General features: G+C 64.6%; 111 protein-coding genes (1 of these 111 running past the window's edge). 49 read left to right on the top strand and 62 right to left on the bottom strand.

All coding sequences use genetic code 11. The annotated features are described in order from the left end of the window. Together WHZ77_RS29270 and WHZ77_RS29265 are read right to left on the bottom strand one after the other, a co-directional pair. Positions 1–1,540, bottom strand: the 5' portion of a protein-coding gene (locus WHZ77_RS29270) for an exopolysaccharide transport family protein (protein ID WP_375311126.1). The gene continues 821 nt to the left of window position 1, outside the view; 1,540 of the gene's 2,361 nt are visible here — the first part of the coding sequence; it begins with the start codon at positions 1,538–1,540; its stop codon lies beyond the left edge, outside the window. Positions 1,541–2,106: 566 nt separating this feature from the next. Further along, the gene (locus WHZ77_RS29265; RefSeq protein WP_375311125.1) at positions 2,107–2,670 is read right to left on the bottom strand and encodes an acyltransferase; all 564 of its coding nucleotides are present in this window, start codon (positions 2,668–2,670) and stop codon (positions 2,107–2,109) included. A gap of 367 nt (positions 2,671–3,037) precedes the next feature. On the opposite strand from WHZ77_RS29265, the gene WHZ77_RS29260 reads away from it, so the two are divergent. Further along, complete coding sequence (locus WHZ77_RS29260) at positions 3,038–4,066, top strand: glycosyltransferase family 2 protein (protein ID WP_375311124.1); 1,029 nt, start codon at positions 3,038–3,040, stop codon at positions 4,064–4,066. Positions 4,067–4,077: 11 nt separating this feature from the next. Here the strand turns inward: WHZ77_RS29260 and WHZ77_RS29255 are convergent, their stop codons facing one another. Continuing rightward, positions 4,078–5,064: a glycosyltransferase gene (locus WHZ77_RS29255; RefSeq protein WP_375311123.1), complete on the bottom strand. Its 987-nt coding sequence runs from the start codon at positions 5,062–5,064 to the stop codon at positions 4,078–4,080. 245 nt (positions 5,065–5,309) lie between these two features. On the opposite strand from WHZ77_RS29255, the gene WHZ77_RS29250 reads away from it, so the two are divergent. From WHZ77_RS29250 to WHZ77_RS29235, 4 genes are all read left to right on the top strand, one after another. Then, complete coding sequence (locus tag WHZ77_RS29250; protein ID WP_375311122.1) at positions 5,310–6,377, top strand: glycosyltransferase; 1,068 nt, start codon at positions 5,310–5,312, stop codon at positions 6,375–6,377. Positions 6,378–6,415: 38 nt separating this feature from the next. Then, a complete protein-coding gene (locus tag WHZ77_RS29245) occupies positions 6,416–7,768 on the top strand; it encodes an O-antigen ligase family protein (protein WP_375311121.1) in 1,353 nt (450 codons plus the stop codon). Between the two features lie 118 nt (positions 7,769–7,886). Beyond that, positions 7,887–9,032 carry a GNAT family N-acetyltransferase gene (locus tag WHZ77_RS29240; RefSeq protein WP_375311120.1) on the top strand — a complete coding sequence of 382 codons (1,146 nt, stop codon included), beginning with the start codon at positions 7,887–7,889 and terminating at the stop codon, positions 9,030–9,032. Positions 9,033–9,114: 82 nt separating this feature from the next. Next, on the top strand, positions 9,115–9,999 hold the full coding sequence (locus WHZ77_RS29235) for a protein-L-isoaspartate O-methyltransferase (RefSeq protein ID WP_375311119.1): 885 nt from the start codon (positions 9,115–9,117) through the stop codon (positions 9,997–9,999). Positions 10,000–10,003: 4 nt separating this feature from the next. Here WHZ77_RS29235 and WHZ77_RS29230 read toward each other — a convergent pair whose 3' ends face one another. The 3 genes from WHZ77_RS29230 to WHZ77_RS29220 all read right to left on the bottom strand — a co-directional run bounded on the left by WHZ77_RS29230 (position 10,004) and on the right by WHZ77_RS29220 (position 11,681). Then, positions 10,004–10,138, bottom strand: coding sequence for a hypothetical protein (locus tag WHZ77_RS29230; protein ID WP_375311118.1), 135 nt, complete (start codon positions 10,136–10,138; stop codon positions 10,004–10,006). A gap of 102 nt (positions 10,139–10,240) precedes the next feature. Further along, positions 10,241–10,840 carry an NAD(P)H:quinone oxidoreductase gene (gene wrbA, locus WHZ77_RS29225; protein WP_375311117.1) on the bottom strand — a complete coding sequence of 200 codons (600 nt, stop codon included), beginning with the start codon at positions 10,838–10,840 and terminating at the stop codon, positions 10,241–10,243. A gap of 142 nt (positions 10,841–10,982) precedes the next feature. Next, complete coding sequence (locus WHZ77_RS29220) at positions 10,983–11,681, bottom strand: pirin family protein (protein WP_375311116.1); 699 nt, start codon at positions 11,679–11,681, stop codon at positions 10,983–10,985. Between the two features lie 157 nt (positions 11,682–11,838). On the opposite strand from WHZ77_RS29220, the gene WHZ77_RS29215 reads away from it, so the two are divergent. Next, complete coding sequence (locus WHZ77_RS29215; RefSeq protein WP_015688642.1) at positions 11,839–12,774, top strand: LysR family transcriptional regulator; 936 nt, start codon at positions 11,839–11,841, stop codon at positions 12,772–12,774. 39 nt (positions 12,775–12,813) lie between these two features. Here WHZ77_RS29215 and WHZ77_RS29210 read toward each other — a convergent pair whose 3' ends face one another. Beyond that, positions 12,814–13,071, bottom strand: coding sequence for a hypothetical protein (locus tag WHZ77_RS29210; protein WP_375314836.1), 258 nt, complete (start codon positions 13,069–13,071; stop codon positions 12,814–12,816). 164 nt (positions 13,072–13,235) lie between these two features. On the opposite strand from WHZ77_RS29210, the gene WHZ77_RS29205 reads away from it, so the two are divergent. Together WHZ77_RS29205 and WHZ77_RS29200 are read left to right on the top strand one after the other, a co-directional pair. Then, positions 13,236–14,222, top strand: a complete 987-nt coding sequence (locus tag WHZ77_RS29205) for a tripartite tricarboxylate transporter substrate binding protein (protein ID WP_375311115.1) — start codon at positions 13,236–13,238, stop codon at positions 14,220–14,222. 94 nt (positions 14,223–14,316) lie between these two features. Further along, entirely contained in the window at positions 14,317–14,664 is a 348-nt protein-coding gene (locus WHZ77_RS29200) for a hypothetical protein (RefSeq protein WP_375311114.1), read from the top strand. Positions 14,665–14,669: 5 nt separating this feature from the next. Here WHZ77_RS29200 and WHZ77_RS29195 read toward each other — a convergent pair whose 3' ends face one another. The 3 genes from WHZ77_RS29195 to WHZ77_RS29185 all read right to left on the bottom strand — a co-directional run bounded on the left by WHZ77_RS29195 (position 14,670) and on the right by WHZ77_RS29185 (position 17,028). Further along, a complete protein-coding gene (locus tag WHZ77_RS29195) occupies positions 14,670–15,137 on the bottom strand; it encodes a YbaK/EbsC family protein (RefSeq protein ID WP_375311113.1) in 468 nt (155 codons plus the stop codon). Positions 15,138–15,158: 21 nt separating this feature from the next. Beyond that, entirely contained in the window at positions 15,159–15,923 is a 765-nt protein-coding gene (locus WHZ77_RS29190; protein WP_375311112.1) for a haloacid dehalogenase type II, read from the bottom strand. Between the two features lie 94 nt (positions 15,924–16,017). Continuing rightward, positions 16,018–17,028 (bottom strand): NAD(P)-dependent alcohol dehydrogenase, encoded by a 1,011-nt coding sequence (locus WHZ77_RS29185; RefSeq protein ID WP_375311111.1) that lies wholly within the window; start codon positions 17,026–17,028, stop codon positions 16,018–16,020. Between the two features lie 84 nt (positions 17,029–17,112). Between WHZ77_RS29185 and WHZ77_RS29180 the strand changes: the two genes are divergently transcribed. Further along, positions 17,113–17,460: a MerR family transcriptional regulator gene (locus tag WHZ77_RS29180; protein WP_375311110.1), complete on the top strand. Its 348-nt coding sequence runs from the start codon at positions 17,113–17,115 to the stop codon at positions 17,458–17,460. A 225-nt stretch (positions 17,461–17,685) separates the two neighbouring features. Continuing rightward, a complete protein-coding gene (locus WHZ77_RS29175) occupies positions 17,686–18,396 on the top strand; it encodes a hypothetical protein (RefSeq protein ID WP_375311109.1) in 711 nt (236 codons plus the stop codon). 106 nt (positions 18,397–18,502) lie between these two features. Here the strand turns inward: WHZ77_RS29175 and WHZ77_RS29170 are convergent, their stop codons facing one another. Then, positions 18,503–19,387 (bottom strand): amidohydrolase family protein, encoded by an 885-nt coding sequence (locus WHZ77_RS29170; protein WP_375311108.1) that lies wholly within the window; start codon positions 19,385–19,387, stop codon positions 18,503–18,505. A 340-nt stretch (positions 19,388–19,727) separates the two neighbouring features. Here WHZ77_RS29170 and ykgO point away from each other — a divergent pair, with 340 nt between their 5' ends. The 3 genes from ykgO (at position 19,728) to WHZ77_RS29155 (ending at position 21,001) form a co-directional block, all read left to right on the top strand. Beyond that, entirely contained in the window at positions 19,728–19,853 is a 126-nt protein-coding gene (gene ykgO, locus WHZ77_RS29165; protein ID WP_006611362.1) for a type B 50S ribosomal protein L36, read from the top strand. A 109-nt stretch (positions 19,854–19,962) separates the two neighbouring features. Beyond that, positions 19,963–20,616: a tetratricopeptide repeat protein gene (locus WHZ77_RS29160; RefSeq protein WP_375311107.1), complete on the top strand. Its 654-nt coding sequence runs from the start codon at positions 19,963–19,965 to the stop codon at positions 20,614–20,616. Positions 20,617–20,740: 124 nt separating this feature from the next. After that, the gene (locus tag WHZ77_RS29155) at positions 20,741–21,001 is read left to right on the top strand and encodes a hypothetical protein (protein ID WP_375311106.1); all 261 of its coding nucleotides are present in this window, start codon (positions 20,741–20,743) and stop codon (positions 20,999–21,001) included. Positions 21,002–21,016: 15 nt separating this feature from the next. Here the strand turns inward: WHZ77_RS29155 and WHZ77_RS29150 are convergent, their stop codons facing one another. Continuing rightward, complete coding sequence (locus WHZ77_RS29150; RefSeq protein WP_015688629.1) at positions 21,017–21,199, bottom strand: hypothetical protein; 183 nt, start codon at positions 21,197–21,199, stop codon at positions 21,017–21,019. A 331-nt stretch (positions 21,200–21,530) separates the two neighbouring features. Here WHZ77_RS29150 and WHZ77_RS29145 point away from each other — a divergent pair, with 331 nt between their 5' ends. Continuing rightward, positions 21,531–22,487 (top strand): alpha/beta fold hydrolase, encoded by a 957-nt coding sequence (locus WHZ77_RS29145; RefSeq protein WP_375311105.1) that lies wholly within the window; start codon positions 21,531–21,533, stop codon positions 22,485–22,487. Positions 22,488–22,506: 19 nt separating this feature from the next. On the opposite strand, the gene cycA is transcribed toward WHZ77_RS29145, so the two are convergent. After that, entirely contained in the window at positions 22,507–22,902 is a 396-nt protein-coding gene (cycA, locus tag WHZ77_RS29140; RefSeq protein WP_375311104.1) for a cytochrome c-550 CycA, read from the bottom strand. 254 nt (positions 22,903–23,156) lie between these two features. On the opposite strand from cycA, the gene WHZ77_RS29135 reads away from it, so the two are divergent. From WHZ77_RS29135 to WHZ77_RS29115, 5 genes are all read left to right on the top strand, one after another. Then, entirely contained in the window at positions 23,157–24,650 is a 1,494-nt protein-coding gene (locus WHZ77_RS29135; protein ID WP_375311103.1) for an FAD-linked oxidase C-terminal domain-containing protein, read from the top strand. 72 nt (positions 24,651–24,722) lie between these two features. Beyond that, positions 24,723–25,961, top strand: a complete 1,239-nt coding sequence (locus tag WHZ77_RS29130; protein ID WP_375311102.1) for an FAD-binding protein — start codon at positions 24,723–24,725, stop codon at positions 25,959–25,961. Continuing rightward, positions 25,958–27,280, top strand: coding sequence for a glycolate oxidase subunit GlcF (gene glcF / locus WHZ77_RS29125; RefSeq protein ID WP_375311101.1), 1,323 nt, complete (start codon positions 25,958–25,960; stop codon positions 27,278–27,280). The genes WHZ77_RS29130 and glcF overlap by 4 nt, the downstream gene beginning before the upstream one ends. A 69-nt stretch (positions 27,281–27,349) precedes the next feature. Beyond that, entirely contained in the window at positions 27,350–27,724 is a 375-nt protein-coding gene (locus WHZ77_RS29120) for a histone (protein WP_375311100.1), read from the top strand. 427 nt (positions 27,725–28,151) lie between these two features. Then, on the top strand, positions 28,152–29,162 hold the full coding sequence (locus WHZ77_RS29115) for a TorF family putative porin (RefSeq protein WP_375311099.1): 1,011 nt from the start codon (positions 28,152–28,154) through the stop codon (positions 29,160–29,162). 133 nt (positions 29,163–29,295) lie between these two features. Here the strand turns inward: WHZ77_RS29115 and WHZ77_RS29110 are convergent, their stop codons facing one another. Beyond that, a complete protein-coding gene (locus tag WHZ77_RS29110) occupies positions 29,296–31,062 on the bottom strand; it encodes an ABC transporter ATP-binding protein/permease (RefSeq protein WP_375311098.1) in 1,767 nt (588 codons plus the stop codon). A 311-nt stretch (positions 31,063–31,373) separates the two neighbouring features. Here WHZ77_RS29110 and WHZ77_RS29105 point away from each other — a divergent pair, with 311 nt between their 5' ends. Together WHZ77_RS29105 and WHZ77_RS29100 are read left to right on the top strand one after the other, a co-directional pair. Beyond that, on the top strand, positions 31,374–33,038 hold the full coding sequence (locus WHZ77_RS29105) for an L-lactate permease (RefSeq protein ID WP_375311097.1): 1,665 nt from the start codon (positions 31,374–31,376) through the stop codon (positions 33,036–33,038). Positions 33,039–33,182: 144 nt separating this feature from the next. Then, positions 33,183–33,581, top strand: coding sequence for an META domain-containing protein (locus WHZ77_RS29100; RefSeq protein WP_375311096.1), 399 nt, complete (start codon positions 33,183–33,185; stop codon positions 33,579–33,581). A gap of 133 nt (positions 33,582–33,714) precedes the next feature. Here WHZ77_RS29100 and WHZ77_RS29095 read toward each other — a convergent pair whose 3' ends face one another. From WHZ77_RS29095 to groES, 3 genes are all read right to left on the bottom strand, one after another. Further along, entirely contained in the window at positions 33,715–34,926 is a 1,212-nt protein-coding gene (locus tag WHZ77_RS29095; RefSeq protein WP_375311095.1) for a hypothetical protein, read from the bottom strand. Positions 34,927–35,069: 143 nt separating this feature from the next. Then, entirely contained in the window at positions 35,070–36,698 is a 1,629-nt protein-coding gene (gene groL / locus WHZ77_RS29090; protein ID WP_375311094.1) for a chaperonin GroEL, read from the bottom strand. A 118-nt stretch (positions 36,699–36,816) separates the two neighbouring features. Beyond that, positions 36,817–37,113, bottom strand: coding sequence for a co-chaperone GroES (gene groES, locus WHZ77_RS29085; protein ID WP_015688616.1), 297 nt, complete (start codon positions 37,111–37,113; stop codon positions 36,817–36,819). Positions 37,114–37,426: 313 nt separating this feature from the next. Here groES and WHZ77_RS29080 point away from each other — a divergent pair, with 313 nt between their 5' ends. Next, a complete protein-coding gene (locus WHZ77_RS29080) occupies positions 37,427–37,948 on the top strand; it encodes a hypothetical protein (RefSeq protein ID WP_007596953.1) in 522 nt (173 codons plus the stop codon). Positions 37,949–38,148: 200 nt separating this feature from the next. On the opposite strand, the gene WHZ77_RS29075 is transcribed toward WHZ77_RS29080, so the two are convergent. Continuing rightward, entirely contained in the window at positions 38,149–38,934 is a 786-nt protein-coding gene (locus tag WHZ77_RS29075) for a protein phosphatase CheZ (protein ID WP_375311093.1), read from the bottom strand. A gap of 317 nt (positions 38,935–39,251) precedes the next feature. Here WHZ77_RS29075 and WHZ77_RS29070 point away from each other — a divergent pair, with 317 nt between their 5' ends. Then, on the top strand, positions 39,252–40,067 hold the full coding sequence (locus tag WHZ77_RS29070) for a L,D-transpeptidase (RefSeq protein WP_375311092.1): 816 nt from the start codon (positions 39,252–39,254) through the stop codon (positions 40,065–40,067). Positions 40,068–40,089: 22 nt separating this feature from the next. On the opposite strand, the gene WHZ77_RS29065 is transcribed toward WHZ77_RS29070, so the two are convergent. The 6 genes from WHZ77_RS29065 to WHZ77_RS29040 all read right to left on the bottom strand — a co-directional run bounded on the left by WHZ77_RS29065 (position 40,090) and on the right by WHZ77_RS29040 (position 47,154). Beyond that, a complete protein-coding gene (locus WHZ77_RS29065) occupies positions 40,090–41,877 on the bottom strand; it encodes a caspase family protein (RefSeq protein WP_375311091.1) in 1,788 nt (595 codons plus the stop codon). A gap of 194 nt (positions 41,878–42,071) precedes the next feature. Further along, positions 42,072–42,887: a DUF2076 domain-containing protein gene (locus WHZ77_RS29060; protein WP_375311090.1), complete on the bottom strand. Its 816-nt coding sequence runs from the start codon at positions 42,885–42,887 to the stop codon at positions 42,072–42,074. A gap of 123 nt (positions 42,888–43,010) precedes the next feature. Further along, on the bottom strand, positions 43,011–43,853 hold the full coding sequence (locus tag WHZ77_RS29055; RefSeq protein WP_375311089.1) for a ChbG/HpnK family deacetylase: 843 nt from the start codon (positions 43,851–43,853) through the stop codon (positions 43,011–43,013). Further along, the gene (locus tag WHZ77_RS29050; protein ID WP_375311088.1) at positions 43,850–44,911 is read right to left on the bottom strand and encodes a glycosyltransferase family 2 protein; all 1,062 of its coding nucleotides are present in this window, start codon (positions 44,909–44,911) and stop codon (positions 43,850–43,852) included. The genes WHZ77_RS29055 and WHZ77_RS29050 overlap by 4 nt, the downstream gene beginning before the upstream one ends. Before the next feature lie 110 nt (positions 44,912–45,021). Then, a complete protein-coding gene (gene hisG, locus WHZ77_RS29045) occupies positions 45,022–45,999 on the bottom strand; it encodes an ATP phosphoribosyltransferase (RefSeq protein WP_375311087.1) in 978 nt (325 codons plus the stop codon). Between the two features lie 3 nt (positions 46,000–46,002). After that, a complete protein-coding gene (locus WHZ77_RS29040) occupies positions 46,003–47,154 on the bottom strand; it encodes an ATP phosphoribosyltransferase regulatory subunit (RefSeq protein WP_375311086.1) in 1,152 nt (383 codons plus the stop codon). 589 nt (positions 47,155–47,743) lie between these two features. Here WHZ77_RS29040 and WHZ77_RS29035 point away from each other — a divergent pair. After that, positions 47,744–48,310: a hypothetical protein gene (locus tag WHZ77_RS29035; RefSeq protein WP_375311085.1), complete on the top strand. Its 567-nt coding sequence runs from the start codon at positions 47,744–47,746 to the stop codon at positions 48,308–48,310. Positions 48,311–48,380: 70 nt separating this feature from the next. Further along, positions 48,381–49,331 (top strand): helix-turn-helix domain-containing protein, encoded by a 951-nt coding sequence (locus WHZ77_RS29030; protein ID WP_375311084.1) that lies wholly within the window; start codon positions 48,381–48,383, stop codon positions 49,329–49,331. Here WHZ77_RS29030 and WHZ77_RS29025 read toward each other — a convergent pair. Continuing rightward, positions 49,328–50,092: a 16S rRNA (uracil(1498)-N(3))-methyltransferase gene (locus WHZ77_RS29025; RefSeq protein ID WP_375311083.1), complete on the bottom strand. Its 765-nt coding sequence runs from the start codon at positions 50,090–50,092 to the stop codon at positions 49,328–49,330. The two genes, WHZ77_RS29030 and WHZ77_RS29025, sit on opposite strands and share 4 nt — an antisense overlap. Positions 50,093–50,303: 211 nt before the next feature. Between WHZ77_RS29025 and WHZ77_RS29020 the strand changes: the two genes are divergently transcribed. Both WHZ77_RS29020 and ubiA read left to right on the top strand, forming a co-directional pair. Then, positions 50,304–50,966, top strand: a complete 663-nt coding sequence (locus WHZ77_RS29020; RefSeq protein WP_375311082.1) for a hypothetical protein — start codon at positions 50,304–50,306, stop codon at positions 50,964–50,966. Further along, positions 50,963–51,895, top strand: coding sequence for a 4-hydroxybenzoate octaprenyltransferase (gene ubiA, locus WHZ77_RS29015; RefSeq protein ID WP_375311081.1), 933 nt, complete (start codon positions 50,963–50,965; stop codon positions 51,893–51,895). Before WHZ77_RS29020 ends, ubiA begins: the two co-directional genes overlap by 4 nt. A gap of 6 nt (positions 51,896–51,901) precedes the next feature. Here the strand turns inward: ubiA and WHZ77_RS29010 are convergent, their stop codons facing one another. Further along, positions 51,902–52,420 carry a DUF6101 family protein gene (locus WHZ77_RS29010; protein WP_375311080.1) on the bottom strand — a complete coding sequence of 173 codons (519 nt, stop codon included), beginning with the start codon at positions 52,418–52,420 and terminating at the stop codon, positions 51,902–51,904. 276 nt (positions 52,421–52,696) lie between these two features. Between WHZ77_RS29010 and WHZ77_RS29005 the strand changes: the two genes are divergently transcribed. The 6 genes from WHZ77_RS29005 to lpxK all read left to right on the top strand — a co-directional run bounded on the left by WHZ77_RS29005 (position 52,697) and on the right by lpxK (position 58,224). Beyond that, positions 52,697–54,088, top strand: a complete 1,392-nt coding sequence (locus WHZ77_RS29005; protein ID WP_375311079.1) for a TldD/PmbA family protein — start codon at positions 52,697–52,699, stop codon at positions 54,086–54,088. Further along, positions 54,075–54,890, top strand: a complete 816-nt coding sequence (locus tag WHZ77_RS29000; protein WP_375311078.1) for a 3'(2'),5'-bisphosphate nucleotidase CysQ — start codon at positions 54,075–54,077, stop codon at positions 54,888–54,890. The genes WHZ77_RS29005 and WHZ77_RS29000 overlap by 14 nt, the downstream gene beginning before the upstream one ends. A gap of 63 nt (positions 54,891–54,953) precedes the next feature. Continuing rightward, a complete protein-coding gene (locus WHZ77_RS28995) occupies positions 54,954–55,196 on the top strand; it encodes a DUF4170 domain-containing protein (protein WP_151644276.1) in 243 nt (80 codons plus the stop codon). After that, entirely contained in the window at positions 55,193–55,906 is a 714-nt protein-coding gene (locus tag WHZ77_RS28990) for a lysophospholipid acyltransferase family protein (protein ID WP_375311077.1), read from the top strand. The genes WHZ77_RS28995 and WHZ77_RS28990 overlap by 4 nt, the downstream gene beginning before the upstream one ends. Continuing rightward, positions 55,869–57,215 (top strand): 3-deoxy-D-manno-octulosonic acid transferase, encoded by a 1,347-nt coding sequence (locus WHZ77_RS28985; RefSeq protein ID WP_375311076.1) that lies wholly within the window; start codon positions 55,869–55,871, stop codon positions 57,213–57,215. Before WHZ77_RS28990 ends, WHZ77_RS28985 begins: the two co-directional genes overlap by 38 nt. Next, a complete protein-coding gene (gene lpxK, locus WHZ77_RS28980) occupies positions 57,208–58,224 on the top strand; it encodes a tetraacyldisaccharide 4'-kinase (protein WP_375311075.1) in 1,017 nt (338 codons plus the stop codon). The genes WHZ77_RS28985 and lpxK overlap by 8 nt, the downstream gene beginning before the upstream one ends. Positions 58,225–58,326: 102 nt before the next feature. Here the strand turns inward: lpxK and WHZ77_RS28975 are convergent, their stop codons facing one another. Next, positions 58,327–58,554 carry a DUF2093 domain-containing protein gene (locus WHZ77_RS28975; RefSeq protein WP_015688592.1) on the bottom strand — a complete coding sequence of 76 codons (228 nt, stop codon included), beginning with the start codon at positions 58,552–58,554 and terminating at the stop codon, positions 58,327–58,329. 194 nt (positions 58,555–58,748) lie between these two features. On the opposite strand from WHZ77_RS28975, the gene WHZ77_RS28970 reads away from it, so the two are divergent. The 3 genes from WHZ77_RS28970 (at position 58,749) to WHZ77_RS28960 (ending at position 61,020) form a co-directional block, all read left to right on the top strand. Further along, positions 58,749–59,573: a dienelactone hydrolase family protein gene (locus WHZ77_RS28970; protein WP_375311074.1), complete on the top strand. Its 825-nt coding sequence runs from the start codon at positions 58,749–58,751 to the stop codon at positions 59,571–59,573. 38 nt (positions 59,574–59,611) lie between these two features. Beyond that, a complete protein-coding gene (locus tag WHZ77_RS28965) occupies positions 59,612–59,761 on the top strand; it encodes a hypothetical protein (RefSeq protein ID WP_375311073.1) in 150 nt (49 codons plus the stop codon). 310 nt (positions 59,762–60,071) lie between these two features. Next, a protein-coding gene (locus tag WHZ77_RS28960) for an IS630 family transposase (protein ID WP_375309229.1) occupies positions 60,072–61,020 on the top strand; the annotation gives its coding sequence in 2 pieces (ribosomal slippage) (positions 60,072–60,407 and positions 60,409–61,020; 948 coding nt in all). Positions 61,021–61,094: 74 nt separating this feature from the next. Here the strand turns inward: WHZ77_RS28960 and xseA are convergent. Beyond that, a complete protein-coding gene (xseA, locus tag WHZ77_RS28955; protein ID WP_375314835.1) occupies positions 61,095–62,717 on the bottom strand; it encodes an exodeoxyribonuclease VII large subunit in 1,623 nt (540 codons plus the stop codon). A gap of 137 nt (positions 62,718–62,854) precedes the next feature. Here xseA and WHZ77_RS28950 point away from each other — a divergent pair, with 137 nt between their 5' ends. The 3 genes from WHZ77_RS28950 to WHZ77_RS28940 all read left to right on the top strand — a co-directional run bounded on the left by WHZ77_RS28950 (position 62,855) and on the right by WHZ77_RS28940 (position 65,368). Continuing rightward, a complete protein-coding gene (locus tag WHZ77_RS28950) occupies positions 62,855–63,964 on the top strand; it encodes an alpha/beta hydrolase (RefSeq protein ID WP_375311072.1) in 1,110 nt (369 codons plus the stop codon). Between the two features lie 550 nt (positions 63,965–64,514). Continuing rightward, a complete protein-coding gene (locus WHZ77_RS28945; RefSeq protein WP_375311071.1) occupies positions 64,515–65,069 on the top strand; it encodes a hypothetical protein in 555 nt (184 codons plus the stop codon). Next, positions 65,069–65,368 (top strand): winged helix-turn-helix domain-containing protein, encoded by a 300-nt coding sequence (locus WHZ77_RS28940; protein WP_375311070.1) that lies wholly within the window; start codon positions 65,069–65,071, stop codon positions 65,366–65,368. Before WHZ77_RS28945 ends, WHZ77_RS28940 begins: the two co-directional genes overlap by 1 nt. Before the next feature lie 382 nt (positions 65,369–65,750). Here the strand turns inward: WHZ77_RS28940 and WHZ77_RS28935 are convergent, their stop codons facing one another. From WHZ77_RS28935 to WHZ77_RS28925, 3 genes are read right to left on the bottom strand one after another with little or no spacing between them, the layout of a single operon-like run. Next, a complete protein-coding gene (locus tag WHZ77_RS28935) occupies positions 65,751–66,725 on the bottom strand; it encodes a hypothetical protein (protein WP_375311069.1) in 975 nt (324 codons plus the stop codon). Positions 66,726–66,729: 4 nt separating this feature from the next. Further along, positions 66,730–67,908, bottom strand: coding sequence for a DUF3696 domain-containing protein (locus WHZ77_RS28930; protein ID WP_375311068.1), 1,179 nt, complete (start codon positions 67,906–67,908; stop codon positions 66,730–66,732). Between the two features lie 3 nt (positions 67,909–67,911). Further along, a complete protein-coding gene (locus tag WHZ77_RS28925; protein ID WP_375311067.1) occupies positions 67,912–69,060 on the bottom strand; it encodes a DUF262 domain-containing protein in 1,149 nt (382 codons plus the stop codon). A gap of 315 nt (positions 69,061–69,375) precedes the next feature. Here WHZ77_RS28925 and purD point away from each other — a divergent pair, with 315 nt between their 5' ends. Further along, on the top strand, positions 69,376–70,659 hold the full coding sequence (purD, locus tag WHZ77_RS28920) for a phosphoribosylamine--glycine ligase (protein ID WP_375311066.1): 1,284 nt from the start codon (positions 69,376–69,378) through the stop codon (positions 70,657–70,659). A gap of 164 nt (positions 70,660–70,823) precedes the next feature. Beyond that, on the top strand, positions 70,824–71,729 hold the full coding sequence (locus WHZ77_RS28915; protein WP_375311065.1) for an alpha/beta fold hydrolase: 906 nt from the start codon (positions 70,824–70,826) through the stop codon (positions 71,727–71,729). Here the strand turns inward: WHZ77_RS28915 and WHZ77_RS28910 are convergent. After that, complete coding sequence (locus tag WHZ77_RS28910) at positions 71,726–72,184, bottom strand: nucleoside deaminase (RefSeq protein WP_375311064.1); 459 nt, start codon at positions 72,182–72,184, stop codon at positions 71,726–71,728. The genes WHZ77_RS28915 and WHZ77_RS28910 overlap by 4 nt on opposite strands. A gap of 120 nt (positions 72,185–72,304) precedes the next feature. Here WHZ77_RS28910 and WHZ77_RS28905 point away from each other — a divergent pair, with 120 nt between their 5' ends. Together WHZ77_RS28905 and rsmD are read left to right on the top strand one after the other, a co-directional pair. Continuing rightward, positions 72,305–74,485 (top strand): pseudouridine synthase, encoded by a 2,181-nt coding sequence (locus WHZ77_RS28905; protein WP_375311063.1) that lies wholly within the window; start codon positions 72,305–72,307, stop codon positions 74,483–74,485. Position 74,486: 1 nt separating this feature from the next. After that, the gene (gene rsmD / locus WHZ77_RS28900) at positions 74,487–75,044 is read left to right on the top strand and encodes a 16S rRNA (guanine(966)-N(2))-methyltransferase RsmD (protein ID WP_375311062.1); all 558 of its coding nucleotides are present in this window, start codon (positions 74,487–74,489) and stop codon (positions 75,042–75,044) included. Between the two features lies 1 nt (position 75,045). Here the strand turns inward: rsmD and mutL are convergent, their stop codons facing one another. Beyond that, entirely contained in the window at positions 75,046–76,857 is a 1,812-nt protein-coding gene (gene mutL / locus WHZ77_RS28895) for a DNA mismatch repair endonuclease MutL (RefSeq protein ID WP_375311061.1), read from the bottom strand. A gap of 249 nt (positions 76,858–77,106) precedes the next feature. On the opposite strand from mutL, the gene WHZ77_RS28890 reads away from it, so the two are divergent. Continuing rightward, complete coding sequence (locus WHZ77_RS28890; RefSeq protein WP_375311060.1) at positions 77,107–77,415, top strand: ribbon-helix-helix domain-containing protein; 309 nt, start codon at positions 77,107–77,109, stop codon at positions 77,413–77,415. 229 nt (positions 77,416–77,644) lie between these two features. On the opposite strand, the gene WHZ77_RS28885 is transcribed toward WHZ77_RS28890, so the two are convergent. The 11 genes from WHZ77_RS28885 to WHZ77_RS28835 form a co-directional block, all read right to left on the bottom strand. After that, positions 77,645–79,213, bottom strand: a complete 1,569-nt coding sequence (locus WHZ77_RS28885; protein WP_375311059.1) for a GMC family oxidoreductase — start codon at positions 79,211–79,213, stop codon at positions 77,645–77,647. Positions 79,214–79,243: 30 nt separating this feature from the next. Next, on the bottom strand, positions 79,244–79,792 hold the full coding sequence (locus WHZ77_RS28880; protein WP_375311058.1) for a gluconate 2-dehydrogenase subunit 3 family protein: 549 nt from the start codon (positions 79,790–79,792) through the stop codon (positions 79,244–79,246). A 35-nt stretch (positions 79,793–79,827) separates the two neighbouring features. Continuing rightward, a complete protein-coding gene (locus WHZ77_RS28875; RefSeq protein ID WP_375311057.1) occupies positions 79,828–80,223 on the bottom strand; it encodes a VOC family protein in 396 nt (131 codons plus the stop codon). Beyond that, the gene (locus WHZ77_RS28870) at positions 80,224–80,610 is read right to left on the bottom strand and encodes a c-type cytochrome (protein WP_375314834.1); all 387 of its coding nucleotides are present in this window, start codon (positions 80,608–80,610) and stop codon (positions 80,224–80,226) included. A gap of 155 nt (positions 80,611–80,765) precedes the next feature. Then, a complete protein-coding gene (arfB, locus tag WHZ77_RS28865; RefSeq protein WP_375311056.1) occupies positions 80,766–81,182 on the bottom strand; it encodes an alternative ribosome rescue aminoacyl-tRNA hydrolase ArfB in 417 nt (138 codons plus the stop codon). Between the two features lie 115 nt (positions 81,183–81,297). After that, positions 81,298–82,665, bottom strand: a complete 1,368-nt coding sequence (locus tag WHZ77_RS28860; protein ID WP_375311055.1) for a M16 family metallopeptidase — start codon at positions 82,663–82,665, stop codon at positions 81,298–81,300. Then, the gene (locus WHZ77_RS28855) at positions 82,662–84,056 is read right to left on the bottom strand and encodes a M16 family metallopeptidase (protein ID WP_375311054.1); all 1,395 of its coding nucleotides are present in this window, start codon (positions 84,054–84,056) and stop codon (positions 82,662–82,664) included. Before WHZ77_RS28855 ends, WHZ77_RS28860 begins: the two co-directional genes overlap by 4 nt. Positions 84,057–84,258: 202 nt before the next feature. Further along, the gene (locus tag WHZ77_RS28850) at positions 84,259–84,987 is read right to left on the bottom strand and encodes a hypothetical protein (RefSeq protein WP_375311053.1); all 729 of its coding nucleotides are present in this window, start codon (positions 84,985–84,987) and stop codon (positions 84,259–84,261) included. 106 nt (positions 84,988–85,093) lie between these two features. Continuing rightward, on the bottom strand, positions 85,094–85,588 hold the full coding sequence (lspA, locus tag WHZ77_RS28845) for a signal peptidase II (RefSeq protein ID WP_375311052.1): 495 nt from the start codon (positions 85,586–85,588) through the stop codon (positions 85,094–85,096). Positions 85,589–85,597: 9 nt separating this feature from the next. Next, positions 85,598–88,597 carry an isoleucine--tRNA ligase gene (gene ileS / locus WHZ77_RS28840; protein WP_375311051.1) on the bottom strand — a complete coding sequence of 1,000 codons (3,000 nt, stop codon included), beginning with the start codon at positions 88,595–88,597 and terminating at the stop codon, positions 85,598–85,600. A gap of 202 nt (positions 88,598–88,799) precedes the next feature. Then, positions 88,800–89,771, bottom strand: a complete 972-nt coding sequence (locus WHZ77_RS28835) for a bifunctional riboflavin kinase/FAD synthetase (RefSeq protein WP_375311050.1) — start codon at positions 89,769–89,771, stop codon at positions 88,800–88,802. 228 nt (positions 89,772–89,999) lie between these two features. Between WHZ77_RS28835 and WHZ77_RS28830 the strand changes: the two genes are divergently transcribed. Continuing rightward, on the top strand, positions 90,000–90,395 hold the full coding sequence (locus tag WHZ77_RS28830; RefSeq protein ID WP_007596883.1) for a response regulator: 396 nt from the start codon (positions 90,000–90,002) through the stop codon (positions 90,393–90,395). 174 nt (positions 90,396–90,569) lie between these two features. Here the strand turns inward: WHZ77_RS28830 and WHZ77_RS28825 are convergent, their stop codons facing one another. The 3 genes from WHZ77_RS28825 to WHZ77_RS28815 all read right to left on the bottom strand — a co-directional run bounded on the left by WHZ77_RS28825 (position 90,570) and on the right by WHZ77_RS28815 (position 94,649). Further along, a complete protein-coding gene (locus WHZ77_RS28825; protein WP_375311049.1) occupies positions 90,570–91,424 on the bottom strand; it encodes a TIGR01459 family HAD-type hydrolase in 855 nt (284 codons plus the stop codon). A gap of 15 nt (positions 91,425–91,439) precedes the next feature. Beyond that, positions 91,440–92,927: an EAL domain-containing protein gene (locus WHZ77_RS28820; RefSeq protein ID WP_375311048.1), complete on the bottom strand. Its 1,488-nt coding sequence runs from the start codon at positions 92,925–92,927 to the stop codon at positions 91,440–91,442. A 159-nt stretch (positions 92,928–93,086) separates the two neighbouring features. Further along, on the bottom strand, positions 93,087–94,649 hold the full coding sequence (locus WHZ77_RS28815; protein ID WP_375311047.1) for a winged helix-turn-helix domain-containing tetratricopeptide repeat protein: 1,563 nt from the start codon (positions 94,647–94,649) through the stop codon (positions 93,087–93,089). A gap of 120 nt (positions 94,650–94,769) precedes the next feature. Here WHZ77_RS28815 and WHZ77_RS28810 point away from each other — a divergent pair, with 120 nt between their 5' ends. Continuing rightward, the gene (locus tag WHZ77_RS28810) at positions 94,770–95,609 is read left to right on the top strand and encodes a class I SAM-dependent methyltransferase (RefSeq protein WP_375311046.1); all 840 of its coding nucleotides are present in this window, start codon (positions 94,770–94,772) and stop codon (positions 95,607–95,609) included. Positions 95,610–95,651: 42 nt separating this feature from the next. On the opposite strand, the gene WHZ77_RS28805 is transcribed toward WHZ77_RS28810, so the two are convergent. The 7 genes from WHZ77_RS28805 to uvrC form a co-directional block, all read right to left on the bottom strand. Then, positions 95,652–96,776 carry a YihY/virulence factor BrkB family protein gene (locus WHZ77_RS28805; RefSeq protein ID WP_375314833.1) on the bottom strand — a complete coding sequence of 375 codons (1,125 nt, stop codon included), beginning with the start codon at positions 96,774–96,776 and terminating at the stop codon, positions 95,652–95,654. Then, on the bottom strand, positions 96,776–97,375 hold the full coding sequence (locus tag WHZ77_RS28800) for a phage holin family protein (protein WP_375311045.1): 600 nt from the start codon (positions 97,373–97,375) through the stop codon (positions 96,776–96,778). The genes WHZ77_RS28805 and WHZ77_RS28800 overlap by 1 nt, the downstream gene beginning before the upstream one ends. Positions 97,376–97,464: 89 nt before the next feature. Next, positions 97,465–98,424 carry a 50S ribosomal protein L3 N(5)-glutamine methyltransferase gene (prmB, locus tag WHZ77_RS28795; RefSeq protein ID WP_375311044.1) on the bottom strand — a complete coding sequence of 320 codons (960 nt, stop codon included), beginning with the start codon at positions 98,422–98,424 and terminating at the stop codon, positions 97,465–97,467. Further along, positions 98,424–98,906, bottom strand: a complete 483-nt coding sequence (locus tag WHZ77_RS28790; RefSeq protein ID WP_151644211.1) for a molybdenum cofactor biosynthesis protein MoaE — start codon at positions 98,904–98,906, stop codon at positions 98,424–98,426. The genes prmB and WHZ77_RS28790 overlap by 1 nt, the downstream gene beginning before the upstream one ends. 3 nt (positions 98,907–98,909) lie before the next feature. After that, positions 98,910–99,161, bottom strand: a complete 252-nt coding sequence (gene moaD, locus WHZ77_RS28785) for a molybdopterin converting factor subunit 1 (protein WP_015688556.1) — start codon at positions 99,159–99,161, stop codon at positions 98,910–98,912. Further along, a complete protein-coding gene (pgsA, locus tag WHZ77_RS28780) occupies positions 99,158–99,775 on the bottom strand; it encodes a CDP-diacylglycerol--glycerol-3-phosphate 3-phosphatidyltransferase (protein ID WP_375311043.1) in 618 nt (205 codons plus the stop codon). Before pgsA ends, moaD begins: the two co-directional genes overlap by 4 nt. A 96-nt stretch (positions 99,776–99,871) precedes the next feature. After that, positions 99,872–101,935, bottom strand: a complete 2,064-nt coding sequence (gene uvrC, locus WHZ77_RS28775; protein ID WP_375311042.1) for an excinuclease ABC subunit UvrC — start codon at positions 101,933–101,935, stop codon at positions 99,872–99,874. 253 nt (positions 101,936–102,188) lie between these two features. Here uvrC and WHZ77_RS28770 point away from each other — a divergent pair, with 253 nt between their 5' ends. Next, entirely contained in the window at positions 102,189–102,812 is a 624-nt protein-coding gene (locus WHZ77_RS28770) for an outer membrane protein (protein ID WP_375311041.1), read from the top strand. Positions 102,813–102,897: 85 nt separating this feature from the next. Here the strand turns inward: WHZ77_RS28770 and WHZ77_RS28765 are convergent, their stop codons facing one another. The 4 genes from WHZ77_RS28765 to WHZ77_RS28750 form a co-directional block, all read right to left on the bottom strand. Continuing rightward, complete coding sequence (locus WHZ77_RS28765) at positions 102,898–103,110, bottom strand: cold-shock protein (protein ID WP_375311040.1); 213 nt, start codon at positions 103,108–103,110, stop codon at positions 102,898–102,900. 253 nt (positions 103,111–103,363) lie between these two features. After that, a complete protein-coding gene (locus WHZ77_RS28760) occupies positions 103,364–104,224 on the bottom strand; it encodes a 23S rRNA (adenine(2030)-N(6))-methyltransferase RlmJ (RefSeq protein ID WP_375311039.1) in 861 nt (286 codons plus the stop codon). 147 nt (positions 104,225–104,371) lie between these two features. Then, positions 104,372–105,076 (bottom strand): ribonuclease T, encoded by a 705-nt coding sequence (locus tag WHZ77_RS28755; protein ID WP_375311038.1) that lies wholly within the window; start codon positions 105,074–105,076, stop codon positions 104,372–104,374. A 119-nt stretch (positions 105,077–105,195) separates the two neighbouring features. Then, complete coding sequence (locus tag WHZ77_RS28750; RefSeq protein ID WP_375311037.1) at positions 105,196–105,657, bottom strand: hypothetical protein; 462 nt, start codon at positions 105,655–105,657, stop codon at positions 105,196–105,198. 181 nt (positions 105,658–105,838) lie between these two features. Here WHZ77_RS28750 and WHZ77_RS28745 point away from each other — a divergent pair, with 181 nt between their 5' ends. Both WHZ77_RS28745 and WHZ77_RS28740 read left to right on the top strand, forming a co-directional pair. After that, positions 105,839–106,132: a hypothetical protein gene (locus WHZ77_RS28745; protein WP_151644198.1), complete on the top strand. Its 294-nt coding sequence runs from the start codon at positions 105,839–105,841 to the stop codon at positions 106,130–106,132. 44 nt (positions 106,133–106,176) lie between these two features. After that, positions 106,177–106,707 (top strand): DUF3617 domain-containing protein, encoded by a 531-nt coding sequence (locus WHZ77_RS28740; RefSeq protein ID WP_375311036.1) that lies wholly within the window; start codon positions 106,177–106,179, stop codon positions 106,705–106,707. Between the two features lie 295 nt (positions 106,708–107,002). Here the strand turns inward: WHZ77_RS28740 and WHZ77_RS28735 are convergent, their stop codons facing one another. The 4 genes from WHZ77_RS28735 to WHZ77_RS28720 form a co-directional block, all read right to left on the bottom strand. Next, on the bottom strand, positions 107,003–108,058 hold the full coding sequence (locus WHZ77_RS28735) for an IS110 family transposase (protein WP_375309069.1): 1,056 nt from the start codon (positions 108,056–108,058) through the stop codon (positions 107,003–107,005). 161 nt (positions 108,059–108,219) lie between these two features. Then, a complete protein-coding gene (locus tag WHZ77_RS28730; protein WP_375311035.1) occupies positions 108,220–109,608 on the bottom strand; it encodes an ATP-binding protein in 1,389 nt (462 codons plus the stop codon). Between the two features lie 22 nt (positions 109,609–109,630). Then, positions 109,631–110,362 (bottom strand): response regulator, encoded by a 732-nt coding sequence (locus WHZ77_RS28725; RefSeq protein WP_143843344.1) that lies wholly within the window; start codon positions 110,360–110,362, stop codon positions 109,631–109,633. Then, positions 110,359–110,901 carry a MarR family winged helix-turn-helix transcriptional regulator gene (locus WHZ77_RS28720; RefSeq protein WP_375311034.1) on the bottom strand — a complete coding sequence of 181 codons (543 nt, stop codon included), beginning with the start codon at positions 110,899–110,901 and terminating at the stop codon, positions 110,359–110,361. Before WHZ77_RS28720 ends, WHZ77_RS28725 begins: the two co-directional genes overlap by 4 nt. Positions 110,902–111,198: the final 297 nt, after the last annotated feature.

The following is a 111,198-nucleotide window of genomic DNA, read 5'->3' as shown; positions in this document are numbered from 1 at the left end:
CTTCCGAAGCTCGCGCAGCCTGCTGGGGTCGAGCAGCCTCCGCAGCACGCGTCGCCTCTGGAGCTATGGGAGCCTCCGGCGCCGGCGTGCGCGCGCGACGGGTCGGCGCGGGCGCGCCGGCGAGCAGCAGCTCTGCTGCGACGAACCAGCCTGACGCCGCGATCGCGCCGAAGATGAAGCCGATCATGGCGAACAGGCTCATTGCCGGCGGGAACGACCGCCGCTGCGGCACTGTCGCTTCGCCGATGACGCGGGCGGCCGAGGTATTGAGCGTCTCCTGCTCCTCGGTCTCGCGCGAGCGCTTGAGGAAGGATTGATAGACGTCGCGGCTGGCATCGGCCTCGCGCTCGAGTTCGCGCAGGCGCACGGAGGCCTGGCTGAGCTGCACGCTCTGCCGCTTCTGCGCCTCCAGTGCGCGGTTGAGCGAGGCTTCGAAGTCGCGGGCTCGCGTCAAATCGTTCTTGGCGGACTGCGCAAAGCGATCGATCTCCTCGTTGATGGTGCGCTTGAGATCCTCGACCTGCTTCTCGGTCTGGCGCAGCGCGGGATGACGCGGGCCGAGCTCGCTGGTCTGTTCCGCATATTTCTTGCGCGCGTCGGCATATTGCGCGCGCAGATTCGCGATGGTCGGCGATTGCAACGCTTCCGAATTCGCGCCGGCATCGGCAGCCGTGCGGCGGCTGGCCTCGATCTGGTCGAGCCGCGCCTGCGCGTCCATTGCCGCGGCGCGGGCAGCGGAGAGCCGCTGGTTGCTGGCGGAGAGCTGCTGGTCGCTGATCAGCGCGTCCTGGGTGCCGACGAAGTTGTTCTGGGCCTTGTAGGTGGCGAGTGTCGTCTCGGCGTTGCGCAGCCGCTCGCGCAGCTCCTTGAGCCTTCCGGACAAGTCGCTGGTCGCACGCCGTGCGGCCGAAGCCTGCGAGTTGCGGGATTCGGCGAGGTAGGCGCTGGTCAGCGTGTTGGCGAGCATCGCCGCCTTGGCCGGATCGGTCGACCAGACCTCGATGTCGACGATGAAGCTTTTCTCGGTCTTGCGGATGGTGATGTGCCTGTTCAGCGCCTCAAGCGCCGCAAGCTGCACTTCCTTCGTTTCCGCGGCGGAGGGCGCGCGCGGCTGCAGGCCAATCAGGCCGAGCAGCGACGATATCAGGCTCTTGCTGTCGCCGCCGCCGAATTCCGGATCCTTGTCGAGACCGGCCTGCTGGATCACCTGGAGCAGCACGCTGTTCGACGTGATCAGGCGCGCCTGGCTCTCCACCACCATGGACATGCCGGAGACGTCCTGCGCGCGCGGCGTGAGCTCGCGATCGACGAGCTGAAGCTCGCGCGGGTCGACATAGAGCTGGGCGGTCGCGGTGTAGCGGGGCGTCACGCTCTTGCCGACGGTGACGGCAAGCGTCGCGCCGAGGAGCGCGGCAGCCGCAATCGCGATCTTTCGCCGCCAGAGCAGATCGACGAGCTCCAGCACGTTGAAGCCGGCCTGAGACCTCTGTTGCGGGGCCTCTGGTGGGGTCCGATCTATCGGCTGGTTGTAGTCAAGCATGATCCCCAGCTTTCATTCCAATTGCGGCGGGCTGAGGGGTTACTCTTCGCTCTACGCCACGCACCCCGGATATAGGTGCCCTATCAACGCAACAGGGAAAATTAACCATACCCGTTCGGGGACTATTCACTGAAATGGCAAACAAAGCGTTTAAGCCCAGGCCGCCATTTGCCGCGTCGTTGTACCGCTTTGGTGTCACCACGGCCCCCAGTGCTTAACGGTTCGTTACCCATGCATGTCAAGCGGTGCCTGCTCGGACATCGTCGCCTGATCGCCCGCCTGCGCGCATGATCGTCAGCCTTCTCGGCAGGGCCTTCCGGCCGCCAGGGTTCTGCCTCGTGTGCTTCTGCGATGAAAGTTCGCTTCTTCGCGAAGATACCATGGTTGTTGCCGGTCTCGCCGTTCCACGCAGCACATCAAGGGGATTTTGAAGCGCATCGCGGCGATCCCGGATGGAGGATTCCGCGACGAAGTAAAATGGGCCTTAACGCGCGATTGGAATCTGGGTCCATCCGGCCGCCCCTCGTGCGCAGAGCCCGCGTTCGTGCCTGCCCATTCGTGCCGGCCTATTCGTCGTCGTGGAATTGCTTGACGACAGCCGCCGGATTCCCGGCGACGACCACGCGCGGGGCGACGTTCTCACGCACAACTGTGCCGGCACCCACGACGGAATGGTCGCCGATCGTCACGCCCTTGAGCACGATCGAGCGCGCGCCGACCCACACGTTGTCCCCGATGTGCACCGGTGCGATGGCCCGGGCAACCGCAGGCTCGTGCCGAAGTCGCGGGGGAAGGTTGTGAAAGTCCGTGTCGACGACGTCGCAGTCGCTGATCAGGCAGAACGATCCGATGTCGACCTTCTGGTCGCAGCCGATCCAGCAGCCGTTGAGAAAAGTGTCGTGACCGATCGTGACCTGGCCACGCCCGGTGATGAGCACGCGCTTGCCGATCCGGCAATTCGCTCCGATCGACACGCGGACCCCGCGACCGAGCACCAGCCGACCCTTGAATATGATCCCGGGCCCGAGCTGGAGTCGGCGCCCGTACCGCACCGTCAGCCAGGCGCGCCGGCAGGCGAACAACAGGAGCGCACCGGCCCGCAGCACCGGGTTCTCGATCACGCGCACCACGTTCGTTCCTGATCCTTGCGGCGCCCCGCGCCCCTCATGTCGTGCCGAGCCTCGCATCCGCGCGTAAATACGCGGTGAAGACTGGGTTCATTCGAACATGCGTTAACCAAGGCATTGCCCATGTTGCGTCGTCGGTGGGTGATGGACTGCAAATTGCAGGACCACGCGCGCTGGAACTCGCAGCGAAAACGCGCGAAAGGGTTAAGCGCATGAGCGGATGCGTCCTAACGAGGGCATTAGCGTCACGGTGCAGTGTTGAGCGCCGAGTCAGGTCGTTCATTTTGCGACGGATCTGTCCCGCGCGGATGTGTCGCTCTGGGACAATGGCGCAAGGCTTTTTCAATATGTCTCAGCCATCTAGAAGGCCATGACGCTGATCCCGACAGATTTGTCCGCCAGCCGGATCTCGGATGCCGTGCGCGACTCGAACCGGGAGATCGCGGCGAGTTCGCGCGTCATTGATCTCTCGGTCGGCATCGTCGTCTGCATTCCCTGCTTTCGCCGCCCCGACCATCTGCGGCTGACACTGGATTCGCTGGTCGGTCAGCGCACCTCGCGCTCCTTTGCGGTGGTCATGGTCGAGAACGATGCGGCAAGGCGCGCGAGTGCGCCGGTCGCTGCGGAATATCTCGCCGCGGGCAAGCTGCAGGGCCTCTGCCTGGTCGAGAAGCGGCAGGGCAATTGCCAGGCGATCAACGCCGCGTTCGAGACGGCGCAGGTGGTGTTTCCCGCTGCGACCCGCTTCCTGATGATCGACGACGACGAGATCGCTTCGCCCGATTGGCTCGAACTGATGATCCGTACTGCGGAGGCGACCGGTGCCGACGTGGTCGGCGGACCGGTGCTGCCGGTGTTCGACGACGACAGCCAACCCTGGCTCGCGCGTCATCCGGCCTTCTGCCCCACTTACGATTACACCGGCGCGGTGCCGCTGATCTATGGCTGCGGCAATTGCCTGATCACGCGCGCGGCGTTCGAGAGGCTCGGCAGCCCGGCTTTCGATCTGCGCTTCAATTTCCTTGGCGGCGGAGATTGCGATTTCTTTTATCGCGGCCGCAATGCCGGCATGACCTTCCACTGGACCGCGGAAGCCGTCATCACCGAGACCGTGCCGCAGAACCGCACCAGCCTCGGCTGGATCGCCAAACGGAGCCTCCGCATCGGGGTGATCAACTATCGTGTGCGGTCCAAGGCCGCGCAGAGCGCGGGCGCGCGGGCGCGCTTGTTTGCGCTGACCCTGGGACGGCTGCCGCTTTCGTTGATGCGCTCGGCTCGCCTGATGACGTCATCGAAAGGGGTCGTTGCGATGCACCCGATACTGGTGGCCGTCGGTTCTGCTCTCGCGGCATTCGGTTACGATCCGACGCCCTATGAGGCCTCGAAGATCGTTTCCTGACGCGTCAGCCTCTAGATTCCAAAATAGGAAAGAGCGACCTTGACCGCCGATCGCGGGATCGCCTTGAGCGAGCGACGCCCGACCATGCCGAGATAGCCAAGCGCCTCGCGATATCGCCCGAAGCGGACCGCCTGTGTTGCCGCGTAGGTCACGAGGTGGATTTCGGCTGCTCGCCGCAGTCCGGCTGCCGTGCCCTCGGGAAGTCGCGAGAGGATCAGCCCGTCGTCGAAGATCCGCGCAATCGCCGGGAAGAAATCCTGCGGCTTCCGCACGGCCGCGTTCATGGTGTTGGCCGCGTGCAGGCGATAGTCGAGCAGAAGCTTCGGTGCGAACGCGAACTCGCCGATCGCGGCAAGGCGGCACCAGCAATGCCAGTCCTCGCAATATCTGAGGGACGTGTCGAAGCCGCCGATGGCGCGAAAAGCGTGCGCACGGGCGAGCGCGATGCCGCCGTTGACGATGAAATTGCCGGCCGCGAGTCGCGTCAGCACGTCGCCGGACGGCTTGCGGCGACCTTTCAGCAGGTCGCGTCGGCCGATCTGCCGTCCCTCGCTGTCGATCGTGTTGTAGTCGCCGTAGACGAGAATCGCGAGCGGAGCACGGCGCGCCGCCGCCAGCAGGGCCGCCACGGCGCCGGGACGCAGGCGGTCGTCGGCGTCGAGGAAGAGCAGCCATTCGCCCCTTGCATGTCGCGCACCGAGATTGCGCGCGGCCGATACGCCGGCGGAGTCGTTGGTCAGCAGCCGTAGCCGACGGTCAGCAATGGCGCGAACGATCGCAACGGTGTCGTCGGTCGATCCGTCGTCCACGACGATCACCTCGGTCACCTCGACCTGCGCCAGTGCGCTGGCGAGGGTCTCGGCGACATAGGCCGCGGCGTTCTTGGCGGGAATGACGATCGACACCGGCGCGACCGGGTTCGCCGGCAGCGGGAGGCGCGCAGCCGTCGCGGCGCGCGAGGCGGTCGGCAGATCGAGGACGTCGTTCGCGGTGGTCAAGTTACGGCTCGCCTTTAAGGGTCTGTTAACCAGGGCGCATCTGTCGACGGCGATGCAATCGATCGCAACCTCGGCCGCTGCGAATGATACTCGCATTACGGCCAAATCGTTGCCGCGAAGACCCGCGCGACTGCGGTTTCGCGCAATAGCGTTAAGCTGCTGGCATTAAGCGTGTCGTAAATTTGGAGCAGTGCGGCAGCCGGTCCCATGCGAGAATGCAGGCCTGATTGCCGCGGATGGATCCTGTGCCCGCAAAGACATTCGACTACGATCCCGATGCCATGGTCCTCAACCTGTTCTACGAGGACAAGGACGATCGCTGGTTTCCCGGCGACCGGCATCTGCGGCGCATGGCGCGCCGCATGCTGCTGGGCGAGCCGCGCATGAGCGGGCAGCTTCGCGTGTTCCTCAATCTCTGTGCGGGGCTCGACCGGCTCGGTATCCGCTACCGCGTCAACGACTACGGCTATATCGCGCAGCATCCCGAAGAGCTCGCCTGCATCGTCGGCCGCACCTTTCTGCTCGACAAGTTCGCGTGGAAGAACCCGATCCTGCTCGGGGTTGCCGCCCACAACCATCCGCTCGACGATCCCGACCTGTTCAAGCGCCTGCCGGTGAAGATGGTCGTTGTGCCCGGCCCATGGTACGCCGACATGTACCGGCCGTACTGGCCCGACACGGAGGCCTGGCCGGTCGGTATCGACACGGATCTCTGGGCGCCGCCGCGCACATCGCACAAGACTGTCGACGTGCTGATCTATGACAAGGTCCATTGGGACCGCGAGCGCTATGCGCCGGAGCTGATCGAGCCCGTCCGCGCGCGGCTCATCGCGGAGGGGCGCTCGTTCACGGAACTGCGTTACGGCAACTACAAGGAGGAAGACTATCAGGCCGCGCTGGCGGGCGCGCGTGCGATGATCTTCTTGTGCCAGAACGAGAGCCAGGGCATCGCCTATCAGCAGGCGTTATCCTGCGGCGTACCGGTGTTCGCCTGGGATCCGGGTGGACCGTGGCGGGACCCCGACTATTTCCCGCACCGCGTCCAGTTCGAGCCGGTGTCGTCGGTGCCGTATTGGGACGAGCGTTGCGGCGCCAGGTTCCCCGACATTGCGGGATTCGAGGCCGGTTGGAAGGATTTTTGGGCCGGTTGCGCTGCCGGTACGTTCGATCCGCGCGGCTTCGTTCTCGACAATCTCACGCTGGAGCAACGAGCGCTGCAATATTACCAGATCGCGCAGAGCATCGTGCGGCAGCAGGCGGTGTCGCAGAGCTCCGGCATGCTGGTTGACGGATGCTTAACGGGGATGAGCTAGCAGTTGAAGCTTCCCCGGCTTCATCACTGCCTTGAACCATGGATCACAGCGCTGCTGACATGACCGACGTCGAGCCCCGATCGTTCGGCCACGTTCTGCACGTCGGGCTTGCGGGGCTGAACGCCGTGCAGGCGGCGCGGTGCCTCATCGCGATTGCCGCGCTGCTCCTCGTGCTGGTGACGCTCGATCCGTTTCCCGACCTGCGCAGTGAGGATGTTGCCACCGTCGTCAGCGGGCGAATGGCGACGGCCTATATCTCGTGGGGCCTGCTGGCTGCGGTCGCGATGCTGCTCGTCGCGGCCACGGATGCGCCCTCCCTGAAGACCCTGGTGACGCCGCTGCACGTCTGCCTCGTCGGCTGGCTGTTGATCAACATCGCTTTCTCGGAGAGTCGCGGCGTTTCGATGCAGCGCTTCGTGCTCGCGGTCAGTGTGACGTCGCTCGCCGTCTTGTTGCCATTGCTGCCGCCGACGCAGCGCGCCTTCAACCTGTGCCTGGGCGCGGCCGCGCTCGTGCTGCTCGCGCTTTGCTATCTCGGCGTCCTCCTCGCTCCGCAATATTCGATCCACACCGCACTCGACGTCACCGAGCCGCAGCTCGCCGGCGACTGGCGCGGCAGTTTTGGCCACAAGAACATCGCCTCGCCGGTGATGACCGTCCTGGTCTATGTCGGCATCTATCTCTGTAGTGCCGGCTCGTTCGTGATGGGCCCGGCGATCGCCGCGCTGGCCGGCATCTTCCTGATCTTCACCGGCGGCAAGACCTCGTCGGTGCTTTGCCTTGCGATCTATGCGCTCGCCTCGCTGGTCTATGTGACGCGGAGCCTGTGGCTGAAGCGGATCATGTGCTTCGTGCCGCTGATCGTGATGAACCTGCTCACGGTCGGCAGTGTCCTGAGCCCGGCGCTCGGAGCCATGACGCGGCTGCTTCCTCTCGATCCCACCTTCACCGGCCGTTCCGACGTCTGGCAGTTCGCGCTGGCGGCCGTCGCCGAAAAGCCGATCATCGGCCACGGCTATGCGGCCTTCTGGGACGACGTCACCGCGCGGCAGACCGCCCAGGGCGCCGAATGGGCGACGAGCGCAGCGCACAGCCATAACAGCTATCTTGAGCTGGCGGTCACCATCGGCCTGCCGGGGCTGCTGCTGGTGGTTCTCGTCTTCGTTCTCGCGCCGCTCCGCAATTTTCAGTCGGCCCAGGCTCGCAGCCGCAGTGGCGCGCTGGCGAAGTTGTTCCTGACCATATGGCTGTTCGGCCTGTACTACGGGACCACCGAGACATTCCTGCTCGAACGCCAGAATCCGATCTGGTTCATGTTCGCGCTGGCCGTGGCCGGCCTGCATTTCCTGGCCAGGTTCCAATGCGTCGACCAGATCGCACCGGAGCGCTGACAACTTGTCGCAGCCGGGGCGGCGCTGGTGGCATCGGCTTAAGGATAAGCCGTGACGTGACTTGTGGTCTGCGACAAAACATCTATCTGGAAACATTCAGTCATTGTATGCCCCGCAGATGACGTGCCTCAGCGTCGCGCAACCAGATGATCTTGTGTCCAGCACCCCGGGAATCGCTGTCGATTTCGTGCGTGACTGGCGGCAGGCCGAATCGCGGCTGAGCGCAGGCCATCGCACCGCGTTCCAGCATGGTTACTGGCTCGGCGCCTGGTACGCCGCGTTTGACGACGTCACGCCGCTGATCGCTGTGATCTCCGATGTTGCGACCGGCAAGGACATTGCCGTGGTGCCGATGATCAGCCATGTCAGGCGCGGCATTCGCATCGTCGAATTCGCCGACCTCGGCGTCTCAGATATCAACGCACCGATCCTGGCGCCCGATGCCGCGCTGGACGCGGCGACGACGGATGCGATCGGCAAGGCCCTGGTCGTTTCATTGCGCGCCTCGCCCGACCGCTTCGATCTGTTGCGTCTGAAGAAGATGCCGGCCCATGTCGGCGGCAAGCCGAATCCGCTGGTGTCGCTCGGTCGGGTCGGATCGTGCTCGCTCAACGGCAATCTCGTGCTGACTGGCGACGACTATGCGGATTATCGGGCGTCGCTCAGGCGCCTGCAGCTGCCGCGATGCTGGCGCGTCTTCAGCCGTCTTGGCAACGCGCGGTTCGAGATCGCCACCGATGTCGAGCGCGCGCGGGAGATCCTCGATGTGATGGACGTCCAGCAAGACGAACGGATGAGACAGCTCGGCTCTCCGTTCGTCCTTAACGACGACGCTCACGCCCGATTCTATCGCGAGGTGGCGCGCCAGGGTGTTGCCGATGGCTATGCCGTCATCTCGGCGTTGGTTTGCGACAAGGGTATCGTTGCCACCACGCTCGGTGTCAGATACGGCGCTACGTATGTCCTGCTGCGCATCAGTCACACCGGCAAGACCTGGGCGAACTTCTCTCCCGGGCTGCTCGCAACCGAATGCACCATTGCGGCGCTGCATGCGCAGGGCCTACGCCGCTTTGATCTCAGCATCGGCAATCAGGATTACAAGCGCCGCCTCGGCGCTGAGCAGATGCCGTTGACCGATGTCAGCGTCGCGTTGTCCTGGCGCGGCATGCCCTACGCTTGGCGCGACCATGCCGCGCAAGAGCTGCGTCGCCATCCGAAGCTTGCCGCGATTGCGGCGCGGGCGATGGGCAAGGGCGCGCGCTGAAGCGCGCGCTGCCCTGGAGTGTACGATCACTCGATTGTCGCAATCGTTGTGTTATCGTTGCGACCGTTTCCCGGAGGGCGACATGGAAGACCGCTCGGCAAAATATCGCGCATTCTATGCGCAGTTGATCTGCGCTGCGGCGAGGGCCGCGGATCCTCGCATCGAGCAGGCTTTCCGGATTGTCAGGCGCGAACCTTTCGTCGGGGCCGGGCCATGGTCGATCTCTCTCGGTGGCCACCCCTATGTCGTGACGCCCGATGACGATCCCGCCTTCCTCTATCAGAATACGCTGCTCGCGCTCGACAGCGTGCGGAGCCTCAATATCGGAATGCCCAGTGCGCATGCTTACTGGCTCACCGGCTGCGCTGTGAAGGAGGGCGAGACCGTGATCCAGATCGGCGCGGGGAGCGGCTATTACACCGCGATCCTCGCGCATCTCGTCGGCCCCGGCGGTCGCGTCCATGCCTATGAGATCGACGAACGTCTGGCGGGCCTCGCGCGCGAAAATCTCAGAGATATCGCACATGTGGATGTCCACGATCGTTCGGGCGTTGCGTCCGATCTGCCGGTTGGGGATGTGATCTATGTCTGCGCGGGTGCGGCGCTGCCGGCCGCGGAATGGCTCGATGCGCTGCGGCCGGGCGGGCGGCTGGTGTTTCCGCTCGCGCCTGAAGGCATGCTCGGCGGCATGCTGATGATCACGCGCCCGGACGATGGCGGAATCTGGCCCGCCAAATTCCTGGGGCGTGCCCAATTCATCGGCTGCGCGGGATTGCAGGATGCGGATGCTGCCCGGCGACTGGCCGAGGCGTTCGCAAGGGGATGGGAGAGCGTGCAGTCGTTGCGGAGGGAGGGCGCTCCTGACGGGACCTGCTGGTTTGCCGGCGAGGGCTGGTGGTTGTCGACGGCGCCGGCGCCTGTCGTGACTGCGCCGATTGAGCCTCACGCCGACATCACGCAGGCCTAGCGGCTCACACCTTCGTGCAGCCGGCGCACTGAAACCGGCCGCGTGACGCCCGGAACAGGCTGCGGCAATACCAGCGCCGCGCCAGCGCCTGTGCGGGCTTGCGGATTATCTGCGCGATCAGGAAGATTTCGAAAGCCATATATGCCGCTCCTGCGGCGTAAAATGGGGCGGCACTCCCGGATGAGAATGCCGCCCGCGTCACATCAGCCATGCGGCCGGTCGTGAAGCGTGACCGTTCGGCCTAGCCATGCAGCTTTCTGGTTGTCTCCGCGATCTGGCGGCCCTGGTAGCGCGCGCCGGCGAGCTCATTGGCGCTGGGCTGGCGGCTGCCGTCGCCGCCGGTGATCGTGGTCGCACCGTACGGCGCGCCGCCGGTGACTTCGTCGAGCTTCATCTGGCCGGCAAAGCCGTAGTTCATGCCGACGATCACCATGCCGAAGTGCAACAGATTGGTGATGATCGAGAACAGCGTCGTCTCCTGGCCGCCATGCTGGGTCGCGGTCGCGGTGAAGGCGCCGCCGACCTTGCCGTGCAGGGCGCCCTTGGCCCAGAGCCCGCCGGCCTGGTCGAGGAAATTCGCCATCTGCGAGGCCATCCGGCCGAAGCGGGTGCCGGTGCCGACGATGATCGCGTCGTAATTGGCGAGGTCTTCGATCTTGGCGACGGGCGCGGCCTGGTCGACCTTGTAGTACGAGGCTTTCGCGACTTCGGCCGGCACCAGCTCGGGTACGCGCTTGATGTCGACCGTGGCGCCGGCTTCGCGCGCGCCTTCGGCGACGGCGTTCGCCATCGCTTCGATGTGGCCATAGGCGGAATAATAGAGGACGAGAACTTTGGTCATCGGTGGTCTCCGTTGTGTGATGGGTTGTTTTGTTCGCTGTCATTGCCGGACTTGACCCGGCAATCCATCACGCTTCAAGAACTTCTGAGAAGGCGATGGATGTCCGGGTCAAGCCCGGGCATGACGAGTTGGTGAGGGGCGCTTACGCGGCGTCGACGAGCACGAGCTCGGAGTCTTCCAGTGCCGTGATCTTCAGCTTCTCCTCGTCGCGGATGGCGGCGCCGTCGCGGGCGTTGACGCGGACGCCGTTGATCTCGACGGCACCCGCCGCGGGCACCAGATAGAGGTGCCGCGACTTCTGCGGCTCGTACTCCGCGCTCTCGCCGGCCTTCAGCGTGGTGGCAAGCACCCGCGCATCGGCGCGGATCGGCAGCGCGTCGGCGTCGCCTTTAAGGCCGCTCGCGATGGTGACGAGCTTGCCGGAGCGGTCCGCCCTCGGGAACGGCTTCGAGCCCCAGGTCGGCTGTCCGCCGCGCGTCGTCGGCTCGATCCAGATCTGGAAGATCCGTGTCTGGGTCGGCTCCAGATTGTACTCGGAGTGACGGATGCCGCTGCCGGCACTCATCACCTGCACGTCGCCCGCTTCAGTGCGGCCCGCGTTGCCGAGGCTGTCCTGATGGGTGATCGCGCCCTCGCGCACATAGGTGATGATTTCCATGTTGGCGTGGGGATGAGCCGGAAAGCCGGTGTTCGGCGCGATCTCGTCGTCGTTCCAGACCCGCAAGACGCCATGACCCATGTTGTTCGGATCATAGTGGCTTGCGAAGGAGAAATGATGCCTGGCCTTGAGCCAGCCGTGATCGGCGCCGCCGAGCTTGTCGAAAGGTCTGAGTTCGATCATGTGCGTAATCCTTGGTTGATCCTGACGTCTCGGGCGCCGAAGCCGCCGTTGACGTTGAGTACGTCATGACCCCTTGGATAGGCCTCCGCCTTTGGTATAGAAATAGAAACTGTTGAAACGCATTGTTTCCCAAATTATCCCTGATGGACCCCGCCCCATGGCAAAACTCCCCGATTTCGAGGCGCTCGCGATTTTCGCAAAAGTCGTGGAATTACGGTCGTTTGCGGGGGCGGCGAGCGAGCTTGCGATGTCCAAGGCGACCGTGTCCAAGGCGGTGACGCGGCTGGAAGAGCGGCTCGGTGCTCGGCTGTTCAACCGCACCTCGCGCCGGCTCGCCCTGACCGATGCCGGACACAAGCTTGCCGAACGCGCCACGCGCCTGCTCGTCGACGGTGAGGCAGCGGAGAACGAGGCGCTGGCGCAATCGGTGGCCCCGCGCGGGCTGGTGCGGCTCGCCGTGCCCATGACGTTCGGGATCAAGGCGGTGGCGCCGCTGCTGCCGGAGTTTTTCGAGGCCTATCCGGAAGTCTCGGTCGACCTGCATCTGAGCGATGCGACCGTCGATTTGATCGGCGAGGGTTTTGACATGGCGGTGCGGATCGCGCGGCTGCCGGACTCCTCGCTGATCGCGCGGCGCCTCTTCACCATGCCGCGCTTCACGGTCGCCGCGCCGTCCTACCTCAAGCGTCACGGCCGGCCGACGCATCCGATGCATCTGGCCGAGCACAAATGCTTCGCTTACGCCTATCTCTCGACGCCCAATGTCTGGCACTACACCAATTCGGCCGGCGAGCAGGCCAGCGTGCGTCCGGGCGGACAGCTTCGCGTCAATAACGGCGAGGCCGTGATGCCGGCGCTGATCGCCGGCCTAGGCATTGCCGAGTTGCCGGAGTTCATCGTCGGCGAGGCCATCTCCTCGGGAGAGGTCGAAGTCATCCTGAAGGACTGGAAGCAGGCCGAAGGCGCCGTGCATCTCGTAACCCCGCCCGGCGGCCCGCGCCCTGCGCGCGTCGAAGCGCTCGGCGATTTTCTCGCGGCGAAATTGCCGGGCACCTGCAAGCGGCGGCCGCGCGGGAAGGTGAAGGCGTCGTAGAGCTAGCAGTCTCAACGTACCAGTCATTGCGGAGCTTGACTACGAGACCTTCACGCCGTCTCTAGCAACAACGCGCAAGGCTGGCTTCAGCGTCTCTTCCAGTTGCGATTTCAAATCGTGCACCCGCGGATCGGTCGAACGCGCTGCGCAGACCGCGTATTGATGCACCGATTGCGCCAGGGCGCGCCGCGCTTCCGGGGTTCGCGTCAATTCGGGCTTTGAAAGCCGTAGGACGATGGCTGCGAGATTCACCAGCATCTCGTCGAGGGCTACGTCGATGGTCGCAAGCTTTCCCATGGCACACTCCCTGACGAGCGGATCTGGGAAGGCAACGGTGGCTTTGGTGCGGCGTTCCGGGCTGCGGGCCAAACATGGATAACGTTTCGTTAACGTCTTGTTCTTGCCGATCGTCACGCTAGGCTGGGGCCGAACCAAGAAAAAATCCGGGGGAGGGACCTGCCATGGACCGACGCGATATCCTGCGCGCCGCTGCCGCGCTGCCGTTGCTGCGCGCTGCCTTGCCGGCCCCGGCCTTCGCGCAAACCTATCCGGTGCGCAACATCACCATGATCGTGCCGTTTCCGGCCGGCGGGCAGGCCGATCTTGCCGCGCGTCCGGTGGCGATGGCGCTGGAGCGGATCCTCGGCAAGCCCGTCATCGTCGACAATCGCGCCGGAGGCGGCGGCGGATCGGTCGGCAATGCCGCGGCGGCGCGCGCCGAGGCCGACGGCTACACGCTGCTGATGACATTGTCCTCGCTTGCGGTGCTCCCGGAAGCCGACCGGCTGTTCGACCGTCCCGTCGCCTACGAGGTCTCGCAGTTCATGCCGATTGCGCGCGTGCTGGCTGATCCGACCTTGCTCGCGGTGCCGGCCTCGTCGCCATGGAAGACCGCGCGGGAGTTCGTCGACGACGCCAGGAAGCGCCCGGGCCAGATCACCTATGGGTCTTCAGGTCCCTACGGCACGCTGCACGTGGCGATGGAGATGTTCGCGAGCAGCGCCGATATCAAATTGCTGCACGTGCCATTCCGTGGCGCGGGGCCGGCGTTGACCGCGTTGCTCAGCGGCACGGTCCAGGCGATCGCGGCCGCACCGGGCACGCTGAAGCCGCAGGTCGACGACGGCAAGCTGCGCGTGCTCGGCAATTGCGGCGCGCAGCGCATCGCGAGCTTCCCTGATGTTCCGACGTTCCAGGAGCTCGGCTACAAGGATGTCGAGATGTACATCTGGGCCGGCTTGTTCGCGCAGAGTTCGCTGCCGGCGCCGGTCGCGACCCGGCTACGCGAGGCGATGGCGCAGGTGATGACGAGCCCCGATGTGCTCAAGGCGTTCGACACCTCAGGCAGTCTCGTCGCCTATCAGGATGCGCCGGCCTTCTCCGCGTTCATAGCCGCCGACAGCGCGCGGCTGATCGCGGCAGTGAAGAAGATCGGCAAGGTGGAGTAGGTTCCAGCCGCGTTTCACATTTTGTTGTAGATCCAGAACCGGACCCCGCCTCATTGATTGACGAAAATCGACGGGACTCGGGAAGGATCAGGACATGCGAACAGAGCGGATTGCGCTGGGTGTCGCGCTCGCGATCGGAGGCATCGTTGCGCAGAGCGCGGCCTCCGCTGAGGAATATCGCGGAACCATGGAACAGCAGATGGCCTGCACACCGGATGTGTGGCGTCTGTGCAGCGACCAGATTCCGGATGTGAGCCGCATCACGGCCTGCCTGCAGCAGAACACGCCGCAGCTTTCGATCGGCTGCCGTGCGGTGTTCGAGTCCAACAACCAGATGCCGCCGCAGCAGCAAGTTCCGCGCAATCGCGCGGCGCCGACGCCGCGCTACAATGCGCCGCCGCCTCCCGCGGCCCAGCCGCAGCCTTACGATGACGACGATTAGTATTTCTAGGGTCTGATCTCGCAGACGTCGACCCATTCGGCGCCGACGAGTTCGGCCATCCGGTGGGGCGCTATGCGCACCGCGCTGTGGGTCGAGCCCGCAGCGGGAACGACGACGTCGAACGTTTTCAGCGACACATCGCAGTAGATCGGCAGCGGCGATTTCAGCCCGAACGGGCAGACGCCGCCAACCTCGTGGCCGGTGATCTCGGCGACCTCTTCCAATCCCAGCATCTTCGGCTTGCCGCCGAATTGCGCCTTCACCTTCTTGTTGTCCATCCGCGAGGTGCCGGCGGCGACGATCAGGATCACGCGCTCGCCGATGCGCAGGCTCAGCGTCTTGGCGATCCGCCCGGGCTCGACGCCGTAGGCCTCGGCGGCCAGCGGCACCGTGGCCGAACTGATCGGCGATTCAATCACTGATATGTCGGGGGCTTTCTCGGCGAAGAAGGCGCGAACGGATTCCAGGCTCATTCCAGTCAACTCATTCCAGACTTACGGGCGGGCGGCGATCCCAGGGTCATCCACGGAGATGATCCCGGCCAGCTCCGAAAGCGAACGGACGCTATAATCCGGCGCGAAGCCGAGCTCGTCCATCTGGGTGCGGATCGCCTTGAACATGGTCAGCGGTGCCACGAGTTCATTCTCGACGCAAGCCAGCGCGATCGCCTCCGGCGTCACCCGCTCGATCCAGGCGACGTTGAGGCCGAATGATTTCCCACCCGCAACGTCCCAGGGATTGGAGGAGACGAACAGCACCTCGTCCGGCGCGGTGCCGAGCACCTCGCCGATCAGCTCGTAGGCTTCCGGGCTCGGCTTGAAGATCTTCTTTGCGTCGACGCTGATGGTGGCATCCAGCAGACGGTCGAGACCGGAGTTGCGCACGAGCGCATTCAGCATGTCCGGGCTGCCATTGGAAAGGATGGCAAGCTTGCGCGGTTTCAGCGCGGTAAGCGCGCTTGCTGCATCCGGATAGAGATCGAGATGCAGGTACTTCTCGATCACGCGCTGGAACGTCTCGGGTTCATAGGCAAGGCCGAGCAGGCGCAGCGTATACGCAAGCGAGTCGCGCGTGACCGCTGCAAAATCCTGGTAGCGCCGCATCAGCGAGCGCAGCCAGGTGTATTCGAGCTGCTTGATACGCCAGACCTGTGTGATGATCTCGCCGTAGCCCGGAAACGCATCCTCGGTGATCTCCGCGACCGACTGGATGTCGTAGAGCGTTCCGTAGGCGTCGAAGACGACGGCTTTGATGCTCAAGGGACTGGTCCTCCGGGATCGTTGCGGTCGCAAGGACTATATAAGCCCTGCGATTTCGATCCAAGGAGCGAAGTCGAATTGGGCGCCCTGGCTCCTAAAGCTCGACGACGACCTTGCCGAAATGTGACCCGGTCCGGAGGTAAGCATACGCCTCGGGTGCTTCGTCGAAGCCGTAGATCCGATCGACAATCGGGTGGATCGCGTGTTCGGTCAGGAAGCTGTTCATCGCGGTGAAATGTTCGACCGATCCGACGGTGACACCGATGATGTCGGCATTCTCCCACTGAAGGCGCGCGAGATCGGGCTTCGGGCCGAACCCCGTCAACACGCCAATTTGAACGATCTTGCCGCCCGACGCGACCGATCGCAGCGATCGGTCATAGGTGCCGGGACCGCCGAGTTCGAGGATATGGCTGACGCCTTCGCCATTCGTCGCTTTCATCAGCGCAACATCCCAATCAGGCGTGTTGCGGTAGTTGATGAGGATCGAGCCGCCGAGCGCCTTGGTGCGCGCGAGCTTTTCATCCGAGGACGAGATCACGATCGCGCGCGCTCCCAGCGCCGCTGCGAATTGAAGTCCGAACAGCGCGACGCCACCCGTTCCCTGGACCAGCAGCGTATCGCCTTTGCCCATCTGGCCGCGTGCAATGAGGCCATGGAAAGCAGTGACACCGGCACAAGGCAAGGTCGCGGCTTCGACCGAGGACAAATGCGCCGGCGCGGAAACGAGCGCATTTGCCGGTAGCACGACATACTCCGCCAGCATTCCGTCCATCGTGTTGCCACCAAGGGATGACGGGACATAGCTGGCCTTGAACGGCCCCGAGACCCAATCGCGAAAGAACGATGCCGCAACGCGGTCTCCGACCCGCCATTGCGTGACGCCGGCGCCGATGGCGTCGACGACGCCTGCACCGTCGGAGAGTGGCACACGGCCGTTGAGCCCACCTTGGCCCACGCGGTCGAGGATCAGGAGGTCGCGGTAGTTCAGACTGACAGCTTCGACCCGGATGCGGACCTCGCCATTGGCGGGTTCGGGTTTGCTGACCTCGGCTCGCACAAGGCCATCGCCACCAGCTTGGCCATTCAAATGGTAGGCTTTCATCGTTGCTCCCTCTCAAGCGGCATTCACTTGGTTGAGCAGAGTCTGTAAGGTCTGACAGCGCTGTGAGGGTCAAGAGGTTTTCAGATGAAAATTGGCGAACTTGCCCGGAGGACGGGAGTGAGCGTTCGAATGCTGCGCTACTACGAAGCCGAAGGGTTGCTGGCGCCGTTGCGGACCGCGGCTGGTTACCGCGACTATGGCCCGGCGGACGAGGAGACCGTGCGGCGGATCAAGATGCTTGGCGCCGCCGGCATGACGCTCGAAACGATTCAGCGATTGCTGCCGTGTGTGCGCAACAACGACCCGGCGTTCACGCCCTGCAACGAGTTGCGAAGAATACTCGCCCAGCAGGTCGGACTGATCGACGAGCGCATCGAGACGCTCAGCCAGAGCCGGACAATTCTGGCTGGCTTTCTGGCAAGTGTGAACTGATCGACCGCAACGCTGCGGCCCAAGGGAGTGAGACTGTAGTCCACTCGCGGGACACCTCCTTGTAGTCAGTGCGCTTCACGAGGCCATCGGCCTCCAACGCCTTGAGCTGCTGGACTCGCGTGGGCTTTGAGGATCTCGGGCAGAATTTCGTCGCGGATGTCGATCTTGCCCCGTTCGTCGGTACGGGTTTGCACGCGGGACTTTCCAGGACGGACTGCACCTCGTGTGCCGCTGACGAAGCGAACGAGGCGCGTTGACTCACGTCAAGAAGGAGCCCGGCGCCGCGTGCTAGTCGAGACATCGGGGCGGTACCGTTCGAACCATGGACATGAAACAATGGTTACGCAAAGCAACATCAACTTCTTCACGAATTGGGGGAAGGAGCGTCTCGGCGAAATGGAAGCAACGGTGACCTCATTCCAGGCCAAGGCCGCCGAGGTGCAGTCCGATCTCAGTGAGAAGGCCACCAAAGTCCTGGCGGATCTCTGCAAGCAGCGCGATGAATTCCGCGACACCCTGAAGAAGCAGTCGGAGGCGGGCGAGGCGGCCTGGACCGAGGCAAAATCGAAGATGGAAGCCGACTGGCGCGTGTTCGAGACCGGGGCCGGAAAGTACGTCGACAGCTTCGGCAAGCAGCTCGAGCAGCAACAGGCAACGTTCAAGCTTCAGGCGGATGCGCAGCTCAAGGCGTGGCGTGAAGTTGCCGACAAGCTCGGCAGCGATGCCGGGAAGTTCGCTTCCGAGCATCGGGCGGACATCGACGCCGCGCTCAAACGCATGAATGCCGATGCGGCCGAGGCGGAGAAGAAGCTGGAGAAGCTGAAACAGGCCGGGACCCACTCGTGGTCCGCACTCATGACCGCCTTGACCGAAACGCGCCTTGCCTTTGATCGTGCCAATGAGGCGGCGCGGGAGGCTTTCAAGCGAGCTGCCTGATCAGGGGCGGTGAACTTCCGGAGACCGCCGCCAGGCGGTCTCCTTGGCTTGCCGTCGGTGGCTCGAGCGCTGCTATGCCACGCCAGGGGCCTCCTCAGCGTCCGCGCTAGATCCCCAGCAGCTTCCTTGCGTTCGTCTTCAGCACCTTCGGCCGGATCTCGTCGCGGATCTCGATCTTGGCGAAGTCCGACAGCCAGCGGTCCGGCGTGATCACCGGCCAGTCCGAGCCGAACAGCATCTTGTCCTGCAGGATCGAGTTGATGTAGCGCACCAGGATCGGCGGGAAATATTTCGGCGACCAGCCGGAGAGGTCGATGTAGACGTTCGGCTTGTGGGTCGCGACCGACAGCGCCTCTTCCTGCCAGGGGAAGGAGGGGTGGGCGAGGATGATCTTGAGGTCGGGGAAATCCGCCGCGACGTCGTCCATGTACATCGGGTTGGAATATTTCAGCCGCATCCCCATGCCGCCGGGCATGCCGGAGCCGACGCCGGTCTGGCCGGTGTGGAACAGCGCGATCGCGCCGCCATTGTTGATCTCTTCGTAGAGCGGGTAGGCCATGCGGTCGTTGGCGTAGAAGCCCTGCATGGTCGGGTGAAATTTGAAGCCGCGGACGCCGTATTCCTCGATCAGCTTGCGCGCCTCGCGTGCCCCGAGCTTACCCTTGTGCGGATCGATCGAGACGAAGGGGATGAGGACGTCGAGATGGTCGGAGGCGACCTCCAGCATCTCGTAATTGTTGTAGCGGCGGAAGCCGGTCTCGCGCTCGGCATCGACCGGGAAGATCACCGCGGCGATGTTCTTGGAGCGGTAGTAGGCCGCGGTCTCCGGCACGGTCGGCGGATGCTTGTTCGGCGACTTGAAATAATCCGCCATCTGCGCCTGGAAATCGTCATAGCCGTCGTCGGGATGGCAGCCGCAGGGCTCCTCGGCATGGGTGTGGATGTCGATCGCGACGACATCGTCGATATTCGGCAGCTTGAGCTTCGGCATTGGTTTCCTCCCGACCGGTTGCAAATTGATTATATGATATAACGAATTTGGCAAGGCGTTGCGGGCGGCAAAACCGCAGCCGGCAAAAGTCTTTGCTGTGCCTGGCCTCTGGTCAGGCAGATCGGCCCGATCCGGCCGCTTCTACTGTGCATGGGGTTGTTTTCAGAAATTTGCTGGCTCGGAACCGGGCAGTTAACATTGACATCACCTCCCGCCATGCCTTAAGAACCGCCCCGTCCCGGGCGGTCGTCCGCCGGCGGGGAAAATCTCATTTTGCCACATTCGCGCGTGCCGAAACGGTAGTGCCGAACACGGCCTTTCGAACGTTCAGGATTCTGCCATGAAGGTCCGTAACTCGTTGAAATCGCTGCGCGGTCGTCATCGCGCCAACCGCCTGGTCCGCCGCAAGGGCCGGGTCTATGTGATCAACAAGGTGCAGCGCCGCTTCAAGGCTCGCCAGGGCTGATCTCTGCCCTGTCGGACGCCTTCGCGCGCCCCCGTCAGACCACGGTCTCACACGAGTTTGACGCCGCCTTTGCTTTGCAAGGGCGGCTTTACGCGTTTAGACTTTCGCCATGGCAATGAGATTCACCTTCGCACGCACCTTTCCTGTGGTTCTGGGTCTGGCCCTTGTGCTGGCAACCTGCGGCCTCACTCCGGCCCTCGCGCAGACTGTTACGCCGGCCCCGCCCGGCAAGCAGCAGAAGAAGCTGCCTGAAGCGCCGGCCAAGCTGCCGAAGGTCGATCGCAACAAGAATATCGATTTCCTGTTCGGCGCGCTGAAGGCCGCCCCCGACGAGGCCAGCGCCAAGCACGTCGAGGCACGGATCTGGGCGATCTGGATCCAGACCCCGAGCGACACCGCCTCGCTGCTGATGGCGCGGGCCAAGACCGCGGTCGACGCGCAGAAGATCGATGTGGCGATCAAGCTGCTGGATTCCGTCATCAAGCTCAGGCCCGATTACATCGAGGCCTGGAACCGGCGCGCCACGCTCTATTACATGCAGAACGATTATGGCCGCTCGCTCGCCGACATCCGCGAGGTTCTGATCCGCGAGCCCCGCCATTTCGGCGCGCTCGCAGGGCTCGGCATGATCATGCAGGAAGTCGGCGACGAGAAGCGCGCGCTCGAGGCCTACCGCAAGGCGCTGGCCGTCAATCCGCATCTCGACAAGATCCCCGATCAGGTCAAGTCCCTGACCGAGAAGGTCGAAGGCCGCGACATCTAGCCGAGAACTCGATCATTTCTTGAGTGAACGCGGCGTCTCCGGATTAACCACGATCGCAGGCGCGGCGTCGCGAGGCCTATTGCGAAGGCTGCCGCAGGCCTACCTGCATTGCAGGAGCAAAGCCATGAAGCGTTTGATCTTTGCGGGTAGCTTGCTGCTCGCGTCGGGGACGATGAGCCTCGCCGACGGACTGTTCTGGGTGGTCGGCAACCGCGCTACCGGCAAATGCAACATCGTGACCAGCAACCCCGTGATCATCGGCGACATCTGGTTCGGTGACGGCCCCTACAAATCCATGGCCGACGCCAAGCTTGCCCGCTCGACGATTCGCGTCTGCCCCGCCGTCACCCCCGACGAGGAAAAGGCCGAAGACAGCGCCAACTAGGTCGTTGCCGTCACGTCAATGCAGGACGCTGCCGCCGCGTTCGGCCAGGCCCTGATCGGCGGCCGCCGCGTAAGCCTTCGCAAGTTCCGCCTCGAGATGCTCGTTGATCAGGAGCAGCGCCCGGACGGCACCGCGCAAGTCGCCGTTGCAGCTCGCCACGATCTCGTCGATCGCCGTATCTTTCGATCTCAAGCTCATCGAAAATTCTCCGGTTCAAACCAGGATAAATCCTGCCGGCCTGTCCCGCATCCCGTGGGGTTGCGAGGAGGATCGGCGCCCATCCGCGTCTAAATGGCGGAACCGACCGTGGCGATTATAAGGAAACCGCGATGACGACTGCATGAAGCTGGCCCGGGGCTTGCGGGTTACTGACCAGGGGCATTGATTCTATTGAGTTTTTAGTTCGGAAATTATGCACATATCCACAGCCCGGCCTGTTTCCAGTGGAAGTGCTAAGTCCCGCTTGCTCGAAACCGCCTCCTGCGAGACCCGTAACTGCAATGTGCCCAGGATTTCCCGGACCCTCTCCATGATCATGATCTCAGTCGTGACGGCGCTGGCCCTGCTGGCGCTGGTCACGCAGGCCGGAATCGTCGCCGTGCAACGCGCTCATCCGCCTCAGGGCCGGATGATCGAGGTCGATGGCGCGACGCTTCACGTGGTCGATATCGGGCCTCGCGATTCCGGCGTGCCGATCGTGATGCTGCATGGCGCGAGCTCCAATCTCGAAGCGATGCGGCGCCCTCTCGGCGACCTCCTCGCCAGCGACCATCGCATCATCCTGATCGACCGTCCCGGCCACGGGTGGAGTACGCGCGCACGGCGGCAGGATTCGACGCCGGAGATCCAGGCGCGGATGGTCGATGAGGCGCTCGGCAAGCTCGGGATCGATCGCGCGGTCTTCGTGGTGCATTCCTGGAGCGGTGCGCTCGGCACGCGGATTGCGCTCGATCATGCCGGCCGCGTCGCCGGTTTGGTGATGCTCGCGCCGGTTACCCATCCCTGGCGCGGCGGTGTCGGCCGCTACAACGAGATCATCGCAACACCCGTGATCGGGCCGCTGCTCGCCTACACCGTCACGCTGCCGCTCGGCTATTTCGTTGCCGAAGCCGGCGCGCGCAGTGTCTTCCTGCCGCAAACCATGCCGGACGGTTTCGTGAAGGACTCTGCGACGCCGCTGCTGCTGCGGCCGCGCGAGTTCATCGCCAATGCCTATGATCTTGTGACGCTGAAGGAGGCGGTCGCCGAGCAGGCTCCGCGCTATGCCGAGATCGTGGCGCCGGTCACGATCATCGCCGGCGAGCCCGACAAGACGGTGTCCACCAACATCCACGCGCGCCCGTTCGCAGCCATGGTGCCGAATGCAAAGCTGATCGTGCTGCCCGATCTCGGCCACATGGTGCAGAACGCGGTGCCGAACCTCGTGAAGGCGGAGATCGAGACAATGATCCGTCAAATCGTCCCGGCACAGGCGGCCGCCGATTAGCGGCCGCCCCCTGGCGTGCTTACTGCTTGATCTTTCCGTCCTTGTCGAACTGCGAGACAAAGGCCCAGAGATTGTTGATTTCTGTCTCGTTCTTGATGCCGGCGAACGCCATCTTGGTGCCGGGAATCTTGGCCTTGGGGTCCTTGATGTATTCCTTGAACACCGCCTCGTTCCAGGTGATGCCGGAATTCTTGTTTGCGTCCGAGTAGTTGTAGTCGGGCGCGGTGCCCGACTTGCGGCCGTTGAGGCCGTTGAGCTCGGGGCCGACCTTGTTCTTGGCGCCTTCGCCGATCGCGTGGCAGGCCAAGCACTTGTTGAACGACGTCTTGCCGGCGGCAACATCCTGCGCCATCGCGGCGGACGCTGTGGCAGTGACGGTGAGGATCATCAGCGCGCCAAAAGTCAGTTTTTTCATAGGGTGCTCTTCGTCTCTTTCCCGGTGGGGGCGTTTATCTGGTCGGCAATCGTCGAACCTGCTGGTTTTGGCAGGCCCGGCCGGCTTGGACAAGCCACGAAACGATGACAGGTTTCACGATTTCCTACTTGTCCCAGAGCGAACTCGGTCCAGATCGTCGCTCCGACTTTCGGATGGCCTACCCAAACCACCGCGGACGTGGTTGATTTGCCGCGACAATTCGAGAGTTCGCCGCGAGTCGGAAGGATATTTACATGGCCATCATGATGCCTGCGAGCGATCAGGCCGTACTTGCGCGCCGCGCGGAGATCATTGCTGCATTGCGCGCAATCGTGCCCGGCGAAGGTGTGATCGACAGCGCCGCCGAGATGCGGGCTTACGAATCCGACGGCCTCACCGCCTATCGGCAACCGCCGATGGTCGTGGTGCTGCCCGATACGACCGAGCAGGTCTCGCTCGTCCTGAAATATTGTGCGGCGCAGGGTATCAAGGTGGTGCCGCGCGGCTCGGGCACCTCGCTGTCGGGTGGCGCGCTGCCGCTGGAAGACGGCGTTCTGCTGGGGCTCGGCAAGTTCAAGCGCATCCGCGAAATCGATTTCGACAACCGCGTCGTCGTCACCGAACCCGGCGTCACCAATCTCGCCATCAGCCAGGCGGTCGCGCATGCCGGCTTCTACTACGCGCCCGATCCGTCCTCGCAGATCGCGTGCTCGATCGGCGGCAATGTCGCGGAGAATTCCGGCGGCGTGCACTGCCTCAAATACGGCATGACCACCAACAACGTGCTCGGTTGCGAGATTGTGCTGATCAGCGGCGAGATCCTGCGCATCGGCGGCAAGTCTGCGGAGAACCCGGGCTATGATTTGATGGGCGTCATCACCGGTTCGGAAGGGCTGCTCGGCGTCATCACCGAGATCACGGTGCGCATCCTGCAGAAGCCCGAGACGGCGCGCGCGCTGATGGTCGGCTTCGCAGCTGTCGAGGCGGCCGGCGAATGCGTGGCGCGCATCATCGGCGCCGGCATCATTCCCGGCGGCATGGAGATGATGGACAAGCCCGCGATCCACGCTGCCGAAGCCTTCGTCCACGCCGGCTATCCGCTCGACGTGGAAGCGCTGCTGATCATCGAGCTCGACGGTCCCAAGATCGAGGTCGACGAGCTGATCACGCGCGTCGAGACCATTGCGAATGCTTGCGGCTCGACGACCTGCCAGATCTCGACCTCGGAGGCCGAGCGCAATCTGTTCTGGGCGGGCCGCAAGGCCGCGTTTCCGGCCGTTGGCCGCATCTCGCCCGACTATCTCTGCATGGACGGCACCATCCCGCGCGGCGCGCTGCCGAAGGCGCTGGCGCGCATCCGCGAGCTCTCGGAGAAATACCAGCTCGGCTGCGCCAACGTGTTCCACGCCGGCGACGGCAATCTGCATCCGCTGATCCTCTACGATGCCAACAAGCCCGGCGAGATCGAGCGCGCCGAAGCCTTCGGCGCCGACATCCTGCGCGCCTGCGTCGAGTTCGGCGGCGTTCTCACCGGCGAGCACGGCGTGGGCATCGAGAAGCGCGACCTGATGCCGGAGATGTTCAGCGAGATCGACCTGAACCAGCAGCAACGGCTGAAATGCGCCTTCGACGCGCAGGGCCTGCTCAATCCCGGCAAGGTGTTTCCGACCCTGCACCGCTGCGCCGAGCTCGGCCGCATGCACGTGCATGCCGGCAAGCTGGCGTTTCCGGATCTTCCGCGGTTCTAGCATCGATCGCTGCATCGTCGTTCTCATGCGCCGGATTTGCATTCCCTTCTAAACTTGGATACCCGCTCAATCGTGGATACGCTCAAGGTACGAGACGCCAAAGACGTCGAAGAGGTGGTGCGCGCGGCGATTGCCAATGAGCAGCCGCTCGAGATCATCGGTCATGGCTCCAAGCGCGGCATCGGTCATGCGATGGCGACCAATGCCGTTCTCGACGTCTCCGCGCTGAATGCCATCATCGCCTACGAGCCCAACGAGCTGATCGTCACGCTGCAGGCCGGCGCGCCGCTGGCCGACGTGCTGTCGCTGATCGATGCCAAGAACCAGCAATTCGCCTTTGAGCCGATGAACACGGCGCCGCTGCTCGGCACGCCGGCGCTCGGAACCATCGGCGGCATGATCGCGGCGGGGCTTGCCGGCCCGCGCCGGATCAAGGCAGGCGGGGCGCGCGACCACCTGCTCGGGGCACATGCCGTCTCCGGTTTCGGCGAGAGTTTCAAGACCGGCGGCAAGGTGGTGAAGAACGTCACCGGCTACGACCTGTGCAAGCTGCTGGCGGGGTCCTGGGGCACCTTGTCGGTCATGACCGAGGTCACGCTCAAGGTGATGCCGAAGCCGGAAGCGGAGCGGACGCTGCTGCTGCGCGGGCTCGACGATGCTGCCGCCAACAAGGCGATGACCGCGGCGCTCGGCTCGCCCTATGACGTCTCTGCCGCCGCTCATCTGCCGAAATCGGCGTCCCGGGCCGGGACCGAAGGACTCGGCGATATCGCGGACCAGGGCGAAGCTCTGACCGTGCTACGGCTGGAGGGCATCACGGCCTCTGCCGCGCACCGAGCCGGCTCGCTGCGCGAATTGCTGGCGCCGTTTGGAACCGCGACGTTGATCGAGGACACCGCGTCGTCGGTCCTGTGGACCACGATCCGCGACGTGCTGCCGTTCGCGGCCAGCGGCGCGCTCGGCGCCTGGCCGGTGTGGCGGATTGTCTGTCCGCCGGCCTCGGGAGCGGCGCTCGGCACGAAATTGGTGCGCGAGACCGGCGGTGAGGTGATCTACGATTGGGGCGGCGGGCTGATCTGGGCCGCGCTGCCGCCGAAGGCTGATGCGCACGCCCTAGCCGTGCGCCAGCGTGCTGATGCCGTCGGCGGGCACGCCACGCTGATCCGCGGGGCCGAGGATGTCAGGAGCATGGTGGACGTGTTCCACCCGCAGGCGGCGGGCATCGCCGCATTGAGCGATCGGGTCCGGGCCAGTTTCGATCCAAAAGCCATTCTCAACCGGGGGCGGCTGACGCGGGGCGCTACGGCATGAAGACTGAATTCTCGCTGGCGCAACTCGCCGACCCCGATATCGCGCAGGCCGACAAGATCCTGCGCGCCTGCGTCCATTGCGGCTTCTGCACCGCAACCTGCCCGACCTATGTGCTGCTCGGCGACGAACTCGATAGCCCGCGCGGCCGCATCTACCTGATCAAGGAGATGCTGGAGAAGGACCAGACCCCGACGGCGGAGGTGGTCAAGCATGTCGACCGCTGCCTGTCGTGCCTGTCCTGCATGACGACCTGCCCCTCCGGGGTGAACTATATGCACCTCGTCGACCAGGCCCGGGTCAGGATCGAGCAGCGCTACCAGAGGCCGCTGACCGAGCGGCTGCTGCGCCAGGCGCTGGCCTTCGTCCTGCCCGACCCGCAGCGCTTTCGCGCCAGCATGTGGCTGGCGCGGCTCGCCCGTCCGCTCGCAATGTTGCTGCCGACGCCGCGGCCCGCGGCCACGCCCGGCCTGATCCTGCGCCTCAAGGCAATGCTGGCACTGGCCCCGAACCGGCTGCCGGCGCCCGGCCCGCTTCCGGGCAGCGTGTTCGCGGCACTCGGCAAGAAGCGCGGCCGTGTCGCGCTGCTCCAGGGTTGCGCCCAGCAAGTGCTGGCGCCGCGCATCAACCAGGCCGCCATCAGTCTTCTCACCCGCCACGGCATCGAGGTCGTCCTGGTCAGGGACGAGCAGTGCTGCGGTGCGCTGACCCATCACCTCGGCAACGACCAGGATGCGTTGGGGCGGGCGCGCGCCAATGTCACGGCGTGGCAGAAGGAAGCGGCGAAGGAGGGGCTCGACGCCATCCTGGTGACGGCGTCCGGCTGCGGCACCGTGATCAAGGATTACGGCTATCTGCTGCGCGAGGACGCTGCGTTCGCAGCCGATGCAGCCAAGGTGTCCGCACTCGCCAAGGACATCACCGAATACGTCGCCGGTCTCGGACTCGAGTCGAAGACGCGACTGGACAACATCGTCGTCGCCTATCACTCCGCATGTTCGTTGCAGCACGGACAGAAAATCACGACCCTTCCGAAAGAATTGCTTTCCAAGAATGGATTCGTGGTGAAAGATGTGCCGGAGAGCCATTTGTGTTGCGGTTCGGCGGGGACCTACAACATTCTCCAACCCGAGCTTGCGGGCCGGTTGCGCGATCGCAAGGTCGCCAACATCGCAAGCGTCCAGCCGGACATGATTGCCGCGGGCAATATCGGCTGCATGGTGCAGATTGCCAGTGGCACGTCAGTTCCGGTCGTACACACGATTGAGCTTCTCGATTGGGCTACGGGCGGGTCGCGGCCGGCACTGAATACGTCGAGCTGAGCTTTCGTCCGGAGGTGACGGCTGAGGACGCCCGATCGACCATTGTTCGTCGGCAACAGGAGGACCACGATGGCGAAAGCAAAGAAGAAAAAAAGCAAGAAGGCCAAAAAGGCCAAGAAGGCTGTAGCGGCGAAGAAAACCGCGAAGAAGGCAGCCAAGAAGTCCGCGAAGAAATCTGCCAAGAAGTCGGCAAAGAAATCCACGAAGAAGTCTGCCAAGAAGACCGCGCCGAAGAAGGCTGTGAAGAAGTCGGCCAAGAAGGCTGTCAAGAAGGCTGCACCGAAGAAGGCCGCGAAGAAAGCGGCACCGAAGAAGGCGAAGGCAGCTCCCCCGCCGAAGCCGTCAGCACCGGCTGCTGCTCCGTCTCCGGAGCCCGCCGCCGAGACGAGCTGGGCGATGCCTTCGTCTTCTGCGGAAGCGACTCCGGTTGAAGGGCAGGGTTAGGCTCAGGTTTGAGCCCAAGGTCAGGCCAAGGGGCCGGGTCCATCTCAATGGCTACGATCGACAACGGAACGGCCGCGGCGGCGACGCTGCGGCCTTTTTGCATCGCCGCAGGCCGCTCAGGGAGGCGCGACGTCTCGTGCCGGCATGATTCGTATTCGGGCACATGCCCTCAGGGTTTTCCGTACTAACCCGGGTCTCCCCATGCACTTTGGAATGCAGATAATGTGATCGAGAAGCAACACAGTCTGACAACCTTTCGTGGAATCGTCAGAACGCCCAAAAAGTCGGCAGATGCCTGCGATTTTTGCTTCGCGGTTTGCCCCCCTCCATACAGATTGTCGCGGTAACGCAATTTTGCAGACAGGTCGTACGCCCCGGGGGGCTTCCGGGAAAACCGACTGGGTAAGAACTGGTGATGGGGATCGAAATGAAGAAAGTGACTTTGTTGGCAACGGCGCTGGCAATGGTGGCGGGTTCGGCTTTCGCGGCAGACATGCCGGTCAAGGCCAAGAAGGCTCCGCCCGTGGTTGCCTTTGATCCTTGGGATGTCGCGTTCGGCGGCGCGATCATGAGCGACTACGTGTTCCGTGGTATCACCCAGTCGAACCACAAGCCGTCGGTCTCCGCCTATTTCGAGCCGCGCTACAACGTGACAAAGGACCTCCAGCTCTATGTCGGCGTCGCCGGTGAGAGCATCTCCTTCCCGAACCGCGCCGCCGCGGAAATCGACATCTACGGCGGTATCCGCCCGACCTTCGGCGCCTTTGCGTTCGACATCGGCGTCTGGGGCTACCTGTATCCGGGTGGGACCTGCTACTTCGGCGGCACCGGCATCGACAACGCAGGCGTGGACCAGGGCCCTGGCTGCGCCGAGAAGGCCCTGCTCAACACCAACGTGATCAAGAAGGACCTGAGCTTCTTCGAAGTCTACGGCAAGGGCACCTACACGGTGAACGACAACTGGTCGTTCGGTTTCACCGAATACTACACCCCGAGCTACCTGAACTCGGGCGCTTGGGGCAACTACGCTTCGGTCGTCGGCAAGTACATCGCGCCCAGCACCGTCTTCGGTCCGAGCGGCGTCGGCATGTACGTGTCGGGTGAGTTCGGTCGTCAGTGGCTCGGCACCTCCGACAGCTTCTATGGCGTCCCGGCATTCCCGAACGGCATCAAGTATGCCGACTACAACACCTGGAACATCGGTATCGGCTTCACCTACAAGGTCGCCACGCTGGACCTGCGCTACTCCGACACCAACCTTTCCAAGGGTGATTGCAACGCCTTCACCAGCGACTTTGCGGCTCGCGGCAACATCACCGCTTCGAGCGGGACCTCCGTTACCCCGATCAATCCGTCGGGCGTTGGCTCCAACTGGTGCGGCGCCACGGGCATTGCAAAGCTGTCGTTCGACCTGACGGCGATGAGCAACCTGAAGTAAGTTTCTTCCTGAGACGACTTCGAGGGCGGCAGAGCAATCTGCCGCCCTTTTGCTTTTCTCCACGCCGTCAAGCCCGCGCATGACGGAGTGTGTCGCGTGGCCTGTTGAGCCTAACTGCCTTCCCGCTTGCGCCTCAGCGCGCCGCGCTCGGCTCCACTTCGGCCGGCTTGCTCGCGTCGCCGAGGACGTGGATCTCGCCGCGCTTCGCCATTGTCACCTTGCGGGTATGGAAGGCGTCGAGCGTCGAGCGGTGCCCGATCGAGACGATGGTGGCCTGCGGCAGCTTCTCCGCCAGCAACCGGTACAGCCGGGCCTCGGACGGCTCGTCCAATGAGGCAGTCGCCTCGTCAAGGAAGAGATAGTCCGGCACATGCAGCAGCGCGCGGGCAAGTCCGAGGCGCTGCTGCTCGCCGAGTGACAGCATCCGGTTCCAGTGACCGTCCTCGTCCAGCCGCTCGGCGAGGCCGGGCAGCCCGACCGCAATCAGCGCGTCCCGAACTTGCGCGGCCTCGAAAGCGCCCGGAGCTGCGGGATAGACCACGGCATCGCGCAACATGCCGACCGGGAAGTAGGGACGCTGCGGCAGCATCATCAGTTTCGCCCTTTCGGGAATGACGATGGTGCCGGTGCCGAACGGCCAGATGCCGGCGATGGCGCGGAACAGCGTCGACTTGCCCGAGCCCGACGGCCCGGTCACCAGCACCCGTTCCGGCGTCTGGATGGCAAATGCGTCGGCAGCGACCAGCGGCGTGCCGTTGGGCAGGTTCACGCAGAGCTCCTCGAGCCCGATATCGCGGCGGCTGCCGCCGGCGGCCCTGAGGGCGATCGCCGGCTCATGCGCCGGCAGGTGCGCGGCGGAATCGACCGACATCTCGAAGCCGTCGAGACGCGCGACGATCGATCGCCATTCCGCGAGCGACCGGTAGGCCGTCACGAAAAACGAGAGCGCGCCCTGCACGCTGGAGAAGGCGGAGGCGGTCTGCATCATGTCGCCGAGCTGGATCTTCTTGGCGAAGAACGCCGGCGCGACCAGCACGTAGGGGAAGATCACGGCGGCCTGCTGATAGCTCGCCGTGAACGCGGTGAGGCGCTTGGTCCGGCTCATGATGGCGTACCAGTTGCCGATCACGAAGCCGAAGCGATCCAGCAGGCGCGAGCGTTCGGCGCCTTCGCCCTTGAGCAGCGCGATCTGCTCGGAATTCTCGCGCACGCGAACGAGATTGAAGCGGAAATCGGCCTCATAGCGCTGCTGCTCGAAATTGAGGTTGACCAGCGGGGCGCCGATCCAGTGGGTCAGCGCGGTGCCGAAGATCGCGTAGACCAGCGCGCCCCAGCACAGATAACCGGGGATCATCAGATCTTGGCCGAACAGGTGCAGCGGTGCAGCATTGGACAGGCCCCAGAGGATGATGACGAAGGAGAACAGCGTCACGATCGATGAGAGCAGGCCCAGCCCGATCGTCAGGGTCTGCTCAACGAAGTTCTTGACGTCCTCGGTGATGCGCTGGTCGGGGTTGTCGGCCGCATCGCCCTTGAGCTGCATGCGGTAATGCGTGGCGTCTTGCAGCCATTCGCCCAGGTAGTGCCGGGTCAGCCACTGCCTCCAGCGGATCTGAAGCCATTGGTTCAGGTAGAGCTTGTAGACGGCCAGCGCGATAAAGGTGAAAGCGAGGCCGACGAAGATCCAGATCTGAGTGACGAAGGCGTCCCAGTCGCTGTTCTGGAGCGCAGTGTAGAACCGGTTCTGCCACTGGTTCACCAGCACGTCGATCGCGACCAGCGCCAACTCCATCGCGATGACGGCCGCGAGCAGGCCCCGCCCCACCCACTTGTCCTCTGAGCGGAAATAGGGAACGGCGATTCGCCAGACGATCGCGAGGGTGGCGATGATGTTCTTCACAGAGCTGAATCTCCTACGGGGATGTGCACAACTGCCCGGAGCCAAACGGCTGAGGCAATGGCTGAAATCGGCGCGCTTAGACTAAAGTCGCAAGTCCTGCAATTTGCGTTGGCTTGTCGCAGCTTGCAACCCTAGCATGGGTCTCAATGGCGCGGGGTGGGGGCCTTCGGGACTTCGCGGGCTTGTGAGCGGACGGGAACCGCTGCATTCGCGAGGAATTCGAGTCCAACCCGGGGGATCGCTTCCAGCGTCAAGCAGGCTCGGCTGTCCACGCGGGCCGCCTGCCGCACACATGCGTGGGGAGGAAGATCATGTGGAATCAAGTCTATGATCCGCTGCACAGTCCTGTGTTGTCGACGATCGCCGCGGCGGTGCCTGTCGTCACGCTGCTGGTTCTGATCGCAAGCGGCCGCGTCCAGGCTCATATTGCGGCGATCATCGCCGTGATCGTGGCCAATTTGATCGCGATCTTCATCTTCACCATGCCGGCGAACATGTCGATCCGCGCCTCGCTGCTGGGCATCGTGACCGGCTTCTTCCCCATTGGCTGGATCGTCCTCAACGTCATCTTCCTCTACCAGGTGACGGTGTCGACCGGGCGCTTCGAACTCCTCAAGCGCGCGATCGGCGGCGTCACCGAGGACCGGCGGTTGCAATTGCTGCTGATCGCATTCTCCTTCGGCGCCTTCTTCGAGGGCGCCTCGGGCTTCGGCACGCCGGTGGCGATCACGGGCGCGGTGCTGATCGGCCTCGGCTTCTCGCCGCTTGCGGCAAGCGGCCTGTCGCTGATCGCCAACACCGCGCCGGTCGCCTATGGTGCGCTGGGCACGCCGATCCAGGGTCTTGCCTCGGTTACCGGGTTCGATCCCTACATCCTCGGCGCGATGGTCGGACGGCAGCTGCCGTTCTTCTCGCTGATCGTGCCGTTCTGGGTGATATGGGCTTTTGCCGGATGGAAAGGCATGAAGGACATCTGGCCGGCGATCCTGGTCACCGGCGTGTCGTTCGCGATCCCGCAATTCGTGATCTCGAACTTCATCAATCCCTGGATCGTCGATATCGGCGCGTCGCTGATCTCGATGGGTGCGCTGATTCTGTTCCTGAAGGTGTGGCAGCCGAAGCAGCTCTGGCTGTCCCCGGCGCTACGCGGCAATGATGAATCGGCCTCCACCATGGCCGCGGCAAAGCCGCTCGACAAGACGCCGCTCACGCAGAGCGAGCTGTTCAGCGCGCTGCTGCCTTGGATCATCGTCTGTATCGTGATGCTGGTCTGGGGCAACGGCGGCTTCAAGACCTGGGCAAACTCGATCTTCACCTGGAACTATCCCGTTCCCGAACTGCACCAGATGATCAACAAGATGCCGCCGGTCGCGCCAGGGCCGACGAAGGAGAGCGCGGTGTTCGGCTTCACCTACCTGTCCTTCACCGGCACGGGCATGCTGATCGCCGCCATCATCTCCGGCTTCCTGATGGGCGTTGGTCCCGGACAACTCGTCACCCAGTACGGCCGCACCATCCGGCTGTGCGCGATCTCGCTGATCACGATCTCGGCGATGCTCGCGATCGGTACGTTGACGCGGCTCTCCGGTGTCGACGCGACGCTCGGCCTCGCCTTCGCCGCGACCGGCGTGCTCTATCCCTTCTTCGGCACGCTGCTCGGCTGGCTCGGCGTGGCGCTGACGGGGTCGGATACGTCGTCGAACATCCTGTTCGGAAATTTGCAGAAGATCACGTCCGAGCAGCTCGGCATTTCGCCGATCCTGATGAGCGCGGCGAATTCCTCCGGCGGCGTGATGGGCAAGATGATCGACGCGCAGTCGATCGTGGTCGCCTCCACGGCCACCAACTGGTACGGCCACGAGGGCACCATCCTGCGCTTCGTGTTCTGGCACTCGATCGTGCTCGCCTGTCTCGTCGGTGTGCTCGTGACGCTGCAGGCCTATGTCTGGCCGTTCACGGCGATGGTCCTGAAGTAGCAGGCCGCGTCGCGGCTTCGACGCAAGTCAAATCTCCCCGCGGGTTGTCCTCGCGGGGATTTTTGCGCCCGAAGCCGGCGAACCTTCTCAATGGCGTCGTCGTCTTATAGAAGGTGCCGCAAATCAGGTCGGTCGAGAGGTGTCATGGTTTCGCTCAAGCAGATGGCGTGTGTGGCGGTTGCAATGCTGGCGATGTCCGCTGTCGCGCGTGCCGAGGACGGCTTTCCGTTCGGCACCGAGATGACGCTGGAGGCGCTGCCGCAGCCGGGCTCGAAGCGGATTCCGAACATCGAGATCGGCGACCATGGCGAGGTGGTGCTGGAGCTCTGGTGCAAGGGCGGCAAGGGCCAGTTCTCGGTCGCCGGCAACACCGTGATCTTTGTTCCGGGCCAGATCCAGGACCGCTCTTGCCCGCCGGCGAGAGCGCAGGCCGACGACGAACTCGTCGCGGCGCTGAGCAGCGTCGAGACCTGGAAGCGCCAGGGCGATGTGCTCACGCTGGTCGGCCCCAAGCCGTTGCGCTTTCGCTCGACGGGGAATTAGCGTTTAGCTCGCTGTCCGTACCCCGGCTTGACCGGGGTACCCAGTACGCCGTGACCTATCGATTCAACGACTGCCGTCTCGGACTACTGGATCGCCCGGTCGAGCCGGCGATGACACCGACCTGGTGGCTACGTCACTTCCACACCGATTTGTCGGCATCCCAGCGCTGGCCCTTCAGCTCCTTCGTGAGCGCCTCGACCGAGCCGTTGTCGTCGGGCTGATCGCCTTCCTCGTCGGCCGCCGCGTCGTCGGACAGGTTGAGCTTGGCGCCGCTGCTCTCGTCCGCCGTCGTTGTCGCGGGGCTGCCGATCCACAGCATCAGCCTGTCGGTCGTGCCGGGCTTGTCGGGCGAGATCAGGCCTGCGACCTCGATCGTGTCGGTGAGATCGAGTGCCGGAAAATCCGGGTTCGGCCGCTTGAAGACGAGCTTGAGCTTGCCGGTGGAGGGGTTGAAGCTTTGCGAGACCGGCTTTGCCGATAGCGTCCTGCTCAGCACGCCGGCAACCGCGGTCGCGAGCTTGTCGCGGCTGAGCTTGTCGCCGTCGCGCCAATCGGCGGCGGCAAAGCGGATACTGCGGTCCATCTCAGTCATGCCGGCGGTCCAGCCCGCGGCGGTGACGCCCGGCATCGCCTTGAACTTTGCCAGCAGGGCGCCTGCGCGCTCCGGATCGACCGACATGTTGATGGTCTGCTCGCCGGCGCGCAGCGCGTCGCAACCGACCGAGAGGCTCGCCAGCGTTACCTCGACGTCCTGGCCCTTCAGGCTCTTCAGGAACTCGGTCGCCGCATCCAGCTTGACCTTGACCGCGATCGCTTCCGGCGAGACGTCGGTAAAATCCTTCGGCTGCGGCGTGATGCCGTCGTCGGAGGTCTGGTTGTCCTGGAATTCCTTCTCGCTGAGATCGGAATTGTCGGGAGAGGTGACCTCGGTCACGGCCTGACCGATGCTGATCTGGCCGCGGAACTCGAACGTGTCTCCAGACTGCTTGCGCAGCAGCTTGACGCTGACGGGCGACTTCTCGCCGAGACTCTGCGTCGTGCCGGTCAGGTTCTGGCCCGCGACCTGGAGATTGACGACGAAGCGGTCCTTGCGGTCGGAATTCTTCGCGACGGGATAGCAGACGTCGAGCACGGCCGCCGTGACGGTCTTGCCCTGGCGCGTCTCCTTCAGGATGACGTCGGCATTGCCGTCCATCAGCCCGTCGATCGAGGTGAAATAACGTATCTCCGGCCCGCTTGGCGCCGTGGTCTTGGGAGACAGCTTCATCTGCGCGGAGGCGGGATGTGGCGAGGTAGCAAGCAGAGCGGCCAAAACAATTGTCGGGCAAACCAGAAGCGCGCGCATCGACGAAATCCTCGAGCAAAAGAGTCGGCGCCACCGTAGTTGGTTTTGGCCGCCGGTTGAATCGGAAAGCGCGGGCGAACTTGGGCAAAAAAGAAGGCCGCCCGGAGGCGGCCTTCGCAACACTGTCAGGTCACAGGACGGGCTCAGAAGCCACCCATGCCGCCGCCGGCCGGCATGGCGGGCGCAGCTTCCTTCGGCAGTTCGGCGACCATGGCCTCGGTGGTGACCAGGAGGCCGGCCACGGAGGAGGCGTCCTGCAGCGCGGTGCGAACCACCTTGGCGGGATCGATGATGCCCTTCTCGACCATGTCGACATAGTCCTCGTTCTGGGCGTCGAAGCCGAAGGTCTCGGACTTGTTCTCCAGGATCTTGCCGACGACGATCGAGCCTTCCACGCCCGCGTTCTCGGAGATCTGGCGGATCGGAGCTTCCAGCGCCTTCAGCACGATGTTGATGCCGGCCTGCACGTCGGCATTGGCGTTGGTGAGACGGCCCACGGCCTTCTTGGCGCGGAGCAGCGCGACGCCGCCGCCGGGGACGATGCCTTCCTGTACCGCGGCGCGGGTGGCGTTGAGCGCGTCCTCGACGCGGTCCTTCTTCTCCTTGACCTCGATCTCGGTGGCGCCGCCGACGCGGATCACCGCGACGCCGCCGGCGAGCTTGGCGAGGCGCTCCTGGAGCTTCTCACGGTCGTAGTCCGAGGTGGTCTCCTCGATCTGGGCCTTGATCTGGCCGACGCGGGCCTCGATCTCCGGCTTCTTGCCGGCGCCCTTGACGATCGTGGTGTTCTCCTTGTCGATCACGACCTTGCCGGCGCGTCCGAGCATCTTCACCGTGACGTTCTCGAGCTTCATGCCGAGGTCTTCGGAGATCAACTGGCCGCCGGTGAGGATCGCGAGGTCCTCGAGCATGGCCTTGCGGCGGTCGCCGAAGCCCGGCGCCTTGACGGCCGCGACCTTGAGGCCGCCGCGCAGGCGGTTGACGACCAGGGTCGCCAGTGCCTCACCCTCGACGTCCTCGGCGATGATGACGAGCGGCTTGCCCGACTGCACCACGGCTTCCAGCACTGGCAGCATGGCCTGCAGGCCCGAGAGCTTCTTCTCGTGCAGGAGGATGTAGGCGTCCTCGAACTCGGCGGTCATCTTTTCGGAGTTGGTGACGAAGTAGGGGCTGAGATAGCCGCGGTCGAACTTCATGCCCTCGACGATGTCGACTTCGGTGTCGAGCGACTTGTTTTCCTCGACGGTGATGACGCCCTCGTTGCCGACCTTCTGCATCGCCTGGGCGATCATCTTGCCGATGGCGGCATCGCCGTTGGCCGAGATGGTGCCGACCTGGGCGACCTCGGCAGAGGAGGCAACCGGCTTGGCGCGCTTCTCGATGTCCTTGATGACGGCTGCAACCGCGATGTCGATGCCGCGCTTGAGGTCCATCGGGTTCATGCCGGCGGCAACCGCCTTGGCGCCTTCGCGCACGATGGCCTGGGCCAGCACGGTCGCGGTGGTGGTGCCGTCACCGGCGAGGTCATTGGTCTTGGAGGCGACCTCCCGCAGCATCTGGGCGCCCATGTTCTCGAACTTGTCCTCAAGCTCGATCTCCTTGGCGACGGTGACGCCGTCCTTGGTGATGCGGGGCGCGCCGAAGCTCTTCTCGATGACGACATTGCGGCCCTTGGGGCCGAGCGTCACCTTGACGGCGTTGGCGAGAATGTCGACGCCGCGCAGCATGCGATCGCGCGCGTCTCCGGAAAACTTGACGTCTTTGGCAGCCATGTCTGCAGTCCCTCGTGTTTCGTGATGTGTCTTGTTTCGTCATGCGGCGGCCGGAATGATGGATGCCCGGATCGGGCGATCCGGGCATGACATTCAGCGGCTGTTCAGGCGGGTGGCCTTAGGACAGAACGCCCATGATGTCCGACTCCTTCATGATCAGGAGATCTTCGTTGTCGATCTTGACCTCGGTGCCCGACCACTTGCCGAACAGCACGCGGTCGCCGACCTTGAGGTCGATCGGGGTCAGCTTGCCGGCTTCGTCGCGGCCGCCGGGGCCGACGGCGACGATTTCGCCCTGGGACGGCTTTTCCTTGGCGGAATCGGGAATGATGATGCCGCCCTTGGTCTTTTCCTCGGCGTCGATACGTTTGACCACGACACGGTCATGCAGCGGACGAAATTTGGATTTAGCCATGACGTTTCCCTTTGGAGGCGCTTCGAAAGTAGTGGAAGTAGGTGGGGCGGCGCTTCCGTCCTTCCTCTTCCTGAGGATCGAACGGCGCGCTTAGCAATCGGGCTTTCCGAGTGCTAATAGTGCGCCCGGAAATATTGCTTGGCCGCGATCCTGTCAAGCAAAGGTGGTTAAGCGATTGGTGAGGCGGATATAGGATGGTGGCATTGGAAACTCGTTCGGGGTGCCGACGTATTAAAGGACGTCATTGCTCCAGCAGCGGTTTTACGCTTGGCTGCGGGAGGGGTGCGGCCGTCGTCTTGTTCGGGGGAATGCCATGATCAGTTCAGCTCACGCGCGCACGGTTGCCAATCTGGCGGCCGCCTCTTGCCTGGCGCTGCTGCTCGGCGCTTGCGGCGGTGGCATGAGCCTGCCGTCATTCTCGTCGTCTTCGCCGCCGCCCGAGGCCGAGCCCGGTACCGGTCCGGAAATGCCGGCGAGCATCCGTGCCGACGAAATCGTCGGCCGTTGGGGCCTGGCCTCGTTCCAGAACCCGGCCGACCGCGCCCGAACCGAGGCCGCGGCGAGGGCGCAGTGCAAGAATCCCTACGTGATCACCGCCGGCTCCTCCGGCGGCGTGATCATGCATCTGGCCGACCAGGCGACGCCGCAGGAACTGCGGCTAAAGGGCTCGCCCAGCGGCAAGAATTATATCGGGCCGGCGGGGCCGACCCCCGGCGAGCAGGACCGCGAAATCGTCTCCTTCGACGGCCGCGTCCTGATCACCCGCTTCATCGACAAGGACGCCGCCACCCGCTACGGCAACATGGTCTACGTCCGCTGCGCGCCAAGGGCGTAGTCTCTTCGTCATGCCCCGCCTGGTGCGCAATTGCGCACGGGGCCGGGGCATCTAGTACGCCGCGGCCCCTCGATTCAATCGCTACTGGCTCGGAATACTGGGCGCCCGGTCAAGCCAGGCGATGACAGCGGAGGGGACGGCCCAAATAAAAAACGCCGGCTTTCGCCGGCGTTTTATTTTTTCCGCGAGGCTGCGACCGATCAGTCGAACAGTGCGTCGATATCGTCCTGCGAGGCGTGGCCGACGTCGCCGTTGAGCTTCGGGCCGTTGAGGAGCTTGTCGTCGTCACTGCGGGTGTCGACCTGCGCCGGCACGTGAGCCTTGATCGCGTCGACGCCGCCCCAGATGTCCATCATCGCATTGATGTGCTGCTCGATGAACTTCATGGTGGTCATGACCTTGCTGATGCGCTGCCCGGTCAGGTCCTGGAAGTTGCAGGCCTCGAAGATCGAGATGACACGTTCCTGGATGTCATCGGCGAGCCGCTTCTGCTGGTCGGCCGAGTCCACCTTGGCCATCGCGCTGGCCGCCTGGTCGATCGATTCGGCAGCTTCGAGAATTTGCTGGGTGGCCTGCTCGGTGCCGCCGACCACCGCGCCGAGCTCGCCATTGACCTTGGCCATCTCCGCGCCGTCAAAGCTCTTGCCATGCAGCACCGCGATCTCGCGCTTGGTGCGGTCGATGGCGTCATGGATCAGGTCGAGCTCGATCTTCAGCTTCTCGCACTGCTCGATCTGGGCCCGATAGGTCTCGAGCATCGTGCGTGCGTCGGAAAGCTCCCTCGCCGTGGAGGCGTCGATCGCCGCCATGGCCGCGCTGCCGGACAAGGGCGCAGGCACGCTGCCCTTGGCCATCTGTGCGCGGATCGCGCGCAGCTCCGCCATGATCTCGCTATGCATCGGGATTGCCTCATCAGTTACGTCAAGAATGGGCATCTCGCCACCGACGATATCCTCGACACGAAAACGCTTGCGGTGAACAGCCATCAGATACTCCCCCCACCTAACTCACGCGTCTTTGTAGGCAGAAGCAATTTAACACGAGGTTCACAGCCGGAACTGTTGCGCGGTCGCGCGCGGCGACGCAAAAAACCGCTGATTAACCATGGGACTGTGGCGTTCATCGAAAATAAACGCTGATCGCCAAATTGGGCCTTCGTTCGCGACGTGGTGAATCGAAACGTCGTTCTCGTTTACCAAACAAAACGGCTTTTGCTCTTTATTGACCACGTCGCGGACGCCGATCAGCCATCAGCTCCTGCATGACGCCATGTGATCTAGACGAAACAGTACAGAGTACGTCGATGTTCAAGAAAATGTCTGTCGCGCTGCTTGGCAGCGCTTGCACCTTCATTGCCGGCGCAAACAGCGCGAATGCCTTCGACAATACGGTGCCGAACGATCCGCCGGCGGTGCTCTACCAGCCGCAGGTGCCGCCGGCGCCGGTACGCGTCGCCTCCAATTCGAACATGGGCGGCGGCTTCATCGAGTTCCTGTTCGGCGATGGTCCGGGCCGCGGTCCCGCCTACGCGCCGCAGCAGCCGGTCTATCAGCAGCAGCCGGGTTACTACGACCAGCGCCGCCTGCCGCCGATGGGCGAGCCGCAGATGCAGGGTGGATATCAGCAAGGCGCAGGTCTCCAGCAGGAGGCGGTCGATCCGCGCCAGCGTCAATTCGACCCAAGATTCGAGAAGCAATCTGTTGACTATAGCGGCAAGGAAAGTGCCGGCACGATCGTGGTCGATACGCCGAACAAGTTCCTCTATCTCGTCGAGGGCAACGGCCGGGCGATGCGTTACGGCATCGGCGTCGGACGCCCCGGCTTCACCTGGTCCGGCGTGAAGTCGATCACGGCCAAGCGCGAATGGCCGGATTGGACGCCGCCCGCGGAAATGATCGCGCGCCGCCCCGACCTGCCCCGGCACATGGAAGGCGGTCCGGAAAACCCGCTCGGCGCCCGCGCGATGTATCTGGGCTCGACGCTCTACCGTATCCACGGGTCCAACGAGCCCTGGACCATCGGCACCAACGTGTCCTCCGGCTGCATCCGCATGCGCAACGAGGACGTCATCGACCTCTACGGCCGCGTCAATGTCGGCACCAAGGTCGTGGTGATGTGAACCGGATCGGCGGGCAAGCAGCCTATTCGCAGTAGGTCTTGCCGCCGAACGAGAAGCACTTGCCGCCGCCACCGCGGGGCGCCGGCGCAGTGCGTGTCGCGGCGGGTTCCTGCCGCGTCACGGTCTTCGGCTTCGGCGCCGGCTCGGGCCGCTTCTCGCAGGCGCCGCTGGCGTTGAGGACATAGCCGCTCGAACAGCCGATCTGGACGCAGCGGTCGCCCTCGGCGCGCTGTCCCCTGGCGCACACCAGCGGACAGACGCGGTCGGTCTTGCCGCGCACCGAGTCCAGCGCGTCAAGGCTCGCCAGCTTCACGTCGAAATGGGTGTCGGCGCTCCTGTTGAACAGCTCCAGCGCCTTGCGCGAGCCGTCATCCCACTTGCCGTCCATGCTGCCGGGATCGCAGCCGACGCGCTTCAGGTGAGCCTGCAGCAGCCGCGCGATATCGGACGGATCCATCTTTGGTGCGGCAGGCGGCGGCGCCGGCGGGGGCGGCTGGCTGGGCGTGAGCGCGGCCAGCTTCTCGGCTTGAGCCTTGTCGGCCTGCGCCTTGTCCGCCTGGGCCTTGGCGTCGCGTTTGGCCTGCTCGACCTGAATCTGCGCATCGGCTGCCGCCTGGCGCCGGGCCTCGTCGACCTGCACCCGGGCCGCATCGGCCTGCCGCCGGGCCTGTTCGGCCTGACGCCGCGCCTCGTCTAGCTCCCTCTTGGCCTGCTCGGCGATCTGCGCCCGAGCCTCGTCGAGGTCGCGCTTGGCCTGCTCGGAGAGCTTCTGCTTGGCCTCCGCGGTCTGGCGCGCGCTCTGCTCTTCGAGCTGCCGGCGGAAGTCCGCGGCCTTCTGCGCCGCCAGCTCGTCGGCCTGCCGTTTGGCGTCATCCGCCCGGGCGCGGCCCTGCTGGGCGGCTTCGAGCTTGCTGTTCTGCCCGCGGGCGAGGTTGGCGAAGAAACCGGCCGGGTGCTTGGCGAGGAAGGAATCCCAGGCTTCCCTGGTGCCGACCTGCGCCGCCAGCTCGTAGTCGACGCGGGCTTCCGCCTCGGGATCGGCGGCGCGCGGGACCAGCGCCACGGTGTCGCCGCCGAGCGACCCGTACACGAATGGCTCCTGCCGGTTGCCGGTGGCCTTGAGCACCTCGTCCCGGACGCGGCCGAACGCGATGCGCAAATCGAGCCCGGGCTCGGCGATGTTCCGCACCAGCGCCGTGGCGAACGGACTGTTCTGCCCGTCGCCGTCGCTCGCCACCGCGCCGGCCCTTGCGGCGAACGCGATCAGCGTGTCCGACATTGAAGGTTCGACCTTGGCGAGGCCGCGCCCGATCGCGCGGCTGGCGACGGTGCGCTTCATGCTGGTGGCGAACGGATTGTCGCGGCAGGCATCGAGGATGACGAGCTTGAGTCGCTTGGCGCCGTCGAGCGCGCGCATCACGCGATCGAGCGAGATGGTCTCGTCCTCGATGTCGAAATCGCTCGCGAGCCTGGCGTCGGCCGGCACCAGATAGTTGACGCCGTCGACCTCGATGCCATGGCCGGCATAGTAGACCACGGCGACGTCGGCATCCTGCGACGCTGCGGAGAACTCGCGGATGGCGCGGCGCAGCTCGGCGATGCCGAGATCGCGCCTGCTGTCCACGGCGTCGAAACCCGCCTTCTTGAACAAGGCCGCCATCACGTCGGCATCGCGCGCGGGATTGGGCAGTCGCGGCACCTGCCGGTACTCGGAAACGCCAATGACGAGCGCAACGCGCTTGGCGGCCCAAGCCGCGTCGGCGGAGATCGAAAAGATCAGCGCGAGCAGAAACAAAAGAGCGGATCGCACGGAGAGCCTCCGCGGGTGCAATAAGGGTCCCTGTCAATGGGACGATCATAGCGACGACGCCCTGCGTCTCCAAGATCGGTCTTCCTGCCTGGGCGTTTGCGTGACGAATTGCACGCAAGGACATGAATACCGCCGAAACGGAAACGGCCGCCTGTTCGGCGGCCGCTCGTTTGGGGTCGTGAATCTTGCCGCGATCAGGCGTAATCGCTGCCGCCGTCATCTCCGCCGCCGAAATCGCTGTCGTCGGCCAGGTCCATATTGCCGTCGTCGCGATTGTCGTCGTCGTTCTGGTCGTTGTTGTCCCGGTCGTTCGAGGCCTGATCGGAGAAGCTTTGGCGGGATTCGCGGTTCGATCCGATGTCGTTGAGACCGGCATCGCGCGCGAGCGATCCGCCGGACTGATCACTACCGCTCCAGGGGCTGCGATCGCCGCCCAGGGAGTTGGTGTCGCCGAAGGCCTGCTGGTGCGATCCGCCCATCATGCCGCGGATGCTGGAGAGCAGGAGCGAGCCGCCGACGACGCCGGCCGCGGCAGCCGCCGCCGTGCCGAGGAACGAGCCGCCGCCACCGCCGACCGGCGGGGCACCATAGCCCTGACCCGGGCCTTGGCCGTAGGCCTGCCCGTAAGGCGGCTGGCCGTAGCCCGGCTGTGGCTGCGGCATGGCCTGGCCGGTGTTCCAGACCGGCCGCGAGTCGCGCGGCGGCACGTTCGGAACCGAGCCGCGTGCGGGGCCGCCACCGAACAGCGTGTCGCGCATGGTATCGAGGAAGCCGCCCGACTGGGCCTGCTCCGGCGCATGAGCCGTTTCCAGCTCCTGGATGCGGTTATGGGCGCGCTTCAGCGCTTCGTCCTGCAACAGTGTCGTCTGCACCAGCGCGTAGATCGCGCCGGGGGCCTTGCGCAGGCCGTCGGAGATCGCAGCGATCGCGTCTGGATCGCGCGGTGCGTTTTCCAGTTTCGAAAGCCGGTCGAAAAGGTCGTCGACGAGCTGGCGTTCCTGCGGCGTCATGATCAATCTCCCTCGCACAAAACAAGCGCGAGCCAGATGTAGGGTTCCATTGTGGCCCCAACAGTGCCGGCCGGATTAAATTTCGGTATGCGACAAGCTGCCTCAAAGCCTGCTTTCGGCGGGTTACCCCAGCGTGACGCCGCTGTCCGTCAGCAGGCGCGGGAAGGCATCGCCGGCGAGATAAGCGTGCTCGCGTTCGCGGACGTCGGTCATCGGATCGAGGGCGGCGAGGATGTCGTCGACGAAGCCGGGATGGCACATCACGAGGCCGTCGTCGGGAAGGCCTTCTAGGAATTGCCGCATCAGGGCGCCGAAATCGGCGGCCCGCGTGAAGTCATAGGCACCTGCAAAGCCGGGATTGAAGCTGAGGCCGGCGCTACCGGCGCGGCGGCGGAATTGCGCGCTGAGGATGTCGAGCACCATGGCCTTTGGCGAGGCCAGCCGCTGCGCCAATGGCAGGTCGCGGCCGCCCTGGCGCACCCAGGCGTTCGGGGCGCCATCGGTGACGGCATCGACAAAGCCGTCGCGCACCTGCGGATAGAGCTGCACGTGCTGGTGGCCGTCGACGAAGTCGGGCGCGCACCCGAATGCTTCCATGAAGGCCACGAGTTGCGCTTTCACCTCGTTGCGAAAGAACTCGCGGTCGAGTTTTCGCGTGAGGCCTGCGCGCAGCAGCTTCGGAAATGCCAGGAACATGTCGCCGTCGAGGGGACGGAAATGCATGGTGAGCGGCCGGAACGGCGCCGACAGCGTCACGTGCAGTCCGATCGCGCAGCGCGGGCTTTGTTTTGCGGAGGCCTGAAGCGCCTCGATCTCGCTGCGCCCGATCGCCGGGCCGACCATCATCACCGACGTCGCGTTGAGGCGGCCGCGCTCGATAAGGTCGCGGATGGCACGGTTGACGCCCGGGCTGATGCCGTAATCGTCGGCGCACAGCCAGATCCGCCGCGGCGCCGCCGCGCTCATTCGGCCGCCGTCCGCTTCGCGGCGTCCTGGCTTGAAGCGTCCTCGGCCCTGTCGGTCTCGAAATGCTTTTCGCTATGCTCGGCGACGAAGTAGATCGGGCGCGCCTTCAGCTCGGAGAGGATCTTGCCGATATATTCGCCGACGATGCCGATCATGATGAGCTGCACGCCGCCGATCGTCATCAGGCCGATCACCAGCGAGGGATAGCCGGGCACCTGCTTGCCGGTGGTCCAGACCTCCCAGAGGATCGACAGGCCGAACAGGAAGGCGCCGCCGGCCAGGATCACGCCGAGCAGGCTGGCAAAGCGCAGCGGCGCCACCGAGAACGAGGTCACCCCTTCGATCGAAAGACCGAGCAGGCGCGCGGCGCTGAACGTCGTCACGCCATGGATGCGCGGCGCCGGCTCGTAGTCGACGCGGATCTGGCGGAAGCCGATCCAGCTTGCGAGACCCTTGAAGAAGCGATTGCGCTCCGGCAACTGCCTGAGCGCTGCGACCGCGCGCGGCGACAGCAGGCGGAAGTCGCCGGCGTCCTCCGGGATTTTCTGGCGGGCGCCCCAATTGATCAGCGCGTAGAAACCGTGCACGGCGATGCGGCGCAGGAAGGGCTCGTTGTCGCGATGCGCCTTGGCGGTATAGACGACGTCATAGCCGTCCTCGATCCAGTGCCGCACCAGCTGCTCGACCAGATCAGGCGGATGCTGGCCGTCGCCGTCCATGAACATGACAGCGCCAAGCCGGGCATGGTCGAGGCCGGCCATCAGCGCCGCCTCCTTGCCGAAATTGCGCGACAGCGACACCACCTGGACGTCGACCGCGTCGGCCGGCAGGCTGTGTGCGATCGACAGCGTCGCATCGGTGCTGCCGTCGTCGACATAGACGATCTCGCAGGCCAGCCGATAGCGCTGCCGCAGGGTTTTCGCGAGATCGCAGACGCGCTGGTGCAGGGACGCCAGTCCCGCCGCCTCGTTGTAGACGGGGACGACAATCGACAGTCCCTTCGCCGCGGCGCCGGCCGCGGTGGTGGTCAGGCCGGAAACGTCAGAGCCCAGCGTCATCGATCAAGGTTCCAGAGGTAATCAAGGCTTCTTGCAAGTCGTCTTGCAAGTCGTCTCAACAGCATATGGTAGCTGCCGTTTGCTGTCGCTACGCTGAACGAACCTGAGGCTCACTGCCGCAGGAACGCCTCCAGCCTGGCGAACAGCGGGTTCTCCCGGTCGAACACGTAGTCGAGCGAGACCACCGAGACGGTCTCGGCGCCGTGCTCGCGCAGGAAGCTCGCCAGCGCATAGAGTTGGCCCGGCGGGCAGTGCAGCGTCAGCATGCCCGACGAGGTCGGCCCGCCGAACGGGGCTTCGACGCCGAACCGGCTGTGGGCCTCGCCGAGCAGGGCCTCGTCGCACTGCCGGAAGCGGGTGCGGACCTCGCGGTATTTGTTGGCCCGCGCCCTCGCTGCGATGTGATCGAGGATGATCCGCGCGGTCTCCCGCGCCTGCGGCGACCAGTTCGCGTCTTTCGAGGCGACCAGATTGGCCTGGCTGCGCAGGATCACACCGTCGTCGAGCACCCTCAGGCCGTTGGCGGCCAGGGTCGCGCCCGTGGTGGTGATGTCGACGATCAGCTCGGCGGCGCCGGCCGCCGGCGCGCCTTCGGTCGCGCCGGTGCTTTCGACGATGCGGTAATCGGTGATGCCGTGGCTCTGGAAGAAGGCGCGGGTGAGGTTGATGAACTTGGTCGCGACCCGCATCCGCATGTGATGCTGCTCGCGGAAGCCGGTGGTGACGTCGTCGAGGTCGGCCATGGTGCGGACGTCGATCCAGGCCTGCGGCACCGCGACGACGACGTCGGCGTAGCCGAAGCCGAGCCCGTCGATCAGCGACACGCGCCTGTCGGCGTCCGCGATGTTCTCGCGGACCAGATCCTCGCCGGTGACGCCGAGATGCGCGAAGCCGCGGGACAGTTGCGAGGCGATCTCGCTGGCCGAGAGATAGGCGACCTCGACATTGTCGAGCCCTGCGATGGTGCCGCGATAGTCGCGGGCGCCGCCGGCCTTCGACAGCTTGAGCCCGGCACGGGCAAAGAAGGCCTCGGTGTTTTCCTGGAGGCGGCCCTTGGAGGGAACGGCCAGAACGAATGGCGCGCTCATGACTTAAGCTCCCACCTTGCGGCCGATCCTGGTCAGCGCGTCCACCCAGACCGAGAAGCCGACGGCGGGAATCGGCTCTGCCGATCCAAGCTGGGTCATCAGCCCGTCATAGCGGCCGCCGGCAACCAGCGGCTCGGCGCCGTTGCCGCGATAGTGCAGCTCGAATTCGAAGCCGGTGTAATAGTCGAGGCCGCGGCCGAACGCGGTGGAGAAACGCGTTTGTTTCACGTCGATGCCGCGCGCCGCCATGAAGCCGACCCGGCTTTCGAACTGGTCGATGGCAACAGCGAGATCGAGCTTCGCATCATTTGTCAGCGCGCGCAGTTCGGCGATGGCGTCGTCGGGATTGCCCGATATCGACAGGAAGCGCTTGAGCACGGTGATCGCCTCGCGCGGCAGCGCGCCGCCCTTCAGCGTGGATTGCTCGAGGAAGCGGTCCGCGATCTCGGCCGTGGTGCGGCCGCCGACATTGGTGGTGCCGGCGATCAACATCAGATCGGTGACGAAGGCGAGCGCCGCCTTGCGGTCGGAGCCGGCGAGCGCGGCCAGCACGCCCTCATATTCGCTGCGGGTCGCGGTGGTTGCGGCCGCCAGCCGCTCCAGATCCTGCTCCAGGCTGATCTTGCGGTTGAAGTCCTTGACCAGGCGGCGGCGCCAGACCGGATAGAGGTCGAGCGCGTCGAGCAGGGCATTGAACAGCGCCACGTCTCCGGTGCGGATCTCGACGTCGCGGACGCCGAAGGCAGCGGTCGCCTCCAACGCCAGCGCCAGCATCTCGGCATCGGCTGCGGGGCGGTCTTGGCGGCCGAACGATTCGATGCCGGCCTGCATGAACTCGTTGGCCTGCCCGTTGCGGTAACGGAACACCGGACCGAGATAGCTGAATCCGGCCGGCTGGCCGGCGCGCCCCGAGGCGAGGTAGTCGCGGGCCACGGGAATCGTCAGATCCGGCCGCAGGCAGAGCTCCTCGCCGGACAGGTCCGTGGTCAAATAGAGGCTCTTGCGGATGTCCTCGCCGGAGAGGTCCAGGAACGGCTCGGCCGGCTGCAGGATCGCGGGCTCTGCCCTGCTATAGCCGGCCTGCGCGAACGACAACAGCAGCGTATCCGCCCAAGCGGCGGAGCCGGCAGCATTTGAGGTGGCAGTCGCGGTCATGACAGGGGTCCATCCTCCCGGCGGAACCGGGCAGGGCAAGGCAAGGGGAGACAGGCGAATTGGCGCAGCCCTTAGCATGGCCCGGAAGCGGTTTCGACCTCCAAAGGATCAATCCCTTAACAGCGTCGGAGGGTCGCCGAACCCGTTGACCGGGTGGGTAGCTCGGATTTGCGTGCGAGTCGAATTAGGTATTATAATGCCATTTCCCTCAGCATTCCGTTGCGACGGGTCTTTGCTGAGCCGCAAGTGATGCTTCGCCTTCATTCATTTGGGTCCGGGACGTCTCGGGGCGCCAAGTCCTGCTGCTTCGTATGAAGCGTCATCCGCGAGCTGCTCCGCCAGCCTGAGAACCCTCTGCCGTTTACCCGGGTCGGTGATGCCGAGAAATGCTTTGATCAGTTGCAGTTCCTCGCGTCGCGGCCTTTCGAATATGGCATCGTCGTCCATCGCCATGTCTTCCCGTGCGATTGCCTGTGCGATCGAGACGGCGCGAAACCGTCCGCCTGACGGGCCCCCCGATGCAGCAAGGCCCGACGTTACAATGAGAAATTGAGTACAGCTGACAAGTCACCGCATACTCATTTTGGGTATGGCGGGTGATCCGTTCGCCGCGGCGTTCGTTTACAACGTGAATGCTGGTTTCCGATTCATGCGCAATGCTTCAGATATCATCCGGACGGTCTCGCGACATACGCTGGCCTATATGCTGTTTTCGATTAGCGAGCTGTTCCGGCACTATGACGAATTCGATCCGCTGGACCTCTTGATCATTCACGCGATTCTCAACGCGAACGTCATTCATGTGATGAACGATCCGTCGCTGGACGAGAGATTCTCCAGCATTGATGCGGTCGAGCCGGATGTGATCAAGCAAGGAGTATCACGAGCGGCACTCTCTCGTTTCCTCAGCCTGCCGTTGGAGACGGTGCGCCGTCGCGTGACGGGACTGAAGCGGCGCAAAATTCTTGCCGAGACCAAGGCCGGGCTCATCGTGACCGAACAGAACCTGTTCAAGTTTGGAAACAATCACGAACTGCAGAAGACCAACATGCTGTTGCTGACGAAGCTGCTTCGGGATCTCAAGCGCGCCGGCATCAACGGACCGGATGACCTGCGTGTCGCCAAGAGCGCCGCGTCGACAAGGAAGGCGAAGTAATCGGCGGCATATGGATCAAAGCCATCTCAACGCAGTGCGCGACGGGGCGCACAGAGTAGCGACGGACCGCTTGTTGTCGTTTCAGGGGCTCAGGCCATCCTCGGCGCTCGAGCTCCAATCGTATGACGTCGATCATTTCGACGAAAGCGAGAGATACGCCGGCGCATCCAGCATGCCGTTGTCCGCCGGGACGACTGCGATCATGCGTGCCCGGCTCAGCTTGCCGACCCTCACGCTGTCTCTGGTGAAAACCTTCCCGCGGATCATTCGCGGCTATCAATTGACGAATGCCGCCGCCGTGGTGGTGCCAATGGATCATGTGACCTCCTCCCGTATCAACGGGCAGCCCATCGCGAGCTCCATCGTGGTTCTAACGGGGGCTTCCGACTGCCTGGTCTATGAGCCGGTGGGGCGCCTGATAGGTGTTGTGTACTTCACACCGCCCGCGCGCGAACCCTGGGCGCAATTGGGCGATGGCTATCGTCTGCTGAACCCCGCGCCCGACGTGCTCGTCTCCTTGCGCCGCTTGATCTCCGTCACGCTCGAAACTGCGGCGAATGATCCGGACTTCCTGAATGCGCCGACGTCGCAAACTGTCGTGGAGCAATCCCTGCTCAGCACGATGGAAGCCGCAATTCGAACCAACGTGAGCAGTGGACCGGTGCCGTCCGTAACGGATGGCTATCGGCGGATCGTCGCGGACGTGGAAAGATTGATCCGTCGCGATCTGACGATCTGGCACAAGACGACTGAACTCGCGGAGCAGGTGGGCGTGTCCGTCCGGACTCTCCAGAGTGCGACGCTGGCCATTTGCGGCATGAGTCCGCATCGCTACAGCCGGGTGTTGCGCCTCTGGTCGGTGCGTAGGCAGCTCCAGCTTGGCCCCGGGCGGCGGAGTGTGAAGTCCTGCGCAATTGCGCATGGCTTCTGGCATCTGAGCGAGTTCGCGGCGAGCTACCGGGCGGCCTTCGGCGAGCTGCCGTCCGAGACTCTGCAACGCTCGATGCGAGAGACGATCTAACCGCCGCCCCAATCGCCCAGCACCGCCTGGACCAGCGCCAGCGCCGCCACCGCGGCGGTATCGGCCCGCATGATCCGGGGGCCCAGCGCCAGCCGCAGGATCTTCGGCTGCCGCAGCAGCAGCGCCCGCTCTTCCTCGGCGAAGCCGCCTTCAGGGCCGATCAGTACGTCGATACCGGGTCCGCCTTGGTCATGGCCGGCCTCGCGGGCCTTTTGCAGGCACTGAATGGGGTCATGGACCTCTGCTGCCTCATCACAGAAGATGAGCAGCCGGCCGGCGGGGCGCTGACTGAGATACCGGTCCAGCGCCAGTGGCTCGGCCACGGTGGCGATGCTCAGGATGCCGCATTGCTCGGCGGCCTCGACCACATTGGCGCGCATCCGCTCGGTGTTGACCCGGGAGGCCTGGGTGAACCGGGTGAGGACCGGCTGAAGCGTGGCGGCGCCCATCTCGATGGCCTTTTGCACCATGTAGTCCAGCCGGGCATGCTTGAGCGGGGCGAAGACGTAAGTGAGGTCGGCCAAGGCGTCCTGGGGCCGGGCCTGCTGCAGGATGACGAGGCCGTCCGGCCGCTTGCGGCCTTCGATTGCGGCCTGCCATTCGCCGTCGCGGCCGTTGAACGCCAGGACCTCGGCCCCGGCGGCGAGCCGCAGCACATTACCGAGATAATTGCCCTGGTCGCGGTCGAGCGGGACCCTGGCATCCTGGGCCAGGGGGGCGTCAACGAACAGGCGGGGGGCGCGAAAATTGTGGGAGGGCATCGTTCAACGGGTCCAATTTTGTGCCGTTATTAACCGAAAGCCGCCATTTCGGGGGTAAATATTGCCAAACTGGTGCGTCGGCGCGCCGCGCTCTTGCCCTATTCGACGGGTTGTTAAGAGCCGGCGGGAATCGTAAAAACGCGAGCACGCTGTTGCGCTTCAATTGGGAAGACGCCGAACCCCGTAGGCTCCTGCCGGAGAGACTGCCTTGATGATCCGTCATTTGATGGTTCCGATCACTGTAGCCATGGTCACCATCGGTGCCTCGGGTACCTATGCGCAAAGCGCCTTCCCCGCGCCGCTGCCGAACCAGGCCCCATCCAGTTCCGCATTCCCGCCGGTCAACGGCTCGGCGCCGGTCGCTTCGGTCGGCGGCGCTCCGCAATCGTCCTTTCCCGTGAACGGTGCAGCACCTGTGGGTGGCGCGGGCGCTTTCAGCGCGGCGCCGCCGACGCAAGGCGGTCCCGGCGAGGACTGCATGAAGGCATTTATTCCCCTGCGCGAGGACGCCGAGAAGCGCGGCAAGCTGATCAAGGCCGCGAGCGACCGTCACGCTCCGCCGGACGAGGCCTGCAAGCTGATCCGCAATTTCAGCCAGGCCGAGACCAAGATGATCAAGTACATCGAGACCAACGCCGCAAAATGCGGAATTCCACCGCAGGTCGGCGCGCAGATGAAGGACGGCCACAAGAACACCGAGGCGATGGCGACGAAGGTCTGCAACGTCGCGCAGCAGATGCAGCAGCAGCCGCGCGGTCCGGCCGGCCCGTCGCTGAGCGAAGTGCTGGGTTCGGGCTCGGCGCCTGAGGCCAATGCCGGCAAGAAGGGCGGCAGCACCTTCGACACGCTCAACGGCAACGTTCTCACCCGATGACCGACACATCCGCCCGCGTTGCCGATTCCACCGGCAACTGGGTCGATACGCTCGCGCCGCAATGGGCGCGGCCTTATCTGCGATTATCGCGCTTCGATCGTCCGATCGGCTCTTGGCTTCTCCTGATGCCGTGCTGGTGGTCGGCGGCGCTCGCCGCCGGCATGGCGCATGACGCCAGCCGACTGCCGCTCACCATCGTCCTGTTCTTCATCGGTGCCTTCGTGATGCGCGGGGCGGGCTGTACCTGGAACGACATCACCGACCGCGACCTCGACGACAAGGTCGAGCGCACCCGCTCGCGGCCGCTGCCGTCGGGCCAGGTGACCACGAAGCAGGCGCTGGCCTTCATGGTCGCGCAGGCGCTGATCGGTCTCGTGGTGCTGCTGCAGTTCAACCGCTTCGCGGTCCTGACCGGCATCGCCTCGCTCCTGATCGTCGCGATCTATCCCTTCATGAAGCGCATCACCTGGTGGCCGCAGATCGTGCTCGGGCTCGCCTTCTCCTGGGGCGCCCTGATGGGATTTGCCGTCACCTTCGGGCGCGTCGATATCACCGCGCTGGTGCTCTATGCCGGCGCGATTTCCTGGGTGATCGGCTATGACACGATCTACGCGCACCAGGATGCCGAGGACGATGCGCTGATCGGCATCAAGTCCACCGCGCGCCTGTTCGGCGCCCATACGCACCAGGCACTCATCCTGTTCTACGGGCTGGCTGTGATGCTGATCGGCGTGGCGCTGGCATCTAGCGATGCGCGCTGGCCAGCCTGGCTCGGGCTCGCGGCGTTCGCCGTGCATCTGGCTTCGCAGATCGTGCGCTTGAGGATCGACGATCCCGTGCTCTGTCTGCACCTGTTCAAGTCGAACCGCGATGCAGGACTGTTGCTGTTTGCGGGATTGCTCGCCGACGCGGTGACGCGGGCGGCGTGACTTCGCTTAATTCCGTGCGATGATCTCGCGTTCTTCGCGATGAACCGGCAGCTCGCGCGCAACACCGGCGCGGCGGCGCATCAGGAATTTCGGACGGCGGGCGCGGATCGCGTTGCAGCGGCGACGGCGGGCTGCGGGCTTGCGGGCACCTTCGTCCAGCTGCGGAAGAGCGAACAGCTCGCTCCAGATCGCCCAGGCCTCGGCCAGTTCGTCGCCATCGGCGCTGACCAGCAGCGGAACGGAGAGCGAGGGATCGCGATGCACGAGGACGAGGGTCTGCGCCTCGTCGTTGCCGCGGAGCGCGACGCCGGTGAAGTCGCTGACGCGGACATTGATCGCCATCCGCATGCCGCGGACGGCACGGCGCAGCACGACGCGTTCGCGATGAAGCTCGATTTGCCTTGTGTATCCGTCGGCGCGCGGATCATGCGCATCGAAGCGGACCGGAAGGGAAAGGGGGTCGAGCCGCAGGCTGCGGCCCGACCCGGCGGGAGCGATCCCGCTTGTTGCTGTTTGACGCCTCACGGCTTTAGTTCTCCCCGCCAGGATTATGTTCCCGGTCGATGTGAGGACCTTAGCGCGCGCCCTTCGGAAACCGCTTAAAAAGGCTGGTTAATCCAGCGTCACCGCCGCTCATGATTGACAAGACCTTGGCGCACATGATTGACGAGACGTTGCGCTGAAGTCGCGAATCTGAGCCTCTTTCGGGCTGAAAATGCTTGAAGTCCGCGCCATCAGGGCACATCTGGTGTTCAGGGCCGCTCTCGCCCCGAAACCTCCCGCCGCAACAGGATTTCGTTTGTGAACCCTTCACCAAGCTCGACGCTTTCGTCCAAAGCCAATCGCGACCTGTTCGATCAGTCCGCGCTCTCAGATCTCGCGCAGCGGCTGGTCGAGGCGGCCAGGCGCGCCGGCGCCGACGCGGCCGATGCGGTCGCGGTGCGCGGCATCTCGCAAGGCGTCGAAGTGCGCGACGGCCGCGTCGAGGAATCCGAGCGCTCCGAGGGCGACGATGTCGGCCTGCGCGTGCTGGTCGGCCGGCGCCAGGCCGTGGTCTCGACCAACGACGCCAGCGGCGATGCGGTGACCAAGCTTGCAGAGCGTGCCGTGGCGATGGCGCGCGTGGCGCCCGACGACAAATATGTCGGCCTTGCCGATCCCGCGCTGCTGGCGCGCGACTTCCCCGATCTCGACCTGCTCGATCCCGACGTGCCCGCGACCTCAGAGCTCGAGCGCCGCGCGCTCGAGGCCGAGGCCGCCGCACTCGCCGTCAAGGGCGTGACCAAGTCCGGCGGCGCCTCGGCCTCCGCCGGCATGGGCGGCATGGTGCTGGTCACCAGCACCGGTTTCCACGGCTCCTATTTGCGTTCCAGCCAGGGCATCTCGGCGACCGCGATCGTCGGTGAGGGCACCGGAATGGAGCGCGATTACGACTTCACCTCGGCGCCGCACGGTGCCGATCTGCTCTCGCCGGAAGTGGTCGGCCGCTCCGCCGGCGAGCGCACCGTGGCGCGCGCCAATCCGCGCAAGGTCGAGACCTGCAAGGTGCCGGTCGTGTTCGATCCGCGCGTTGCGGGCTCGCTGGTCGGCCACGTCGTTGGCGCCATCAACGGCGCCTCGATCGCGCGCAAGACCAGCTTCCTGAAGGACAAGCTTGGCCAGCAGCTGTTCGCGAAGAACATCCGCATCATCGACGATCCCCTGCGCAAGCGCGGCCTGCGCTCGCAGACGTTCGACGCCGAGGGCGTTGCCGTCAGGAGGACCGCGCTGATCGACGAGGGCGTGCTGACCACCTGGCTGCTCGACTGTGCCACCGCGCGCGAGCTCGGCCTCACCACCACCGGCCACGCCCATCGCGGCGTCTCGTCCTCGCCCTCGCCGGGGCCGTACAATCTGCATCTCGAGCCCGGCATACCGACGCCGGCCGAGCTGATCGCCGACATCAAGCAGGGCTTCTACGTCACCGACCTGATCGGCTCCGGCGTCAACGGCGTCACCGGCGACTACAGCCGCGGCGCCTCCGGCTTCTGGATCGAGAACGGCGAGCTCACCTATCCCGTCAGCGAGGTGACGATCGCGGGCCACCTGTTCGAGATCTTCAAGTCGATGCAGCCTGCGAACAATCTCGAGTTCCGCTACGGCGTCAATGCGCCGACGGTGCGCATCGAGGGTTTGACGCTTGGCGGACGTTGACGCGCACTCTCTCCAAACCATCCTGACGCGCGACGCGGCGCTGCTGCAAGGCACGGTGCGGGAAGCGGGCGCGCTCGCGCGGTCGATGTTCCGCACCGAGCTGAAGACATGGACCAAGGGCGCGTCCTCGCCGGTGTCGGAAGCCGATATCGCCGTCAATGATCTGCTCGAATCGCGCCTGCGCACGGCTACGCCGGACTACGGCTGGCTGTCCGAGGAGAGCGCCGATGATTCGAGCCGGCTGTCGCGGCGGCTGACATGGATCGTCGATCCCATCGACGGCACCCGCAATTATCTGGGCGGCCATGACGAATGGTGCGTCAGCGTCGCGCTGGTCGAGGATGCCGCGCCGGTGCTGGCCGCGGTATTCGCGCCCACGACCGATGAGTTCTTCTTCGCGGCGCGGGGCCAGGGCACGACGCTCAACGGTCAAGCCGTGCGGGCGGCGGCCGGATCCGCGCTCGACTTCTCCCGCGTCGCCGGCCCGAAGCCGATGGTGGAGCGGCTTCATAGCTCGGGCGGCGACATCAAGCTGCATCCGCGAATCGGTTCGCTGGCGCTGCGCCTCTGCCGGGTCGCCGATGGCGTGCTGGATGCGGCTTTTGCGGGCGGCAACAGCCATGATTGGGACCTTGCGGCGGCCGATTTGATCGTGCAGGAAGCGGATGGTAGGATGAGCGATCTCTCCGGAGACCCCATCCTCTATAACCGCAGGGAAGTTACGCACGGGGTGCTGGTGGCAGCGGGACGCGATCGTCATGCGAGCATTGTCGCGCATTTTCGCAATCGTCCCTTGCCCTGAAGCGCGTCCGTAGTGCTTTTGTCGAACACTGCTTTGCCGGGCAGCCCGTTAGGAAGAGAATCCATGCCAGATAGTGCCCCGCAACAATTGCTGCATCTCGTCATCGGTGGTGAACTGCTCGATCTAGAGCACAACACCTTCAAGAACCTCGACGATGTCGAGGTCGTCGGCCTCTATCCGAATTATGCGGCGGCCCATGCCGCCTGGCGCGCCAAGGCGCAGAGCACGGTCGACAACGCGCAGATGCGCTATTTCATCGTCCATCTCCACCGGCTGCTCGACCCGAATCAAGAACCGGCGCGTTGAAAAAACTGCTTCGCAATACGCTGCGGAGCAGCTTCGTTCAACGCGCCGTGGGTATCCTGGCGGCCGAATATCTGCGTCTGGTCTGGCGGACCAACAAATTCACGTTCGATCCGGCTGACGTCTATGACCGGGTCGAGCCGCAGATCCCGGCGATCTTCGCCTTCTGGCACGGCCAGCATTTCCTCACGCCCTTCATCAAGAACAAGGACTGGTACAAGGCCAGGGTCCTGATCTCCCGCCACCGCGACGGCGAGTTCAATGCGATCGCCGCCGAGCGGCTGGGCATCGGCACCATCCGCGGCTCGGGCGACCATGGCGGTGCCTTCCACCGCAAGGGCGGCGTCGGCGCCTTCAAGGAAATGGTGCGGACGCTCCAGGACGGTTGTAATGTCGCGCTGACCGCCGATGTCCCCAAGCGCTCGCGCGTGGCCGGGCTCGGCATCATCATGCTGGCACGGGAATCGGGGCGGCCGATCATGCCTTTCGCGATGGCGACCAGCCGCTTCATCCGGCTCAAGAACTGGGACCGCACCACCATCAACCTGCCGTTCGGGCGGGGTGCATTGGTCGGCATCAAGGAAATTCATGTTCCCGCGGATGCCGACGCCGCCACGATGGAAGCGCTGCGGCTGGAGCTGGAAGAGACCTTGAACGAGGCGACCCGCCGCGCCTATGCGCAACTCGGCCGCCCGGGACCCGAAGATGGCTAATTCGCTGCCCAGAGCGCTGCCGATGACGCTGCGGATGTATCGGCGCCTGGCATCAGGCCTGGTGCCGCTCGCGCCTGCGCTGATCAAGCGGCGGCTGAAGCAGGGCAAGGAAGATCCCGCGCGCGTCGGCGAGCGGCGGGGCCTGTCCCGGGACGTGCGGCCGCACGGTCCGCTGGTGTGGATCCACGGCGCCAGCGTCGGCGAGGTGCTGGCCGCGGCCGCGCTGATCGAGCGCCTGCGCGATCTGAACCTGCGCATCCTCTTGACCTCGGGCACCGTCACCTCGGCCGCGGTGGTGGCGAAACGCTTTCCGCCCGACGTCATCCATCAATACGTGCCGTATGATTCCCCGCGCTACGTCGCGCGCTTCCTCGACCATTGGAAGCCGTCGCTGGCGTTGTTCATCGAATCCGATCTGTGGCCGAACCTGATCCTGGCGGGCGCGACGCGCCGCCTGCCGATGGTGCTGATCAACGGGCGGATGTCGCCGCGCTCCTTCCCGCGCTGGCGGCGGATGTACGGCACCATCTCGGCGCTGTTGTCGCGGTTCGACATTTGTCTTGCCCAGTCGAAGACCGATGCCGAACGCTTCTCCGCGCTCGGCGGCCGCGACGTCGTCACCACCGGCAACCTCAAGCTCGACGTATCAGCGCCGCCGGCCGATCCGGCCAAGCTCGAACGGCTGATGGCGATGACGCGGGGACGCCCGATCATCGTCGCCGCCTCGACCCATCCGGGCGAGGACGAGATGCTGGTCGCGGCGCATCGCAGCCTGGTCGGGTTCTTCCCGCAGCTTCTGACCGTGATCGTGCCGCGGCATCCGGATCGCGGCTCCCAGATATCGGGCCTGGTCACGGCCTCCGGCCTGAAGCCCGCCTTGCGCTCGCGCGACGAGCCGCCGACTGCGACCACGGATGTCTATATCGCCGACACCATGGGCGAGCTCGGCCTGTTCTACCGGCTCTCGCCGGTCGTGTTCATGGGGGGATCGCTGATCCGCCACGGCGGACAGAATCCGATCGAGGCGATCAAGCTCGGTGCTGCCATCGTCCATGGTCCGCACGTCTTCAACTTCGCCGACGTCTACGCGGCGCTCGACAACAGAGGCGGTGCGCGCCAGGCCGAAACGCAGGAGGCGCTGGTCAAGCAGCTCGGCCTGCTGCTGGCCGAGCCGACGATCCGCGACAAGATGCAGCGCGCGGGCTCAGGCGTGGTCGAAGAGCTCGGCGGTGCGCTCAATCGCACCATGACGGCGCTCGAGCCCTATCTGTTGCAGTTGACGATCGAAATGGGGGCCGCCAATGCGTGAGCCGGCCTTCTGGTACCGGCCGCGTTCCCCGCAATCCCTTGTCCTCAGCCCGCTCGGTGCACTCTATGGCGCCATCACCGCGCGCCGCATGGCGCGCGAGGGTGTCGACGCCGGCATCCCCGTGATTTGCGTCGGCAACTACCATGTCGGCGGTGCCGGCAAGACGCCGACCGTGCTGGCGCTGACGAAGCTGTTGCGCGAGCTCGGCGAGACCCCGGTGGTGCTCAGCCGCGGCTATGGCGGGCGGTTGCAGGGCCCGGTCATGGTCGACCGGATGCGTCACGTTGCGGCCGATGTCGGCGACGAGCCGCTGATGATGGCGCGCGACGTCCCTGTTGCGGTCGCGCGCGATCGCCTCGAAGGCGTGATCCTCGCCAAGTCGCAAGGCGCCACATTGATCCTGATGGACGACGGCTTCCAGAATCCGCGGCTGTTGAAAGATGCTTCGCTGATCGTGATCGACAGCGAGCGCGGCCTCGGCAACGGCAAGGTGTTTCCCGCCGGTCCCCTGCGTGCACCGCTGCAGGCGCAGCTCGCGCTCACCGACGCGCTGGTGCTGATCGGCGACGGCCATGCCGCCAACGATGTCGCGGCCGAGATCGCCAAGCGCAACAAGCCGGAGCTGCGCGCGCGCCTCAAGCCGGATGCGGCCTCGGTCGCGCAGCTGCTGGGCAAGCGGGTCCTGGCCTTCGCCGGCATCGGCGATCCCGAGCGTTTCTTCCGCTCCTTGCGCGCCAGCGGCATCGATGTCGCGCGCACGCGTCCCTACGCCGACCATCACATGTTCTCGCAGGGCGAGATCGCCGCGCTCGCAGCAGAGGCGAAAGCCGAGCAGCTCACGCTGGTGACGACGGAAAAAGACCTTGCGCGCCTGAGCGGCAGCGAGGGCGTGCCCGACGGCATCGTGCCGTTCGCGGTGCGGCTCGAATTCGACGACCCCGCCAAGCTGCGGCAGCTGATCAGCGATCATCTCTACAAGGCGCGCGAGCGGCGGTTCAGCAGGCGGTGATCTCTCGACCCTACGGCACCTGCCATTCACGCGACATTCATCGCCAGACTCTTACTGATCTCCCCCGATCAGGAGACTTCGATGAAACAACCGCCGGCGACCCTACGGCTGCGGCTTCGGCGCGCCGGGGAAGTGCCGCTGCAGCACGGCGGCCGGCGTGGCGTAGGCCTCCTGCAGGTCCACGCTCCAGTACTTCAATTCGTCGAGCGGTATCCGCGTGTCGGTAATGGCGCAGCGCACATAGGTCCCCGGCGAGATCACGCGGAAATCGCCGTCGAGATATTGCACCTGCGCTTCGCCGCTGCCCGAGGGGCCGAACTTGTTCAGCACGGTCGAAAGTCTCCGTGGAAGGCCGCGTCCAGGCAAACCCTGGAGGGCACGATGTGTTGGACGAAATGTAGCATAGATAGGGTGGCTTGTCCGCCCGGTAAACCCACCGGTTTGTGATGTTTTGTCGCCGTTTCCGCATGATAGTGCTTCGCGCGAAGGGGGGCTTGTTCCGGCACCTCCGACCGCGGAGTCCGATGCGCCTTCGATCGACCGCCCTGTTCCTGATGCTGCTGATGTCGGCGGCGCGCGCAGCGCCTGCGCCGCAGCAGGTCGACATTCCGCTGTCGTCCGGCGTGCTGCATGCACAGCTCTACAAGCCTGAAGGCGAGGGGCCGTTTCCGGCCGTGATCGCGCTGCACGGCTGCGGCGGCCTCGGTGGTCATTCCGATCCGGTGCTGCCGCGCTATCGCGACTGGGCCGAGCGGCTGCTCAAGGCAGGCAACGCCGTGCTGCTGCCCGACAGCTACGGCTCGCGCGAGCTCGGGCCGCAGTGCCGCGTCAAGGAGATGCACGTCAAGGCGCGGCGCGAGCGCGTCACCGACATCGCGGCTTCGCGCGCCTGGCTGATGAAGCAGAGTTGGGTGGCGCGCAACCGCGTCAGCCTGATCGGCTGGGCCAACGGCGCCAGCGCGCTGCTCTGGGCGGTGCGCCCGCAGAGCGCGGCGCGCGATGCGGGCCCGGATTTTCGCGCGGCGATCGCGTTCTATCCGGATTGCCGGATCTCCGCCGGCCTCGGCTGGAGCGCGCGGGTGCCGACGCTGGTGCTGATCGGCGCCGATGACGACGTCTCGTCGCCGCCGGCCTGCCGCCAGATGGTGGACGGCGCGCGCGGCCGCAGCGCGCTCACGCGCATCGTGGTCTATCCCGGCGCCTATCACGATTTCGACCGCGCCAACACGCCGCTGCATGCGGTTGCCGGCAGCAGCGATGCCGCAGCGCCCGAGCACGGCCATCTCGGCACCGATGCGGTCGCCCGTGCCGACGCGCAGAAGGAAGTTTCGCAGTGGCTGGCGCGGTAGCCTTAGTTCGACCACGATGTCGATTAAACGCAAGCCTCATGCGCAACCGCTTCGCCCTGTTCTCATCCGTATTGATCGTCTTCACCGTCGCGATCTTCCTGTTCGAAGCCCACGCCGGCGCGCCAATGCAGGCGCCCGAGCATTGCGGCTTCTGGACCACGATCGACGCGGGATTGTCCTGCCGGTAGGGCGGGCGACGCGCTAACTATCGAGACTGCATTGTGTGAAAGTCGTTGTTGCTCTCGTTTGCGACAGCGCGAAGTAGCGCCATATCGCACACTGTGCTCCCTCCCCCCTTGTGGGGGAGGGCGGGGGAGAGGGGTAGCCCAGGAAGAGGTGTATCCATCTCGGGTACAAAACGCTGTCGCTTAGTCGAGAGGGCGTGCCGTGTGGCACCCCTCTCCCTAGAGCGGTTCATCGATTGATTGAATCGGGAGGGATTCCGTCGGGCGGCGGTTTGTGATTCAAGATGCTGGCTGGATCGGAGGCCAGCATCAGATGGTCCGACCTCTTTCGAATGATCTTCGTGAACGAGCCGTGAAGGCGGTGGAATCCGGCGAGAGTTGCCATGCTGTGGCGGCCCGGTTCGATGTTGCAGTGTCGTCCGTCGTGAAGTGGAGGCAGCGCTATCGCGCGACGGGTTCGGTGGCGCCGGGCAAGATGGGCGGTCACCGTAAGCCGGTTCTGGGGCCGCATCGAGCGTTCATCGTGGAGCGGATCAGGCAGACGCCACATCTAACGCTGCACGGGCTGAAGGACGAGCTTGCCGCGCGAGGCGTGAAAGTCTCACACCATGCGGTATGGACCTTCCTGCGACGCGAAGGTCTCAGCTTCAAAAAAAACACTGTTCGCCCTTGAGCAGGGTCGCGCCGACGTCGCGCGGCGGCGGCAGCGCTGGCGCAGCTTGCAGGATCGCCTCGATCCAAGCCGCCTGGTGTTCATCGACGAGACCTGGATCAAGACCAACATGGCCCCGTTGCGCGGCTGGGGATCCAAGGGCGAGCGGTTGCGCGGCTTTGCGCCGCACGGTCACTGGCGAACCCTGACCTTCCTCGGTGCCCTACGCTCTGACCAGCTCACTGCGCCTTGCGTGTTCGACGGACCGATCAACGGCGAAAGCTTCCGCGCCTATGTCGAACAGCAACTCGTCAAAGTGCTCAAACCGGGCGACATCGTCGTCATGGATAATCTCGGTAGCCACAAGTCCCCGACCGTCCGGCAGATGATCCGGAAAGCCGGCGCAAGACTGTGGTACCTGCCGCCGTACTCACCCGACCTCAACCCGATCGAGCAAGTCTTCGCCAAGATCAAGCACTGGATGCGCATCGCACAGAAGCGCACGATCGACGACGCCTGCGACCACATCGGCAACCTCGTCAGAAGCGTTCTGCCCAGCGAATGCAGCAACTACTTCGTTAATGCCGGATACGCTTCTATCAAAAAATGAAACGCTCTAGCCCTCCCCCGCAAGGGGGGAGGGAACGTGGCTGTGCGTGCGGCGGCACCGCATTCGCTCATCGCCTAAAACAACGTCCCCTGATCCACCGGCTTGCCCACGCGCTTCGGCGCGGGCTTGGCGTCCTGCGCGGCCGGCTTCGGCTGCGCTGGCGCGCGCTTTGTCGCCGGCGCCGGGCGATCCGCATCCGTCGTCGCACCGACACGACCATCCGCGAATTCGATCTCGACGCGCACACCGGGGCCGATGCTGTCTGCCGCATGCACCGGATGGCCGGCCTCGTCGCGCACCAGCGCAAAGCCGCGCGCGAGCACGCCGCGATAGGACAGCGCGGCGAGAAGCTTGCCGCTGTTCTCGACGCGGGCATCGAGCCGTTGCAGCAGCGTCGCCAGCGCGCGGCCCGCGCGATCGCCAAGACGTTCCGTGCGCTCGCGCTGGCGGACAATCGCGTTGCGCTGCGCCTGCGCGTTGGCAAGCTTCGAGGCGCGTAAGCGCACCTCGAGCCCGGCAAAACGGTCGCGCCGCCGTCGCAGCAGCGAACGCGCGGACAGCCCGAGCCGTTCACCGCACACGGTGAGACGGTGATCGGCCTGCGAGATCTGCCCGTGCAGCACCCGCAGCGTCAGCTTTGAACTCGCCGCGGTGAACCTGCGGAAATGCGAGTGCGTGTTGGCCTTCAGCCCGCGGGGCAGCGACGCGCCCGCCGAATCCAGCCGCTGCCTGGGGATCGCGAGCAGATCGCCGGCCGACGGCAGCGCGCGCGCGGCGGCGCGCAGCTCGTTGCGGCGGCTTTCCTGGGCACGCAGCCAATAGGCGTGGGTGCGGCGGCCGAGATCGGCGACCTCCACGAACAGATCGCTGCGCACCGGCACCGCCATCTCGGCCGCCGCCGTCGGCGTCGGCGCGCGCTTGTCGGCGACGAAGTCGATCAGCGTGATGTCGGTCTCGTGGCCCACCGCGGAGATCAGCGGGATCATGCTCTCGGCCGCGGCGCGGACCACGATCTCCTCGTTGAACGACCAGAGATCCTCCAGCGAGCCGCCGCCGCGCGCGACGATCAGCACGTCGGGGCGTGGAATCTTGCCGCCCTCGGGCAGCGCGTTGAAGCCGCGGATCGCGGCCGCAACCTGTTCGGCCGAGCCTTCGCCCTGCACCTTCACCGGCCACACCAGCACGTGGCGCGGAAAGCGATCCTCCAGCCGGTGCAGGATGTCGCGGATCACCGCGCCGGTCGGCGAGGTCACCACGCCGATCACCTCCGGCAGCCAGGGCAAGAGCTGCTTGCGCGCCTCGTCGAACAGGCCTTCGGCGGCGAGCTTCTTCTTGCGCTCCTCCATCAGCGCCATCAGCGCGCCGATGCCGGCCGGCTCCAGCGCCTCGATCACGATCTGATACTTGGAGGAGCCCGGATAGGTCGTGAGCTTGCCGGTCGCGATGACCTCCAGCCCCTCCTGGGGCTTGAAGCGCATCCGGCCGTGCACGCCCTTCCAGATCACCGCCTCGATCTTGGCGCTCTCGTCCTTCAGCGCGAAATAGCAATGGCCGGAGGAATGCGCGCCCCGGAAGCCGGAGATCTCGCCGCGGACCCGGACATGGCCGAAGGCGTCCTCGACCGTCCGCTTCAGGGACTGGGAGAGCTCGGAAACGGTGAATTCGGGGGCGTTCAGCAGGGGTTCCGCGGGCGGCATCGGCAAACGATTCGGCATGTTGGGGTCAGACCCGACGTTAAGGATTTTCGCCTGATAGCGCCAATCCCGGGATTGATATGAAGAGTACTCTGTAGTATAGAGTTCTCTATTGATGTTGCATCGAGGGAGATCGAGTCATGGCGATCCGGTTGCTGCGCGGCATGTTCAACGGACTGAAATGGGCCCTGTGTGCGGTCGGCGCCGGCGCGCTGATCCTGGCTGCGATGATCGCAACGCCGCTGCAGCGGCCGCCCGAGATGCGGTCGGTCTCGGACTCCAATAAGGGCATCGACTGGTCCACCCTTCCGCCGCTGGAGCGCTTCCAGGCCCGCGACGGCACCTGGCTCGGCTTTCGCCACTACGCTGCGAAAGCGTTTTCAAGCGAAGTGGAAGCCGGTTCGCGTGAAGAAAACGCGTCAAAACAAGAATCAGGAGCCCCGTTCCGATCCCATCGGAACGGAAACGGCTCCGGTGCTGCGACCGGCCGCGGCGCGATCTTCATCCATGGCTCCTCCGGCTCCAGCGGCACCGTCAACCACGCGCTGACCCATGCGATGTCAGCGCACGGGGTGGAGACCTGGGCGCTCGACATCCGCGGCCACGGCGGCTCCGGCACCCGCGGCGACATCGGCTATGTCGGCCAGCTCGAGGACGACCTCGTCGATTTCGTCGCCGAGGTGCGCAAGACCGCGCCGGATCTGCCGCTCACTTTGGTCGGCCATTCCGCCGGCGCCGGCTTCTCGCTGCGCGTCGCCGCCACGCCGATCATGCAAGACATGTTCGTCCGCACCGTGCTGCTCGCGCCCTATCTCGGCTACGACGCACCGACCAACCGGCCGAACTCCGGCGGCTGGGCCAGTGCCGACATCCCGCGCTTCCTCGGCCTCGCCGCGCTGCGCAAGCTCGGCATCGACTGCTGCTCGCAGCTCCCGGTGCTGGCCCTGGCGGTGCGCCCGAACATGGAGAAGATCCTCGTCTCAACCTACTCCGATCGCCTGATGCGCAATTACGCGACGCGCGGCTATCGCCTCGATTTGCCGGCGGTGACCCACCCGATGACGATCTTCGGCGGCGCCGAAGACGAGATGATGATCTCCGATAAATATGCGGAAACCGTGCAGGCGATCAAACCGTCGGTCGACGTCAAGCTGCTCGACGGCATCAACCACATGGGCATCGTCACCAACCCGAAGGCGGTCAACGCGATCGCCGAGGACGTCGCAACGCGCGGAGCAGGGCAGTCATGATGCGATCCGCTGGCGGCATGCCATGCGCATACCGGAGCGGCTTGCCTGCGCTGCCACTGAGCCTCATCCTGAGGAGACCGCGAAGCGGTCGTCTCGAAGGACGAGGCGCTTGCTCCGCTGCCTCCGAGCCCGCAGCCATCCTTCGAGACGCCCGCCTGCGGCGGGCCCTCAGGATGAGGGCGGAGTTTGCGGCGGTCGCTTCAACGGGGACCGGTGCATCTGAGCCTCATCCAAAGGCAAAGCTGCCGCTGAGCCTCATCCTGAGGAGACCGCGAAGCGGTCGTCTCGAAGGACGAGGCGCGCGCTCAGCCGTCACCGAGCCCGCGGCCATCCTTCGAGACGCCCGTCTTCGGCGGGCCCTCAGGATGAGGACGGAGTTTGCGGCGGTCGCTTCGATGGGGACCGGTGCAGCCGAGCCTCAATCCAAAAGCAAACCTGCCCCTGAGCCTCATCCTGAGGAGACCGCTGCAAGCGGTCGTCTCGAAGGACGAGGCGCTTGCTCCGCTGCCACCGCGCATAACCCGCCAGCCCAGCACCTGAAAGAGCCGACATGATCGACAGCAAGGAAGCCTCCGCAGCGCTGGCCGACATCGACGACATCGTCCAGCGCGTCAAGCAATCGCAGCTCTATGAACTGGCGAGCCTGGCTGCGATCTGGTGGGGCGTCCTGGTATTCGCGGGCAATCTCGTCACCTGGCTCTGGCCGGCCTGGGCGGTCCACGCCTGGATTGCCGTGGACGTCGTGGGTGTCATCGGTCTGGTCGGGCTCCGCATGCTCAATCCGCCGCATCACCCGCGCGGGGCCGGCTTCGATGTCCGGTTGCTGCTGGTCTTCCTGTCGTTCTTCGCCTTCGGCTACCTCTGCACTGACGTCATCGGCCATTTCGGCCCGCGCCAGTTAGGGGCGTTCTGGCCGCTCTACTTCATGCTGTTCTACACGCTGGCGGGACTCTGGTTCGGCTACGCCTTCGTGGCGATCGGTCTCGGCATCTCTGCCCTGACGCTGGTCGGCTTCTTCTACATCGGCGAGGCGTTCCCGCTCTGGATGGCCTTCGTCAACGGTGGCGGCCTGATCCTCGGCGGCCTCTGGATGCGGCGGATCTGATGGCCGAGCTCGACGACATCATCCACCAGCCGCTGCGGCTGAAGATCATGGCGGCGCTGAATGCGCTGCCCGTGTCCGCCGGCCTCGAATTCTCCCGCCTCAAGAAGCTCACCGGCGCCACCGACGGCAATCTCGGCGCCCATATCGAGACCCTGGCCAAGGCCGGCTACGTCTCGGTGGAGAAGGCGTTTGTGGGGAAGAAGCCGCAGACGACGGTGACGGCGACCGCGGCGGGCCGCGGGGCGTTCGCGCGGCATGTCGCGACGCTGCAGGAGATCATTGCGGGGAGGCAGAGCTAGGCGATCGGCAAGACTGGTAGAGTTGGGTGGGTACCACGAACCACCGACGTCGGCACTGAAAAGACTAGCGAGCTCGCGTTAGCGCCAGGTTCTTCTGTAGCAGCGATTTGCAATTCTCGGCTGAACCTCGGTTCTTGCCGCAATCATTATGCAGAAAGTGGCGCTCACTAGGGGGTGTCGCAACCTACCAAGTCCGGCGTCTCTGAGTCGGTCAGAACGAAGGTGTCGGACGTCACAACCTGATAGGCTGTTAGAACGAGCTCTAGATGCTCACGTTTCGAGCTCTCGCTTGCCATTCCCATCGGACATTTTCGACGCCCCTAGGATCAATCACCCGATCATGAGAGCCGCTAGTAAGCAGAGTTGAATAGCGTAACTAGGCTCAGGTGGGCTGTGACGAAATCGGAAGATGACGCCCAACATAGCCTACTTCGATTTTCTTCTCATTGTCATGCAAGAAGACATGCACCCGATGAGTTCTATCGACCCATACGTGATCCTCGAAAGTACGACTAACGCCATCTTCACCGCGAAACTTACGCGCGTTGGCATATCTTGCCATCGTCGCTACAGACTCACGAGTGATCGGAGGCAACATCGCTGGCGGCCGCTCGTTGGCCGACTCTCGCCATGCCCGCGCGAGGCTATCAAGTTCGGATAAGCGCCGAAACAGGAGAGCCAGAAGCACGGCGCTAAACTTTCCAATTTGAGCCTCGACATCCAAACCGAAGGCCAGGTGTGGAAACGCTTCGGCTTTTTTTTCCCAGAAGTTTCTTGCGGTTAAATCAACTCGCACGAGTTGCGTCCGACGATCAGCTATTGCGACCGCATGGCCTGGAATCGCAATGTGATCGAAGCAATAAGGGATTTCATTCGACAAGAAGCCCATTGAGTCGAAGTCCCACAGCCCGTTCCTGAGAAGGCCCACGAGGATAGAGTTCGTAACAGCGCACAAAACCGAATCGAGGCCAGCTGCCTGAACACTGGCAAATGTCTGCTCATACCCAGTAGCGGGGCCTTCTGGCACGATCTGAAGCAGTTCATCGATGATACTGCCTTCCAAACCCGCGTCTGATGGAATTGCTCTGCTAAGCTGGTCGAAAAACGTCGCGTAATCGTGATGAATGGTGCCGTAGAAGGCATTTGCCATTTCGCCGAGAGTGATCTCGGAGCCGTCAGCATGACGAACCAGAACGACGCACCAAGGATCATTCGGTAGTCTGAACGTTGGAAGCACCTCGCTCGCAGCATCCAGTGCCGCTAGCCCCTCTAGCATCGAAGCCAGGTGTGGTTCTGCCTCTGCCCTGGTGGGATACGGAGGATTGATTGTCGCCGAATTAAAGACGTAATCCGCCATGACATCACTGCTTCGGGCGCAACAGACGGGCGATATTGCGGCGACTCTGATCAAAGAACCCAGACGGCCACTCGCTAAGCTTTCCCTCCGAGTCCAGCGTTGGACTGCTAACTCCGATTTCTCCGGATGTTCTCTGGAAATAATGAAAGGCGGCGCTACCGGAACTTAGAATTCCGTCGCGAACGGCGATACGAGCTCCGTCCATGACATGATCGGAATGCGTCTCGACTACAAGCTGTACTCCGGCCGCAGCTGCTCTAGCGCAAAGCTCACCCAATTTTGTCTGCCCCTGAGGGTGCAGATGTGCTTCCGGATTTTCGATTAGAACCAATCCACCGGGCGGCGTCGCCAACAATGCCACAAGAACTGGCAAAACGTATGACAGTCCAAATCCAACGTTCGTTGCGCGATAATCCCGGCTTCGAAGCTGACCGGCTGATCCGAAAGAAAAACCGCTTACAACTAAATCAGCATCCGGAATTGCCTTGATCGATAGATTAACGCCGGGGCTTATTTCTCCAAGCCACACTTCTATCTGATCTCGCAGCCGTTCGCTGGGTGCGGATACAAAACGGGGGTCCGAAGGTTGAATTCGGATGGCATCTTGGAACATGTGAAGCACGTGCAGCGTGTATTCGCCCTGACTACCAAGAACCAAAGGAGACGCTGGCGAATGCAACATGGGTGCAAACTTACGCGGACCGTTCCGCTCCGCACCAAGATATTGAAAATTGCCTATGTGATCAGTACGCAAGTTCCTCGAGAATATTGAGCCGCCGCTTTGTTGTTCAACAACTTCGATGGAGGACCGAATGCTTTCCTCATCACCGAACAGAGTCATGCTATTCTCGGCAATCACAACAAAATTAAACTGGGCAACGCGGGAGGGATTTTTTCCAAACCTATTCCGCCGACCGAACGAAAGCCGAATTCCCAAAACGTCTTCTCTGGCCCGCTCGAACCAAATATCAGTTACAGCCCCCAGTTGGACTAGCTCGCCGGCGGTTAATAGAGTCCCTCGTCGAAGAATTCCGTCTAGATAGGACTGCCGCAGCAGAAGCAAACTTTGGATCACGCTGCTCTTTCCCATGCCATTGAGCCCGGTAAGTAAGGTGAGCGGCGCCAGACGAATGCGCTGATCGGCAAAGCACTTGAAGTTTATGAGATGCAGCTCGTCAATCATGATTTACTCCGGCAGAAATTGGTGGACTAGTCGTCCTACCTCGCCAAATCTCGTGGAGACACGACGAGGTACTCCGGTCGAATACGAGATCGCGATGACGAACTCCGGATCATCTCGCACTAGCGCTTGAAAGCCATCGCGCACGGCTTGCCTTTGCTCGACAAGACGCGAAATTGCGTTGTCATTTAGACAGGCGAGATTAACGCTCCATGCCTCAAACAAGGGTTTGCTGACTGGATTTCTGCCTCCACCCAAAATTCTTGGCTTGCGAAACGCATCTCCCTCGAAAATGCTTGTCGCCGCTTTCATCGCACGCCTGAATTCCATCCCTAACCGGTCTCTTCCTTCCTGAGGCATCGCGTTGAGCTGCAGCATTGCGTCATTCAAAAATGCGTCCAAGTCATTCACTTTATATTCCGTCCAAGGCGTTATTCTGAACGCCAAGAAACGCAAAACCATTTCCTGCGCATCCATTCTCTCATCACGAACTCGATTGTCGGTTGCAGATTTAAATTCGGCGCTATCCGCCAAACCGCGCAAGAATTCGCGTACGGGACCTTTATGCAGGGCATTGCGTATTTCCTGCCCGGTGAGAGGGGTGCCGCCGGTATTGATGCGCTTGAAAATGTTTATCATGACCTCTTCGGGAGTACCGGGCTGGATCACGTTGATAACCAACTCGGTCTCTTCAATACGCCGCTGCATTGACCTATCAAGGCGGCCGAAGGTCAGGCCATCCAAAGCATCTAGATATTCGAGCCCCGTGAGCGGAAACACGCCCTTCATAAAATCAAAGATTGTAGTCAATCGTTGCAAGCCGTCTACCACCGCCCAATCGTCACGTTGATTTGCTGCTACATAGAAGACGGGCAGCGGAATACGAAGAAGCAATGATTCGATTAGTTGGCTTTTTCTTCGTGGATGCCAGACCCGGGCTCGGCGCTGAAATTCAGGAGCGAGGTCCACTTCCCCATGATCGATCCTCCGAATGATCAGATCAATCGTTTTTCTTTCGGTCGTTACTTTTATCTTGTCGGGATCAAAAGGCTTGTCAATGATCCAGCCTTGATCCAGCCGCTCTTCTTCAACGCCCAGCGCGGTCGAAACAGCCTCATCGACAAGCGTTTCCTTATCCAACTCTACATCCGTCATGGCATCACCAGTTTTGGTCAACGTGTCCGGCGCAAGTGTATCAGCTGCACTCTGTTTGCCTCGTGCACAAGAAGTAACCTCAAATAAGAGTGCCGTCTGTATAACAGTAGCAGCTTCGGCAATGTTCGTATTCCGCCGAAAGCGGAATAATTTGCGAGTGTCGCCAACCGGTGCGCATGGCATGGCACGATGAATCCGAACTCGCCCCCCCAAGGGACTGGCCGGGAAGGACGGGGGTAAGGCTATCCCCCCTTGAGCCCCACCCCGATTCATGCGACCTCCGCCCCATCCAAACCCCTCATTTCTGAGCCTCTGATGCACATTCTCCTGCTTGGTTCCGGCGGCCGCGAACATGCCCTGGCGTGGAAGATCGCGGCTTCTCCCCTCGTGACCAAACTCTGGTGCGCGCCCGGCAATGCCGGCATCGCGCGGGAGGCGGAGTGCGTGGCGCTGGATGTGGCCGACCATGCCGCCGTGATCGCCTTCTGCAAGACCAACGCGGTCGCGCTCGTCGTGGTCGGGCCGGAGACGCCGCTGGCGGCCGGCATCGTCGACGATCTCACCGCCGCCGGCATCAAGGCGTTCGGGCCGAACAGGATCCCCGCCCAGCTCGAAAGCTCCAAGGGCTTTACCAAGGCGCTCTGCACCGAATTCGGTATTCCCACAGGCGCCTACAAGCGCTTCACCAATGCCGATAACGCGCGCGCCTATGTGCAGAGCCAGGGCGCGCCGATCGTGGTGAAGGCCGACGGGCTGGCCGCCGGCAAGGGCGTCGTCGTCGCCAAGACCGTGCGCGAGGCCGAGGACGCCATCGCCATGATGTTCGAGGGCGCCTTTGGCGATGCCGGCACTGAAGTGGTGATCGAGGAGTTTCTGGCGGGCCGCGAGATCAGCTTCTTCGCGCTGTGCGACGGCGAGACCGCCATTCCGCTGGCCTCCGCGCAGGACCACAAGCGCGTGTTCGACCACGATCTCGGCCCGAACACCGGCGGCATGGGCGCCTATTCGCCGACGCCGCTGGTGACGCCTGCGGTCCACGACGCGATCATGGCGAGGATCATTCTGCCGACCGTTGCCGGCATGAAGCAGCGCGGCACGCCGTTCCGCGGCATTCTCTACGCCGGCATCATGCTGACCACGCAGGGCCCGAAACTGTTCGAGTTCAACGTCCGCTTCGGCGATCCCGAGTGCCAGGTGCTGATGCTGCGCATGATGTCGGACATCGTGCCGGCGTTCCTCGCCGCCTGCGACAGCCAGCTGAAGAACTTTGATTTGCGCTGGCATCCGGAGTCCGCGCTGACGGTGGTGATGGCGGCGAAGGGTTATCCCGGCGACTACCAGAAGGGCACGCGCATCGAGGGGCTGGACGAGGCCGCGAAGGTCGACGGCGCCGAGATCTTCCATGCCGGCACGGTTGAGAAAGACGGCGCGATCCTCGCCAATGGCGGCCGCGTGCTCAACGTCTGCGCGCTGGGCAAGACCGTGACCGAGGCGCAGGCGCGCGCCTACCAGGCCGTCGACCGCATCCGCTGGCCGGAAGGTTTTTGCCGCCGCGACATCGGCTGGCAGGCGGTGGAAGCGGAGAAGGCCAAGAGCTGACAAGATCAAGAGCTGACAGGGTTTTTCCGGCTGCGCGCGCAACGGCCGGCGGCCCGTCGGCATTTTGAAATTATTCAAGCAGGACCTGAACTTAGCTACTGTGCATGGGGTTGTTTTCGACATTCTTTGTTGAGACACCCCCGAACGACAAGTGGGAGTAACCCATGTCCGATCTCGCCGACCTCTATCCCGGCTTCGCCTCCGAATGGATCAACACCTCCTTCGGCCGCATCTTCGCCCGCGTCGGCGGCAACGGCCCGCCGCTGTTGCTGCTGCACGGCTTCTCCGAGACCAACGTGATGTGGCACCGCATCGCGCCTGCGCTCGCCGACAAGTTCACGCTGATCATCGCCGACCTGCCGGGCTACGGCTGGTCCGACATGCCCGAGAGCGACGCGCTGCATATCCCCTACAGCAAGCGCGCGATGGCGAAAGCGATGGTCGAGGCGATGGAGCAGCTCGGCCATGTGCACTTCGCGCTCGCCGGCCACGACCGCGGCGGCCGCGTGTCGTACCGGCTCGCGCTCGACCATCCCGGCCGGCTGTCGAAGCTCGCCGTGCTCGATATCCTGCCGACCTATGATTACTGGGAGCGGATGAACCGCGCCTACGCGCTGAAGATCTGGCACTGGACTTTTCTGGCCCAGCCCGCCCCTTTGCCGGAGACGCTGATCTCGGGCCAGGGCGAGTTCTTCCTGCGCTTCAAGATGGCGAGCCAGACCCGGTCGAAGACGCTGGACGCGATCGACCCGCGCGCGCTCGAGCACTACATCGCCCCGTTCCGCGATCCCGCCCGCATCCATGCGATGTGCGAGGACTACCGCGCCGGCGCTTATTTCGACTACGACCTCGACAAGGCCGATTTCGAAGCCGGCAAGAAGATCACCGTGCCGATGCTGGCGCTGTGGGGTGGCGCAGGCATCGCGCAAGCCGCCGCGACGCCGCTCGACACCTGGAAGCAATGGGCCACCAACGTCGAGGGCATGCCGGTGGAGTCGGGCCATTTCCTCACCGAGGAGAACCCGGACGTCACCGCAAAGGCGCTGCGCGAGTTCTTCCTCGCGCCCTAACGCCGCTCCCGAAAGAAGTCCTTGAGCAGCCGCGCCGACTCGCTCTCCCCGACCCCGGAATAGACATCCGGCGTGTGATGGCAGGTCGGCGAGGTGAAGAACCGCACGCCGGATTCCACCGCGCCGCCCTTGGGGTCGGCCGCGCCGTAATAGAGCCGCCTCACCCTTGCAAAGGAGATCGCGCCCGCACACATGGTGCATGGCTCGAGCGTCACGTAGAGGTCGCAGTCGACCAGGCGCTCGCTGCCGATCTTCCTGGCCGCCTCGCGCAGCGCAATGATCTCGGCATGGGCGGTCGGGTCATGGTCGGTCAGCGTCCGGTTGGCGGCGGTGGCGATGACCTCGTAATTGCGGACCACCACGCATCCGATCGGGACTTCGCCCGCCTTTCCGGCATTTTCGGCCGTTTTGAGCGCCAAATCCATGAAAGAGGGGGCTTTCAAGCCTCGTATCATCGCCTAAAACCTGCTAGTAGCTCCGCCTTCAGCAAGAGTGAATACCGGATTTGCCTGAGCATGCGGCTCGAACCGAGCGCGCACACTGCTCATCGGCCACCCCCCTAAGTGAGATTATTCATGCCTCGCGACAGCGACAAAGACAACGATTCCCGCGGCCGGCGAGGCCCCGCCAGGAGCGGCCCGCCGAAGGGCCGGTCCGGCAAGCCGCGTGGCCCCGAGAAGAAGTTCGCCAAGCGCGGCCCCGAAGGCAGGGGCGACGCCCGCCCGCCCCGTGGTGACCGCGACAGCCGTCCGCCTCGCACTGACCGCGGGGATCGTCCGTTCCGTTCCCGTGCGGACGGCGATGCCCCGCGCCGCGACTTCGGCGACCGGCCGAAATTCAATCGCGACGACCGGCCTCGTGAGGATCGCGGCGAGCGCAGCTTCAAGCCGCGCGGCGACCGTCCGTTCTCCGATCGCCCCTCGCGCGATGGCGAGAAGCGGCCATTCAAGCCGCGCGGTGATCGCCCGTCCTACGGCCGTGACGACCGTCCGCCGCGCCGGGATCGCGATGATTCCCGCCCAGCCGGCCGGACCGGTGACAGAAAGTTTGGCGACAAGAAGCCCTATGCGCCGCGCGGCGACCGCCCGGACCGCAAGTTCGACGGCGAGCGGAAGTTTTCGCGGGGAGCACCCGATCGCGGGCCGCGCGAAGATCGGGGCGAGCGCGGTTTCAAGCCGCGTGGAGATCGCCCGAATTTCGATCGCGGTGATCGTGCGCCGCGTGGCGACCGTCCGGAGCGCAAGTTCGACGGCGAGCGAAAGTTTTCGCGAGGCGCACCGGATCGCGGGCCGCGCAAGGATTTCGGCGGTCGTGACCGCGGCGGGGACAAGCCCTGGCAGAAGCGCGAAGGCGGCGAGGACCGGCCGCGGTTCTCGCGTTCGCGCGACGATCGCGCCTCGGGTGATCGTCCGTTCCGCGAGCGTCCCAAGTTCGATCGTCCGCACGGGGATCGGCCCAAGTTTGATCGTCCGAAATTCGATCGTCCCCGCGACGACCGGCCCAAGTTCGATCGGCCCCGTCGCGACGGCGATGGCGACCGCGGTGAGCGCGGCGGCGACCGTCCGAAATTCAACCGGCCGCGCGAGCGCTCCGAGGGGCGCTCCGACTGGCACGAGCATCCGCGCAACGAAGGTGGCTTCGGCGATCGTCCGCGCCGTGAAAACGAGGACGAGAGCAGGATCTTCGAGAAGCGTCCCGCGTTCGGCGGCCGCGGCGCCTATCGCGAGCGCGATCGTGATTTCGATCGCCGGCCGCGCCGGGAAGAAGAACCGAAGCCGAAGAAGGCGGGCGAGCGCATCGCCAAGGTGCTGTCGCGCGCGGGCCTCGCCTCCCGGCGCGATGCCGAAGAGATGGTCACGCAGGGCCGCGTCACCGTCAACGGCCGCGTCATCAACTCGCCGGCGCTCGACATCACGCCGAACGATGTCGTCACCATCGACGGCAAGCCGTTGCCGGAGCGCGAGCGCACGCGGCTGTTCCTCTACCACAAGCCGCGCGGCCTGATGACGACGCATGACGACCCGGAAGGCCGTCCGACCGTGTTCGACAATCTGCCCGAAGGCCTGCCGCGTCTGATCTCGGTCGGCCGGCTCGACTTCAACACCGAAGGCCTGCTGCTGCTCACCAATGACGGCGGGCTCGCGCGCACGCTCGAATTGCCCGACACCGGCTGGCTGCGCCGCTACCGCGTCCGCGCCCATGGCGACGTCACCCAGGCGCAGCTCGACGAGCTCAAGAACGGCGTCGAGATCGAGGGCGTCAAATACGGCCCGATCGACGCGACGCTGGAGCGCGATCAGGGCGCCAATGTCTGGCTGGTGTTCGCGATCCGCGAAGGCAAGAACCGCGAAGTTCGCAACGTCTGCGCCCATCTCGGGCTCGAGGTGAACCGGCTGATCCGCGTCTCCTACGGCCCGTTCCAGCTCGGCGAGGTCCCCGAGGGGCAGGTCGAGGAGATCAAGTCCCGCGTGCTGCGCGAGCAGCTCGGCGACAAGATTATCGAGAAGTCGGGTGCACAGTTCGACGTGCCGCAGAAGTCCGCCTCGACTGGCGACGATGGCGTGCCCCGCGAGAAGAAGCCCGCCAGCAAGCGCGACGTGATCAACGACCGCAAGGGCCGCCGCGTGCTGGTGCAGCGCACCGGCAGCGAGGAGGCGCGTGAGCGCAACGAGGCCGAGGCGAGCGGCTACGGTCCGCCGCGCCGTCCCAAGCGGGGCTATCACGGCAAGCGCGACCTGACGCCGCGGGAGGACTGACTTGCGCGTCGTCGGCGGTCGTTTGAAGGGGCGCAATCTGGCCTCACCGTCCTCGCGCGACATCCGCCCCACGGCGGACCGCCTGCGCGAGTCCGTGTTCAACATCCTCGTGCACGCCTATGAGGATCCGATCCAGGACGCGCGCGTGCTCGATCTCTTCGCCGGCACCGGCGCACTCGGCATCGAGGCGTCCTCGCGCGGTGCGAAGTTCGTGTTGTTCGTCGACAATGGCGCGGAGGCGCGCGCCCTGCTGCGCAACAACGTCGAGTCGCTCGGTCTCGGCGGGGTGACAAAAGTCTATCGCCGTGACGCGACCGATCTTGGCCCTGCGCATCCGGTCGAGCCATTCTCGCTGGTGTTCCTCGATCCGCCCTACGGCAAGGGGCTTGCGGAGAAGGCGCTGGCGAGCTTGCGTGATGGCGGCTGGCTGACGTCGGGTGCGCTGCTTGTGGTGGAAGAGGCGAAGGCTGCGCAGTTCGCAACGCCGGAGGGGTACGAGGAGCTCGAGCGGCGGGCGTATGACGACACCGAGTTCGTGTTTTTGAAGCGCAACGCGTAAGTCACCTTCGCCCGAACAGCTTCTCCACATCGGCAAGCTTCAGCTCGACATAGGTCGGCCGGCCGTGATTGCACTGGCCGGAGTTCGGCGTCTCCTCCATCTCGCGGAGCAGTGCGTTCATCTCCTCGGGCCGCAGCCTGCGGCCGGCACGCACCGAGCCGTGGCAGGCCATGGTGGCGGCGACGTGCATCAGACGGCGCTCCAGCGGCAGCGCCTCGTCCCATTCGGCCATGTGCTCGGAGAGATCGCGGAGCAGCCCGCCGGCATTGGTCTTGCCGAGCAGCGACGGCGTCTCGCGCACCGCGACCGCACCGGGGCCGAAGGATTCGATGGCAAGGCCGAACGACGCCAGTTCCTCGCTGCGCTCCAGCAGGCGCTCCACCGTGGCCTCGTCCATCTCGACGATCTCGGGGATCAGGAGGATTTGCCGCTGCACGCCGTTCTCGGCCAGCGAAGCCTTCAGCCGCTCGTAAACGATGCGCTCATGCGCGGCGTGCTGGTCGACGATGATCAGGCCGTCGCGGGTCTGCGAGACGATGTAGGTCTCGTGGATCTGGGTCCGCGCCGCGCCGAGCGGACGGTCGACGAGGTCCGTCACCGGCTGCGTCTCGAACCGCACGTCTGCGCTGGGCCCACCGACATCGAACGCAGCCTGCGCGCGCTCGGCAAAGGCTGGCGCCGCAGCGCGGTCGAATGACGACATCGGTGCGACCGGGGCGGATGGCGAGGCCCGCCAGTCCCAGCTTGCGGGGCGCGGCGTGAAGGCGGGCCGGAACGAGGACAATGCGCTCTCGCCGCTGTTGGCGGCGGTGCGCCGCCCCTCGCGCGCGAGCGCCTCCTTCAATCCATGCACGATCAACGCACGGACGAGGCCGGAATTGCGGAAGCGCACCTCGGTCTTGGCCGGATGCACGTTGGCATCGACCTCGCGCGGATCGAGCGTGACGAACAGCGCCAGCACCGGATGACGGTCGCGCGGCAGATAGTCGGCATAGGCCCCGCGCACCGCGCCCAGGATCAGCTTGTCGCGCACCGGGCGGCCGTTGACGAAGAGATATTGCCCCAGCGCATTCGCCTTGGTCAGCGCCGGCGCTGCGGCATAGCCGGCGACCACGACGCCCTCGCGCTCGGCATGGACCTCGATGGCGTGGCTGCGAAACTCGGCGCCGAGAATGTCGCCGAGCCGCGTCAGCCGCCCGGCGGCGCCGGGCAATGCAGCGGCCCAGGTCACCGGTGCGCGCTCTTCGCCCGCGAGCGTGAAGGCGACGTCCGGCCGTGCCATGGCGAGGCGCCGCACCACCTCACGGATGGCTTCCGCCTCGGTGCGGTCGGTCTTCAGGAATTTCAGCCGCGCCGGCGTCGCATAAAAGAGATCATTGACCTCGACGCGGGTGCCATGGGCCAGCGCCGCCGGCATGATCTCGGACTTCTCGCCACCCTCGACGGTAAGCGCCCAGGCATGCGGTTCGCTGGCATGCCGCGTCGTGATCGAGAGCCGCGCCACGGAGCCGATCGATGGCAGCGCCTCGCCGCGGAACCCGAGGGTGCGGATCTGGAGCAGGTCCTCGTCGTCGAGCTTGGAGGTGGCATGGCGCTCGACCGCGAGTGCGAGGTCCTTCGCGGTCATGCCGCTGCCGTCGTCGGTGATGCCGATCCGACGCCGCCCACCCCCATCGGTGAAGACGTCGATCCGGCTTGCCCCGGCATCGATGGCATTCTCGACCAGTTCCTTGACCACGCTCGCCGGGCGCTCGACCACCTCGCCGGCGGCGATGCGGTTGACGATCTGCTCTGGAAGCTGACGGACGGGCATTAACTCGATCTTGGGCTCGATCTGGATTCGCTGGCAGCGCTATTCTAGGCCGTGTTGCGTCAAAAGCATGCGCTGGGCAACAGGAACGTTCTGGGCTGGGGAAGACGGGCATCTATCACATTGAAGATATTGGACGTTCGCGAAAATCCTTCCCCACACGCGATCCGCTCGTCTCCCTCGGTCCCGATTGTGAGGCGCCCGGCCGCGGTGTAGCATCGTGAAAAAACGGCAACAGGACGGGAGGACGCCATGTGCCATCTCTTCGCGCATCAGCCCCAACGCGACTACGAATCCCAGACCCGATCTCTGCGGATCGGCGGCCACTGCACGTCGATCCGGTTGGAAATGGCGTTCTGGGACACGCTGGAGGAGATCGCGGCCAAGGAGAACATGAGCGTCGGCAAGTTCCTGACCACGCTCTACAACGAGGTGCTCGACCATCACGGTGAGGTCAACAATTTCGCCTCGCTGCTGCGCTGCTCGTGCCTGATCTACCGGTCGAAGACGATGGCGTCGGCGCAGGCGTTCAAGGCGCCCATTCTCGATGCGGCCGAGTAGCCCCTACCGCGAGAGCCAGCATCCGCATTCTCGATATCGTTCTGCCGGACGTGCTCGGCCTGCATGGTTCGAGACGCCCGCTTTGGCGGGCTCCTCACCATGAGGGTCTGATATCTCGACGAGCAGCACGACCTCATCCTGAGGGCCCGCCGAAGGCGGGCGTCTCGAAGGATGGCCGCAGGCGAAGTGCCTACCACGCCTCTCCAATCAGAGGTGAAGCTGCCCGACCTCAAATCTCCTTCTTCTGCATCGCGCCCGCGATGTAGTCCGCCTGCCGCATCGCCAGCGCGACGATGGTCAGCGTCGGGTTGCAGGCCGCGCCGCTGGTGAACTGGCTGCCGTCGGAGACGAACAGGTTCTTGACGTCGTGGCTTTGCCCGAACTTGTTGACCACGCCGTCGCGCGGCTTCTCGCTCATCCTGTTGGTGCCGAGATTGTGCGTGCTTGGATAAGGCGGCGTCGGATAGGTCACGGTAGCGCCGACGGCGTCGTAGACGGCCGCGCCCTGCTTGTAGGCATGCGCGCGCATCGCGAGGTCGTTGGGATGGTCGTCGAAATGCACGCTTGCGACCGGCTGTCCGAACTTGTCCTTCACGACGGGATCGAGCGTGATGCGGTTGGTCTCCTGCGGCATGTCCTCGCCGACCAGCCACATGCCGGCCATCCTGGGATAGCCGTCGAGTGCGGCGGTGAACGGGCGGCCCCAGGCGCCGGGATTGAGGAATGCCGCCATGAACGGCAGACCGAGCGACAGCGTCTCCATCTCGTAGCCGCCGACGAAGCCGCGCTTCGGGTTGTTGGCGGCCTCGTCACGGATGATGCCGGCCATGGTGGTGCCGCGATACATGTGCACCGATTTCTCGAACACCGCGTAGACGCTGCCGGTCATGTGCCGCATGTAGTTGCGGCCAACCTGGCCCGATGAATTGCCGAGGCCGTCGGGGAACACACTCGAGGCGCTGTTGAGCAGCAGCCGCGGGCTTTCGATCGAATTGCCGGCCACCGCGACGATGCGTGCTTTCTGGCGCTGCATTGCGCCGGTCTCGTCGGCGTAGACCACGCTGGTGACCTTGCCGCTGGCGTCGTGCTCGATCTTGACCGCCATGCTGCCCGGCCGCACCTCGAGATTGCCGGTCGCCTCGCCCTTGGGGATCTCGGTGTATAGCGTCGACCATTTCGCGCCGGATTTGCAGCCCTGGAAGCAGAAGCCGATCTGCTGGCAGGCGCCGCGGCCGTCGCGCGGCTGGCTGTTGATCGCCATGTTCCCGGTGTGCACGGTTTTGTAGCCGAGCTTCTTCGCGCCGGCCTCCAGCACCTTGAAATTGTTGTTGCCGGGAAGTCCGGGAATGCCGTTGGTGCGGGTCACGCCCATCTTGTTCTCGGCCTTGGCGTACCATGGCTCGATCTCCGCCAGCGTCACTGGCCAGTCCAGCAAGTTAGCGCCGGGAAGGCTGCCGTAAGTGCTCTTCACCTTGAACTCATGCTCGTCGAAGCGCAGCGACGCGCCGGCCCAGTGCGTGGTCGAGCCGCCGACCGCCTTGACTATCCAGGCCGGAAGACCCGAGAAGTCTTTCGCGACGCGCCAGTTGCCCGACGTGGTGCGCGCATCGGTCCACGCGAGCTGGGAAAAACTCTCCCACTCGTCGTTGACGAAGTCCTGGTTCTCGATGCGCGGCCCGGCCTCGAGGATGACCACCTTGATGCCCTTCTGCGCGAGCTCGTTGCCCAGCGTGCCGCCGCCGGCGCCGGAGCCGACGATCACCACAACGCTGGAGTCGTTCAGATCGAATTTTGCCATATGCGTTCTCCTGAACCGTTGGGGTGGCCTTCAAGCCTTGGGCAGCCAGTCGATGTCGGCAAAGCCGCGGTTGATGTAGCCGCCGTGCTCGGCGGAGGAGCCCTCGTAGCCGAACCGCGGCCAGACCTCTTTCTGGTTGTAGAGCGAGACGACGAGGTCGCCGCGCACCTTCTGGAAGAAGTCGCTCTGCTCGATCTCCTTCAGAAGCACGACGCGGTCGGCCTCCCATGGCACCTCGGCGTACGGGACCTTGTGGCGATCCCGCGCGTTCTGATCGAGCCTGGTGATGCCGTCGCTGATCAGCGACTTGACGGCGGGATCCTTGGCGGCCTTGCCGTCCCACGGCTTGATCGCGGTGATGTAATAGCTGTCGCCGAGGACGTCGTGCGGATAGATATCCCGCGCGACCTTCAGCAGTGTCTTCATCGTGGCCGGTGAGAGCGTGCTGGCCTCATCGGCCCAGGCACCCTCGATGCTGACAGCAACGCTGGTCGCAACGGCGGCGACTGGCACGGCGGTCGCCGCGCCCTTGAGAAAGACGCGGCGGCTGTGCTTGCTTCGACGATCGACTTCTCTCATGGTTTCCTCCGTTGATTTTGATTTTTTGATTTTGGCTAGTTGAAACGTCCGCCCCGCTGGATCACCTCGATCTTGTAGCCATCGGGATCGCTGACGAAGAAGAAGCGTGCCAGCGTCTTGCCGTCGTGCTTGAAGTCGCGCAGCGGACCCGGCGCCAGCTTCTCGCGCTCGAAGCGGGCATGTTCGGCATCGAGATCCTCGACCACCACGGCGAGGTGGCCGTAGCCGTCACCGAGGGCGTAAGGCTCCTTGCGATCGAAATTGACCGTCAACTCCACCTCGAAAGGTGACGAGGGGTGACGCAGGTAGATCAGGGCAAAATCGGGGAATTTCAGATGGTCGGTGATTTCGAGGCCGAAGGCACGCTTGTAGAAATCGAGCGAGCGCGCCTCGTCGAGCACGCGGATCATGGAATGGACGGGCTTGGCCATTCAGTTCAGCTCCTTGAGATAGGTGATGATGGCGGCGCGGGTTTCCGCCTTCGCCTGACGATAGGCCATGACAACGCCGGGAATGACGGCTTGCGGATTTGTCAGCCAAACATCGAGCTTCGTTTCGTCCCAGGTGAAGTCGGCCTTCGCGAGGCCTTCCGAATAGTGAAAGCCTTCGACCTTGCCCGCCGGCCGTCCGACGATCCTGACCAGTGGCGGGCCTTGCCGCATCGGTTCCGACGAGCTTGTTGTGTGGCACACCGCGCATTGCTGCTTGAACAGCGTCGCGCCATCCGGCGGCTTGGCGACGGGCAACGGCATTTGTGCGTCGGCGCCCCGCACCGTCAGCACCATCGCGGTGCACAATCCCAGCACGATCGCACGCATCGCCAAAAGCCCGCCCATCCACGTCAAATTCAGCGTGCGTAAACTCTAGGCGCCAGCAAAGATGCGGTGGTAGTAGCGGGCTGTTTCGGACGGGAACAAAACGTAAAGCGCGCGATGTGCCTCGCACCGATCTGCGGTGCGATCGACTGCAGCGATCAATCGTCGAAATGTCCGCCGCGCTTCGACTTGATATCGCTGCGGCGCTTCTTGCCCTCAAGCCGGCGTTGCTTGGAGCCGAAGGTCGGCTTTGTCGCGCGCCGCGGCTTCGGTCGTATCATCGCCTCGCTCAGGATCTCGATGAGGCGGTCGATCGCATCCTGCCGGTTGCGCTCCTGGGTGCGGAAGCGCTGAGCCTGGATCACGATGACGCCGTCCTTGGTCATGCGCTGGCCTGCGAGACGGGCAAGGCGCAGTGCGGCATCCTCCGGCAAGGTCAGCTTGCGGGTGTCGAAGCGCAGTTGCGCCGAGGTTGCGACCTTGTTGACGTTCTGGCCGCCGGGGCCCGAGGCGCGAACAAAGCCGATCTCGATGTCGTGCTCGTCGATGACGAGATCGCGGGATATCCGCAGCATGGGAACACCATTCGTGATGTCCGGACATATCCCGGACGTCACCATTCGGCAATGGCGCCCATGCGAAACGCAAATGGCCGGACGAGCCCGGCCATTTCAGGAAACATAAGGGACGTCAGTTGGACTTCGTCGCCGGTGCCGCTGCCGGCTGCGCGGCGGCCTGCGGGGCGCGGCCGACGACGACGGTCAGGAGGCCCTGGCCCCAGAGCCGCTTGGAGGCCGCCTTGGCGTCATCGAGCGTCACGGCATCGACGATGGCGTTGCGCTTCTCGATGTAGTCGATCGGCATCTTGTCCTGCTGATATTGCAGCAGCGCCTGCGCCAGCTTGGAGGAGGTGTCGAGCGCCAGCATCTGCGAGCCCTTGAGGTAGGACTTGGCCTCGTCGAGCTCCTTCTGTGTCGGGCCCTCCTCGGCGATGCGTCGCACCTCCTTCTGGATGGCGTCGACGGTGTCGCCGGCGCGGTCGGCGCGCGTGCCGGTATTGCCGATGAAGATCGCCGAATGCTCCATCCAGAGCAGCGATTCGAATACCGAATAGGCCAGCCCGCGCTTCTCGCGGACCTCGTGATAGAGCCGAGAGGAGAGGCCGCCGCCGCCGAGAATGTGGTTGACGACATAGGCGGCCATGAAGTTCGGATCGCTGCGCTTCACGCCGGGGCCGCCGAAGGTGATGACGGTTTGCGGCACGTCGAGCGGCACGAAGGCGCGCTGCGGCGGCTTGGCCGCCTCGACGTCGGCGACCGGCGTGAGGTTGGCCTTGGCGGGCAGGCTGCCGAAGGTGTGGTCGAGCAGCTTGCCGAGCGTGGCGGGATCGACGTCGCCGACGACCGCGATCTTCAAGGTGTCCCTGGCGAGCACGCGGCCGACATAATCCTTCATGTCGGCGATCGTGATGGTCGGCACGCTGTCGAGCGTGCCGTTGGTCTGCCGTCCGTAGGGATGGTCGCCGAATGCGACCTCCAGGAATTTGCGGCTCGCCAGCGAGGTCGGGTTGGTGGTCTCGCGGCGCAGGCCCGAGATCACCTGTGAACGGATACGCTCGACGTCGGCGGCGTCGAAATGCGGCGAGGTCAGCGCGCTCCGGAGCAGGTCGAAGGCCTCGTCCTTGTTGTCGCGCAGCATGCGCAGGCTGCCGCGGAAGGTATCGCGGCTGGTGCTGAAATTGAGCTCGATGGCGCGGCGGTCGAGCCGTTCGTGGAAGGTCTTGGAGTCGAGATCGCCGGAGCCTTCGTCGAGGAGGTCGCCGACCAGATTGGCGACACCCGACTTGTCCCTGGGGTCCTGGGACGAGCCGCCGGCAAAGGAATATTCCATGGCGATCAGCGGCACGGTCGCATCCTGCACGAACCAGGCCTCGATGCCGCCAGGCGAGACCAGGCGCTGGATCTTTGCTGCGGCTTGCGATGGCGAGATGGTCGCGAGCGCGAACGCGGTGCCGGCGGCAAGGGAGAATGCAATGCGTCGAAGGAAGGGATAGGTCACGAACGCTTCTCCTCGCGCTTGGCGGCGCCGGTGTCCTTGATCAGATAGCCCGTCACCGAGCGCTTCTTCTCGAGCCATTTCTGCGCAGCCGTGCGAACCTGCTCGGCGGTGACAGCACGGATGCGGTCCGGCCAGCTTCGGATGTCCTCGATCGACAGGCCCGTCGTCAGTGCGCCGCCATACCAGCGCGCCAGCACCGCCTGATTGTCCTGCGCGTAGATCGCTTCCGCGATCAGCTGCGTCTTGACCCGCTCCAGATCCTCGGCGCGGATGGGATTCTGCGCGACGTCGGCAATGACGCCGTCGATCACCTGCTCGACCTCGGCGAAACTGACGCCGGGTTTCGGCGAAGCCGACACGGCGAATTGGGTCGGATCGAGCGAGATGCTCGAATAGCTGGCGCTGGCCGAGACCGCGAGCGGCTTGTCGACCACGAGCGCGCGGTAGAGATAGGAGTTGCTGCCGCTGCCCATCAACTGCGCCAGCACATCGAGGGCCGCGCTTTCGCCGGCTGCGGCCGTGGTTGCGGAAGGAACGAGATAATAGCGGCGCAGGCTTGGCTGCTCGACGCGTGGATCGGCCAGCGTGACGGTGCGCGGTGCGGCCGGCTCCGGCTCCTGCGGGCGGACGCGGCGTGCCGGGATCGCGGGCTGGGCCGGGATCGAGCCGAAATTGCGTTCGACCAGCGGACGGATGTCGGCGGCCTCGACGTCGCCTGCGATGACCAGGATCGCGTTGTTCGGCGCGTAGAAGCGGCGGTAGAAGGCGAGCGCGTCCTCGCGGTCGAGCTTCTCGATCTCCTGGTGCCAGCCGATCACGGGCCGGCCATAGGGATGATTGAGATAGAGCGCGGCCATGATCTGCTCGTTGAGCCGCGCGTCCGGATTGTTGGCGACGCGCATGTTGTATTCCTCGAGCACGACGTCGCGCTCGGGCAGCACGTTCTCGTCCTTGAGGATCAGGCCGGTCATGCGATCGGCCTCGAACTCCATCATGGTCGGCAGCTGCTCTTTCGGCACGCGCTGGTAATAATTGGTGTAGTCGACCGAGGTCGAGGCGTTCTCGTTGCCGCCGACGCGGAGCACGGTCTGGGAGAATTCGCCGACCGGATGCTTCGAGGTGCCCTTGAACATCAGATGCTCGAGAAAGTGCGCGAGACCGGACTTGCCCGGCGTCTCGTCGGCCGAACCGACCTTGTACCAGATCATCTCGGTGACCACGGGCGTGCGGTGGTCCGGGATCACCACGACCTGCATGCCATTGCCAAGCGTGAAGCTGGCGGGCGGAGCCGATGTCACCGTGGTCTGGGCGAGGGCCGCGCCGGCCGTCAGGACACTCGTCGAAAGCAGCGCGGCAAGGAGGCAGGCAACCGATCGGTTAGCGGACATCATGATCCTTGGTGAAAGGCCGAGCCCGGACGTCCGGCTCGAAAGGCACGGCATGCTACACCGTGCGGCTGAGGCTTCGCGTCACGAAGCAGAGAACTCAACGCGGTGGCAAGTTACTGATAGGCAATCTAGATCGCGCCCCGGCGTGCATCCGCCGGTGGCGCCAGATTCGCTGCGGTCAGGATACCGCGGCAGGACGGGAACGCTATTGTTCCTTGTCCTTGCCCGACATGATGTCGAAATAGGTCCGCCGCGACTTGTCCTCTCCAGCGCCATAGGCATAGCTCGGAGAGGGCGTCTGGTAGCCCGGCGGCGGCTCGACCAGTGACTGGCGCGGGGGCTCGGTCGTGAATTGCTTGGTCTCGCCCTTGCCGCCGACGCCCCTCATCATATTCCACAGGCCGCCGGAAAAACCCAGCTCGGCAGGGCTGAGCGACGGGTTGCCGTTGGTGCCCGGCTGGATCGGGTCGTTGTTGGTGCGAGGGGCTGCGGCGACCTCGCCGGCCTTCATCTCGGCGGGCGTCAGCGGCTGGGCGGCCTGCCAGTTCTCGGTGGCCTTGGTGGCCTTCTTGCGCGCGGCGATGGCTTCCTTGCGGCGCTTTTCCTCGGGGTCCTTGGGCCAGTTCGGCGCATTCTTGGCCTGGGTCGCGGGCGGCGGCAGGTCCAGCTTGGGCGGCACGACCAGCGGCGAGCGCTCGCGGTATTCGATGCCGGGCTTTTCCATGCTCTTGGCGCCGATGCCGGACATCAGATTGTCGATGATCTTCTCTTCGAAGGTCATCCCATCGTCGTCCTCGTCGTCGTCACCGGCGCGCACCGGGCCTGCCGACATGACGAGACCGATGCCGAGCATGACAGCGCACAATTTCAGCGCCCGCCAGAACCCCGCTTTGGGGTCTCGAACCATCGAACCGCTGGTCTCGGAGCTGCGCATTACTGTACCTGTTCCATATTGTGGCAGATAGCTGCTCTTTTCCGCTCACACGCGGCCAATCCTCGCAAAAAGCAAGGTTCCACCTGCCAGCCCGTATCGGCCGGGATCAGGGCGCTTTTGCGGCGGGTACCCCCAGGAAGGAATCATACAATAGCCCCACCACCCCGACAACGATGGCCACGTCCGCGAGGTTGAACACGTACCAATTATAGGTATTTCCGCCGATCTCGATATGGAACAGGGCGAAATCGACCACCGCGCCATAGGCGAAGCGGTCGATGCCGTTGCCGATGGCGCCGCCAATGATCAGGCCCAGCGCGACCGTCGCCAGCAGGGTGTGGGAGCGGGCCATCCAGATGGCGAGGGCGACCACCGCAACGGCCTTGACCGCCATCAGCGCGATCTGGGCGGCCTGGCTGTCGTTCTGGAGCCAGCCGAAGCTGATGCCGATGTTCCAGGCCAGCACCAGGTCGAAGAACGGCATCACCTTCACCACGCCGCGTCGGGCAAGGTCGAAACCGTTCAGCAGCCAGAGCTTTGAGGCCTGGTCGGCCACGAGCGTGACCATTGCCGCGAGGATGCCGGCGCGGAGCGGGGCCATGGCAGGGGATCAGGCCACCACCCCGAGCGCCTTCCATTCGCGCAGCGCCTTGGCGTCGCGCGGGGTGACGTCGGGATATTCAGGGTCTTCACCCACCGTCGGCGAAATCTTCCAGGAGCGGGCGCATTTGGTGCCGACCGCCTTCTCGACCACGACCGCGACACCGGGCACGGCATCGAGACGGAACGCCGATGCCGGCGCCTCACCCTCGCGCACCTCGTAATTCGAGGTGATGCAGATTTCGGCGAGGTCGATGTCGAACAGCGTCGCCAGCATGTCGCGCTCGGCGACATAGATCACCGGCGAGGCCTCCAGCGACGAGCCGATGTTCTTGGCCGCACGCTCGAGTTCGAGCGCGCCGGTGACGACGCGGCGGACGTTGCGAATGATCTCCCATTTCGCGGCGAGCCTAGCGTCACGGAATTGTTCGAGGCCCTCGGGGAAGAGGGTCAAATGGACGGAAGGCGCCTCATTCGGCCGGAACATCCGCCAGGCTTCGTCGGTCGTGAAGCTGAGGATCGGGGCGAGCCATTTCAGGATGGCGTCGCACAACAGGTCGATCGTGGTGAGCGCTGCCTTGCGGGCCACCGAGGACGGCGGATCGCAATACAGCGTGTCCTTGCGGATGTCGAAATAGAACGCGGACAGCTCGGAGTTCATGAAGGCCGAGAGGCTTGCGACGACGGTCTTGTAGTCGAACGCGGCATAGGCCTTGCGAATGGTTTCGGCATGCCCGGCCAGTTCGTGCAGCATCAACCGCTCGAGCTCGGGCATTTCGGCATGGGCGACCTTCTCGCCCGGCTTGAAGTGATGCAGCGTTCCGAGCATCCAGCGCGCGGTGTTGCGCAGCTTGCGATAGGTCTCGATGGTGTTCTTCAGGATCTCCGGGCCGATGCGCTGGTCGTCGGCATAGTCGGTGGCGCAGACCCACAGGCGCAGGATGTCCGCGCCCGAATCCTTGATCACCTTCTGCGGCTCGACGGTGTTGCCGATCGACTTCGACATCTTGCGGCCGTTCTCGTCGAGCGTGAAGCCGTGGGTCAGCACGATGTCGTAGGGCGCGCGGCCGCGGGTGCCTGCGCTTTCCAGCAAGGAGGAGTGAAACCAGCCGCGATGCTGGTCGCTGCCTTCCAGATACATCACGGTGTCGCTGCCGCCGTCGACCTTGCGGACGATGTTGCCGAGCTGCGGGAAGTTCTGGCGATCCTCGAGCACGAAGGCGTGGGTGGAGCCGGAATCGAACCAGACGTCGCAGATGTCGTCGACCTTCTTCCAGTCCTCAGCCGCACGGGACCCGAGGAAGCGCTCGCGGGCGCCGTCCATGTACCAGGCATCGGCGCCTTCTTCCATGAAGGCTTCGGTGATACGCTGGTTGACGATCTCGTCCTGCAGGATCTCGGCCGAACCGTCGCTCTTCTCGCGCACGAACACGGCGATCGGCACGCCCCAGGCGCGCTGGCGCGAGATCACCCAGTCCGGGCGATTGGCGATCATGCCGTTGATGCGATTCTCGCCCGACGGCGGCACCCATTGCGTGACCGAGATCGCGTGCAGCGCGCGGGCGCGCAGTGTGTCGCCCTTTTTAGCGTGGCCGTCCTCGCTGATGTCCTTGTCCATCGCGATGAACCATTGCGGCGTGTTGCGGAAGATCACCGGCTTCTTCGAGCGCCAGGAATGCGGATATTGGTGCTTGAGGCGGCCGCGCGCGAGCAGCTTGCCGGCCTCGATCAGCGCCTTGATCACGGCCTCGTTGGCATCGCCCTTCTCGCCCTTGTCGGTGAGCACGCGCTTGCCGGTGAAGCCCGGTGCGTGGTCGGTGAGGGCGCCATTTTCGTCGACGGTATAGGGGATGGTGGTGTTGATGCCGCGTGCTTCCAGTTCGCGCGCATTGGCCATCCAGACGTCGAAGTCTTCGCGGCCGTGACCGGGCGCGGTGTGCACGAAGCCGGTGCCGGTGTCGTCGGTGACGTGATCGCCGGGAAGCAATGGGACCGTGAACTCGTAGCCGCCGCCGACGCCTTTCAGCGGATGCGCGCATTCCACCGCATCGAGCGTGTCGGCCGGGATGTCGCGCACCTTCTTGTAGGTGGTGACGCGGGCTTGCTTGAACACGCTTTCGGCCAGCGCATCCGCCAGGATCAGCAGGTCGCCGTTCTTGGCCCAGTTATCCGCAGGCGCGTCAGTGACCTCATAGAGGCCGTAGGCGATCTTCGGCGAGAACGAGATCGCGCGGTTGCCCGGCAGCGTCCATGGCGTGGTGGTCCAGATCACGACGCTGGCCGAGGCGAGCGCGCCATGTGCCGGAGACGTGACGGGAAACTTCACCCACACCGTGTCGGAGGTGTGGTCCTCATACTCGACCTCGGCCTCCGCCAGCGCGGTCTTCTCGACCACGCTCCACATCACCGGCTTGGAGCCGCGATAGAGCGTGCCGTTGGCCGCGAACTTCATCAGCTCGCGGGCGATCTGCGCTTCGGCCGGATAGCTCATCGTCTGATAGGGATGATCCCAGTCACCGATGATGCCGAGCCGCTTGAATTCCTCGCGCTGGACGTTGATCCAGTGCGTCGCATAGGCGCGGCACTCTTTACGGAAAGCCACCATCGCGGCGGAGTCGCGGAAGTCCGGCTTCTGCTTGCCCTTGGAGCGGTAATTCTCCTCCTCGATCTTCCATTCGATCGGCAGGCCGTGGCAGTCCCAGCCGGGCACGTAATTGGAGTCGTAGCCGAGCATCTGCTGGCTCTTGGTCACGACGTCCTTGAGGATCTTGTTCAGGGCGTGCCCGATATGGATGTTGCCGTTGGCGTAGGGCGGGCCGTCATGAAGCACGAACTTGGCGCGGCCCTCGGCTTCCTTGCGCAGCTTGTCGTAGAGGCCGATGTCGTTCCAGTATTTCAGGATCTCCGGCTCGCGCTGCGGCAGGCCGGCGCGCATCGGGAATTCCGTCTGCGGCAGGAACAGGGTCTTCGAATAGTCTTTGGCGTCGGACTTTTGCGGCTTTTCGGACATGATGCTGACTGGCTCGGAATGGCGCGGAAACGGATGGCGATGCGGAATCGCGGGGCGGAACGACGAAATCCCGGTCTTGCGCCGAGCCGAAAGCTCAGGCGGAAGCCGGGCCGCTAATCCCTATGATGCGCCGCGCAAACATGGCCCTCCATAGCAGCCGGCCGGGGGAAGCGCAAAGGCCCGGCGGGCCGGTCTTTCGGCCTCAATCAACGGCGCCAAGCCGCGGAAAGGCGTCCGGGGCGGCGGCCAGAATGGTGCGGGCGCGGATGGAATCGTCGTCCATCTGGCGGATCAGGGCCTCCAGGCTGTCGAATTTCAGCTCCTCGCGGATGAAGCCGACGAAGGCGCAGTCGAGTGCCTGCCCGTAGAGGTCGCCCTTGAAGTCGAACAGGAAGATTTCCAGCAGCGGCGCGCCATTATCAAAGGTCGGGCGGCGGCCGAAGCTCGCCACGCCGTCCAGCCGCTCGGCGCCGCGCCCGACCCGCACCGCGTAGATGCCGTGCTTGAGGCCGCAATTGGCATCGAGGCGGATGTTGGCGGTGGGGTAGCCGAGGTCGCGGCCGCGCTTTTCGCCGTGGATCACCTCACCGGTGATGAACCAGGGGGCGCCCAGCATGGTGGTGGCCTCGTCGATCTGGCCTTCGGCGAGTGCGATCCGGATGGCGCTGGAGGAGACCGGCCGCTCGTCGATGTCGACATGCGGCTGCACGTCGACCTCGATGCCGAGCCGGGGTGCCTCGTCGGCCAGCAGGCTCGGCGAGCCGACCCGTCCCTTGCCGAAATGGAAGTCGTAGCCGACAGCTATGCCGCTGACACCAAGACGCCCGATCAGGTCATGATGAATGAAATCTTGCGCACTGGTGCCGGCCCGCGCCTTGTCGAAGGTCATGACCACGGCGCCGGCAAGCCCGGTGCCGGCCAGCAGCCGCAGCTTCGCCGGCTCGTCAGTCAGGCGGAATTGGGGTGTGTTCGGGCTGAAAAACCGGCGCGGATGCGGCTCGAAGGTCAACGCCAGTGCAGGGCGGCCATGCGCTCGGCCCATTTCCAGGGCCGCCGCGATCACCGCACGATGGCCGAGATGAACGCCGTCGAAATTGCCCATCGCGACCACGGCGCCCCTGAGAATCGCGGAATCCGGCGTGGAGTCGCGAATAACGGTAAAATGCGGGGCCATCAGGGGAATTCTCGAAGCGGCAGGATCGGCTCGGACCGTGGCTTGACCGGCTGGATGAAGTCAAGCGGGAGGGGGGCGGCCGCATTGAATGCGATTTCAGTCCTTCGAGGGCGCCCGCGATTAACGCGCTGTTTAACGCCTCGGTGCTAGTGCTTGAAACGTGGAACCGCGGGGCTAGAGCTGGCGGATCCGATTGTAACATTCCTGGTTTGCGTTGGGGGAGTCGAGATGGCGGTTGATTTGTCGATGTCGGTTCTGGTGGTTGACGACTACAGCACCATGATCCGTATCATCAGGAATCTGCTGAAGCAGCTTGGCTTCGAGAACATCGATGATGCCAGCGATGGTTCGGCGGCGCTGAACAAGATGCGCGGCAAGAAGTACGGCCTCGTGATCTCCGACTGGAACATGGAGCCGATGACGGGCTACGATTTGCTGCGCGAAGTGCGCGCGGATCCGAACCTCGCCACCACGCCCTTCATCATGATCACGGCCGAATCGAAGACCGAGAACGTGATCGCGGCCAAGAAGGCCGGCGTGAACAACTACATCGTCAAGCCGTTCAACGCGGCGACGCTGAAGACCAAGATCGAGGCGGTCTTCCCGGACATGGCGAGCGCGTAAGCGCGCTCTTCGCCGGACAATCATTTTTCATTTGGAACGTCATGCCCGGGCTTGTCCCGGGCATCCACGTTCCTGATGCTAGAAGTAAGACGTGGATGGCCGGGTCAGGCCCGGCCATGACGGCGTCTGGAGCTTAGCAATTCGTCTAAGCCTGAGTCGCCGAGAGCTCCAGCATCACCACTTCAATTCGCGCATCAACGCTTTCGGCGGGTGGCCGAACAATTCCATCACCGATGTCGGGTCGAGCTGGTCGAGCCCCTCGAACTCCTCGGCATGGATGCCGCGGGTGACGAACAGGCAGTCGATGCCGAATTCGCGCGCCCCGGTCAGGTCGGTGCGGACGGAATCGCCGATCGCCAGCACCTTTTTCCGGTCGATCGGGTGGCCCTGGCGCTCGCCTGCGAGCGCCATCGCGCGCTCGTAGATCGGCCGGTGCGGCTTGCCGTAGAAGATCACCTCGCCGCCGATCTCGCGATAGAGTTCGGCAATCGCGCCGGCGCAATAGATCAGCCGGTCGCCGCGCTCGACCACGATATCGGGGTTGGCGCAGACCAGCGTCAGCTTGCGCTCGCGCGCCTGCAGCATCATGCCGCGATAGTCTTCCGCGGTCTCGGTCTCGTCGTCGTAGAGCCCGGTGCAGACGATATAGTCGGCCTCTTCCAGCGGCGCGGTCACCGCATCAAGGCCGCGATAGATCGAGTTGTCGCGTTCGGGCCCGAGCCAGAACATCTTGCGGCCGGGATGCTCGGCGACATAGAGCCTCGTCAGGTCGCCCGACGAGACGATGGCGTCATAGGTCTCGTCCGCGACGCCGAGCTTGCGGAGCTGCCGCTGCACCGAATCCGCCGGGCGCGGCGCATTGGTGATCAGGATCACCGTACCGCCACGGCTGCGATAGTTGTGCAGCGCCTCGCAGGCCTCCGGGAAGGATTCCAGGCCGTTATGGACCACGCCCCAGATGTCGCTGAGCACGACGTCCACACCGCCCACGAGCTCGCGCAGGCTTTCGACAAAATGCAGCGTGGTCATGATGCGCGCGGCCGATCAGATACGCCGCGCGAGAGCGGCGCTGCCGGTGGTGATGCGTTGGGCTGGAGGTGCTGCAGACGTCGCACCTGGGCTGGGGGGAGCGGAGCCATTGGATCCCTGGGTGTCCTGCGCCTGGTTCGGCGCGGCCCCGCCGGTAGCAGATGCCCCTTCCGGCCGCAATGGCCGGGGCGGCGCGAACAGGAAGCCCTGGCCGAACCGCACGTCATAGTCGAGCAAATCGACCACCGCGCGCTCGCCTTCGATGCGCTCGGCGATCAGGTCGATGCCGAAGCGGCCGAGCAGATCGGAGAGGTCGGAGGGGTGGATGTCCGAGGTCGAGGCCTGCCTGGGGTCGAGCAGGAGCGAGGCCGGCACCTTGATGAAGCGCACGCCGCGGTCGGCGAGCTCGCGCGGCTCGATGCGCAAATCCGTGACGTGGTCGATCGAGAAGCGGAAGCCGCGCTGGGCGAGAGCTGCGAGATTCTCGGTTTCCGCCGGGCCGAGATTGCGGAAGGTCGATTGCTTGAATTCCAGCACCAGCGACGGCGCCAGTGCCCGGTTGGCTTCGAGGAAGTCGAGGCACTGCGCGAAGCTGGTCGAATTGCCGAGCGTGGAGGCCGCGACGTTGCAGAACACGCCGACATCCTTGTTGCGCACCATCAGGCGGCGCAGCACCTGCACGCAGCGCAGCATCACCATGTTGTCGATGCGCCCGATCAGCCCCGAGGCCTCGGCGATGCTGATGAACTCCTCGGCGGCAATCAGCTGGTCGCGACCGTCACGTACCCGCGTCACCGCCTCGTAGAACCGCACCTTGCGCTGCGGCAGCGTCACCATCGGCTGCAGGAAGATGTCGATGCGGTTCTCGTCGATCGCGTTGCGCAGCGTCGCCAGCATCTGGGGCTGGTTGCGTCCGTTGACCGCCTGAACCGCGTTGGCGGTCTTGGTCTGAACCGCTGGCGGCGTCGGCCGCGGTGCCGCTGCCGGGAGCGGGGGAGGCGCAACCGGGCGCTCCTCGGGCATTGCAATCAGGTCGATCGGCGCCTCAGGTTCCGGCATCGCGACCGGAGCGGGAGCAGGAGAGGGGACCGGCGCGTTGCCAACCAGAAGATCCTCGTGGGCCGACACGGTGGTCGCGAGCTGCCTGACGAGCCCGCCGAGCTCGTTGATCTCGCCCGCCACCGACTGGATGCGGTCGGTGTTGGTCGAATTGGACGAGGCGATGCGCCCCTCGATCGCAGCCAGCCGGCGGCCGAACTCGGCGACCTGGCGGGCGAGGTCGGCGGTGCCGCGCGACAGATCGGCGATCTGGCCGCCAACGTCGTTGCGATCGCGCAGCCGCATCGACACCGCGTTGTAGAGGATCAGGAAGGTCAGCGCGGTCAACGCCACGATCGCGGATTCGGTTCCGCTGATGCCGGCAACCAAATAGAGGACCAGCCCGAGCGAGGCCGCGACCAGAACCATGCAGATGGCGATGAAGATCGTCGAAATGCGAATCATGCCGCGCGTTACGCCTCAAAGAGCTGACTGCCTCACTCCGGGAAAACATGGGCTGCTGTGCGAACCCGTCACGCCTCATGCTCCCCCAAGCGGCATGACCCTAACATCATTGTTGATTCGAGGGGATAGCTGCCTCTGTAAGGCTTATGTCAGCAAAGCCTATGTCAGGCCTGCCCGGCGAAAGCCCTCGAGATAGCGCTCGCGGTCGGGGGCGAGTTTGACCGGCATGAACTCGGCGATCCAGGCGAGCGACACGTTCGGCTGGGCACGGCGGAGCTCCTTCAGGGCGGCACGGGCGATCTCCATGTGCCCGGCCATGCCGGCGGCCGCGGTCAGCACCCGATGCGCGCCGACGAAATCGCTGCGTTGGCGCAAGGCCTCCTGGGCCAACCGGATCGCCTCCGCGTCATCACCGCCGAGGAAGCGGGCATAGGCGGCGATGCCGAAATAAACCGGAGCGTAGGGGTCGCGCGGGCTGAGGCGGATCGCCCTGCGCGCGGCCTCGTCGGCATCCTGCCAGCGGCCGCAATAGCCGAGCGCCAGGCCGTAATAGCCCTGCGCCAGCGCGAAGTTCGGATTGAGCCGAAGCGCGGTCTCGAACTCCGCCAGCGAGTCCTCGAAGCGCCGCGCGAACAGGTGGACATGGCCAAGCGCGTTGTGCGCCCAGGCATCCTCGTCGTCGGCCCGGGTCGCCGCGCGCGCGGCGCGCTCGGCAGCGGCTATTGCGCTGGCCATCTCCATCCAGCCCATATGCGCCGTGAACATGTAGCTGGTGCCGAGCAGGCCGAGCGCCTTGCCGTAGTTCGGGTCGAGGGCGATGGCCTTTTCGAGCAGCGCCTGCGCCACGACATGATCCTGCCGCGTCACGCGCCAGTAATGTGATAGCGCGCGCATCACGAGATCCCAGGCGTCCATGCTGTCCGGGAGCTTGCGCTGGGCGCGGAAGTTTTCCGCGGCGTAGAGCTGCGGCTCGATCGCGCCGACGATCGCCTCCGTGATCTCGTCCTGCACGGCGAAGACGTCGGCGAGCTCGCGGTCGTAGCGCTCGGCCCAGAGATGGCTGCCGGTGGCAACGTCGTTGAGCTGGGCGGTGATGCGGACGCGATCGCCGTCCTTGCGGACGCTGCCTTCGACGACATAGCGCACGCCCAGCTCCTCGGCGACCTGCCGCAGATGGACCATGCGCCCCTTGTAGATGAAGGACGAATTGCGCGCGATCACGAAGAACCAGCGCAGCTTCGACAGCGCGGTGATGATGTCCTCGCTGATGCCGTCGGAGAAATAGTCCTGCTCGGCCTCGCCGCTCATGTTGGTGAACGGCAGCACCGCGATGGCCGGACGATCCGGCAGCGGCAATCCCGTTGGCGGCGCGTTGGACGCCTTGCCTGGTGCTGCGGGCATGGCTTCCGCGGAAAGTTCTCTGACCTCGCCGACGAAGCGCATGCCCTTGCGCGCGATGGTGCGGATCAGCCGCTGCTCCTCGCCATTGTCGTTGACGGCACGGCGCGCCGCGTTGATCCGGCTGGTCAGCGTCGATTCCGAGACGACACGGCCGTTCCAGATCGCGTCGAGCAGATTGTCGCGCGTCACCACGCGCTCGCGGTTGCGGACCAGATAGAGCAGCAGGTCGAACACCTGTGGCTCCAACGCGACATGCGTCTCCATCCGCCGCAATTCGCGGCGTTCGGGATCGAGTACGAAGTCCTCGAAATGAAATGTCACGCTGCCCTCGGCTCCCGCGGGGAAATCAAGGCAGTCTCAGCGTAAAATAACGCCGCTCTCAAGGCCAGCGAGCCGCATGCGCCTTATCGTCCCGGCGTTTTCAACCCAAGGAGAATTGCCATGTCGACATCCGCAGCGCTCAAGCCGGCCCCCGCCCAACCCGATCTCGCCGCCGTCAAGCAGCGCCAGCAAGGCGCCTGGTCGTCCGGCGACTACGCCGTCGTAGGCACCACCTTGCAGATCGTCGGCGAGCAGCTCTGTGAGGCGCTGGACTTGCGCGCCGGCAGCAAAGTGCTGGACGTCGCCGCCGGCAACGGCAATGCGACGCTGGCGGCGGCGCGGCGCTGGTGTGACGTCACGTCCACGGACTATGTGCCGGCGCTGCTGAGGCGCGGACAGGAACGCGCGGCGGCGGATCATCTGACGGTCGAATTTCGCGAGGCGGATGCGGAGGCGCTGCCGTTTGCGGATGCCAGCTACGACGTCGTCGTCTCGACCTTCGGCGTGATGTTCACGCCCGACCAGGACAAGGCGGCCTCCGAGCTTGCGCGGGTCTGCAAATCCGGCGGCAAGATCGGCCTCGCCAACTGGACGCCGCAGGGGTTCATCGGCCAGCTCTTCAAGACCATCGGCAAGCATGTGGCGCCACCGGCGGGTGTGAAATCGCCGGCCTTGTGGGGGACGCAGGCACGGCTCGAGGAGATGTTCATCACCAAGGCCTCGGAGATATCAGCCGAACCGCGCATGTTCGTGTTCCGCTATCGCTCGCCGGAGCACTGGATCGATGTCTTCAAATCGTACTACGGACCGATGCTGAAGGCCTTCGCCGCGCTCGACGAGACCGGTCAGGCGGCGCTGCGTGGCGATCTCATGACACTGCTGGGCGAGTTCAACCATGCCGACGACGGCACGGTAGTCGTGCACGGCGAATATCTGGAAGCCGTCATCATCAGGCGCTGAGGGCGAGTTCGGTCAGGCCGGAGCTCGGCCTGACCTCCGCGATCAGTTCGGAGCGGCGGCGCCGACCGTGTCGGCGGAGACGGCCTCACGGCTGCCGAGCGGCTTCGGCTGCCCGGTGGTCGTGTCGTGCAGGGTCTGGCGCTCGATCTCCGAGTTCAACTCGGCCCCGAACATGATGACGATGGCCGACATCCACATCCACATCATCAGGCCGATCGCGGCGCCGAGCGAACCGTAAGTCGCGTTGTAATTGGCGAAGGCCGACAGATACCAGGACAGCAGCGCCGAGCCGGCAATCCAGAGCACGGCAGCGGTCACCGCGCCCACGCTCAGCCACTGCCAGCGCGGTGCGTCCCGGCTTGGCGCGAGCCGGTAAAGCAGCGCCAGCGCGACAAGCAGGAACACGAGCAGGAGGGGCCAGCGCGCAATCGCGATGATCAGCTTGCTTTCGGGCGCGAGCCGGAGGTGATCAAGGGCGAGCGGGAAGGCGACGACGGCGCCGACCATGAGCAGCAGTGCCACGATGCCGCCGACGGTAAACGCCAGCGAGACCATATTGAGCCGGATGAAGCCGCGCTTCTCGCGTTCCTCGTAGGCTACGTTGAGGGCGTCGATAATGGCCTTGACGCCAGCATTGGCACTCCAGATTGCGAGCACGAGGCCGATCAGGAAGGTCGTGCCCAACTCGGCATTGCCCTTGGAGACGACGCGCGTAACCTGATCGCCGATGATCTGATAGGTGCCTTCCGGCAGCATCACCGCGAGGGTCTGAAGATTATCGCCGATGGTGACGGGGTCGGCGAACAGGCCGTAGAACGATACCAGCGCGGTGACGGCCGGAAAGATCGCGAGCAGGCCGAAGAAGACGACACCGGCCGCTGTTGCGAGCAGTCGATCATCGTCGATCCGGGGATAAGTCCGCCAGAGGATGTCCTTCCAGCCAGCCCAGGGGATCGTGAACGGGTTGTTCGAACGTCGGCCACGGCCCGGCTGCGCGGCCGCATGCGCTGGATTGGTTTCGGGTGAGCTGGCTTCAGTGTTGCGGCGGGTCTCGGGCGGCCTTGGCTGGCCGAAGCCCTGGAAATACCGTTCCGCAGCCAGCACGAAGACGGTCGTGGCGGCGACCAGGAGCCAACTGTCGAATTGCCCTGATCGGGGCGTGGACATCATGCGTCCAATCGGTGGCGACGGTACTTCCGCCGCGCCACTGTCACGCCCAGCAATCCGGCAGCTGCGACCATCAGGCCCAGCTGCAATGGCCGGCTGTCGCGAACAGGATTTGACCTGCTGCCACGACCCGTTGAGCCCGAGTTCTCGTCCGGCCCGAGCGGCACCAGGGGAATCGCGGTTGCAACCTCCTTCACCGCCTGCTGGACCGTTCCGCGCGGTATCCGCGGAGTCGCGATCGCAACGCGCAGGCGGCTGGCAAGCGGCACGATCGGTTTGGTCCGGCGATTCATCTGTGCCATTGCGGCTCCAGCGCAGGTTGCAGCCAGCACCAGCAGCACGACCGCCACGGCGCCAAACCCCCAGAACTGTCCGTAAGTGATGGCAACCCAGCGGTACAGCGCAATCAGGCCGACAAAGGTGGTCGCGATCAGGAATAACCCGGTCGCCGCATACAATCCCGCCGCGACCGCATAGGACGTGGCGTGTCCGGTGGCCTGGCTGGTGCGGTCGCGCAAGTAGGACTGGGCGGCCCGCTTGAGATGGTTGAGTTTCAGCGCCATGCCGGCGCGCAGCAATTCGCCCGATGGCGCGAGCATGCGGATATCCTCCGAAAACGAGAACTTCGTCGGGGGATGAACGTGGCGGAATTTGACTTGTTCCGCCGGAGCTCGATTGTCGTGACGGATCAGCCGAGATCGGCGGCCGCGATCCAGAACACCTCGCCCTCGGACTCCTCGGTGTCGAGCCAGAGCAGCGGCAGTTCCGGAAATGCCTCGTCGACCAATTCGCGGCCGCGGCCGATCTCGCAGAGCAGCCCGCCATCCGGCGTGAGGTGGTCGGGCGCGTCGTGCAGGATGCGGCGCACCACGTCGAGACCGTCGGCGCCGCCGTCGAAGGCGAGCTTCGGCTCGGCCCGGCATTCCGGCGGCAATGCCGCCATGCCCTCGGCATCGACGTAAGGCGGGTTGGTGATGATCAGATCGTATTTGTTGTCGCCGAGCGGGGCGAACAGATCGCCGCGGTGGAGTGTGATCCGCTCGTCGAGCCCGTGTTCGCTGACATTGCGCGCGGCAACTTCGAGTGCGCCCTTCGAGATATCGACGGCATCGATCGTCGCGTTCGGGAAATGATGCGCGGCGAGGATCGCCAGGCACCCTGAGCCGGTGCAGAGGTCGAGCACGCGCTCGACGGCGGTGGGATCGTCGATCAGGGACCCCACTTCGCCGTCGCCGCCGAAATGCGACTCCAGTAGCTCGCCGATGAAGGAGCGCGGAACGATGACGCGCTCGTCGACATAGAAGGGCAGGCCGCGCATGTAGATCTTGTTGACGAGATAGGCGGCCGGTTTGCGCGTGGTCACGCGTTTATGGATGAGGTCGAGAAGGGTCTTGCCCTCCGCCGTCGTGACGCAGGCATGGGCAAAGATCTCGAACTGGTCGGGGTGCAGGTGCAGGGCCTCGCAGACCAGGAAGACGGCTTCGGCGACCGGATCCGTCGTGCCGTGCGCAAAGGCGAGCTTGGCCTCGGTGAAGCGGCTCACTGCATAGCGGACGAAATCGATCAGCGTGAGCAGCTCGCCGCGGCCGACCTTCGCGAGTTTCGGGGCGGCGCGGCCGCGCACGGTCTTCGTGGATGCTCTTGCCATCAGGATCGGGTCCAGCGTGCGGCGGCCTCGTCGTCACGGGCGTGGGCCTCGACCCAGCCGGTGCCGGTGGCGCTCTCTTCCTTTTTCCAGAACGGCGCGTTGGTCTTGAGATAGTCCATCAGGAACTCGGCGGCCTGAAACGCTGCCTGGCGGTGCTGCGAGGCGGTGAGCACCAGCACGATGTTCTGGCCGGGCATGAACCGCCCGACGCGATGGATGACCGTGACGCCGTTGAGCGGCCAGCGCGACGTCGCCTCGTCGGCATGGCGCTTGATCTCTTCCTCCGCCATGCCGGGATAGTGTTCAAGCGTCAGCGCCGCGATCTTCGCGCTGTCCTCGTCGCCGCGGCAGATGCCGGAGAAGCTGACGACGGCACCGATGTCGGTGCGGCTCTTGGTCAGGACCGCGATCTCGCGCGCGATGTCGAAATCGTCTTCCTGGATGCGGATGGTGACGGGGCAGCTGGTGGCAGTGGATGTCATGGACTAGCCGCCGGTCATCGGCGGGAAGAACGCGATCTCGCGGGCGCCGGCGATGGCGGCGTCGGACTTGACGTGGGCGTGGTCGATCGCGGTGCGGATCACCTTCGGCTTCTCGAAGGCATAAGCATAAGCCTCGCTCCGGCCGGACAGCCAGGCGATCAGCTCCTCGACGGTGCGGACGGTCGCGGGCGGCTCGATCGTCTCCTCGGCCTTGCCGACGCGCTCGCGCACCCAGGCGAAGTACTTCACCTTCATGCCTCATCCTCCTTGATGAGGTGATGGATGCCGGAGCTGAAATAATCGTAGCCGGTGTACATGGTGAGGATCGCCGAAGCCCATAGCAGCGCCAGCCCGATCATCGAGACGATCGGCGCTACCTCGTCGCCGGCCGGGCCCGCAAGCAAGAAGCCGATGGCGACGAGCTGGACCGTGGTCTTCCACTTGGCAAGCCTGGTCACGGGCACGCTGACGCGCAGCGCGGCGAGGTATTCGCGCAGGCCCGAAACCAGGATCTCACGGCACAGGATCACGATCGCGGCCCACAGCGACCAGCCGTGGATGATGCCGTCCGCGGCCAGCATGAGCAGGCAGGAGGCGACCAGCAGCTTGTCGGCGATCGGATCGAGCATCCGGCCGAACGCCGATTGCTGATTCCAGATCCGGGCGTAATAGCCGTCGAGGTAATCGGTCACTGCCGCGGCGATGAAGATGGCGACCGCCACCCAGCGCAGCCACAGCGGCTGGTCCAGAATCGATTGCGCGTAGATGCACCCGACCACGACCGGGATCGCGGCGATCCGGCCATAGGTCAGGATGTTCGGGAGGGACATCGCGCGGCTGTTCGTCCCTCGTGTCGTGGCGATGTTCATCCGTCCTACCAATACCGCTGGTGCCTGAAGGTCAACCGTCCAGCTCCCAAATGGGGTGCGGGATGCGACGACCATATGACCGCGGCTCCCTTGAGTTCACCCCGGCTGGGGATGGAAATAGTCGAAAATCCTGCGCGCGCTCTCGGCGCTCACCCCCGGAACCTTGCCGAGATCGACGATCGAGGCCCGTTCGATCTCCTTCAGGGTTCCGAAATGATGCAGCAAGGCACGTTTGCGTGACGGGCCGATGCCCGGAATCTCCTGCAAACCGGCCTCGCGAATGTCCTTCTTGCGCAGCTTGCGGTGCGAACCGATGACGAAGCGGTGGGCCTCGTCGCGCAGCCGCTGGATGAAATAGAGCACGGGGTCGCGCGGCTCCAGCTTGATCGCCTCGCGCTCCGGCATGAACAGGGTCTCGCGGCCGGCATCCCGGTCCGGCCCCTTGGCGACCGACATCAGCGACACCTGGGTCAGGCCGAGATTCGTGAAGATTTCCCGGACCGCATTGAGCTGGCCGCGGCCGCCATCGATGATGACGAGATCGGGCCATTGCGGGAAGTCGTCGTCCCTGGTCCTGGCTGTGCCCTCTTCGGGCGGATTGACGAGGCGCTTGAAGCGGCGCTCCAGCACCTCGCGCATCATGCCGTAGTCGTCGCCGGGCGTGAGCCCTTCCGACTTGATGTTGAACTTGCGGTACTGGTTTTTGACGAAGCCGTCCGGGCCGGCGACGATCATCGCGCCGACCGCATTGGTGCCCTGGATGTGGCTGTTGTCGTAGACCTCGATGCGCTTGGGCGAATGCGGCAGGCTCAGTGTCGCGGCCATGGCATCCAGCAGCCGGCTCTGCGTCGCGGTATCCGCGAGCTTGCGGCCCAGCGCCTCGCGCGCATTGGTCAGCGCGTGGGTGACCAGTTCCTTCTTCTCGCCGCGCTTGGGCGTCGTGACCTCGACCTTGTGGCCGGCCTTGATCGACAGCGCATTGGCCAGCAGCTCGCTCTCCTCGATCTCGTGCGAGAGCAGGATGTGCTTGGGGGGCGGCTTGTCGTCGTAGAACTGGGCGAGGAAGGACCCGAGCACTTCCTCCGGCGTGTAGGTCTTCTCCGCGCGCGGGAAATAGGCGCGGTTGCCCCAGTTCTGCCCGGTGCGGAAGAAGAACACTTCGACGCAGGAGAAGCCGCCTTCCTGGTGGATGGCGAACACGTCGGCTTCTTCGACCGTGCGCGGATTGATGCCCTGCTGCGACTGGATCGCCGACAGCGCGGCGAGGCGGTCGCGGTACAGCGCTGCGCTTTCGAATTCGAGCTCGCCCGAGGCCCTTTCCATTTCGCCCGCGAGCTCCTTCTTCACCGCCTGGCTCTTGCCGGACAGGAAGTCGGTCGCCTCGCGCACCAGCGTCGTGTAGCCGGGGAAGTCGATTTCGCGGGTGCAGGGACCGGCGCAGCGGCGGATCTGGTAGAGCAGGCAGGGCCTGGTGCGGCTCTCGAAGAACGAGTCGGTGCAGGAGCGGATCAGGAACGCGCGCTGCAGGGCCGTGATGGTGCGGTTGACGGCGCCGGCGGAGGCGAACGGGCCGAAATAGCGGCCGGGCCGCGACTGGGCGCCGCGGTGCTTGAGGATCTGCGGCGCCCAATGGTCGCCGGTGATCAGGATATAGGGAAACGACTTGTCGTCGCGCAGCTGCACGTTGAAGCGCGGCCGGAGCTGCTTGATGAGGTTGGCCTCGAGCAGCAGCGCTTCGGTCTCGGTCGTGGTCGAGATGATTTCCACGGTCACGGTGGCGGCGATCATGCGCAGGATGCGCGCCGGCTGCGGCGCACTTTGGCGCGCATAGTTCGACAGGCGCTTTTTGACGTTCTTGGCCTTGCCGACATACAGCACGTCGGCATTCGCACTGAGCATGCGATAGACGCCGGGCGAGGTGGGGGCGAGCCGGACCGCGCGCTCGATCGCCTCATGGCCCGTCGCCAGAGGCTCCTCGCCGACCGCGCCGCTCTCCTCCAGGATGTCCGGCAGCCGCGGCTCGTCCTCGTCGTCGCCGCCGGCGGCCGCGGGATCGAGATCCGGCGGCGTCAGCCCCTCGGGCGGAGTGTCGGTCGCAGCGGCCCGCGGCGATTTGCGCGCGCGCGCCTCATCCGGATTGTCGGTGGAATCGTGAACCATGGTGCGAATTTAAGCGCTGGGGATGCCGATTTGAAGTTCCGGCGGTGCGGCACGCACAGGGATGGCGGGCGCGGTTCCCGGTAACGCTTCCTTAAGTCTGTTAACAGCGCGGTAACCCGCCTTAACAGCCCTTTAACTTAAAACTCTCGATAAATCTTACGCGAAAAGTTCTTGGTTCCGTAACCATGCGTTTTTGGCCCGGCGCGGCGGCGCAAGGCAGCATCCGGTTACGGCAGTTGCGTTGGAGAGTGTGATGAAGGGGTTCGTTGTGGGCGCAGCCGCGTTGGTTGCTGCCGCCTGGACAGCTTCGGCAGAGGCCGCCGATCTCAGTTACGGGCAGCGTGCGCCCTACACGGTCAATCAGCCGCTCAACGCCTATAGCTGGGCGGGCCCCTATCTCGGCGCCAATCTCGGCTATGAGTGGGGCTCGGTGAGCAACAGTCCCGTGAAGCCCTCCGGCTTCGTCGGTGGCGCGCAGGCCGGCTACAATTTCCAGAACGGCCCGTGGGTGTTCGGTGTCGAGGGCGACATCCAGGCCGCCGGCGCCGACGACACTTTCGCGCCGTGGAAGTTCTCCAATCCCTGGTTCGGCACCCTGCGCGGCCGCGCCGGCTATGCCTTCAGCAACGTGCTGTTCTACGGGACCGCCGGCCTCGCCTTCGGCGAACTGCGTGCGCAGACGTTTGGCTGGACAGAGTCGCACACCAGCCCCGGCTGGACCATCGGTGCCGGCGCAGAACTCGGTCTTGCGCAGAACTGGAGCGTGAAACTCGAATATCTCTACATCGATCTGTCGACGAGCCAGTTCGGAATTACGGGTGTCTCAAACGGCTATAGCGCCAGCGTTGTGCGCGCAGGCGTGAACTATCACTTCTGATAGCAACAAGAAAATACCGGACAACAACCTCCCGGCCGCTCGCGGCCGGGATTTTTTTTGCGTCAGGTGGTTTGCGTCAGGCCCGCTAGGAGAGGACTAAATTGACCGCCTTCGGTCCCTTCCCCTTCTTGTCCGGCTCGACTTCGAAAGTAATACGCTGTCCTTCGGCAAGGTCCTTCAGTCCCGCCCGCTCCACAGCGGTGATGTGTACGAACACATCGCGACCGCCGTCGTCCGGCTTGATGAAACCGTAGCCGCGCTCGCCGTTGAAGAACTTAACCGTTCCCGTCATGGCCATCGGGAAACTCCCCCTCATTGCTCCTCCGTCGCGACGCAGACTCACGTCACGACATGACCGGGCCTTACGGAGCCCGGGAGAGCTGGCCATCCTTGAACGGACCTTGTCGGTCCGGCCGGATCTTTCTTAGGCCTTCACTCCGCCGCAACCATTCGCGGAAGCGGAACGTAAAGCCAGTCACTGAAACAGCATAATACGGTTCTCTGCAGATTGACTACCGCTACTGCATATTTTTCCCAAGAATGCCGGAGCGTTACGGCCGCGGCACCTCTAATCGGAATCTGGCAGATCCGCCCTGGCCGAGCGGCATTTCCAGCTCGGGCAGGATCGTCTTCAGCTCGCCGTGCAGCGTGTAGGGCGGGTTGACGATCAGCAGGCCGGTGGAGGTGAGGGCGGCGCCGTCGAGCTGCGGCGCGACACTGAATTCGAGGCGCAGACATTTTCCCGGCGGCTTTGCTGCGGCTGCGAGCCGCGCCACGAGCTGCGATAGCGCGTCGGTGGCGCGCCGGCTCTTGGCCGGATACCAGATTACATAGATACCAGTCGGCCATTTCGCGAAGGCCGCCGAGAAGGCCTCGCCGAGCCTTTCGAACTCGTCCTTTGCCTCGAACGGCGGATCGATCAGCACGAGGCCGCGCCGTTCCTTCGGCGGCACGAAAGCAGGGAGCGCCACCCAGCCGTCGAGATCGACCACGCGGGCCTGTTCGTCGCGGCGCAGCACGCCGATCAGCGCCTTGCGGGCCTTCGGCTCGAGCTCGCAGGCGACCAGGCGGTCCTGCGGCCGCATCAGGCCGCGCGCGATCAGCGGCGAGCCCGGATAGGCCTTGAGCTCGGCCTTTGGATTGAAGGCGCGAACGATGTCGAGATAGGGCTTGATCAGCGCGATGGTGTCGTTCGACAGCCGCGCCTGCATCAGCCGCGCAATGCCCGTCAGCCACTCGCCGCTGCGGCGCGCCTCGTCGCTGTCGAGATCGTAAAGGCCGGCGCCGGCGTGGGTGTCAATGACGCGGAACGCCCCCGGCTTGTCCTGCAGATAGGTGATGATGCGGGCCAGCACGATGTGCTTGATGACATCGGCGAAGCTGCCGGCGTGGAAGGCGTGACGGTAGTTCATGGGAAGATCTGCGGCTCATGAGAGAAGATGCGCAGCATCTTCTACTCGTCATGGCCGGACTTGTCCCGGCCATCCACGCGCGACCACAGGGCAGGAAGGACGTGGATGGCCGGGACAAGTCCGGCCATGACGGAGGCTGTACTGTCCTCAACCACCCCTGATCGGCGGCATCGTAACCTGGTCGCGGCGGCAGGCGCGGCGGTCGGTGTCCTCGCAGGCGCGGAACTGCAAATCCTTGCTGAGGCAGATGCGGACCTCGGAGAGCCGCGTCCGGTTGCAGGTGACCGACACGGCTGCATTGCTCAGGCCCGGATTGGCCTTGATGAAGGCTTCCTCGACGGCGGCCGGCGCCACTGACTTGGCCTGCGACAGGTCGAGATATTCGGCCGGGATCTTCACCACGGCGCGCGCTTTGCGGATCGTCTCGAAATAATTGCGGCCGTCGAGCCCCGAGCAGGTGCCGTGCTTGTCCCACTCGTTGAAGATCAGGCCGGGCGCCGGCATGAGGTCGAGCATCGAGGAGACGATGTTGCGGTTCAGCCGCGGCGACGGCCGCTGGCAGTATTCCGGGAAGCCGTTCTCATATTGCGGCCACAGCCCGTGCACCACGAAGGCATAGGGCCGCCCGCCGCACTGCATCTGCGAGCGCCCGCCGCGCTCGGCGGCCTCCTCGCAGAACGAGGGCGACCACGACAGCGACAGCACATAGAAATCGAATTCGCCGGGCGCGTTCTGCCGCTTGTCCTGGGCCTTTGCACCGCTGGCGAAGACGACCAGCCCGGCCGCAAGGGGTAGGGCAAGCGTCAGCGAGATCATCAGGCGGGAGAAAGATTGCAATCTGGAATGAAACATGGCGACGCCCCTCAACTAGACTGTGCAATCGAGCCTAGCAGGCGAAAAGAACATTTCAAGAACAAATTTCGAGCGGCGCTCGCTTGGCTCCTGATCGGTCCGAATCAGGGCTGGTCGAATTACGGCTTGGCGGCGCGGCAGGCCGGATTGTAGGCCCAGTTGCGATCGACCCCGACCACGCACCATTCGACACCGTTGCCGTACCCGGCAAAGCCGCCGTCCTCGATGATCGAGAAATGCACCTTGCGTGCCTTGCCGTCATTGAGCATGGCCTCGCCGGTGCAATAGCGGCGCGGAATGTTGTCGGACTGCCAGGGCCGGAAAGCGACCTCGTGAACAGCGGCGAAGCCGGTGATCTTCAACGAGGAATTCCAGAACGAGCTTTCCTTTTCCCAGAACTGGGTGGCGATGGTCGGCAGCGCCTTGTCGCAATCGGCGACGGCGCCGTCATAGCGCGGCCCGCTGAGCCAGAAGTTCAGCTCCAGCGGATTGGCGGCCCTAGCCTCGCCGAGCGACATTGCCCCGAACATGAGGCCGAGCACGGCGGCAAAGCGGAGCGATTTCAGGGAGGGGGCGCGCATGGGCAATCCGGACAGCTGGGTCTTGAAGGCTGGACGGTGCCGCGAAGGCCCGGGCAGGTCAAGTGCAGCGCGGCAACACTTACCCAAGAGTTGACCATAACGTCGCAGCCAGCAGGGCTTCAGTTCTTTTCACTTCCATTCCGGCACCGTAAACTGGCGCCAACCAATTGGAGTAACAGGAATGCGAATCATTGCGGCCGCGGGCATTCTTGCCTTGGGTATTATGGCGAGCCAGTCGGCGCGCGCCGATCTCCTTCCGGTGCCGCCGTTCAAGGGCAACGACACCGGCGGCATCATCGCCTATTCGATGGCGACCCAGGTCGATGCGCGTCAGGTCGCGGTCGATCACTGCGCGCGCTACGGCAAGGTGGTGAAGTTTCTCGCGGTGCAGGCCTATGAGGGCGGCTACATCTCGTTCTCCTGCCGCTGGGTGCCCTATGGCGCCGCCGAGCAGCCGATCCGCACGCTCTACTAAAGCGCTTTCGCAGCGCCCCAATCTCTCAGCGGGAGCATCTCCTCATGACGCGCAAACTCGCTTTGCTCGGCTCGGCCCTTTGCCTCGTTCTGTCGGCAGGCGTGGCTCGTGCGGACGATCTGCCGGTGCGCAAGGCCGGTCTCTGGGAAATCAAGATGGTCAGGGCCGGCTCGCCCGTGCCCGAGATGACCATGCAGCACTGCACCGACGAGACCGTCGACAAGGAGATGAACAACAACGTCTCTCCGATGGCCAAGCAGATCTGCGCCAAGCAGGAGATCAAGAAGACCGCGACCGGCTATGTCAGCGATTCCGAGTGCAGCGTCGCCGGCATCAGCACGACCTCGCATGCCGAGATCACTGGCGATTTCAACTCGGCCTATACGGTGAAGACCTCGTCGCATGCGCAAGGCGGCGCTGTCGGCGCCGCGGGGCGCGACACCACCATGACCCTCGAAGCCAAGTGGCTCGGGGCCTGCAAGCCGGAGCAGAAGCCCGGCGACATCGTGATGCCCGGCGGCTTCAAGATGAACGTGCGCGACATCGACAAGCTGAAGAATTTGCTGCCGAAGTAGGTGGGATCGTAGCCCGGATTGCTCGTCGCTCCATCCGGGCTTCTGTAACGGGCCCTGGTTAGTCAATCCCTTTTTGCGCGATCCTGTTGCCGGGCACTTGCTTCTGTACGGGATCGGCGCGAAGGCCGTCGCCTGATGGGGTGCATTTGAGGAGCCGGCCGGCCAATCTACGGAAGCGTGGTTATGACCCACTTCCCGGATGGCGGCCTGACCGGATCCATCGTCCCGGCTAGGGACCTCGCTCAGGGAGAGCCTGATGTCGTGACTCCCCCAGAACCGATTGATGCTTCCTTGTTTAAGTTGCGGCCATGGCGATGACCTTGGCCTTGTTTTTGACCTCGGGGTTGAAGGGTTTGGCATCGGCGAGCATGCGATGCAGGATGACGGCAAGCTTGCGTGCCAGGGCGACCTTGGCCTTGCGCATGCCGGCCCGATTGGCGATCCGCATGGCCCAGCTCTTGAGCGCCGAACAATTCTTCAGCGGCTTGGTCAGCATGACGTGAGCCGCCTGGTAGAGCGCCTCGCGTACGGAGGCGTCGCCGATCTTGCTGATGCGGCCGGTATAGTCGGTTTCTCCTGATTGGTATTTCCTTGGGGTCAGACCAAAGTGTGCGCCAGTGGCCTTCGAGGAACGGAAGCGCTTCGGATCGTCGATCGCCGCAGCATAGGTGAGCGCCACGATCGGACCGACGGAAGGCGTCGTCATCAGGAGCTTGGCGGAGGGCTGCGCTCTGGCGAGCTTCTGGGTGTGCCTGTCCAGGCTCTTGAACTCCTGGAGTAGCACGGCATGGGCCTGGAGGAGCGCCTTGGCGACCAGCTCAAGTCCGGGGTGACCGGCGACGAGTTCCCGGATACGTTCGGCGAAGGTGCGCTCGGTGGTCTTACCGACCTTCAGGCCGAAGCCCCGCAGCACGCCGCGCAGACTGTTCTCGACATCCTGCAGCTTCGACTGCAGCAGCTTGCGGGCCGTCAGAATGGCCCGCGTCTCCTGCGATGCAACGGATTTGCAGTGCACCGGCCGGAACCAGCCCAGCCGCATCAGCTGGGCGATCCCGCGCGCATCGTTGCGGTCTGACTTCACCGGCATTGCCTTGAAGGCATCGCGCACGTGCCGCGTCTCCAAGAGCTCGACCGCAAGTCCTGCATCCCGCATCGCCGCGTACAGCCATTGCGACAACGGACCTGCCTCCAGACCGATCCGCTCGCACGTCAGCCCCAGCGACCCGAACCACCCGATCAGAGCCTCCGGCTCGCTCAAAACCTTCGTCTCGCGCAAAATCTTGCCCGCTCCATCCACCAGGCAAACGCTCGAGCATTCCAAAGACACGTCAATTCCTGCATAGTGGTACACGGTCGTCCCTCATGATGCTTGGAGCGGGCTTGCCCGACTCCGTTAAACACCATCAATTTGAGGGACGACCGCCTTCCATCCAACAGGCCGCTCGCGAGCGCGCTTCCAAATCGCGCCGTAGCGAGCGGGCGGCCGGCCCGTTACCCCATCTACATCATCGCTTACACCGGAATCCTCACACTCGCCCTCAATCCACCCATCGGGCTGTCGCCGAGGGTGATGTCGCCGCCATGTGAGCGGGCGATGTCGCGGGCGATGGCAAGGCCAAGGCCCGTGCCGCCTTCGTCCTGGTTGCGCGCGTTGTCCAGCCGCAGGAACGGCTTGAACACTTCTTCGCGCAGATGGACGGGAATGCCCGGCCCGTCGTCGTCGACGGTCACGGTCAAATAACGGTGATCGCGCTGGCCGGTGATGGCGATGCTCTTGCCGTAGCGCGCGGCGTTGGTGACGAGGTTGGCGAGGCAACGCTTGAACGAGGCCGGCTTCACCGTGACCACAGGCAGGCCGTGGAACGCGACGGTGGCGGTGTGGCCGTGGCGTTCGGCGTCGCTGCGCAGCTCTTCGAGCGCCTGCGCCATGTCGGTCGGCTGCGACTGCTCGCCGGAATCGCCGCGGGCGAAAGCAAGGTAGTCCTCAAGCATCATCGACATCTCGTCGACGTCCTTGCGCATGCCCTCGAGCTCGGGGCTGTCGCCAATCAGCGCCAGTTCGAGCTTGAAGCGGGTCAGGATGGTGCGCAGATCGTGGCTGACGCCGGCGAGCATCGCGGTGCGCTGCTCCATCGTGCGCTCGATGCGCGATTTCATTTCCAGGAAGGCGACCGCTGCGCGCCGCACCTCGCGCGCGCCGCGCGGCCTGAAGTTCGGCGCCTCGCGGCCCTTGCCGAAACTCTCCGCGGCGTCCGCAAGGCGCAGGATCGGCTTGATCTGGTTGCGCAGGAACAGCACCGCGACGATCAGCAGGATCGAGGACGTGCCGACCATCCAGAACAGGAATATCTCCGAGTTCGAGGCGTAGGCGGCGCTGCGCTGTGCGAACACGCGCATCACGGCATCGTCGAGCTGGATGCGGATCTCGACGAGGTTGGAGCGGCCAACGGTGTCGATCCAGAACGAGCGTCCGATCTGGCGGCCGAGCTGCACCGACAGCGTCTGGTCGAGCAGCGAGAAGAACGGTTTTGGTCCGGGCGGCGGCATATCGCCGGCGGGGAGGAAATCCACCACGAGGCCGAGACGCTGCTGCGCGATGCGGCGGATCTGGTCGCGGTCCTTGTCCTGCGGATAGCCCTTGTAGACGTCGATCAGCGCCGCGATGTCCTGCACCACCGCCGCGGACAGGCGGCGCGTCACCGTGTTCCAGTGCCGCTCCATGAACACGAAGGCGACGACCGACTGCAGGATCACCATCGGCACGATCATGATCAGCAGCGCGCGGGCATAGAGGCCGGTCGGCATCCAGCCCTTGAACGCGTTGCCCATCCAGCCATTGGCGGCTGAAACGCGGCCGGCCGCGCTCTTGAGCAGAGTCAGGCCGGTATCGATCGTGCTCATCGGTCGCGCTTCACTGATCTATTTATGGCGAGGCCACCAGGCGATAGCCGATGCCGCGCACCGCCTGGAGGAACAACGGATTGGCGGGGTCGGTCTCGATCTTGCGCCTGAGACGGTTGATCTGCACGTCGACGGCGCGCTCGTTGACGCTGCCATTGCCGGTCAGCGCGCTGCGCGGAATGGTCTCGCCCGGCGTCTCCGAGAGAATGCGCAGCATCTCGCGCTCGCGGTCGGTGAGGTGGATGACCTCCTCGCCCTGGCGCAATTCGCCGCGGTCGAGATGGTAGACGTAGGGACCGAACGCGATCTTCTCGACCGCCGCGGTTTGCGGCGGCGGTGCGGCGCGCTTGAGGATGTTGTTGATGCGCAGCGCAAGCTCGCGCGGCTCGAATGGCTTTGCCACATAATCGTCGGCGCCGATCTGCAAGCCCTCGATGCGGGCTTCGGCTTCGTGCCTTGCCGTCAGCATCACGATCGGCACCGAGGATGAGGTCCGGATGAAGCGGGCGAGATCGAAGCCGGTCTCGCCGGGCATCATCACGTCGAGGATCAGCAGATCGAAATGCAGGCCCAGCAGCTTCGAGCGCGCATCGCCGGCGCTCGCCGCGGTGGTGACGCGATAGCCTTCGCTGGCGAGGAAGCGCGACAGCAGATCGCGGATGCGGCGGTCGTCATCCACCAAAAGCAGATGAGGCGCGTCATCGGCCGGTTGCACCGGCGGGCGGGCGAGCGTGGCAGCGAGTGGCACGGTCACTCCTTTCCGTCTTGATTGACGTTGGCGAAGATCGTCTCCAGCACCTTGTCCGGATCGTCGCGGTCGATCATCGCGCGCAGGAAGCGCTTGACGGTCTCGGCGTCCTCCGGCGCCATCTCGGCCAGCGCCTTGGTGATCCGCGTGGTCTGCAGGCCGGCGAGCTTCTGCACCAGCGCCTCGCCCTTCGGCGTTGCGTAGAGCAGGCGCTGGCGACGGTCATTGTCGCCGGTCTTCTGCACGATGTATCCCTCGTCCAGCAGCTGCTTGAGCACCCGGCCGAGCGACTGTTTTGTGATGCGCAGGACGTCGAGCAGGTCGGCGACCTTGAGACCGGGATAGCGATAGACGAAATGCATGACCCGGTGATGGGCCCGGCCGAAGCCAAAGGCCTCCAGCTCCTGGTCGGGATCGCCGACGAAATCACGATAGGCGAAGAACAGCAGCTCGATGATATCCCAGCGCAAATTGCCTCCATCGCCTGCGGCCGGCCGAGGCTCGGCAGCGTCTTGAGGGGGAGTCGCGAAATTTATGTCAGGCATATTGACGTATCTTGGGTTCAATGTTACAAAACGATCGACCCGCACGAAATTTTAGATCGTTTCGCGTTGGGTCGCATCGAAGCAGGGCGGCCGGAGTGAGCCGGACAGGCGGCGACGGCCGAAGCAGATCTACCGTGCGATTGTCGAGCGGCATTTCGGCAAAACATACTGGACTTCCGCCTTCCGCAAAAGCATGTCCTCGGCGGACATGCTGGCCACGGAAACCGGCCGTAACAAGGCTGGCGGTGGTCCGGCCAGAAACCACATCAAGCCAGCCGGGCCCGAAACAGGGTAGGC

The organism is Bradyrhizobium sp. A5, from assembly GCF_042076515.1.
Lineage (GTDB): Bacteria > Pseudomonadota > Alphaproteobacteria > Rhizobiales > Xanthobacteraceae > Bradyrhizobium > Bradyrhizobium cosmicum.
The sequence above is the reverse complement of the archived record's forward strand: the minus strand, read 5'-3'. Positions and strand labels throughout refer to the sequence as shown.

Bases quoted from the DNA above. Each gene is read 5' to 3' on its own strand.
- WHZ77_RS28915 (WP_375311065.1), top strand. From the start codon at position 70,824: ATGTCCGATCTCGCCGACCTCTATCCCGGCTTCGCCTCCGAATGGATC.
- WHZ77_RS28825 (WP_375311049.1), bottom strand. From the start codon at position 91,424: ATGACCACGCTGCATTTTGTCGAAAGCCTGCGCGAGCTCGTGGGCGGT.
- WHZ77_RS29155 (WP_375311106.1), top strand. From the start codon at position 20,741: ATGAAGCGTTTGATCTTTGCGGGTAGCTTGCTGCTCGCGTCGGGGACG.
- WHZ77_RS29235 (WP_375311119.1), top strand. From the start codon at position 9,115: ATGGAAGACCGCTCGGCAAAATATCGCGCATTCTATGCGCAGTTGATC.
- WHZ77_RS28750 (WP_375311037.1), bottom strand. From the start codon at position 105,657: ATGCGCGCCCCCTCCCTGAAATCGCTCCGCTTTGCCGCCGTGCTCGGC.
- purD (WP_375311066.1), top strand. From the start codon at position 69,376: ATGCACATTCTCCTGCTTGGTTCCGGCGGCCGCGAACATGCCCTGGCG.
- WHZ77_RS28910 (WP_375311064.1), bottom strand. From the start codon at position 72,184: ATGATACGAGGCTTGAAAGCCCCCTCTTTCATGGATTTGGCGCTCAAA.
- WHZ77_RS29230 (WP_375311118.1), bottom strand. From the start codon at position 10,138: ATGGCTTTCGAAATCTTCCTGATCGCGCAGATAATCCGCAAGCCCGCA.
- mutL (WP_375311061.1), bottom strand. From the start codon at position 76,857: ATGCCCGTCCGTCAGCTTCCAGAGCAGATCGTCAACCGCATCGCCGCC.
- WHZ77_RS29145 (WP_375311105.1), top strand. From the start codon at position 21,531: ATGATCATGATCTCAGTCGTGACGGCGCTGGCCCTGCTGGCGCTGGTC.
- WHZ77_RS28885 (WP_375311059.1), bottom strand. From the start codon at position 79,213: ATGGCAAAATTCGATCTGAACGACTCCAGCGTTGTGGTGATCGTCGGC.
- WHZ77_RS28805 (WP_375314833.1), bottom strand. From the start codon at position 96,776: ATGTCCACGCCCCGATCAGGGCAATTCGACAGTTGGCTCCTGGTCGCC.
- WHZ77_RS28880 (WP_375311058.1), bottom strand. From the start codon at position 79,792: ATGAGAGAAGTCGATCGTCGAAGCAAGCACAGCCGCCGCGTCTTTCTC.
- WHZ77_RS29025 (WP_375311083.1), bottom strand. From the start codon at position 50,092: ATGCCCTCCCACAATTTTCGCGCCCCCCGCCTGTTCGTTGACGCCCCC.
- WHZ77_RS29195 (WP_375311113.1), bottom strand. From the start codon at position 15,137: ATGAGCCTGGAATCCGTTCGCGCCTTCTTCGCCGAGAAAGCCCCCGAC.
- WHZ77_RS29095 (WP_375311095.1), bottom strand. From the start codon at position 34,926: ATGCGCGCGCTTCTGGTTTGCCCGACAATTGTTTTGGCCGCTCTGCTT.
- moaD (WP_015688556.1), bottom strand. From the start codon at position 99,161: ATGAAGGTGAAGTACTTCGCCTGGGTGCGCGAGCGCGTCGGCAAGGCC.
- WHZ77_RS29205 (WP_375311115.1), top strand. From the start codon at position 13,236: ATGGACCGACGCGATATCCTGCGCGCCGCTGCCGCGCTGCCGTTGCTG.
- WHZ77_RS28965 (WP_375311073.1), top strand. From the start codon at position 59,612: ATGCGCAACCGCTTCGCCCTGTTCTCATCCGTATTGATCGTCTTCACC.
- WHZ77_RS29150 (WP_015688629.1), bottom strand. From the start codon at position 21,199: ATGAGCTTGAGATCGAAAGATACGGCGATCGACGAGATCGTGGCGAGC.
- WHZ77_RS29260 (WP_375311124.1), top strand. From the start codon at position 3,038: ATGACGCTGATCCCGACAGATTTGTCCGCCAGCCGGATCTCGGATGCC.
- WHZ77_RS29160 (WP_375311107.1), top strand. From the start codon at position 19,963: ATGGCAATGAGATTCACCTTCGCACGCACCTTTCCTGTGGTTCTGGGT.
- WHZ77_RS29035 (WP_375311085.1), top strand. From the start codon at position 47,744: ATGGCGGGTGATCCGTTCGCCGCGGCGTTCGTTTACAACGTGAATGCT.
- WHZ77_RS29185 (WP_375311111.1), bottom strand. From the start codon at position 17,028: ATGAAAGCCTACCATTTGAATGGCCAAGCTGGTGGCGATGGCCTTGTG.
- WHZ77_RS29120 (WP_375311100.1), top strand. From the start codon at position 27,350: ATGGCGAAAGCAAAGAAGAAAAAAAGCAAGAAGGCCAAAAAGGCCAAG.
- WHZ77_RS29080 (WP_007596953.1), top strand. From the start codon at position 37,427: ATGATCAGTTCAGCTCACGCGCGCACGGTTGCCAATCTGGCGGCCGCC.
- groL (WP_375311094.1), bottom strand. From the start codon at position 36,698: ATGGCTGCCAAAGACGTCAAGTTTTCCGGAGACGCGCGCGATCGCATG.
- WHZ77_RS29200 (WP_375311114.1), top strand. From the start codon at position 14,317: ATGCGAACAGAGCGGATTGCGCTGGGTGTCGCGCTCGCGATCGGAGGC.
- WHZ77_RS28790 (WP_151644211.1), bottom strand. From the start codon at position 98,906: ATGACATCCACTGCCACCAGCTGCCCCGTCACCATCCGCATCCAGGAA.
- WHZ77_RS28970 (WP_375311074.1), top strand. From the start codon at position 58,749: ATGCGCCTTCGATCGACCGCCCTGTTCCTGATGCTGCTGATGTCGGCG.
- WHZ77_RS28730 (WP_375311035.1), bottom strand. From the start codon at position 109,608: ATGAGCACGATCGATACCGGCCTGACTCTGCTCAAGAGCGCGGCCGGC.
- ykgO (WP_006611362.1), top strand. From the start codon at position 19,728: ATGAAGGTCCGTAACTCGTTGAAATCGCTGCGCGGTCGTCATCGCGCC.
- WHZ77_RS29050 (WP_375311088.1), bottom strand. From the start codon at position 44,911: ATGACGCTGGGCTCTGACGTTTCCGGCCTGACCACCACCGCGGCCGGC.
- WHZ77_RS28930 (WP_375311068.1), bottom strand. From the start codon at position 67,908: ATGATTGACGAGCTGCATCTCATAAACTTCAAGTGCTTTGCCGATCAG.
- WHZ77_RS28835 (WP_375311050.1), bottom strand. From the start codon at position 89,771: ATGGCCCCGCATTTTACCGTTATTCGCGACTCCACGCCGGATTCCGCG.
- WHZ77_RS29040 (WP_375311086.1), bottom strand. From the start codon at position 47,154: ATGACCGCGACTGCCACCTCAAATGCTGCCGGCTCCGCCGCTTGGGCG.
- arfB (WP_375311056.1), bottom strand. From the start codon at position 81,182: ATGCTGCGGATATCCCGCGATCTCGTCATCGACGAGCACGACATCGAG.
- WHZ77_RS29210 (WP_375314836.1), bottom strand. From the start codon at position 13,071: ATGGGAAAGCTTGCGACCATCGACGTAGCCCTCGACGAGATGCTGGTG.
- hisG (WP_375311087.1), bottom strand. From the start codon at position 45,999: ATGAGCGCGCCATTCGTTCTGGCCGTTCCCTCCAAGGGCCGCCTCCAG.
- WHZ77_RS29100 (WP_375311096.1), top strand. From the start codon at position 33,183: ATGGTTTCGCTCAAGCAGATGGCGTGTGTGGCGGTTGCAATGCTGGCG.
- WHZ77_RS28925 (WP_375311067.1), bottom strand. From the start codon at position 69,060: ATGACGGATGTAGAGTTGGATAAGGAAACGCTTGTCGATGAGGCTGTT.
- cycA (WP_375311104.1), bottom strand. From the start codon at position 22,902: ATGAAAAAACTGACTTTTGGCGCGCTGATGATCCTCACCGTCACTGCC.
- WHZ77_RS28820 (WP_375311048.1), bottom strand. From the start codon at position 92,927: ATGATTCGCATTTCGACGATCTTCATCGCCATCTGCATGGTTCTGGTC.
- WHZ77_RS29170 (WP_375311108.1), bottom strand. From the start codon at position 19,387: ATGCCGAAGCTCAAGCTGCCGAATATCGACGATGTCGTCGCGATCGAC.
- ileS (WP_375311051.1), bottom strand. From the start codon at position 88,597: ATGTCCGAAAAGCCGCAAAAGTCCGACGCCAAAGACTATTCGAAGACC.
- WHZ77_RS29055 (WP_375311089.1), bottom strand. From the start codon at position 43,853: ATGAGCGCGGCGGCGCCGCGGCGGATCTGGCTGTGCGCCGACGATTAC.
- WHZ77_RS28810 (WP_375311046.1), top strand. From the start codon at position 94,770: ATGTCGACATCCGCAGCGCTCAAGCCGGCCCCCGCCCAACCCGATCTC.
- WHZ77_RS28755 (WP_375311038.1), bottom strand. From the start codon at position 105,076: ATGTTTCATTCCAGATTGCAATCTTTCTCCCGCCTGATGATCTCGCTG.
- WHZ77_RS29180 (WP_375311110.1), top strand. From the start codon at position 17,113: ATGAAAATTGGCGAACTTGCCCGGAGGACGGGAGTGAGCGTTCGAATG.
- WHZ77_RS28940 (WP_375311070.1), top strand. From the start codon at position 65,069: ATGGCCGAGCTCGACGACATCATCCACCAGCCGCTGCGGCTGAAGATC.
- WHZ77_RS28905 (WP_375311063.1), top strand. From the start codon at position 72,305: ATGCCTCGCGACAGCGACAAAGACAACGATTCCCGCGGCCGGCGAGGC.
- WHZ77_RS29105 (WP_375311097.1), top strand. From the start codon at position 31,374: ATGTGGAATCAAGTCTATGATCCGCTGCACAGTCCTGTGTTGTCGACG.
- lspA (WP_375311052.1), bottom strand. From the start codon at position 85,588: ATGGCCCCGCTCCGCGCCGGCATCCTCGCGGCAATGGTCACGCTCGTG.
- WHZ77_RS28850 (WP_375311053.1), bottom strand. From the start codon at position 84,987: ATGCGCAGCTCCGAGACCAGCGGTTCGATGGTTCGAGACCCCAAAGCG.
- WHZ77_RS28760 (WP_375311039.1), bottom strand. From the start codon at position 104,224: ATGAACTACCGTCACGCCTTCCACGCCGGCAGCTTCGCCGATGTCATC.
- WHZ77_RS28935 (WP_375311069.1), bottom strand. From the start codon at position 66,725: ATGGCGGATTACGTCTTTAATTCGGCGACAATCAATCCTCCGTATCCC.
- WHZ77_RS28875 (WP_375311057.1), bottom strand. From the start codon at position 80,223: ATGGCCAAGCCCGTCCATTCCATGATCCGCGTGCTCGACGAGGCGCGC.
- WHZ77_RS28870 (WP_375314834.1), bottom strand. From the start codon at position 80,610: ATGCGTGCGATCGTGCTGGGATTGTGCACCGCGATGGTGCTGACGGTG.
- uvrC (WP_375311042.1), bottom strand. From the start codon at position 101,935: ATGGTTCACGATTCCACCGACAATCCGGATGAGGCGCGCGCGCGCAAA.
- WHZ77_RS28995 (WP_151644276.1), top strand. From the start codon at position 54,954: ATGCCAGATAGTGCCCCGCAACAATTGCTGCATCTCGTCATCGGTGGT.
- WHZ77_RS28770 (WP_375311041.1), top strand. From the start codon at position 102,189: ATGAAGGGGTTCGTTGTGGGCGCAGCCGCGTTGGTTGCTGCCGCCTGG.
- WHZ77_RS29220 (WP_375311116.1), bottom strand. From the start codon at position 11,681: ATGATCGAACTCAGACCTTTCGACAAGCTCGGCGGCGCCGATCACGGC.
- WHZ77_RS28830 (WP_007596883.1), top strand. From the start codon at position 90,000: ATGGCGGTTGATTTGTCGATGTCGGTTCTGGTGGTTGACGACTACAGC.
- prmB (WP_375311044.1), bottom strand. From the start codon at position 98,424: ATGGCAAGAGCATCCACGAAGACCGTGCGCGGCCGCGCCGCCCCGAAA.
- WHZ77_RS28950 (WP_375311072.1), top strand. From the start codon at position 62,855: ATGGCGATCCGGTTGCTGCGCGGCATGTTCAACGGACTGAAATGGGCC.
- WHZ77_RS28765 (WP_375311040.1), bottom strand. From the start codon at position 103,110: ATGGCCATGACGGGAACGGTTAAGTTCTTCAACGGCGAGCGCGGCTAC.
- groES (WP_015688616.1), bottom strand. From the start codon at position 37,113: ATGGCTAAATCCAAATTTCGTCCGCTGCATGACCGTGTCGTGGTCAAA.
- lpxK (WP_375311075.1), top strand. From the start codon at position 57,208: ATGCGTGAGCCGGCCTTCTGGTACCGGCCGCGTTCCCCGCAATCCCTT.
- wrbA (WP_375311117.1), bottom strand. From the start codon at position 10,840: ATGACCAAAGTTCTCGTCCTCTATTATTCCGCCTATGGCCACATCGAA.
- WHZ77_RS29020 (WP_375311082.1), top strand. From the start codon at position 50,304: ATGATCCGTCATTTGATGGTTCCGATCACTGTAGCCATGGTCACCATC.
- WHZ77_RS28945 (WP_375311071.1), top strand. From the start codon at position 64,515: ATGATCGACAGCAAGGAAGCCTCCGCAGCGCTGGCCGACATCGACGAC.
- xseA (WP_375314835.1), bottom strand. From the start codon at position 62,717: ATGCCGCCCGCGGAACCCCTGCTGAACGCCCCCGAATTCACCGTTTCC.
- WHZ77_RS29070 (WP_375311092.1), top strand. From the start codon at position 39,252: ATGTTCAAGAAAATGTCTGTCGCGCTGCTTGGCAGCGCTTGCACCTTC.
- WHZ77_RS28800 (WP_375311045.1), bottom strand. From the start codon at position 97,375: ATGCTCGCGCCATCGGGCGAATTGCTGCGCGCCGGCATGGCGCTGAAA.
- ubiA (WP_375311081.1), top strand. From the start codon at position 50,963: ATGACCGACACATCCGCCCGCGTTGCCGATTCCACCGGCAACTGGGTC.
- WHZ77_RS28890 (WP_375311060.1), top strand. From the start codon at position 77,107: ATGTGCCATCTCTTCGCGCATCAGCCCCAACGCGACTACGAATCCCAG.
- WHZ77_RS29115 (WP_375311099.1), top strand. From the start codon at position 28,152: ATGAAGAAAGTGACTTTGTTGGCAACGGCGCTGGCAATGGTGGCGGGT.
- WHZ77_RS29060 (WP_375311090.1), bottom strand. From the start codon at position 42,887: ATGACGCCGCAGGAACGCCAGCTCGTCGACGACCTTTTCGACCGGCTT.
- WHZ77_RS29135 (WP_375311103.1), top strand. From the start codon at position 23,157: ATGGCCATCATGATGCCTGCGAGCGATCAGGCCGTACTTGCGCGCCGC.
- glcF (WP_375311101.1), top strand. From the start codon at position 25,958: ATGAAGACTGAATTCTCGCTGGCGCAACTCGCCGACCCCGATATCGCG.
- WHZ77_RS28740 (WP_375311036.1), top strand. From the start codon at position 106,177: ATGACGCGCAAACTCGCTTTGCTCGGCTCGGCCCTTTGCCTCGTTCTG.
- WHZ77_RS28720 (WP_375311034.1), bottom strand. From the start codon at position 110,901: ATGCCTGACATAAATTTCGCGACTCCCCCTCAAGACGCTGCCGAGCCT.
- WHZ77_RS29215 (WP_015688642.1), top strand. From the start codon at position 11,839: ATGGCAAAACTCCCCGATTTCGAGGCGCTCGCGATTTTCGCAAAAGTC.
- pgsA (WP_375311043.1), bottom strand. From the start codon at position 99,775: ATGAACATCGCCACGACACGAGGGACGAACAGCCGCGCGATGTCCCTC.
- WHZ77_RS29245 (WP_375311121.1), top strand. From the start codon at position 6,416: ATGGATCACAGCGCTGCTGACATGACCGACGTCGAGCCCCGATCGTTC.
- WHZ77_RS29240 (WP_375311120.1), top strand. From the start codon at position 7,887: ATGACGTGCCTCAGCGTCGCGCAACCAGATGATCTTGTGTCCAGCACC.
- WHZ77_RS28855 (WP_375311054.1), bottom strand. From the start codon at position 84,056: ATGATGTCCGCTAACCGATCGGTTGCCTGCCTCCTTGCCGCGCTGCTT.
- WHZ77_RS28745 (WP_151644198.1), top strand. From the start codon at position 105,839: ATGCGAATCATTGCGGCCGCGGGCATTCTTGCCTTGGGTATTATGGCG.
- WHZ77_RS28985 (WP_375311076.1), top strand. From the start codon at position 55,869: ATGCGCAACTCGGCCGCCCGGGACCCGAAGATGGCTAATTCGCTGCCC.
- WHZ77_RS29075 (WP_375311093.1), bottom strand. From the start codon at position 38,934: ATGGCTGTTCACCGCAAGCGTTTTCGTGTCGAGGATATCGTCGGTGGC.